Raw genomic sequence first — 115343 nt, forward strand, 5'->3', positions numbered from 1 at the left:
TTCAAAAAGATCATCTGCCATCAATTTGCCATCGAACGCGCTGATAAATGCCGGTACGAGACAGCACCAGTCAACACGAAAACCCGATAAATACGGGGGTTGTAGGCATCAGTGTGGCACGAAGGGGCCCGCTCATAACCCAGAGGTCGCAGGTTCAAATCCTGCCCCCGCTACTACGCAGGTCAGCAAGGACAAGGGCTCCAGTGCCACGGCACTGGAGCCCTTGCTCATGTGGCAGGCAGCGGACCGGTCCGACACCCGGCGGCGTACCGATGTCGGCCCGAGTTCGTGTCTGTCGCGAACGACCCTGAGTGCACGGCAGCCGGGGCGCCCTGCGCCTCGGTGTACCTGACAAGAACGGGCGACGGATCACCCAGATCGACCGCGACTGGCCCGCCCGGGTCACGCCGGGGTCGGGCCGTCGGCGGAGGTCGCGCGCGTCCCCGGGGCGGCACGTGACAGCCAGCCGCGACGGGCACGCACCGCGCCGACGCAGCGACACACGAGATAGATGGCGAACGCGATGGTCGTGACGTACGGGCTGATCGGGATGCTGCTGCCCACCGCGAGCAGGATCCCGCCGACCAGCGACGTCACGGCGAACACGACGCTGAGCAGGGTCGCCACGACGGGCGACGCGGTGACCCTGACCGCCGCGGCGCCCGGGGTCACGATGATGCTCAGCACGAGCAGGGCACCGACGATCTGCACCGACATCGCGACCGTGAGCCCCAGCAGCATCATGAACACGCCGCCGAGGACGGCCACGGGAACACCACGGGCCGCCGCAAGGTCGGGGTCGGTGCTGGCGAAGGTCAGCGGCCGCCACACGACGAGGAGACCGACGAGCACGACCGCGGACGTGACGATCAGGGCCGACAGCTGCGGGTCGTCGATGGCGACGATCTGCCCCGTCAGCAGGCCGAACTTGTTGGCGGCGCGGCCCTTGTACAGCGCGAGGAACAGCACGCCGAGCCCCAGCCCGAAGGGCATCAGCACGCCGATCACGGAGTTGCGGTCCCGGGCCCGGCCGCCCAGCGCCCCGACGGTCAGCGCGGCGAGCAGCGAACCCACGAGGGATCCGCCGACGACACTGACCCCCAGCAGCAGCGCACCCGACGCCCCGGCGAAGGACAGCTCACTGATCCCGTGGACGGCGAACGGCAGGTCGCGCATGACGACGAAGATGCTGACCAGGCCGCCGACGATGCCGAGGGTCAGGCCGGCGTACACCGAGTTGTGCACCAGCGCGAGCAGCTCGCGGTAGTCGGTGAAGTCGAAGATCCGCCCCCAGACGTCCGACCCCACGTTGGTTCCGGCAAGTATCAACGACACCGGTCACCGACTCCTCGTCCATTGCCCTGCCGCGACGGCGTCACTGCAGGACGTCCGCGTCGTGCTGATGCTCCTGCGACTGCGCGTCCTGGGGCAGGCCGGCGACCAGGATGCGGCCCCGCGTGCGGATGACCTCGACGGGCACGCCGTACAGCTCGGAGAGCGTCTCGCTGGTGAGCACCGTGTCGACCGTCCCGACGCGGAAGCGTCCACCCGCGAGATACAGGACGCGGTCGGCGTAGGGCAGCACCGGATTGATCTCGTGCGTCACGAAGACCACTGCGGTGCCACGGCGGCGGCGTTGCTCGTCGATGAGGGCGGTGATGCCCCGTTGGCTGTTCTGGTCCAGCGAGAGCAGCGGCTCGTCGCAGAGCAGCACGGCGGGGTCGCCGACCAGCGCCTGCGCCACCCGCAACCGTTGCTGCTCGCCGCCGGACAGCAGGCCGACCGGCATGTCGGCGTACTCGGTGGCGCCCACCTCGGCGAGGGCGGCGTCGACGCGGGCCGCGGTGGACCGGCGCCGCAGCCCCGTCCCCCACCGGTGACCCACCAGGCCCTGGCGCACGATGTCGCGACCCCGCAGCGGGGTCAACGGGTCGATGCGCCGTTGCTGCTGCACGTAGCCGATCGCCTCGTTGCCGCGGCGCACGGGCCGGCCGGCGAGGGTCAACGTGCCGGCGGTCAGCGGGAGCATCCCGAGCAGGACCTGCAGCAGACTGGTCTTACCGGAACCGTTCGCCCCGAGTACGGCGACGAACTCGCCGGGCACGACGTCGAGGTCCAGCCCGGACCACAGCGTGCGCGACCCGTAGGCCAGCGCGCCGTCCTGCAGGCGGAGTACCGGCTCGATGTCTCCCGTCGGCGGTGACGGGTGGGGCTCAGCGGCGAGGCTCATGTCAGGACAGCGCGGCCTTGACCGCGTCGAGGTTGGCCGTCATCCACCCGATGTAGTCCTTGCCGTTCGGCAGCGTCTCCGTGACCGGGACGACGGCCACGCCGTTCTCCTTCGCCGCGGCGAGCACCTTCTCGGTCTCCGGGCCGGACGTCTGCTCGTTGTAGGCCAGCAGGTCGACCGCCTTGGACGTGAAGAGTCGCAGGGTCTGGTCGAGCACCCGCACCGGGACACCCTCGCCTTCCTCGATGGCCTCGCTGAACTCGGCCGGCGTCTTGTTCACCAGGCCGCACGCGCTCAGCAGGTAAAGCGGAACCGGTTCGGTGATCGCCACGCCCGCGCCGGGGTGTGCCGACCGGACGGCGGCCTCACCGGCTTCGAGCGTGGTCAGCTTCTTGGTCAGGGTCGCGGCGTTGGCCTCGAACACCGCCGCCCCGGCCGGGTCTTCCTTCGACAGGTCCACCGCCAGCTTCGCCGCGAGCTTACGCACGGTCGGGAAGTCGTACCACACGTGCTCGTTGAGCTCGCCCCCTGCGGGGGCGGTCTTCCCCGACAATTTCACGACGTTGAGCGTCGTCGGCGACGCGCCGGCGGAGGAGAGCATGCGGTCGACGAAGTCGTCGTACCCGCCGCCGTTCTCGACGACCAGGTCGGCCTTCGACAACGCCAGCTGCGTGCGGGAGTCGGCCTCGTAGGAGTGCGGATCCTGGTCCGGGTCGGCGATGATCGAGGTGACCTGGACCTTGTCGCCGCCGATCTGCGCGACGATGTCGCCGTACACGTTGGTCGAGGCGACGACCCGCACCGCCGAGTCACCGCCGGTGGCGCCGGTGCCCGGCGAGCCGCCCGAGCCGCCGGCGTCGTCGCTGGACGAGCCACACCCGGCGAGCGCCGCGGCCGTGATCGCGACGAGGGACGCCATGGACCACAGGGCACGACGCGATTTCATGAGAGCTCCTTCGGCCCGGGCCGTCCCGGTGTTGAGAATGATGTTCATTGTGAGAACCAGAGTAGAACGCGATCGGGGCGCCTGACCACGCGGGTCCCCGACGGGACGCGCAGGTGCCCGCCTCGATGACCGGTTCGGTCAGCGTCAGGTGCTGCTGGACTGCGAGGATGGCTCGGGTGACCATCGCCGACGATTCCTGGCAGCACCCCGATCCGCGCCGGTCGGGGGTTGCGCTGGTGCGGGTTCCCGAGCCCGTCCTGCACGCCTTGGCCCGGGGCGAGGACCCCCGCAGCCCCGAGCACCCGGTGACGCCGTATCTCGCCGGCGTCGAGTGTGCCGGCCTGTGGCGCAGACGGAGTCGGCAGCTGCTGGAGAGCCCGGCGGATGCGCCCTGGGTGACGCGGTTCGTCGTCGTCGCGGGCGTCGACGCGCCGGTCGGGCTGGCGGGTTTTCACGGGCCGCCGGACGAGCGCGGGATGGTCGAGGTCGGCTACCGCATCGACCCCGCCCAGCGACGCCGGGGTTACGCCACACAGTCTCTGGAGACGCTGCTCGCGGTCGCCCGCACCCATCCCGACGTCCACGTCGTGCGGGCCACGATCACCCCGGTCAACAACGCCTCGCGCTCGCTGGTCGAGCGCTACGGCTTCGACGAGGTGGGCGAGCAGTGGGACGACGAGGACGGCCAGGAGCTCGTCTACGAGGTGGCCGCCGGCGGGCGGGCCGAGAGGGCAGCGACCGGTTCTGCGGTGCGGCGTGCGGGGCAGGTCGTCGCGGACGTCGCGAGCGCGATCGGGCGGGCCATGCCGGGCGCGTGACCGCCGAAGTCCGGGCGCTGCCGCGGATCGGCGGACCCGGTGGCCACTGCCGCAGTCAGCACGCCGACCGGGCGGCCTCCGTGACGGTCAGCCGGGTGCCCTTCCTGCTCAAGGTTGAACCCGCTGTCACGGCTCGGTCCACGGGCCCAGCCAGAAGGGTCTGACGCGCACCAACCGGACAGTCAGGGTTCAGTCAACATGCGCTTGAGTTCCTTGCTCATGAGTGGCCGACGTACGTCGGGGTCTCTCACCATTACCGCCAGCTGACCGATGGTGACAATCTGCGTTGTGACAGTCGAGATTTCCCTGGTCATGAAGCCGATAGCCGCGTAACGCTCGCCGTCCGACATTCGCGGGTCCCGTGGATCCAGGACTACGCCGAAGTAGGGTCCGCGCCCCGGCCAGCGGCTCGGCTCGGCGACTCGGGGCACGTCGCCGCCCAAGCGCTCGAACGACGTGTGCAACTGGCATTGAGCGTCGGTCGGCCATTCGCCCGGAAACAAGAGGCGGGCGCTGACCCCCAGGTCGACAGCGACACGGCTGCCGTTGAAGATCGTCCGCGGACTGGCCACCCAGATCAGCTCGCGGTGTCGTCGGTAGTAGCTGGCATGCCTACCGACCATTCCTTGCGACATCAAGCCATCAGCGATGGATCGCACCAGTTCAGCCGAGTTCATGCGCTCGCGCCCGCGATGTTCGTCATCGCCGCTCAGCGGCTTGCTTCAGGACACCCAAAAGCACCTCTGGACGCATGTTCAGCGGCACGACGCTGGAAACCTGCGAGTCGCCGCTGAGCATCTTCTCGCCCGGTCGACAATCACTCGATGCCAGGCCGAAGCAAGTCACCGTCGTACCACACATCCTCGTACCCCGGCGCCAGCAAGAAACGCCACCCGGGCGGCAACGCAAGGTACGGAAACACCACGGGGCACCATTCCCGAAGATGCCGGACATGGAGCGGGACAAAAAAATCAGAAGCATTTGACAGTGTCTCGCCGGCCCAGATATACCACCCTGCCACACCATCGGTGACCGGGTGCCGCATGCCATTGACGGGCCAGAGATCATCGCGAACATTGCGCGCGACCCCAATCTCCGCACCCTCACAGGGCGGAACGGGATCGACTGAAAACCGATTCGCTATTAGCCGCTGGTCCGTCGTCACCGAGTCACTCATGGTTCAAGACCAAATAGCGCATGCATGAGGATCGAATAATAACTGTACGAGGCGCCCTGCCTCGCAGAACACAACGGGCACTGCGGTCTGACCGACTCAATGGAACGCGCATTCGATCCAAATTAATGGTCCCCGTTTCATAATACTCCTGGACCAACGGATACGTGTGGTCAGCCACTTGCCCGTCGCTCACCGTGCCGAAGCTTACACACGGTTGCCCCTGAACAGACTGCCGCTGAGCCGCAGTCGTAGCGCCATTCGGTCGCGAGTACGAGGTGCGCGGGACGGAGGATGAATCGCCCAGATCGGCTGTGGCTGCGGAGTCGTCTTCCCCGGGGTCGGCTTCAACCTCCTCAGCGGCTCGATCGCCTTCGGCAGCTGTGTCCGAGGTCGTCTCGTCACCGGACTCGGCGGGGTGGAAAGTCTTGGGTTCGGACGCGGCCTTCGCCGCCGGGTCCTCGGCCGGCGCCGAATCGGGATGATCGACCGCACGCTGAACACCCTGCCGAGCACGCTGCTCGGTATTCCTCGGCGTGACCCGCTCCGGCTCAGCCCCCGACCCACAATCACCCAACGACGGATTCGTGAAGCTCTCCAGCAGCAGCAACACCTCGGGGTCCTCGACGACGAACTCCGCGCCGTCCTCGAGAAACTCACCGCCGTCCTCGAGAACGTCCTCCCACCACGGCCGACTCTCGACCCGCTCCGGATGCCGCGCCTCGTCCTCGAGTTCACGCTCGTACTGACTGCGCGACTCGCCGCCGTGCTCCTCCTCGAACTCCTCCTCGTCCCAGGCCCGCTCCTCGCGCTCCGCAGCCCGCTCGTCGCGCGCGTCCTCGCGCTCGACCTCGGCATCCTCGCGCGCCTGCTCGGCGTGCTCGCGCGCGATCTCGCGATGCAGATCACGGATCTGCCGCTCGGCGCGCTCCTCCTCCTTGCGCTCCTCGGCCTGCTCGACGGCCTCGCGTTCGTAGTCGCGGCACGCACTGTGGCCGGAGCGGTCGGTGCGATCGAGCGGATCGTCGTTGCCGTAGGCGTACCGGTTCGCGTTCACCGCCGGCGTCGGCGGGTTCTGCTGCGAGTCCGCGCTCAGGAAGCGGTTCAGCACCGGGCTGTACCACCGCGACGCCGTCATCACGTTTCCGTCGGAGTCGGTCCACCCGCCCTCGAAGCCCAGCGCCGTCCGGGCGGTGCCGGTGTGCTTGGCCGCGCCGTAGGCGGCGTAGTTGTTCGATCCGCCCACTCCGGCCTTCGACAACTGCTCCAGCACGTCGCCGTGATCGTCAGTGACGAGGTCGGTGGTGGCCGAGCCCGACGTCGAGGTGATCGGTGCGCCCGACGGCGTGCGACCGAAGGTCTGCGAACCGTCGCTCACCGGCTCGGTGCCCACGCCGTCGTAGCTGAACGTGTTGTCGGCGCCCTGGCCGGAGATCGACGAAGTCCGGCCGAGCGCGTCGTAGGAATAGGTTCGTCCGCCGGTGGCGACGAGCTCGTCGTAGGCGTCGAACGACGACGAGGTGCTGTCACCGTTCGGAGCGGTGACCGAATCGAGCGTGCCCCGCAGCGAGTAGCCGTAGCGAGTGGTACCCGCCGCGTTCGTCGACGACGTCAGCTCGTCCTGCTCGTTGTACGCCGCGGTGTAACCGTCGCCCTTGGTCAGGTTGCCGTCGCCGTCGTAGCCGAACGTCGTCGTCGTGGTACCGCTCTTCGACGTGGCAAGTCGGCCGAGCGCGTCGTAGGTGTAGGTGGTGCTGCCGGCCGTGCACCCGGTGGAGCAGGAGGTGGCCGACGAGGTGACCTGCCCGGCTGCGTTGCGGCCGTAGGTGTAGCTCGTCAGGTTCTTGCCGGCGGGATCGGCGACGGTCTCGCTGGTCGTCCGGTGCTGGCCGTCGTAGCCGTAGGCGATCGACGCGACACCCTCGTAGGTCGTCTTGGCCACTTGCCCGTTCGCGGTGTAGGACCAGTCGGTCGTGCTGCCGGCCGCGGGGCCGGCCTGCTTCGTCAGGTTCCCGGCGGCGTCGTAGGAGAAGGTCGCCGAACCCGCCGCGTCCGTCCGCGCGCGGAGGTTGTCCGCGGCGTCGTACGTCATCGACGCCTGGCCGCCCGCATCCGACGACGTGAGCACCTGACCGCGATCCTCGTAGGTCGCGGTGACCGTCGTCGAACCGCTGGTCGCCTTAGTGAGTCGACCGTCGTCGTCGTAGGTGTAGTCGCGTTGCTCGGCCGCCGCGCCCGAACCGGTCACGCCGGCGACCTCACCCGCCGCGTTGTAGTGCCTCGTGACGCTGACGCCGCCGGGGCGGGTCGTGGTCACCGGTCGACCGTCGGCGTCGTAGGCGACGGTCGTGGCCCGGTCGGCGAGCGCGGTGTCGCCGGCGACGGCAGGCAGGACGGAACTCTCCTGCCTGCCCAGCGAGTTGTAGGTGTAGCTCGTGGTGTAGCCATTCGGGTCGGTGTAGGACGTGCGATTGCCCTGCGCGTCGTAGCCGAAGCTGGTCGTGTTCGTCCCGCCGTTGCCGTCGGGCTGGGTCTGCCGGGTGAGGTTCCCGTCGCCGTCGTACGTGCTCGTGACCACGTGGCCGGATTCGTCGGTCTCCGTCGACCTGTTCCCGTCGCCGTCGTACGTGGCGCTCGTCGAGCTCAGGACGGTCCCGGTCGTGGACAGCTGTTGCGTCCCGATCTGGCGTCCGGCCTCGTCGAGCTGCACCACGCTGCTGGTGCCGTCGGGAGCGGTCACGCTCACGGCTCGATCGGCCGAGTCGTAGGCCGTGGTCGTCGTCTTCCCCGTCGGCGACGTCTCCGACACGCGGTTCTGCAACCGGTCGTAGCCGTACGCGGTCTTGTTGCCGAGCGGATCGGTCATCGACAGGTCGTTGCCGAGCCGGTCGATCACGTACGTGGTCGTGTCCGCCGAGGGTGTCGGGTATCGCTCGTCGTCGGTGGCGGTGACCCGGTGACCGAGCTCGTCGTAGGTCTGCTCGGTCCGGGCCCCGGTGGGCGATGTGCTGGTGAGCTGCTCGCCTTCCGGGTCGTAGGTGAAGGTCTGTTTGGCGCCACCCGGCAGCGTCACCGACGCGACGTTCCCGAGCTGGTCGTACCCGGCCACCTGCCGGTAGTTCATCGCGTCCGACTGCGACACCGGCCGTGACATCGCGTCGTAGGTGTAGCTGACCGTCGGCGTCACAGCGTCGCTGGCCCCGGGAGCCGTGTACGGCGAGGCCGCGACGGTCGTGACGTCACCGTCACCGTCGTGCGCGTAGGTCACGACGTTCCCGTCGGCGTCGCGCGATGCCTCGGTCTCGCCGAACGTGTCGTAACCCGTCGACCAGGTCGGGACGACGTCGGCGCCGGACTGCCCGTCCGCGATCTTCGGCTTGGCCACGGACTCCACCTGGCCGACCTGGTCGTAGCCGTAGCTGACCTTGCGGCCGGCCGGCGAGGTCTTCGACAGCAGCCGACCCGCGGTGTCGCGGGTGTAGGTGGTGGTCAGCGACGAGCTGCCGTTCTTGTTCACCGCGCTGGTCAGGTTGTTCCCTGCGTCGTAGGCCAGGGTCGTCTGATGCGGGTCGGTGATCTTGGCCGGCGACGTCGAGGTGTCGGCGTCTTCGGTGGTCGTGGCGGTGATGTTGCCGACGGGGTCGTGACTCACCGCGCGTGTTCGCACCTTGTACAGGGCGACGAAGTCGTCGGTCTCGATGGGCCGGTTCGCGGCATCGGAGAAGATCGAGCTGCTGCGCAGACAAGGGTCGACACCGGCGGGGTCGCACCCGGCGTAGTGCCGGGACGCGTTGCCCGCGGCGTCGTACTCCCAGCGTTCCTGGGACGCCGCCGGGGTGCCGCTCGCCTGCACGCGATCGGCCAGCAGACCGTCGTCGAGATAGTGGTAGGCCGTGACCCGGCCCATCGCGTCGGTCACCGACGCGAGCCGACCGGCGGGGTCGTAGGCGCGTGACTCGAGGACGAGGTCGGTCGGCGCGGACGGTGCGTTGGGGTCGCCGACGTAGTTCGCCAGCGTCGTCGTCTGCAGTTCACCGGTCGCGGAGTACCCGTAGCCGAGCTTGTCACCGTCGGGCAGGACGGTGGCCGACCGTTCGCCCATCGCGTTGAACTGCTGGGTGGTCTTGTTGCCCTCGGCATCGGTGCTCGACGCGAGGCGTCCGCCGGCGGTGTAGGTGTAGGTGCTCGTTCGCGCGTCGTCGGTGCCGGCGACGTCGGCGAGGCTCACGGAGTCGACGTTGCCGTCGTCGTCGTAGCCATAAGTCCTGCGCAGCCGGTGATGGGCCTTGGTGACGGCGTCGACGGTCTCGGGCTCGGTGACCGTGAGCGGGCGGTTCTCGGCGTCGTAGGTGTACGTCGTCCTGATACCGGCCGGGTAGCTCGAGTCGGTCACGACCCGGGCCGACGGCCCGTAGCTGTCGGCCGTGTACTCGTATCTGGTGACGGCTCCCATGGGAGACGTGATCGTCGCGACCTGTCCCCCGCTGAAGTAGGTGTACGACGTCTTGGCGCCGTTGGCGTCGGTCACCGAGGCCAGTTGATTGCCGATCTGCGTCCCGCCGTCGGCGGCCGGTGTGGACGACGTCGTGTACGTGTAGGTCGTCACGCGACCCTTCGGTGCCGCACCGGTGGCCGGCTCGGTGACCGTGCTGACCAGGCCTTGCGCGTTGTAGGTCCACGTCGTCACGTAACCGGGGTGGGTGTTGTCGGCGACGACGTTGGCATAGGTGCGGGGGTCCGAGGCGGTCAGGATCTTTCCCGCCGCGTAGTCCGTCGCACTGGTGGAGGTGTCGTACGTGGCCGTCGACTTCTGACAGCTGTTCCTGCTCCGACACGTGACCTTGGTCGTGACGTCGCCGAGCGCGTCGTGCGCCAGCGTCGTCGTGTGCCCGTCCGGGTCGGTCGTCGCCTCCCGGAAGCCGCGGTTGTCGTACGCGTACCGGGTCGTGTTGCCCAGCGCGTCGGTGTGGGCGACGAGGCGGGATCCTGCCGCGGGGTCGAGGTCGTCGGTCTCGGTGTTGCCGTCGGGATCGGTCACGCGGACGTGCGTCGTCGGCAGCAATGACGTCGAGGAGCCACGCGCGGCGAACAGCGACCGGGCGCCGGCCGCCAGGGCCGAGTCGACGCGGTGGTTGTAGATGCCGACCTCGGCGATGTCCCCGTCGAACCAGCCCTGCGGATTCGCCGCGTACGCCGAACCCGCGTCGTCCTTCGTCGAACGTGGTGGCCGGTACGAAGCTCCCGGCGAAGAAGCCGGCGGCCGCGATGCGCCGCTCGACCAGGGCAAGTCGGATGCCGAGGGCGATCACTCCCCCGGACCAGCCCACCGGCCCGTCGATCCCGGGCATGGCGAGCAGGGCGTCCAGGACGGCCTGCCATTCCGGGGCGGCCTGCTCGACCAACGGCGGGACGAGCCGCTCGACCGCGTCGCCGACCGGCTCGCCGGCCGCGAGCGCCCGGTGCAGCTCCGCGCGGGCCCGTTCGGCCTCAGCGGAACGCGGTCGGTCGCCGCTGCCGGGGAGCTCGATGGTGGCCGCGGCGAACCCGCCTGCCACCGCCCGAGCCGCCCGGGCGGCCAGCCGGGGGTACATCGCGCGCAGTCCGCCGGGATGGCCGATCAGGAGCAGCGGCGTGGACGTCGCGGTCGTCGTCGGCGTCCACAGGATGCCGGGGATCTCGTCGAGGACGAGGTCGCGCTCGCGGATGCCGCCGGGGAGCTGTCGTTGCGAGGTGAATCGCATGGTCGCGCCTTTCGGGAGAGCTATCGCCAGAAGCGCTCCCGGACGACCTATCGCCCGACCGTGACCCCCGCGGGGAGCACCCATGTCGTCATGTCGGTCACGGATACCACCTCCTCGTCGCTCACACGGTCTCGGGGACGGTAGCAACGTCCCGTTCCGCTGTCGTCCGGTTTCCGACGGCGCGAGCCCGTGGGTCGAGGCGCAGCGCGACCGCGGTGGCGGCGACCACGGCGGCCAGCACCACACCGAGCACGGTGAGCGTCAGGGCGTCGGGGGCGGTGACGGGTTGGCCCCGCAGCGCCTGCCACAGGCTCACGCCGAACAGTCCGGCCCACCCGCCGGCGCCGATCAGCACGAGCCGGACGTGCGTCGCCTCGGTCAGCCGCGCGGTCGTGGGCAGGAGCGTCAGCACGAGGGCGAGCAGGGGCAACGCCTGCAGGGTGTGCAGGCCCACGAAATGCGGAATGCGCAGGTCGCCACCGACCGTGGACCATCCGGTCAGCGGCAACGACGCTCCCCCGTCGGCGGCGCCGACGGTGTGCCCGCCGCGTATCGGCGCACCGTGCTGCGACGCGCGCGGAACGATCATGAGGAAGCCGACCGACATGCCGAGCACGGTGCCGCCGACCCCGAGCCGGATCGCCAGGGTGGTGGCCCGGTGCGCCACCGGTGCCTCGCGCAGGAGCGCGACACCGACCGCGATGGTGGCGGTGAAGATGACCGCGACGGCGACGCCCATGCCGGCGAAGACCACGCGGTCGACCGGGGTCGCGTAGTCGAAGTGGCTCTGCCGTCCGCGCAGCACCTGCATCACGATCGCGAGCATCTCCAGGCCGGAACCGACGGCGATGACCGTGCCCGCGCGGTGCGCGAACCGACGCACCCGCGGCCGCCGCAACCGGGAGGTCAGCCATGCCAGGGTCACCGCGTACGCGAGGAACGAGATCGAGAACAGCAGCGGCTTGGCCCAGATGGGCACGCCGACCAGCACCCGGTCGTCGGCCGCGTACCCCACACCCGACACCGCCCCGGTGACCACCATCGACGCCGCGAACCGCATCAGGGGACGGTGCCAGTGCATCGCCTCGCGCAGTGCCATGGTGGGCATCGTCGTCTCCTGACCGAGTTGTCGTCCCTCGACCCGGTGGTGCCCCGCCCGACCAACTCGTAAACAGTTGTAAATTGCTGCTCGTGGCGACGACACCGGCGGGCAGGCACATCCGCAACCCCCAGGGGACGGGCGGCCGGCTGCGGGCGGACATCCTGGCCGCGGCCGGCCGGATCCTGGAGTCGACGGGCAGCGACGACGCCGTGACGCTGCGCGCCATCGCGCGCGAAGCCGGCATCACCGCGCCGGCCATCTACGCGCACTTCGCCGATCGCGACGCCATCCGTCGCACGGTGATCGAGCAGACCTTCACGCAGCTCGCGACGGTGTTGACCACCGCGGCCGACACCGAGCACGAGCCCGTCGCCCGACTGCACGTGGTATGCCACGCCTACCTCGACTTCGCCGCACGCCGGCCGCACCACTACCGCCTGCTCTTCGAGCGCCACCGTGCCGCCCGGGGCGCGGACGCCGGGCCCGCGGCCCCCGACGTCGGGTCCATCGTCGGGGCGGATGCGTTCGGCGTGCTGCTGCAGGCGGCGGACTCGTGCATCCGCTCCGGCGCGTCCACGGCCGTCGACCCCGTCGCGAGCGCCACCCGGGTGTGGGTCGGCCTGCACGGCCAGGCCACCCTGCAGGCCAGCCTGCCGTGGTTCCCGTGGCCCCCGGCCGACCGCTTGGCGACCGACGTCGTGCGACGGATGGCCGACCTGCGCTGACGAGACGGCGCGCGGCGCTCCCGTTCCGATGCGTCCGGGCCGTTGTCGGTCCTCGCGGGCACACTGCGCGCCATGACATCGTGGGCGGACGTGCAGGCGAGCTCGCCCGAACTCGCCGAGATCGTGCGGCGCACCTTCGCGGTGCGCAAGCACGCCACCATGGCGACGGTCCGGCGCAACGGTGAACCTCGTATCAGCGGTACCGAGGTCGACTTCCACGACGACGGCCACGTCTACCTCGGCATGATGGCCGGCGCGCAGCGGGCCGGCGATCTGCGCCGCTACCCGCGGGTGGCCGTCCACTGCCCCACCGAGGACCCGCCCGCGGACGATCCGGCGGCCTGGCCCGGCGACGGCAAGATCACCGCACGGGCCAGGGAGGTCGAGCCGTTCCGCTTCCGCCTCGACATCGACACCGTCGTCCTCACCAGGGTCGCGGCAGGCGCCGAGGAACTCGAGATCACGGTGTGGCGCGCGGCCACGGGCGACACCACCGTGACCCGGCGTGGGTAGCCGCAAACGGGTCGGAGGTCCCTAATGTCCACGGATGGGTTGCGTACAACCTAGGCGTCGGCGACGCTGAATTCAGGACGGCGGCAGCGCCGTTCGCGGTGCCTCACCCGGTCGGCTACCCCCCGCACCGGCGACGGGCGGGAGCACCGCGCAGGTCGCGTCGCCTGCACCCGGTCATCCCCCGCGACCGGGTGCAGGCGAGGCGGCGTCGGCCAGCTCGGTGGCGAAGTCCCGCGGGTCGGACGTGGTCTCGCTGACGGTCATGCCGGGCTCCGATCGACGGTGGTGGACGGGTCGGCGGCGTACCGGCCGCCGGGTATCGCCGCGAGCAGCTCGCGGGTGTAGTCGTGCTGCGGGTGGTCGAAGAGATCGGCCGTGTCGCCCTGCTCCACGATGCGCCCGGCCTGCATGACGGCCACCCGGTCGGCGATCTGACGCACCACCGCGAGGTCGTGCGAGATGAACAGGTAGGCGACGCCGGTGTCGGCCTGCAGCTCGGCGAGCAGCTCGAGCACGCGGGCCTGGACCGACACGTCCAGGGCCGAGACCGGCTCGTCGCAGACGATGAGCTCCGGCGACAGCGCCAGGGCCCGTGCGATCGCCACACGCTGTCGTTGGCCGCCGGACAGCTCCGCCGGACGTCGCGACAGTATCGCCGCGGGCAGCGCCACCTGATCGAGCAGCTCGCGCGCCCGCGCCGTCCGCGACGCCGTGTCGCCGACGCGGAAAGCCCGCAGCGGCTCGGTGATCACGTCGGCGACGGCCCAGCGCGGATCGAGCGACGCGTAGGGGTTCTGGTAGACGAGCTGCGCCCGGCGTCGCAGCCGGCGTAGCTGCGGCCCGCGGGCGGCGGTGACGTCCTCGCCGTCCACGACGAGCTGCCCGGCCGTCGGGTCGACCAGCCGCAGTACGAGGCGTGCCGTCGTCGACTTGCCGGAGCCCGACTCGCCCACCAGCGCGAGCGTGCGCCCCCGTTCGACGGTGAAGCTGACGCCGTCGACCGCGCGCAGCGTCCGCGCCGCGGGGTCGGCATGCGGCACGCGGTACTCCTTCACCAGGTCGCGGGCGTCGACCAGCGGCACGTCGGGGGCGGCCCCGGGTGCGCCGCCGGCGACAGGGACGGCGGCGGGAGGACGCCCGGTGCGCGGCCGGACGACGGTGAGGCTGGGCGCGCTGGCCAACAGCTGGCGGGTGTACGCGTGCTGCGGGTCGCGCAGGAGCCGTTCCGTGGAGCCGGTCTCGACGACACGACCCTGCGACATGACCACGATGCGCTGCGCCCGGTCGGCGGCCACGCCGAGGTCGTGCGTGACGAGCAGGACCGCCGTCCCCGACTCCTCGGTGAGTCGTTGCAGGTGGTCGAGGATGACGCGCTGCACCGTGACGTCCAGGGCGCTCGTCGGCTCGTCGGCGATGATCAGCCGGGGCTCGGCGGCGATCGCGACCGCGATGAGCGCGCGCTGCCGCATGCCCCCCGACAGCTCGTGCGGGTACTGCCGGGCACGGGTGGCCGGATCGCTCAGCCCCGCTCGCGCGAGCACCTCCACGGCCTCGGTGGGCGCAGCCCGGCGGCCGGCGAGGTCGTGGATGCGCAGCACCTCGGCCACCTGCTCGCCGATGCGTTTCACCGGGTTGAGCGAGACCGACGGGTCCTGCGGGACGAAGCCGATCCGGCGGCCGCGGACGTGGCGCAGCTCGCGCTCGGACATCGCCGTGAGCTCGTGGCGGCCGAGCTGCACCGTGCCGGCGTCGATGCTGCCGTTGGCCGCGAGCAGCCGCACGACGGCGTGCGCGGTCGTGCTCTTGCCCGAGCCGGACTCGCCGACCACCGCGACCACCTCGCCGGCACGGACGTCGAGGTCGACGCCGGCGACCGCCGCGACCGTCGCACCCCGGGTGCGGTAGGAGACCGACAGGTCGCGCACCCGCAGCAGCACGTCGTGGTCCGCCGCGGCGGACACGTCCGACGTGGTCATCGCTGCCTCGCCCACTCGCCGTCCAACGCCCGGGCGATGCGGTTGACGGCGAGCACCGTCGCGGCGATGGTCGACCCCGGCAGCGCGGTGAGCCACCAGGCGTTGCCGAGATAGTTGCGCCCGGTGGAGATCAGCGTGCCCCACTCCGGTGCGGGAGGTCGGGCCCCGTAGCCGAGGAAGCTCAGCGACGACACCGCCAGCACGGCGGTGCCGAACTCCAGCGTCGCGAGCACCAGCACCGGCCCGAGGGCGTTGGGCAGCACGTGCCGGCCGAGCACGGCGTACCAGCGTGTGCCGCACGAGCGGGACGCCTCGACGAACACCGCCTGCCGCACCCGCAGCACCTCGGCCCGCATCACCCGCGCGAACCCGGCCACGCTCGCCACGCCGACGGCGACGGCCACCTTGACCGTGCCGTAGCCGAGCGCGGTGACCAGGGCCAGGGACAGGAACAGCGCCGGGATGGACAGCAGCACGTCGACCAGCCGCATGATCACGTCCTCCACCCAGCGACCGACGAATCCGGCGACCAGGCCGAGCGATCCGCCCACCACGAAGGCGACGAGCACGGCGATCAACGTGGCCTGCAGCGAGAGCTGGGCGCCGTGGACGACGCGCGAGAAGACGTCACGGCCGAGCTCGTCGGTGCCGAACCAGTGCGCGCCGCTCGGACCCCGGAAGTTCTGCGACGGCGTGCCCAGCAACGGGTCCTGCGAGGTGAACAGCCCCGGCCAGAACGACGCGAGCACGATCAGGACGGCGACGACGACCGCGAGCACGAGCCCGGGCCGGTGCCCCGCGAAGCGCAGCACCCGGCGCGGGTCGACACCTCGGGAGCGGCGGTCACCGGCGGGCGGCTCCGTCTGTCGCGGCACGTCGGGTTCGACGGCACCGGCGACCTCGCCCACCAGCACCTGGCTCACGCCACACCCACCCGGCGGCCGGGAACGGCGACGATGCGCGGATCGAGCAAGGGGTAGAGCAGGTCGACCACGAGGTTCACCAGCACGAAGATCAGCGCGCCGAGCACCACGACGCCCTGCACGAGCGGCAGGTCCTGCGCGGTGACCGCTGCCGCCGTCACGCGTCCCAATCCGTTGCGGGCGAACACCGTCTCGACCACGACCGAGCTGGCCAGCAGCTGGCCGGTGAGCAGGCCGACGATCGTCAACGCGGGCAGCGAGGCGTTGCGCAGTGCGTGCCGCAGGTGGATGCGAATCCGCCCCGCCCCCTTGGCGTGCGCGGTGTCGACGTAGGGCTGGTCGAGAGCGGTGAGCAGGCCCTTGGCGAGCACCTGCGCGACCAGGGCACCGGTGGGGATCGCGAGGGTGACCGCGGGCAGCACGATGCTCGCCACGCCGTCGTTGCCGAACGCCGGGAACCAGTGCTGCCGGAACGAGAACAGCTGCACCAGCATCAGCCCGATCCAGAACGTCGGCACCGACACCCCCAGCGGCGGCAGCGAGAGCAACAGCTGCCGCAGCCAGCGATGTCTCGTGTACGTCGCGAGCAGCGCGAGCCCGCCGCCGACGACGACGGCCAGCACGATGGCGGCCGCGGTGAGCTGCAGCGTCGCGGGCAGCGCGTCGACGATGGTGTCGCGCACCGAACGCCCCGTCGACACCGAGTCGCCGAAGTCGCCCCGCAGCGCCCGGCCGAGGTAGTCGAGGTACTGCAGCAGCACGGGCTTGTCGTAGCCGTACTCGTGCCGCAGCGCCGCGAGCTGGGCGGGGTCGACCGGGACCGCGTCCGAGCTCGCCCCGGCCAGCGCCGAGATGGGGTCGCCGGGCAGGTAGTAGAGCACGAAGAACGACACCGTGTAGGCCGCCCACAGCACGCCGACGGCCTGTCCCACGCGTCGCAGCACGTACCTGCGCATCTGCTACCTCCTCCGGTTCGCGCCCGGACGTCCGGCGGTCAGCCGATCCAGGTGTCGTGCAGCTGGATGCGGCTCGACGCCTCGAAGCGCAGGTCGTGGACCTTCTTGGCGACCCCGAGCTCGGTCTCGAGCTCCACCACCGGGATCGCGTAGGCGTTGCCGACCACGAGTCGCTGCGCCTGCGCCGCGAGCCCGGCCCGCCGTGCCGGCGTGGTCGCGGCGGCCTGGCCGGCCAGGACCGGGTCGAGCGGGCCGGCGGACAGCCGATAGACGTTGGCCAGCTTCGTGGAGTAGGACGAGCGCAGGATGTCGGGGTCGGCCCGCGTGATGTTGCCCCAGAGCGCGTCGAAGTTCCCGGACTGCTGGACGGTCGCGATGGACGCGATCGGCGTCTCCTCGAGCACGAGCTCGACGCCGACGGCCTTGAGCTGCTGTTGCAGCAGTTCGAGAGCGGGCTTGTTGGTGGCGGCGTTGGCGAACCAGCGCACCGACAGGCTGAGCCGCCGGCCGTCCTTGACGCGGATGCCGCCGCTGCCGACCGTCCACCCGGCCGCCGTGAGCAGCGAACGCGCCTTCGCCTGGTCGTAGCCGAGAGCCGAGCCGAGGTTCGCGTACTGCGGCGTGGTGTGCGACAGCACGCTCGTGGCCGGTCGGGTGCCCGTGGGGTACACCGCGTCGACGATCTCCTGCCGGTTCACCGCGACCTGGATCGCCTGCCGCACCCGGACGTCGCGCACCAGCGGCCGCGCGTTGTTGAAGGCGAGGTTGAAGACGATGCCCGGATTCGCGCGTGTCTGCAGCGCGATCCCGGCGCCCTTGAGCGCGGCCTCGTCGGCCTTGCCCACGCTGCCGATCGCGTCGACCTGCCCCGACTGCAGGCTGCCGGTGCGCACGCCGGCCTCGGGCACGATCGTGAAGACCAACCGGTCGAGGTAGGCCTCGCCGCGCTTGCGCCACAGCGAGGAACCCCAGTCGTAACCGCGACGCTTGGCCAGCGTGATCGACTGGTTGGGGACGTACTTCGCGAGCGTGAACGGTCCCGAGGCGACGATGCCCTTGCTGCACCGCTGCTGCGGGGTGCGCTTCACACTCGCCGACGACTCGATGCCCAGCGAGAACGTCGACGACGCCTGCAGGAACTGCGCGTTGGGCTTCGCGAACGACACCCGCACGGTCAGCGGATCGACCGCGGTCACCGACTCGATACCGCTGAGATACCCCTTGGCCAGCACCGCGAGCGGACCCAGATCGGGCACGGCGTCGAAGTTCTCCTTGACCACCTGCGCGGTGAGCTTGCTGCCGTCGCTGAACGTGACACCCGGACGGAGCTTGAAGGTGAAGGTGGTGGCGTCCTTGCTGACGGTCCAGCTCTTTGCGAGCCACGGCACGATCTTGCCGGTCGCCGGGTCCTGGTCGGTCAGCGAGTCGACGACCTGCCGCAACGAGTAGATGGTGTCGTTGCTGCCCACCTGCTGCGGGTCGACGCAGCCGGCGTCCGAGCTCACCGCGAAGCGCAGGGTGCCCCCGCTCCTCGGTGTGCTGCTGCCACCGCCGGTCGTGTCGTCACCGCCGGAGGTGCACGCGGCCAGCAGCATCGTCGCGGTGGCCACGGCGACGACGGCCCCGGGCAGGCCACGTCGGGGGCGGGGGGAGGCGGTGATGGTCACGAGGATGTCTCCACGGCAGGGTCTCCACGGCAGGTCTCGACGGCAGGGTCCGGCGCGCGGGCCGGGGCGGAGGGATCGACGGTGCGCCGACCGCGAGCGGCGCGGTCTCGCCGGCTGACGGCGGACGCGACGCAGGCGATCAGCGCGACGATCGACAGCAGCTGGTGCCGACGCGCCGCAGGTCGATGTGGCGTCGCCGGGAGAAGCGTGAGAAGGCCGCCGACGGAGCCGTCGCGAGGCGGTTGTCCACGCTCGTCCTCCACCCCGTCGAGCCGATGCCTCCGCCGAACGTACGACCGCGGCGCTTATCCGTCAATGTCGATAGACGAGATAGGCAACACGTCCGTGGCGATCGCAGTCGCACGTGCCACGAGGCCGATCGCGGTTGGACACGTCCAGCTCGTCGGCCCGCCTAGGACTCCGGCAGTCGCGTGGCGTCGAGGACGACGCGGGTGTGGTCGCGTCGGTCGACCCGCACCGGGATGCGGGCGCCGGGGTGGCCGATCTGCTGCCGGCGTGCCGGCGTGCGGAAGCCGAAGCGGGCGAGCACGCGGTAGGTGCCGCCGTCCTCGGCGTCCACGTCGAGTGCCACGTTGGCGATGGATGCACCGGACGGGGTCGTCCCGGGCAGCGGTGCGAGGAAGTCGATGGCGGCGATGACGGCTTCCGTGGGGCGGCCGTGTCGCTTGATGCGGTCGGCCTCGTCGACGAACACCGGTGCGGTGCCGTCGGGCAGCAACGCGCCGTTGTGCGACCACATGACCACGGCGTCGCGAGGCCGTGTCCCGGGAGGCACCGGGTCGGCGGTCAGGGTCGCGGGGTCGACGCCCAGTGCTGCTGCCCTGCGGTCTCGCTCGAGGCGCGCCACGTGGGCGATCATGCCCTCGTCGCTCCAGTCCACCCTGACCCGCCGAGGGCGGTCGCCTCGCCACCGCGCCGGCACGCGGGTTCCTGGCTGCGGCGGCGAGGTGGCGGCCGTGGTGGTACGCGTGACGGACACGACCGCGGCCCGGCGACCATCGAGCAGCAACCGGCCGGTCACCGTGTCGGTCCGCGTACCGGCCTCGAGGTCGTACGGCTCGACGCGCATGACCTTGAACTCGCCGTGAGTCCACGATCCACGCCGCCGCCGCACGCTCCGGTCCTACCAGATCCGACCGGTCGTGGTACCGGTCCGGCCCGAGGTCGTCGAGGGCGCAGGAGCGACACTGCCACACTGGTCGACGCCGCCGACCACCTCGACGACCGGGAAGGAGCGAGCCGTGACCTCGTTGCTCGGCTCGCGCTCGCCGATCGTCGCAGCGCCCATGGCCGGTGGCCCGAGCACGGCGGCGCTGGCCGTCGCCGTGGCACGCGCCGGGGGCTTCCCCTTCCTCGCCGCGGGATACCAGCATCCCGACGCGCTCGCGGCGCAGGTCGAAGCGGTCCGTCGGCACGGCCGGCCCTTCGGCGTGAACCTCTTCGTGCCCTCGCGCGCGGCCGCCGCCGAGCCGGCCGCGCTGCGCGCCTACGCCGCCGCGCTCGCCGCCGAGGCCGACCGCTACGACGTGACCCTCGATCCGACGCCGGTCGACGACGACGACGGCTGGTCGCAGAAGCTGGACCTGCTCGTCCGGCACCCGGTACCGGTGGTGTCGCTGACCTTCGGACTCCCCGACGCGGCCGACATCGCCGCCCTGCGCGGGGCGGGCACGCAGGTGCTGGCGAGCGTCACCACCGCGGCCGAGGCCCATCGCGCCGAGCTGGCCGGCGTCGACGGGCTGGTGGTGCAGGGGCCGGACGCCGGCGGGCACAGCGCGACGCACGAGCCCGCGCGGCCGGTCGCGGCGATCGCGACGGACGAGCTCGTCCGCCGGGTCCACGCCACGACACGCCTGCCGATCGTCGCGGCCGGCGGCGTGGACGGCCCGGCCGCGGTGCGTCGGCTGCTGTCCGCCGGCGCCGACGCGGTCGCGGTCGGCACGCTGTTCCTGCTCGCCGACGAGGCCGGCACCTCGGCCACGCACCGGGCCGCGCTCGTCGACGCCTCCCTTGCCGCGACCACGATCACGCGCGCCTTCACCGGCCGGCCGGCCCGCGCCCTGCGCAACGGCTTCGTCGACCGGCACGACGGCGAGGCTCCGCTCGGCTACCCGGCCGTGCACCACCTCACGCGCGCACTGCGGCAGGCCGCGAACGCCGCCGGCGACAGCGACGTCGCGCACCTGTGGGCCGGCACCGGCTGGCGTCACGCACGTCCCGGCCCCACGGCCGACATCGTCGCCTGGCTGTCGGCGGCCACCTGACGCGCACCCTCACCGAGATGCAAGACGTCCCAGCGGCGGCGCGCACCGCACCGACCGGACGCGGTCAGGACCGATCCGCGACTGCCGGCCGGGACACGACGTCCTCGCGATGCCGATCGGTCGGCCCGGTGATCCGCGTGAGCAGGTCGCGCAGGGACCGCAGCTCCCTTCGAGTGAGGCGACCCCTCAGCTGCTGCCCCTCGACGACGAGCGGACCGGCGAACGAACCGGTGAGCTGGTGGCCGTGCTCGGTCACGGTCACGAGCACCTGCCGGCGGTTGCTGTCGGCATCCGTGCGCCGCACGAACGGGTGGCCCGTCTCGGGTTCGCCGGTGGTGCGATCCGGAGTGCCAGTAGGCCGCGATGATCGGATGGATCCCTCGGCTCACCTCGATCTCGACGTGGCGGTCGTCGGACCAGCTCTCCTGACCACCTACGTTGCGCGCAGCGCGGCTGGCTGATCGCGCGAGGCCCGCCGAGGACAGGCCGGCGATTCCGGCCTTCGGACCGTGCGCTGCGCGGCGTGGGTCAGTTGGCGACATACGCAACGTGTCGAAACAGGTCGGGGCGGTCTCGCGCATCGAGCAGGGCGGTGGCGAGGTCGGCGTAGGTGATGCTGCGGGCTCTCGGCAGGGGCTGGTCGACCTGAATGCGGTAGCTGTTGCGCCCGGGCCTGTCGAGCAGACGCGGTGGGCGCAGCGATACCCATTGCACGGGAGCGGGCGAGTGGACCAGCACCGTTTCCATCCGCGCCATGTCTGCGTAGCTGGCGCCGAAGAACCGGTCGAGGACAGGCATGGTGAGGCGACGGTCGAGCCAGGAGTGCCCGTCCCCGCCGAGAGTCCCATGCTTGTCACGTTAGGTGACAATCACCTCTTGGTCAAAGGTGGTAGGTTGCCGGTTGTGCCGAGCAGAAGTGGCCCCGACCGAGCGGACCGGCCGGACGCGCAGACCTACGCGTCGTCACTGGCCTTTCTGAGCTCACAGATCGGCGCGCGTTCAGCGGAATTGTTCGCTGACCGGCTGTCCGGACTGGGGATGAGTCCGCGGGAGTTCGCGGTGCTGTCGAATCTCGACAACTCGCGGCAGCCGCTCAATCAGCAAGCCATCGCCGAGGCGCTCGGCATGCACCGGAACAACGTGGTCGCCCTGGTTGACGCCCTCGAAGACAAGGGTTGGTTACGGCGCCACCGCGCCAGCGACGACCGGCGCGCGTTCACCCTGCGGCCGACAGCGGCCGGTCTGCGGGTGTTGCGCCGGGCGCACGGCATCGTCGCCGACCTCGATGCTGTGCTCGCCGCGGACCTGTCCGACACTCAGGTCACTCAACTGCGCAACCTGCTTCTCGACGTCGCCGCCCACCTCGGTCTCGCCGCCGGCGTACACCCACACCTCGCTGCCCGACGCCGTCGATGAAGATCAGATGACTCGAGCAACGTGCGCTACCACGGGAGATGAAGCTCGGCGAGCGGTCGGCGGCACGTCGAACCCCGACCCGGGCGAGACGGCGCCAGCGTCACTGGTCTTCGAGACCTGGCCGGCCGTCGACCCTTCCCTCTTCGCGACCACGAGAGCGCTCGATCGAGCACTCGCCCATGTAGTTAGGTAGCCCTATGACCATCAGCAAATCGGCCACCGGAAGCTTCACCATAGACATGACCCCTGCGCCGACCGACCTGCCCGGAGCTGCGCGCTTCGACTTCACCAAGCAGTGGAGCGGCGAGCTCGAGGGAACAGGGCAGGGCTACATGTTCTCGGCCGGCAACCCTGCCGCTGGTCGAGCTGGCTACGTGGCGCAGGAGGTGTTCGAAGGCAGGATCGACGGCCGCTCGGGCACCCTCATCTTCCACCAACTCGGGCAGATGGTGAGCGGTTCGGCCTCACAGCGCTACGAGATAGCACCTGGCTCGGGCACGAGCGAGCTCGAAGGCATCACCGGCACCTTGAGCGTGGAAGTGGTCGACGGACAACACCGCGTCACGCTCTCCTACGCAATCGGCTGACGCCCGGGCATCGAGCTGCGCTGCGACCCGGGCAATCGAGCCCCGGTCGACCACCACGGCGCGCAGCGCCCACAACACCGCATGCCGGGTCAGTCTCGATCGTGACGCGGCCGCCGAGCCGGTGTCGTGGCGACAGGCGGGCCCGCAGCGATGACGCCAACAGTCTGACCAGCCGGATCCCGCATGCCGTGGCGGCCACGAATCGTCCCCCCTCGCTATCCGCCCGGTGCCCATGGGCCGACGCCGGTCACCCGGTCGATGCGGTAGCGCAACGTCCAGCCGGCCGCGCGGGGCGCCGGGAACGCCTCCCCCGGCCCGACGTACACCTTCGCGAGCCGGTCGAGGAGGTCCCATGTGTCCTCTCGCGATTCGATGACGGCGTGGCCGTGCAGCACCGCGTAGTCCTGCATGAACGCGCCGGGCACCGACGGCGCGTCGAACGACAGCACGACGCGCGGATCCCTCTCAATATTGCGCAACTTCGCGTAATAGCCGAGGTGACCGCTGACGACGTCGTCGCCGTCCATCCCTATCCAGATGACGCTCACCTGCGGGCTGCCGTCGGCGTTGACGGTGGTCAGGTGGGCCATGGGTCCCGACTCGACGAGTCGGCGCAGCTCTCCGTCGACGATGGTCATGCGGGGGCCAACCGGCGACGGGACGGCGGCATTCCGTCCCACCGACGACGTCGGCACCGCTGCGTAGGGTCGTTCCCAGCCGGCGAGCCGCGCGGGGTCGGCCCGACCGGGCAGCGACGGGGAGGACATCGTGAGCTACCGCGAGACGCCCGCGCCCGCTCCGCTGCGGCCGTGGGTGGCGTGCCTGTGGCAGCAGCGCGTGACCGCGCGACGTCACCTCGTCGTGCCCGACGGTTGCGTGGACCTGATCTGGTTCGGCGGCGACCGGTTGCTGCTGGCGGGGGCCGACACCGGCCCGGTGATCGAGCAGTTGTGCCCGGACGACGCCGTCACCGGGGTGCGGCTGCGTCCGCAGGCGGCGGGTGCGGTGCTGGGCCGCCCGGCGAACGAGGTCACCGACGCCCGCCTCGACGCGCGGGACGTCCTCGGGGCCCGCGCCGACCGGCTCGTCGAGACGCTGCGCCACGCCCCCGAGCCGCGACGTCACGCGGTGCTGCTCGCCGAGATCGCCCGCGCCGGCGCACCCGATCCCGTGGTCACCGAGGCGGTGCGGCTGCTCGCCCGGCCGGCGGCCCGGGTGCACGCCGTCGCGGCCGCGGTCGGCCTGAGCGAGCGGCAGCTCCACCGCCGGGTGACGGCGGCGGCGGGGCTGTCGCCCAAGATGCTGGCGAGGGTGGCGCGGCTGCAACGACTGACCCGTCTCGCCGTGCCCGATCTCGCCGATCGCGCGCGGGACGCCGGTTACGCCGGCCAGTCGCACATGAGCGACGAGGTGCGCCGCCTCACCGGGCTGACCGCCGTCCGATTCCTGGAAGACCGCGGCGCGACCGGCTCGCTAGCGTCGCCCGCATGACCGTCGACCTGCCCGGTGCCGACCAGTTCGTGTACCGCCACGCCCGGTTGCTCGACCGGCACCGGTGGGCGGTGCTGCGCGACGAGCCGGCGCAGCGGCTCGTGGTCGACGCGGTCGTCGCCTACCAGAACGACGACGGCGGGTTCGGCCACGCGCTGGAACCGGACGTCCGTGATCCCGCGAGCCAGCCGGCGGCGACGCTCACCGGTCTCGACGTCCTGGCCGGGCTCGACGCCGCCGCCGTACCGCGGTCCGCGGTCGTGCGGGCGCACGACTGGCTCGCGGCCGTCGCGCTGCCGGACGGCTCGGCGCCCTTCGTCCTGCCCTCGGCCGACGCGCACCCCCGCGCGCCGTGGATGACCGCCGACGACGCGCCGTCGTTCCTGACCTTCTCGCTGGTCGCGGCACTGCTGCGGCTCGGGCACGACGGCGACTGGGTCCGCACCGCGACGCGGTGGTGCTGGCAGCGGGTGGCCGCACCGGACGCGCTCGACCACTACTGGGTCAAGCACGCCCTCGCCTTCCTCGACGCCGTTCCCGACGACGGACCCGACGACGCCCGTGCCCGCGACACGGTCGAGTCGCTGCGCGACCGGATCGCGGCGGACGGCTCCGTCCCCGTCCCGGGCGGCGTCGAGGACGAACGTCTCACCGCGCTCGACCTGTCACCGCGCCCCGGTGCCCGCAGTCGCGTCCTGTTCGCCGACGACGTCGTCGCCGCCGCGCTCGACGAGCTCGCCCGCGGCCAGCGCGACGACGGCGGCTGGGACTTCGACTTCCTGCACTGGTCGCCGGCGCAGGAGCTCGAGTGGCGCGGCCGGGTCACCGTCGACGCGGTGGCCACGCTCACCGCGCACGACCGGCTGCCCGCGCCGTGACCCCGCTGGGCACGCGCGTCAGGCGCGGGAGCGCCAGAGCAGGTAGACGAAGTACGGCACGCCGATCAGCGCGGTCGTGATGCCGACCGGGATCTGCGAGGGAGCGATGACGGTGCGGCCCACCGCGTCGGCCACGCTCACCAGCAGCGCGCCGATGAGCAGGGCGACCGGGACGACCCGGGCGTTGCGACTGCCGACGAGCGCCCGCGCCATGTGGGGGGCGACGAGGCCGACGAAGCCGACGACGCCGATGGCGCTCACCGCGGCGGCGCTGAGCAGCGCGCACGCCGTGAGGACGAGCAGCCGGGTGCGCTCCAGGCCGACCCCGAGCGTGCGGGGCAGGTCGTCGTCCACGGCCAGCAGATCGAGCTCGCGGCGCCGCCACACCAGGACGGCGACGACCACGACGAGCGCGATCGCCACGGGCACGGCGGAGCCGAAGGTGCGGCCGTAGGTGGTGCCGGCCAGCCAGGTCAGCGCCAGGTTGGTCTGGTACGGCGCCTTCAACACGATGATGAAGGTGATGACGGCCGCCGCACCCGAGGAGAACGCGAAGCCGATCAGCACCAGCCGGTCCGAGGCGAGGCCACCGCGCCACGACAGCGCCAGCACGGCGGCGAAGGACAGCAGCGCCCCGATCGAGCCCACCAGCACGAGCAGCCAGATGTTGGCGTCGGGGCGCACCACCAGCAGCCACACCGCGCCGATGCCGGCCCCGCCGGTGATGCCGAGCAGCCCCGGCTCGGCCAAGGGGTTGCGACAGACCGCCTGCACGCCGGTACCGGCGACGGCGAGCGCCGCCCCGGCCAGCAGCGCGCAGAGGACCCGCGGCACGCGGGTGTCGAGGACGAAGGTGAGGCCGGGGCCGGTGGCGCCGCGCACCCAGTTGGCGACGTCGCCCAGCAGCACCGTGGTGTCGCCGACGAGCATCCCGACGAGACCGGACGCGATCACCGCGGCGGCGAGTACGCCGGTGACGAGCAGGAAGCGGACGCGCCCGGGCGGGTGGGGCGGGCCGCCGCGACCGCGCTGACGCACCGGCACGGCGTCGCGGTACGTCCGCGCCACCTGCACCAGCACGATCGCCCCGAACACCGTCGTGACGACGCCCGCCGGGATCGTGACACCGCTCTGCGCGCCGAGCGCGGCGCGCAGCGAGACGTCCGCCGCCAGCACGACGATCATGCCCACCAGCCCGGACAGCGGGATGATCGCCAGGTGCCGCGCCGACGCACCCACCGCGCGCGCGAGCACCCGCGCGAGCACCGGGGCGGCAAAGCCGACGAACGCGACGGGGCCGGCGACCGCGACCGCCGCGGCGCACAGCAGCACCGACAGCACGACGGCGACGGTGCGGGTGCGGCGCACGCCGAGCCCGAGCGACGCCGCGGTGTCGTCGCCGAGCGCGAGCAGGTCAAGCCGGGACGACAGCGCCAACGCACCGAGCCCGGCGAGCAGCACGAACGGCGCCATCTGCTGCACCGACTCGGTGTCGGCCTGCACGAAGGTGCCCTCGCTGAAGGCGTAGAGGCCGACCGTCTGCTGCTCGAACAGGATCAGCAGCAGGAACGCGAGCGAGTCCAGCGCGAGCGCGATGGCCGACCCCGCGAGCACCAGCCGCGTCGGGGAGCCGCCCCCGCCGGACGACAGCCCGAGCACGACCGCGGCCGCGGCGAGACCGCCGAGAAAGGCGACCGAGGCGGCCGGCAGCACCGGCAGCGAGAGCCCCAGCACCGCCGCGCCGACCACGGCCAGGTAGGCCCCGGAGTTGACGGCGAGGGTGTCGGGCGAGGCCAGCGAGTTCCGCGCGATCGACTGCAGCAGCGCGCCGGACAGACCGAGCGCGAGCCCGACGAACAGTGCCGCGACCAAGCGCGGCACGCGGGAGCCGACGAGCACGGCGGCGGGTTCGTCGCCGCCCCCGCCGACGACCAGCTTCAGCAGGTCACCCGCGCCCACCCCCGACGTCCCCTGCGTCAGGTGCACGGCCGACAGCACCAGGATCAAAACGAGCGCGATCCCGTACAGGCCGGTGAGCCGCAGCGGCCGGGTCACGCGACGCGGCGTGACCGGGGCCGTCTCCGGGGGTGGGGCGGTGAGCGTCAACTCAGGACTGCTCGGTGAGGATGTCCGTCACACGCTCCACGAACTGCACGCCCGACAGCGGGCCACCGAAGGGCCAGGTGCCGTCCGGCAGACGCGAGACGTGGTCGGCCTTCACGAACGGCAGGCCCTTCCACACCGCGTTCTTGGCGAGCACGTCGGTGTACACGTCCCCGCCGTCGGCCTTGTTCTGCAGGTACAGGAAGCGGGTGCCGGTGTTCTTGATCTTCGTCAGTCCCTCGACGTCGGTCTGCGCCAGCCCGTACGACGGGTCGCCGCCGGTCGTCCACTGGTTCTGCAGTCCGATCGCCTTGGCGAGGCCGCCCCACGTCGAGGTCGGGGTGTACATGCGCAGGCTGACGGCACTGGCCTCGCGGTAGCCGTCGGAGATCGCCACCGGCGTGTTCGCCAGGTCGGCGGCCGCGAGCTTCTGCTTCGCCGCCGCGATCGCGCCGTCCAGCTTGGCGGTCACCTGCGTCGCCGCGGCGTCGCGGCCCAGGACCTTGCCGATGAGTGCGATGTTCTTGCGCAGCTGGCCGACCGGGTCCTTGGGGTCGTTGTTCTTGACGACCACGACGGGAGCGACCCGCTCCAGCTGCTTGTTGGTCGCCGCGGTCGCGTCCTCGGTCTGGAAGATCACGTCGGGGTCGAGGCCGCCGATGGTGTCGGTGCTGGGCTCGCCTCGCTGCCCCACGTCCTTGACGCTCGTGGCGACGGTGGCTGCGTGAACCCACGCCTTGTAGCCCTTGACGTCGGAGATGCCGACCGGCTGCACGCCGACGCTGACGACCTGCTCGATCAGCCCCCACTCGAGGGCGACAGCGCGCGTGGGCGGCTTGTCGAACGTGATCTTCTTGCCGCGCGCGTCGGTGACCGTGATCGGACCGGACGCCGCGCTCGTGGCCGCGCCGCCCGACGTGCCGGTCGTCGCGTCGGCCCCGTCGTCCTCGGTCGTGCCGCAGGCCGCGAGCGCGGTCACGGCCGCCGCCGCGGTGGCGAGCAGCACGGTCAGCCGGCGGGCCCGCCGCCGGCGTGCGGGCATGGTGGATCGCATCGTGGTGCTACCTCTCATCGGTTCGGGCTCAGATGGCGAGCCGGAGCCGGTCGGCGTGACGGCCGACCGGGCGGGTGAAGACACGGCCGGAGCGGGGGTCGACGGTGACCTCCACGCGAATGCCGTAGGTATCGGTGAGGGCCTCGGCGGTGAGGACGTCCGCGGGACGACCGCTGGCCCGGATCCGCCCGGCGTGCAGCAGCACCACCGTGTCGGCGATCGCGGCGGCCTGGTCGAGGTCGTGCAGCACCACGCCGACCGCGACGCCGTGGTCGAGCGCGAGGTCGCGGGCCAGGTCGAGGATCTCGACCTGATAGCGCAGGTCCAGGTAGGTCGTGGGCTCGTCGAGCAGCAGCACCCCGGTGTCCTGCGCCAGGCAGGTGGCCAGCCAGACGCGCTGCAGCTCGCCGCCGGACAGGCTGTCGACGTCGCGGTCCGCCATGCGCTGCAGCCCGGTGAGCTCCAGGGCGCGGTCGATGGCGGCGCCGGCCCCCGGGTCGTCCCCTCGGAAGCGGCTGCGGTGCGGGTGGCGACCGAAGCCGACGACGTCGCGCACGCACATCCCGGCCGGGGTCGGACGGCTCTGCGCGAGCAGGCTCACGTGGCGGGCGAAGTCACGCGCGGAGAGCGCCAGGGCGGAGCTGCCGTCGGGCAGCCGGAGGTCGCCCCCGCTCGGGGCGTGCAGCCGGGCGAGCGCCCGCAGCAGCGTGGACTTGCCGCTGCCGTTCGGACCGACGAGGGCGGTGACCTCGCCGGCGGTCAGCTCGATGGTGGCGTCGCTGACGACCGACGAGCGGCCGTAGCCCAGCTCAAGGGCCTCGCCGCGCAGTCCGGGCCGCGGACGCGAGCCGCCGTCGTTCGTCACGGGGACCGACCCTAGACTATGAGGTAAGGCATACCTAAGAGAGGCTTTCCGCGTGCGCATGACGGCATGGGCGGTGTTGCGCCGCATGCTCCGGCGCCGCCGCGGCCCCCTGACTGCGTCCTACCTGCTGCACGCGGTGTGGGCGACGAGCGAGGCGCTGGTCCCCGTCGTCATCGGCGCGGTGATCGACCGCGGCATCCTCACCGGCGACGGCGGTCGGTTCGTGCTGTGGCTCGGCGTGCTGGCCGCCCTCATGCTCGTGCTCAGCCTCGGGTACCGCTTCGGCGCGCAGATCGGCGCCCGCGCCAGCGAGACCGAGGCGCACGAGCTGCGCGCCGAGATCGCGGGTCACGTCCTGCACCCGCAGGGCGTGCGGACCGACCGGCTGCCGGGCGAGACGCTGTCGCTGGCCACGTCCGACGCCGACCAGGTGGGATTGCTGCTGCGGATCGTCGCGTTCGCGCTCGCGTCCCTCACCGGCGTCGTCGTCGTCGCGGTCTACCTGCTGCGCGTGGATCTCGGGCTGGGCCTGCTCGTGCTCGTCGGGGTGCCGGTCACCCTCGGCGCGGTCCAGCTCGTCACCCCGCTGGTGTCGCGTCGCACGGACGCCCAGCAGGAGCTCGTCGCCAGTGCCACCGGGGTCGCGACCGATCTGCTCGCCGGGTTGCGGCCGCTCAAGGGCATCGGCGGCGAGGCCGCGGCGGTCGCGCGGTACCGCCACGCCAGCCGGGCCGCCCGCGACGCCAGCACGAGCACCGCCCGCGCCTACGGCTACCTGTTCGGCCTCTCGACGCTGCTCAGCGGGGTGCTGCTCGCCGTCGTCGCGCTGGTCGCCGGCCGGTTGGCCCTGCACGGCGAGATGACTCTGGGCGAGCTCATCGCGGTGGTGGGGTTGACGCAGTTCCTCGCCGAGCCGATGAGCGGGCTCGGCCACATCAGCGCGTTCGCCGCGTCGGCGCACGCGTCCGCCGGCCGGATCGCCGCGTTCCTCGCCGCCCCGCGCCTGGTCGTGGCCGGCGAGACCGACACCCCCGCCGCCGAGGCCGGCCTCGAGCTGACCGGCCTCGCCGTCGGACCGTTGCGCGAGCTGACGCTGCGGACCGCGCCGGGCCGCTTCACCGCCGTGCACGTCGACGATCCGGCCGCCGCCGACGCCCTCGTCGACGTGCTGAGCGGCACCCGGCTGCCCGAGGCCGGGTACGTCCGCGTCGGCGGCACCGACCTGCACGCCCTCAGCATCGCCGCGCGTCGTGCCGCCTACGTCGTCAGCCCGCACCACGCCCACCTGGTCGAGGGCACGCTCCGCTCGACCGTCGACCCCGACGGCCGGCTCGCCCCCGATGCACTGGCCGACGTCCTGCGCGCCTCGGCAGCCGACGACGTCGTCGCGCTGCACGACCGCGGCCTGGACGCCCCCGTCGCCGCGTCGGGCAGCACGCTGTCCGGCGGGCAGCGGCAGCGGCTCGCGCTGGCCCGCAGCCTCGGCACCGCCACCCCGCTGCTGGTGCTCCACGACCCCACCAGCGCCGTGGACGCCGTCACCGAGCGCGACATCGCCGCCGGCGTGCGGGCCCTGCGGCACGGCGCTCCCGGCAGTCACGGTGCGCTCGCCACCGTGGTGATCACCGCGAGCCCCGCCTTCCTCGACCAGGCCGACGAGGTGGTGACGGTGCGCGACGGCCGCACGACCGGCCGCGGCACGCACCGCGAGCTGCTCGCCCGCGATCCGGCCTACCGCGCGGCGGTGCTGCGGTGACCGCCGTCGTGGCCGACCGGGACGCGACCGGCGAGCCGGTCGGGACCGCCCGAGACATCCTGCGCATCGCGCCGGCCGGCGAGACCGCGCGGCTGACGTGGCGGCTGCTACGGCGCCGGCCCGGCGCGCTGGTGGTCACCGTCCTCGCGTTCGCCGGGACGGGCCTGGCGGCGCTGGTCGCGCCGTGGGTGCTCGGTCTCGTCGTCGACGCCGTGCGCGAGCACCGCGACACCGCGACCATCACCCGCTACGCCGTCGTCGTCGCGGCCGCGGCCCTGCTCGGCGGGGTGCTGACCGCGGTGTCGACGGCGGCACTGGCACGCGCCACCGCCCCGGCGTTGGCCGAGCTGCGCGAGGACGTCCTCGATCGCGCGGTGCACCTCGACACCGCGCGCCTCGAGGCCGCCGGGGCCGGCGACGTGCTGTCCCGGGTCGGGGACGACGTGCGGACGGTCACGACCTCGCTGAACGACGTCGTGCCGCAGCTGATCAGCTCGCTGGTCGTCACCGCCTTCACCGGTGTCGGGCTGGTCGCGCTCGACTGGCGGCTCGGCCTCGCCGGCCTCGCCGCCGCGCCCTGCTACGCGCTGGCGCTGCGGTGGTACCTCGGCCGCTCCGGAGCGCTCTACGCGCGGCAGCGGGTGGCGCAGGGCGAGCGCGCGGAGGCGCTCGTCGCGGGCATCCACGGCGCGCCGACCCTGCGCGCGTTCGGTCGCGAGGACGCGCAGCTCGCCCGCGTCCGGCACCACTCCCGCCACGCCGCCGATCTCGCCGTCGAGGTGTTCACGGTGATGATGCGCTTCGGTGGCCGGTGCAACGCCAGCGAGCTCGCCGGGCTCGTCCTCGTCCTCGGCGCCGGCTTCCTGCTCGTGCGCGCCGGCGCCGGCACCGTCGGCGAGGCGACGGCGGCCGCGCTGTACTTCCATCGCCTGTTCAACCCGATCTCGGGGCTGCTGTTCGCCTTCGACGAGATCCAGTCCAGCGGCGCCTCGCTCGCGCGGATGGCCGGCGTGGCGTCGCTGACCACCGCGCGGCGGTCCGCCGACGTCCCGGCACACGACGCGCCGCTGCGGCTGCTGGGGGTCGGGCACTCCTACGTCGACGGCATCGCGGTGCTGCGCGACATCGACCTCGTCGTCGCACCGGGCGAGCACGTCGCCGTGGTCGGCGCCACCGGCGCGGGCAAGACGACGCTGGGCGCGATCGCCGCCGGGCAGCTGACCCCCACCCGGGGCGAGGTGCGTCTCGGCGACGTCGCGGCGGCCGGGATCGACGAGCAGGTGATGCGCCGCCACATCTGCGTCGTCAGCCAGGAGCTGCACGTCTTCGCCGGGACGCTGGCCGAGAACCTGCGGCTGGCCCGGCCGGCCGCCACCGCCGTCGAACTGCGCGCCGCGCTGGAGCGCGTCGGTGCGCTCGGCTGGGCCGACGCGCTCACCGACGGGCTCGACACCGTCGTCGGCGAGCACGGCGCGCCGCTCACCCCGGCCCGGACGCAGCAGCTGGCCCTGGCGCGCGTGGTGCTCGCCGATCCGCCCGCCGTCGTCCTCGACGAGGCCACCGCCGAGGCCGGCTCCTCCGGCGCCCGGCAGCTGGAGATCGCGGCGCTCGCCACCATCGCCGGGCGGACCGCCATCGTCGTCGCCCACCGGCTGACGCAGGCCGCGGCGTGCGACCGCGTCCTCGTCCTCGACGCCGGACGCGTCGTCGAGGAGGGCAGCCACGACGAGCTCGTCGCCGCCGGCGGCGCCTACGCGCGGTTGTGGGGAGCCTGGTCCGGCACCGACGGCACCGACGGCACCGACCCGCCGCGCTGACGCCCCGGCAGCGCGACCGGCAGCGCGACGACGGCGGTGAGGCCGCCACCGGGGGTGTCCTCGAGCGAGAGCGTCCCGCTCATCGCATCGGTGAACCCGCGGGCGATGGCCAGGCCGAGCCCGACACCGGCGCTGTGCGGCGTGGCGTGGTCCTCCCGACGCTGGAACGGCGCGAAGACGCGGTCCCGGTCCTGCTCGGGGATGCCCGGTCCCGCGTCGGCGATCCGCAGCTCGACGGTGTCGGCGTGGGTGCTCGCGGCGATGCGCACCGGGGCGCCGGGTGGGCTGTAGCGCAGCGCGTTCTCCACCAGGTTCGCGACGACCCGTTCCAGCAGGCCGGCGTCGGCGGTGACCTCCGGCAGGCCGCCCGGAACGTCGACGACGACCCGACCCGTGTCCGGGCCGACGCCGCCGGCATCGAGGGCATGGCCCACGACGTCGTCGACGCCGACGGCCGCGAGCCCGATCGGCAGCACACCGGCCTGCACGCGGGACAGGTCGAGCAGGTTCGTGACGAGCGCCGTCAGCCGGTCCAACGAGTCCTCGGCGGTCTCGAGGAGCTCGCCACGGTCGGCCTCGCTCCACCGCACCTCGCGGCTGCGCAGGCTCGACACGGCCGCCTTGGCCGCGGCGATCGGGGTCCGCAGGTCGTGACTGACCGCGTTGAGCAGCGCGGCGCGCATCCGGTCGGCCGCGGCGAGGGGTGCGGCGGCCGCCGCAGCCGCGGCGAGCTCGCGCTGCCGGTAGGCCAGCGCCACCTGGCCGGCGAACGCCGCGAGCAGCCGTTGGTCGGCCGCGGCGAGCGTCCGACCGGCGAGCACCAGCATCAGCCCGTCCCCCACCGCCGCCTCGGCGTCGGCGTCGTCGGGACGCAGGCACGGGTCGACCCCGATGCCCGCGACGTAGGACCACGTTCCCCGGGTGCCGCTCGGCGACGCCGCCCGCCGGCCGCCGTCGCTGGCGGGCGCATCGTCCTCGCGTCGCAGCAGCGCGACGCTGCGCATCGCGAACGTCTCCTGCACGCGGGTCAGCAACGCGGGCAGCGCCTCCTCGCCGCGCAGCACGCTGCCGGCGAGCGCGGCCAGCGTCTCGGCCTCGGCGTTGGAGCGGGTCGCCTCGGAGCTGCGGCGGGCCGCGGAGTCGACGACCCGGCTGACGAGCACGGCGATGACCACGAAGGCGACGAGCGCGAACGCGTTCTCCGGCTCCGAGATCGTCAGCCGGTGGGTCGGCTCGACGAAGTAGTAGTTGAGCAACAGGCCGGCGGCGAGGGCCGTGCCCAGGGCCGGGTAGAAGCCGCCGACGAGGCTCACGATCACCACCACCAGCAGGAACAGCAGCAGCTCGGTGCCGAAGCCCAGGTCGTCGCGGACGACGGCGCAACCGGGGACGAGCAGCGCGAGCAGCGCGACCGCGGTGAGCACGCCGGCGAGCCGTCGACGGGCGGTCAGGCCGTGCGACGGCACCGGCAGCCGGCGGCCCTTGCCGACGAAGTCGTGACCGACGACGTGCACGTCGATCGCCCCGGACAGCCGGGTGATGGTCATGCCCGTCCCCGGGCCGCCGAGCCCGGCCACGACCGGGTGGCGTCGACTGGCCCCGATGACGATCTGCGTCGCGTTCTTGGCGCGCGCGAAGCCGAGCACCGCCGCGGCGACGTCCTCCCCCGCGACCGAGTGGTACGAGCCGCCCAGCGACTCGACGAGCAGCCGCTGCCGCTCCAGATCGGCGAGGCTGGCGCCGGCCAGTCCGTCGCTGCGCACGATGTGCACGGCGAGCAGGTCACCACCGGCGACCCGGGCGGCGATCCGTGCGGCCCGGCGGATCAGCGTCTCGCCCTCGGGGCCGCCGGTCAGCGCGACCACGATCCGCTCGCGCGTCTCCCACGTGGCGTCGATGCCGTGCTGGTCGCGGTAGCGCTGCAGGCCGTCCTCGACGCTGTCGGCGAGCCAGAGCAGGGCGAGCTCGCGCAGCGCCGTGAGGTTGCCGTGCCGGAAGTAGTTCGCCAACGCGGCGTCGACCTTGTCGGGCCGGTAGACGTTGCCGTGCGACATCCGGCGGCGCAGCGCCTGCGGCGTCATGTCGACGAGCTCCACCTGCTCGGCCGCGCGCACCACGGCGTCGGGCACGGTCTCGCGCTGCGGCACGCCGGTGATGGCCTCGACGACGTCGTTGAGCGACGCGAGGTGCTGCACGTTGACCGTGCTGATGACGTCGATGCCGGCCTCGAGCAGGCGCTCGATGTCCTGCCAGCGCTTCTCGTGCTCGCTGCCGGGCACGTTGGTGTGGGCCAGCTCGTCGACCAGCGCGACCTCGGGCCGGCGGGCCAGCACGGCGGTGAGGTCGAGTTCGGGCAGCCGCGTCCCGCGGTAGGTGATCGTGCGGCGCGCGACGACCTCGAGACCGGCGACCCGCGCCGCGGTGTGGGGACGGCCGTGCGTCTCCACGAACGCGACGACGACGTCGGTGCCGCGCTCGCGCCGCCGGTGCCCCTCGTCGAGCATGGCCACCGTCTTGCCGACGCCGGGCGCGGCCCCGAGGTAGACCCGTAGCGTGCCCCGCCCGGTCACGGCCCCGACTGTCGAGCGCCGGCGTACGGATAGCGCTCGTCGAGCGCGGCGTTGACCCGCAGCACGTTGACGACCGGTTCGCCCAGGAAGCCGAGATCCCGACCGGACCGGACGTCGGCGACGACGGCGGCCACCTGCGCCACCGTGATGCCGCGGGCCGCGGCGATGCGGCGTTCCTGCAGCGTCGCGTACGCCGGCGAGATGGTCGGGTCGACGCCCGACCCGCTCGCGGTGACCGCGTCGGCCGGGACGACGGGATCGGCAGGGGCGTCGCCGCGGATCGGGGTGATCGTGCCCTTCGCGTAGTCGCCGCCGGCACGGGCGCACTCCACCGGCACGCCACGGTAGGTGCGCAGGAACGGCGTCGCCGGGCAGGCCTCGTTGACGCTCACGACCCGCGTGACGCGGCCCCGGTGGTCCGCACCGGACCGGAACACCGCGAGCACGGCCCCGACCCCGCCGGGCGTGCAGTACGGCCGCCGGCCGTCGACGTGCTCGAGCATCCCCACGTCACGACTTCGGGTGCAGACCTGGGTGAGCAGGCTGGGACTGCCCTCGTCCGCCTTCACCGACGGGTCGGGCAGCGTGTCGACGACCGACTCCGGTCCGAGGTTCGACGCCCCGGTGGCGGTGGGGTCGTAGCCGCCGGCGGAGGGTCGCGGCTGCAGGTACTGCACCAGCGGATCACCGTCCTTCGTGGTGAAGGCCTGGCCGATCAGCGCCGACCCCACCGGCCTGCCGCCACGCGTGACGACGGAGCCGTCGGCGCGGTGCTGCAGGCCGGGCAGCTGGGCCGCGGCCCAGACGGCGAGCGGATAGGCGATGCCCAGGACGACCGTGAACACCAGCAGCATCCGCAGTGCCGCCGAGAGTTGCCGAAGGGTGTTGCCGACAGTGCGCATGGTTCACCGGATCCCGGGGACGAATTGGACGACGAGGTCGATGGCCTTGATGCCGAGGAACGGCGCGACGATGCCCCCGAGGCCGTAGACCCAGAGGTTGCGGCGCAGCATCGCGGCCGCACTGGAGGGCGTGTAGCGCACACCGCGGAGCGCGAGCGGGATCAGCGCGACGATCACGAGCGCGTTGAAGACGACCGCGGACAGGATCGCCGACTGCGGCGAGTGCAGCCGCATGACGTTGAGCGTGTCCAGGCCCGGGTACACGACCGCGAACATCGCCGGGATGATCGCGAAGTACTTCGCGACGTCGTTGGCGATCGAGAACGTCGTGAGCGCGCCGCGGGTGATGAGCAGCTGCTTGCCGATCTCGACGATCTCGATCAGCTTCGTCGGGTCGGAGTCGAGGTCGACCATGTTGCCGGCCTCCTTCGCCGCCGAGGTGCCGCTGTTCATGGCCACGCCGACGTCGGCCTGGGCGAGGGCGGGCGCGTCGTTGGTGCCGTCGCCGGTCATCGCGACGAGCTTGCCGCCCTCCTGCTCGCGTTTGATCAACGCCATCTTGTCCTCGGGCTTGGCCTCGGCGAGGAAGTCGTCCACGCCGGCCTCGTCGGCGATGGCCCTGGCCGTCATCGGGTTGTCGCCGGTGATCATCACGGTGCGGATGCCCATGCGCCGCAGCTCGGCGAAGCGTTCGCGCATGCCCTGCTTGACGACGTCCTTGAGGTGGATGACGCCCAGCACCCGCGCCGCTCCACCGGCCGGGCGCTCCGCCACCACGAGCGGCGTCCCGCCGCCGGCGGAGATGCCGTCGACGATGCCGCCGACGTCCTCGGCCACCGTGCCGCCGGACTCGCGGACCCACTGCAGCACCGCCCCTGCCGCTCCCTTGCGGATCTCGCGTCCGTCGACGTCGACGCCGCTCATGCGCGTCTGCGCGGTGAAGGGGACGAACGTGGCGTTCCCGAGCTCCCCGGCCCGCCGCTCGCGCAGGCCGTACGCGGTCTTGGCGAGCCCGACGACGGAACGTCCCTCGGGGGTCTCGTCGGCGAGGGAGGACAGTTGCGCGGCGTCGGCGAGCTGTTCGTTCGCGACGCCGTCCACGGGCACGAACTCGGCCGCCTGCCGGTTGCCGAGCGTGATGGTGCCGGTCTTGTCGAGCAGCAGCGTGTCGACGTCACCCGCGGCCTCGACGGCGCGGCCGCTCATGGCCAGCACGTTGCGCTGGACCAGCCTGTCCATGCCGGCGATGCCGATGGCCGACAGCAGCGCGCCGATCGTGGTGGGGATCAGGCACACGAGCAGCGAGACCAGCACGATGCCGGTGATGCCGTGCCCGTCGAGGGCGGCACTGTCGGCGATACCGGGCTGGTCGGCCTTGGCATAGATCGCGAGCGGCTGCAGGGTCACGGTCGCGAGCAGGAAGATGATCGTCAACGAGGCGAGCAGGATGTTCAGCGCGATCTCGTTCGGCGTCCGCTGCCTGCTCGCACCCTCGACGAGGCCGATCATGCGATCGATGAAGCTCTCCCCCGGCTTCTGGGTGATCTCGACGACGATGCGGTCGGACAGCACGCGGGTGCCGCCGGTGACCGAGCTGCGGTCACCCCCGCTCTCGCGGATCACCGGGGCGCTCTCGCCGGTGATGGCGGACTCGTCGACGCTGGCGATGCCGTCGATGACGTCGCCGTCACCGGGGACGAGGTCGCCCGCCTCGCAGACGACGCGGTCACCCTGGCGCAGTTGCGGTGCCGGCACCTGCTCCTCGCGCCCGTCACCGGTGAGCCGCCGCGCCACGGTGTCGGTGCGGGCCTTGCGCAGGGCGTCGGCCTGCGCCTTGCCGCGGCCCTCCGCGACGGCCTCGGCGAGGTTGGCGAACAGCGTGGTCAGCCAGAGCCACCCGACGATCAGCCAGGCGAACACCGACGGGTCGCCGATCGCGATGACGGTGGTGAACACGGCGCCGACCTCGACGAGGAACATGACCGGGTTGCGGTAGAGCGTCCGCGGGTCGAGCTTGCCGACCGCGTCCGGCAGCGAGCGCCAGAGCTGCCGCGGGTCGAGCAACCCGCCCTGGACGCGATGGGAGGACGCGGGCTGCGCAGCCCGCTCGAGCGTTGCGGTCATCGGTGCAGGCCTTCTGCGAGCGGCCCGAGGGCCAGGGAGGGGAAGTAGGTGAGGGCGACGACGACGACCGTCACGCCGAACAACATGCCGACGAACAGCGTCTTGTGCGTGGGCAGCGTGCCGTCGGAGACCGGGACCGGTCTCTGGCGCGCCAGCGACCCGGCGAGGCCGAGGACGAAGATGATCGGCAGGAAGCGGCCGAGCAGCATGGCCAGGCCGAGCGCGTAGTTGAACCACACGGTGTTGACGCCGATCCCCGCGAACGCGCTGCCGTTGTTGTTGCCGGCCGACGTGAACGCGTAGAGCACCTCGGTCAGCCCGTGCGGCCCGGTGTTGAGCATCGCCGCGCGTTGGCCGGGCAGCGCCATGGCGAGGGCGGTGCCGGTGAGCACGACGGTCGGCGTCGTCAGCAGGTACAGGGACGCGAACTTCATCTCGCGACCGCCCAGCTTCTTGCCCAGGTACTCCGGCGTCCGCCCCACCATGAGGCCGGCGACGAAGACGGTGACCACCGCGAGGACGAGCATCCCGTACAGCCCGGAACCGGTGCCGCCGGGTGCGATCTCGCCGAGCATCATGTTCAGCAGCGTCATCGCGCCACCGAGGCTGGTGTAGGAGTCGTGGAAGCTGTTGACCGCGCCCGTCGACGTCAGCGTCGTCGCGGCGCCGAAGACCGCGGACTGCCCCACCCCGAAGCGCGATTCGGTGCCCTCCGTCGCGGCGCCCACCGCCGTCGGCACGGTGCCGTGGTGCAGGCCCTGGAACACGACCGTCAACGTCACGCTGATCACCGCGATCAGCGCCATCACCGCGAGGATCGCGCGGCCCTGGCGGTGGTCGCCGATCAGGTGGCCGAAGGTGCGCGGCAGCGAGAATCCGATCACGAGGATCAGGAAGACCTGCAGCCAGTTCGTCCAGGCCGTGGGGTTCTCGAACGGGTGGGCGGAGTTCGCGTTGTAGAAGCCGCCGCCGTTCGTCCCGAGCTCCTTGATGGCCTCCTGCGAGGCGACGGGCCCACCGGTGAGCGTCTGGGTGCCACCGGTCAGCGTCGTCACGTCCGTGTAGTGGTGCAGGTTCTGGATCATGCCGGCGCCGACGAAGACGAGCGCGAAGACGACGGAGATCGGCAGCAGCACCCGCAGGTTGATCCGGGTGATGTCGACCCAGAAGTTGCCGAGCGTGTCGGCGCGGTTGCGGCCGAAGCCGCGGATCAGTGCGGCGACGACGGCGATGCCGACGGATGCCGACACGAAGTTCTGTACCGCGAGACCGGCCATCTGCACGACGTAGCCGAGCGCGCTCTCCCCCGAGTACGACTGCCAGTTCGTGTTGGTGACGAAGCTGGCCGCGGTGTCGAAAGCCTGGTCCGCCGTCATCTTCGCGACGCCGAACGGCGGCCAGAAATGCTCCTGCAGCCGGAGGAACAGGTAGAGGAACAGCACGCCGACGACGCTGAAGGCGAGCACCGCGCGCAGGTAGCGCCACGTCGACTGCTCGGCGTCGGGGTCGACGCCCGAGGCCCGGTAGGCCACCCGCTCCACCGCGAGGTGCCGTGTGCTGGTCAGCACGCGGGCCAGGTAGTCACCGAGGGGCTTGTGCGCGGCGGCGAGGGCCGCGACGAGGGTGGCGACGAAGAGCACCACCGACAGGCTCTCGGGCATCAGAACCTCTCGGGGAACAGCAGCGCCGCCACCAGGAAGGCGGCGAACAGGAGCGCGAGCACGAGCCCGATCGCGTTGACGGCGTTCACAGCTTCTCGGCCCCCCTCGCGACGAGCGCCAGCAGCAGGAAGACACCGACCGTCACCAGGACGGCCCACAGGTCGGACACGAATCGCTCCATCGACACCGAGCCCGACCGCAGCCCTCTCACCGCACGTCGGGGCCGCCCGGATCGGGCGGCTCAGCCAGTGAACGGCGCGAACCCCGGCTCCCGGGGCCGATCGGGGCCGTCCTCACGCGATCCTCGCGCCACCCTCACCGCGTCGACACGACGCGGCGGTGACCGTCAGCCGACGGCGGCCGCGAGCGCCGCGCGGGCGACGACGAGCGACGGCCCGTACCAGGTGAGCAGGCGCCCCTCGACGAGCGGGCACGCGACGCCCGGGAACGCCTCGGGACCGTCGTCGGCGGTGAACCGGTAGGGCTCGTCGGGCAGCAGGACGAGGTCGGGTCGGTGCGCCCCGATCGCGTCGAGCTCGACGCGTGGGTAGCGCTCGGCCGCCTCGCCGAAGACGTTCACCAGGCCGAGCCGGGCGACGACGTCGCCGGTGAAGGTCTGCGACCCGACGACGAGCCAGGGGTCGCGCCACACCGGGACGACGGCGCGGCGGCCGGTCACGACCGGCGGCTCGGCCCAGACCGCGTCGGCCTCGCCCAGCCACGCCGGGACGTCGGTACCCAGCGCCTCGGCGAAGAGCCGGCGCAGCGAGCGGAACGCGTCGTCGAGGGAGCGGATGTCGGTGACCCACACCGCCACGCCGGACTCCCGCAGCCGCCGCACGTCGAGCTCGCGGTTCTCCTCGCGATTCGCGATCACCAGGTCGGGGCGCAGCGCGCGGATCGCGGCGAGGTCGGGGTTCTTCGTCCCCCGCACCCGCGTCACGGCGAGGTCGGCGGGGTGCGTGCACCAGTCGGTGGCGCCGACGAGCGCATCGGCGGCGGCCGACGCCGCGATCGCCTCGGTGAGCGACGGCACCAGGGAGACGAGCCGGTGGGGCGAGCCGACCGTGACAGGCTGGCCCAGGTCGTCGGTGATCCGCACCATGGGTGGTATCGCTACTCCTCGGTAACCATGATCCTGACACCAGCGAGTTTACTAGGACGTCCTACTATTTGGAGGCATCGTGTCCGTGCCGCTGCACGTCCCGTCGCGTCCGATCCGCGTCGTCACCGCGGCCGCGCTGTTCGACGGCCACGACGCCGCGATCAACATCATGCGACGCATCCTGCAGGCCCAGGGCGCGGAGGTCATCCACCTCGGCCACAACCGGGGTGTCGACGAGGTCGCGATCGCCGCGGTGCAGGAGGACGCGGACGCCGTCGCGATCAGCTCCTACCAGGGCGGGCACGTCGAGTACTTCGAGTACCTCGTGCAGACGCTCGCCGAGCGCGGCGCCGGGCACATCCGGGTGTACGGCGGGGGCGGCGGCACGATCGTGCCCGAGGAGATCGAGCGGCTGCACCGCGCCGGCGTCGCCCGCATCTTCTCCCCCGAGGACGGCCAGCGCCTCGGCCTCGCCGCCATGGTCAACACCATCCTGCGCGAGAGCGACGTCGCGCGCCCCCGCGACCTCCCGCCCACCGACGCGATCGCCAGCGGCTCGGTCGACGCGCTCGCGCGGGCGATCTCGGCCATCGAGGCCGGCGCGCGTCCGGGCGACGAGCTGGTCGCGCAGGCCGCGCGGAGCTCGGCCGCGGTGCTCGGCATTACCGGCACCGGCGGCGCGGGCAAGTCGTCGCTGACCGACGAGCTCGTCCAGCGGCTACGGCTCGACCAGGCCGACAAGCTGCGGACCGCGGTGCTGGCCATCGACCCGAGCCGCCGACGCGGTGGCGGCGCACTGCTCGGCGACCGCATCCGCATGAACAGCCTCGGTGACGACCGCGTCTACTTCCGCTCGCTCGCCACCCGCGACAGCGGCTCCGAGGTCCCGAACGGGCTGCCGGACATGATCACCGCCTGCAAGGCGGCCGGCTTCGACCTGGTGATCGTCGAGACGCCCGGCATCGGGCAGGGCGACTCCGCCATCCACGACATCGTCGACCTCTCGCTGTACGTGATGACCGCCGAGTTCGGCGCGGCGTCGCAGCTCGAGAAGATCGAGATGCTCGACATCGCCGACGTCGTCGCCATCAACAAGTTCGAGCGGCGCGGGTCGGAGGACGCGCGGCGCGACGTCGCGCGTCAGCTGGTGCGCAACCGTGAGGCGTTCGGCAGCAGCTGGGAGGACATGCCCGTCTTCGGCACGTCGGCCGCGAGCTTCGACGACGACGGCGTCACCGCGCTGTACCTGCACCTGCGCGACGAGCTCGCCGGCCGCGGCCTGCCGGTCACCGAGGGGTTCCTGCGCCCGGTCACCGGCCGCACCTCCACCGGCGTGTGGACGGCGGTGCCCGCCGATCGCGTCCGCTACCTCGGCGAGGTGGCCGAGACCGTCCGCGCGTACCACGACCGCACCCGGCGCGACGCCGAGCTGGCCGGCCGCTGCGAGCTGCACGACCGCGCGGTGCGCGCCCTCGCCGACCTCGACCCCGACGCGGCCCCGACGGCCGCCGCGGTCGCCACCACGACGGACGTCCTCGCCACGCTGGCCGACGCCGCGCGGGCGGCGATGTCGCCGGCCTCCGTCGCACTGCTCGACGCGTGGCCCGAGGTGCGCCGCTCCTACGAGGGCGACGAGCAGGTGGTCGTCGTCCGCGATCGCGAGCTGCACACCACGCTGCGGCGACAGACGCTGTCGGGCAGCTCCGTCCCGCGCGTCGCGCTGCCCCGCTTCGACGACGCCGGGACGCTGCTGCGCTTCCTGCGCTCGGAGAACCTGCCCGGCCGCTTCCCCTTCACCGCCGGCGTCTTCTCCTTCAAACGCGACAACGAGGACCCCGCCCGCATGTTCGCCGGCGAGGGCGACGCGTTCCGCACCAATCGTCGCTTCCACCTGTTGTCCGAGGGCCAACCCGCCACGCGCCTGTCGACCGCCTTCGACTCGGTCACCCTCTACGGCCGCGACCCCGGGGAGCGTCCCGACGTGTACGGCAAGGTCGGCACCTCGGGGGTCTCGATCGCGACGCTCGACGACATGGCGGCGCTGTACGCCGGCTTCGACCTGATCGCGCCCACGACCTCGGTGTCGATGACCATCAACGGCCCCGCACCGACCATCCTGGCGTTCTTCCTCAACGCCGCGATCGACCAGCAGGTCGAGGCGTTCACCGCCGAGCACGATCGCGACCCGGACGGCGCGGAGCGCGAGCAGCTCGCGGCGCGGGTGCTGTCGACCGTCCGCGGCACGGTGCAGGCCGACATCCTCAAGGAGGACCAGGGTCAGAACACCTGCATCTTCTCCACCGAGTTCAGCCTGCGCATGATGGCCGACATCCAGCAGTGGTTCATCGAGCACGGCGTGCGCAACTTCTACTCGGTGTCGATCTCGGGCTACCACATCGCCGAGGCGGGAGCGAACCCCATCACGCAGCTGGCGTTCACGCTCGCGAACGGGTTCACCTACGTCGAGTCCTACCTGGCCCGCGGCATGGCGGTCGACGACTTCGCCCCCAACCTGTCGTTCTTCTTCTCCAACGGCATGGACGCCGAGTACACCGTCCTCGGCCGGGTGGCGCGCCGCATCTGGGCGGTCGCGATGCGCGACCGGTACGGCGCGAACGAGCGGTCGCAGAAGCTCAAGTACCACGTGCAGACGTCCGGCCGGTCGCTGCACGCGCAGGAGATGTCCTTCAACGACATCCGGACGACGCTGCAGGCGCTGTGCGCCCTCTACGACAACGCCAACAGCCTGCACACCAACGCCTACGACGAGGCGGTCACCACGCCGTCGGCCGAGTCGGTGCGTCGCGCGCTGGCGATCCAGCTCGTCATCAACCGCGAATGGGGCCTCGCGCTCAACGAGAACCCGTTGCAGGGCTCGTTCGTCGTCGACGAGCTCACCGAGCTCGTCGAGGACGCCGTGCTCGCCGAGTTCGACCGCATCACCACGCGCGGTGGTGTCCTCGGCGCGATGGAGACCGGCTACCAGCGCGGCCGCATCCAGGACGAGTCGATGCTCTACGAGCAGCGCAAGCACGACGGCTCGCTGCCGATCGTCGGGGTCAACACCTTCCTCGCGCCCGAGACCGACGAGCCGCCGCGCGCGCTCGAGCTGGCCCGCGGCACCGACGCCGAGAAGACGTCGCAGCTGCGGCGGCTCGCCGAGTTCCAGACCGCCCACCGCGACGAGGCCGAGGAGGCGCTCGTGCAGCTGCGCCGCGTGGTCGTCGACGGCGGCAATGTCTTCGCCGAGCTGATGTCGGCCGCGCGGGTGTGCTCGCTCGGCCAGCTGACCGAGGCGCTGTTCGAGGTCGGCGGCCGGTACCGGCGCAACGTGTGACCCGCACGCGTCGGTCGGCGCGGGGCGTTCGCTACGCGGTGCGCTTGCGGGCCTTGTCGGCGTACATCCGCAGGTCCGCAGCGTGCAGCAGCGCATCGAAGTCGGCTCCGTCGACCGGGTAGGAGCTCGAGCCGACACTGGCCGACACGTCACGCGAGGCGGTGCCACTGCCCAGTCGGCGGCGCAGCGCACTCGCGGCGTGGGCCGTGAGCGCGGGTGCGGCGTCGCGGTCCAGGTCGGGCAGGACGACGAGGAACTCGTCACCGCCGACGCGGGCGTACAGCGCGTCGGGACGGCCACCCTCGCGCAGGCGGTCGGCCACCTCGACGAGGACGACGTCGCCCGCCGCGTGACCGTGGCCGTCGTTGACCCGCTTGAAGTCGTCGACGTCGACGTACAGCAGGCCGATGCCGGTGCCGGCGGCGCGGCTGCGTTCCAGTGCCTCGGTCAGCAGTTCGGCGACCCGACGCCGGTTCAGCAGGCCGGTGAGGGGATCACGGAAGGCGAGCAGCTCCATCTCGGCGAGATAGGCCTCGGAGCGGGCCCGTTCCTCGGCCAGCTCCCGCTCGGCCTCCACGCGGGCGGTGACGTCGTTCTGGATCCCCACGTACTGCACGAGCCGGCCGGTCTCGTCGAAGATCGGTGCGAGCAGGATCTCGTTCCACCAGGCCTCGCCGGTGCCGTGGCGGTAGTTCACGAGCGTCTCCCGGCACTCCACGCCCTGCTCGATGGCCGCCCTGATGCGGGCGACGGCGGCGGGATCGGTCTCGACGCCCTGCAGCACCCGGCAGTTCGCCCCCAGGATCTCGTCCGCCCGCAGGCCGGAGAGCCGCTCGAACGCGGCGTTGACGTAGACCAGCGGGTGGTCGGGTCGGGTCACGTCCGCGATCGAGACGCCGTTCGTCGTCGCGGCGAGCGCACGACGCAGCACCGACACCGACGCGGCGTTCGTCGGGGCCTCCGCCACGTCCAGCACGTCGGTGCGCGCCGGGGGCGTGCCGTCCGTGCCCCGGGGTCGGGCGCCGTCCGGTGCCGGGAGCACGCGGGAGAGCAGGGCCTCGGCGGCGGCCGAGACGACCTCGCGCTCGTAGGTGAGGGCGAACTCGAAGCGCCGCTCGTGGTCCGGGCCCCGGTCACCGAGGTCGCGCGCCAGCAGGGCGGCCGAGAAGTGCGGAGCCATGACGACGATGTCCCACTCGTCGCGCAACCGGTCGTCGCCAGGCAGGTCGGCGCCACGCACCCCCGGCGCAGGTTCGGCCGGCAGCCCGGCGCCGACCGCGGCCACGAAACCGACCCGCTCGGCCAGCTCGCGGTAACGCCTCGCGGTGGCGGGGGTGAAATGGTGCGCGTACTGGAACGCCGACACGACCACGCAGGTGGAGCCGTGCGCGAGGGCCTCCCGCTCCAGGTGCTTGCTCAGCTCCACGAGCAGCGGTTTCGACGACCGTCGCAGCACGACGTCCTCGGGCAGGCAGGCGAACGGCGAGTCGATGTCGCGCGGCAGGTCGCGTTCGGCGAGCTCGAGCACGCCTCGGGGCAGCGCGTTGCTCGGCTCGGCCGCCGGCCTGCCGAACAGGAACCCCTGACCCAGTCGGGCGCCGAGCGCTCGCGCGATGTCGAGGTGCTTCTCGTCCTCGATCCCCTCGGCGAGGACGACGGCGCCGGTGCGCTGGGCGTAGGCGTTGACCGCGTTCATGATCCCGGCGATGGCCGGGCTCGGACGGTCCTGAACCAGCTGGATGTCGAGCTTCACGACGTCCGGGCGCAGCAGCGGCATGAAGGCCAGCGACATGTCGTCGGCGCCCACGTCGTCCAGGGCGATCTGCCAGCCCGCGCGACGCAGGGTGCGCACGCAGGCGAGCAGTTCGGCCGGCCGGGCGGCGATCGCCCGTTCGGTGATCTCCAGGACGACGCGCAACCCCTCGGGGGCCGCGTCCGCGATCTCGATGAGCGCGCCGAGCGGTTCGCTGTCCAGCACCTCGGGCTCGACGTTCACGAACACCGCCAGCGGCTCGGCGATGCCCACGGCCACCGCGCTGCGCAACGCCTCCCGCCGGCACAGCACGTCGAGCTCGGCCAGCGCGCCCTGCGTCCGGGCCGCGGCGAAGAGGGCGTCGGGTCGCTCCCACGGGCCGGCCGGGCCGCGGCTGAGCGCCTCGTAGGCCACCACCGTGCCCTCGTCGAGGTCGACGATCGGTTGGAACACGGTCCGGACGTCGCCCCGGGCGATCAGGTCCGTCACGCCTGCCGGGTCCGTCCCGGCACCCACCGCCACCACCTCGTCCGCAACCGTCACTGTCCTCCCCTCGGCAGCTCGGTCGCCGACCTGAGCCGTACGACGGACGTCGTTCGCGTACCGGCCCGGGCGCGCACGGGGCGCGGCCGCTCGCGCGGGTCAGTCGACGAGCGGGACGTCGAGGCGGGCTGCGAGGTCGGCGACCGAGCTGCCCCACGTCTCGACCACCCGGACGCCGTCGGGCTCGATCGCGAACAGCGCGTGGTCGGTGTACAGCCGGGTGACGCAGCCGACCCCGGTCAGCGGGTACGAGCACTGCGGCACGAGCTTCGGCGTGCCGTCCTTCGCGAACAGCGTCATGATCACGTAGATGCGTTTGGCGCCGATGGCGAGGTCCATCGCCCCGCCGACGGCGGGGATCGCGCCCTTCTCCCCCGTGCTCCAGTTGGCGAGGTCACCGGTCGCCGAGACCTGGAAGGCGCCGAGCACGCAGACGTCCAGGTGCCCGCCACGCATCATGGCGAAGCTGTCGGCGTGGTGGAAGTAGCTGGCCCCCGGCGTCTCGGTGACCGGCTGCTTGCCCGCGTTGATCAGATCGGGATCGACGACGTCGCCACGCTCGGCGTCGGCGATGCGTCCCATTCCGAGCATGCCGTTCTCGGTGTGCAGGGTGACCCCGGCGTCGACGTCGAGGTGGTCGGCGACGCTCGTCGGCTGGCCGATGCCAAGGTTGACGTAGGCGCCCGCCGGGATGTCGCGGGCGACCCGGGCCGGGATCTCGGCTCGGTCGAGCGGACCGCGGTCGAGGTTCTCGACGGGTCCGTCGTGTGTGCCCGTCACGACGCCTCCTCCGCGACGCGCACGATGCGGTCGACGTAGATGCCCGGCGTCACCACGTGTTCGGGGTCCAGCGCGCCGGCCTCGACGATGTCGTCGACCTCGACGATCGTGTTCGTCGCGGCCGCGGCCATGACCGGCCCGAAGTTTCGCGCGGTCTTGCGATAAACCAGATTGCCGGCCGTGTCGGCGCGGTGGGCCTTGACGAGCGCGACGTCGCCGCGGATGGGGTACTCGAGGACGTAGTCACGACCGTCGATGGTGCGGGTCTCCTTGCCCTCGGCCAGCGGCGTCCCCACGCCGGTGGGGCAGAAGAACGCCCCGATCCCGGCGCCGGCGGCACGCATCCGTTCGGCGAGGTTGCCCTGCGGCACGAGCTCGAGCTCGATCCGTCCGTCGCGGTAGAGCCCGTCGAAGACCCACGAGTCGGTCTGCCGCGGGAAGGAGCAGATGATCCTGCGGACGCAGCCGGCGGCGAGCAGGGCAGCGAGCCCGACGTCACCGTTGCCGGCGTTGTTGTTGACGACGGTGAGGTCGCGGACACCGGTGCGGCGCAGCGCGTCGACGAGCGCCATCGGCTGCCCGGCCGTGCCGAAGCCGCCGACGAGGACGGTCGCGCCGTCCTCGATACCCGCGACCGCCGCGTCGGCGTCGGGGACGATCCGTGCCTTGCCCACGTCCGCTCCTCCGTTCGCCGGGCACCGACCCGACCGTAGCGAACGGGTGGCCGGCGTGTCCGGTGGTCAGCGATCGCGCCCGCGTCGGTACAGCAACGGGCCGGGCCGCCCCGCTCCCCGGTGCAGGGCGTCGACGAAGCGACCGAGGACGTCGGCCGCGTCGTGCTCGGGGGCCCAGCCGAGTGCCCGCAGGCGGCCGGTGTCCAGCAGCGGCGTGCCCGACCCGAGGTCGACCCAGCCCGGGTCGGTGGGTTGCAGCCGCAGCCGCCACGTCGCGGCGGCCACCGCTCGTAGCGCGGGCACCGGGACGACCGGACCGACGCCGCCGAGGACGCGGCGGAACACCGCTCGGTCGATGACCGGATCGGCGGCCACGTTGAACGCCCCGCCGCTGCGGGTGGTCAGCACCAGGTCGAGGGCGGCCGCCACGTCGTCGGCGTGGACGAGCTGGACCGACAGCGCGTCGGAGAACGGGGCGAGGCGCAGCGAGCGCCGACCGACGAGGGCCTTGGGCACGAGCGGGCCGAGGAAGTAGCGACCGATCTCGCTGGCGGCGGCGTCCTGCAGGATCAGCGCGGGGCGCATCCGGGTGACGGTGGCGTGCTCCTCGACGCGGTTCACCGTGCGCTCCGCGGCCGCCTTGTCGACGCTGTAGGGCGAGGTGCCGATGCCGGTGGCGGGCCAGTCCTCGGTCACCGGCGTCTTCGCGCCGCGGGCGTAGGCGCCGATCGAGGACTGGTGCACGAGGTGGGGCACGCTGGCCGCGACGACGGCGTCGGCCACCAGCTCGTGCTCGCCGGTCGCGCCGAGGCGCAGCAGCAGGGCCGTCCCGACATTGCCGGACGCGCCGGTCACGACTATCCGCATGCCGACTCGGTACCCGAACCGCAGCACTCCGACCGTGCGTCCCGACGTCTCAGGAGCGGGCCGGGTCGATCACCACCGCGCCGGTCGGCGGGGCGTCGCCCATGGTGGCGAGGGCACCGTCGGCGCCGGCGAGCGCGGCCAGCCCGATCTCGCCGGTGACGACCCGGTCGGGCCGCAACCGGCCGGCCGCGATCTCGGCCAGCATCGCGGGATAGTCCTGCGCGGCCATGCCGTGGCTGCCGTAGAGCTCGAGCTCCTTCGCGATGACCGTCGCCATCGGCGTCGCGGTGTCCGCGTCCGCGCCCACCAGGAGCCCGACCTGCACGTGCCGCCCTCGCGGCCGCAGCGCCGCGAGCGCCGTGCGCAGGATCGTGGCGTCGCCGAGCGCGTCGATCGTGACGTGCGCCCCGCCCCCGGTCAGCTCGGCGAGCCGCGCGGCGGCGTCGGCCGCCGGGATCGTGTGCCGCGCGCCGACCTCGGCGGCCAGCGCGAGGGCGCGGGCGGAGACGTCGACCGCGACGACCTCCGCACCCCGCGCGGCGGCGATCTGGACGGCCGAGAGGCCGACCCCGCCGCAGCCGAACACGGCGACGTGGTCGCCCGGACCGACCCGACCGTGCGCGGTGACGGCGCGGTAGGCGGTCGCGAAGCGGCAGCCCAGTCCCGCGGCGGTGGCGAACGTCAGCTCGTCGGGCAGCGGCACCACGTTGACGTCGGCGCGGGGCACGGCCACCCGCTCGGCGAACGAGCCCCAGCCGGTGAAGCCCGGTTGGTACTGGTCCTCGCACACCTGCCCGGCGCCGGCCCGGCAGGTCGCGCAGCGGCCGCACGCGCAGACGAACGGGACGGTGACCCGGCTGCCCACGCGCACGCTGCGGACGTCGGGGCCGACCGCGGCGACGACCCCCGCGAACTCGTGGCCGGGCACGTGCGGCAGGGCGATGTCGGGGTCGTGCCCGGCCCAGCCGTGCCAGTCGCTGCGACACAGCCCGGTGGCGCGCACCTCGATGACCGCGCCGTCGGCCGGACACGCCGGCTCGGGGACGTCGCGCAGCTGCGGCGCGGCACCGAACGCCTCGACCAGGACCGCTCTCATCACATCGCCTTCCCGCGGGGACTCGCCCGTCGCTCCGCCCGCGGGAACGGGGTACCCGCCGTGACCCGGCTGCGATACTGTCGCAGGTCTTCGCAACTTTCGGAAACCACTGAAATCTCGTGAAGGGCGTCGTGGTGCGGCTCGACCTGGTCCTGCGCAACGCCGTCGTGCACACCGTCGACCCCGACCGGCCGCGCGCCCACACGGTGGGCGTCCTGCACGGCCGCGTGGTCGCGCTCGACGACGACTGCGCCGGCCTCGCCGCCCGCACCGAGGTCGACCTCGCCGGCCGGACACTGCTCCCCGGCTTCGTCGACGCCCACAACCACCTCGCGTGGACGGGGCTGGCCGCCGGGTCGGTCGACCTCGCCGGCGCCGCCACCGTCGAGGCCGTGCTCGCGCGCATCGGCGACGCCGCGGCGCGCACGAGCACCGACGGCTGGGTGGACGTCGTGGGCTACGACCAGCGCCCGCTGGGCCGCCACCTCACCCGGCACGACCTGGACCCCGTCAGCGCCGGGCGGCGCGTGGTCGCGACCCACACGTCCGGTCACGCGAACCTCGTCAACACCGCCGTGCTGGACACGCTGCCCGCCGAGGTGGCCACCACCGACGACCCCGGCGTCGTCCGCGACGGCGCCGGCCGGCCCACCGGCCTGTTCACCGAGGGTGCGACCCGCTTCGTCGCCGCCGTCCGCACGCCGCACGCCCTCGCCGAGCTCACCGACGCGATCGTGACCGCGGCGCGCGGCTGTGCCGCCCAGGGCGTCACGTTCGTGGCCGAGGCCGGCATCGGCGGCGGGCTGACGTCGCGCTCCCCGCTCGAGGCGCTCGCCTACCAGCGGGCCGTCGAGGAGGGACGCTTCCGGCTGCGCGCCCAGCTGATGGTCTCGCTCTCGCGGCTCGAGGCCACGAGCGCCCACCCGGCCGACGGCCTCACCCACGCCTTCGCGCTCGGCCTGCGGACCGGCTTCGGCTCCGACCGGCTCTCCCTCGGCGCCGCGAAGGCGTGGCTGGACGGCGGCATGATGGCGCGTACCGCGGCCCTCACCGAGCCCTACCTCGACGCCGGCACCGCCACCGCCGCTCGTGGCGAGCTGGCGACCGACCTGGCCGACATCCGCGAACGCGCCCACGCCGCCCACGCCGCGGGCTGGCAGCTCGCCCTGCACGCCATCGGCGACCGCGCCGTCGACGAGGCCGTCGACATCGTCGAGACCGCGCAACGCGAACGGCCGCGCCCGGACGCGCGGCACCGGATCGAGCACTGCGGGCTCGTCCGCCCCGACCAGCTCGCCCGCATCGCGGCCGCGGGGATCACCGCGGTCACCCAGCCGACGTTCCTGCACGCCTTCGGCGACGACTACGCGGGCATCATGGGTCCGCACCGGGCCCCGTGGCTGTACCGCGGCCGCAGCTACCTCGACGCCGGCGTCCCCGTGGCCGGCAGCTCGGACCGTCCGGTGGCCGACGGCGCGCCGCTCCGGGGCGTGCAGTTCCTGGTCGACCGTACGACGCACACCGGAAACCGGGTGGGAGAGGACGAGGCGATGACCGTGGCCCAGGCGATCCACGCGTACACGATGGGCTCGGCGCGGGCGTGCCGGGTCGAGGACCGCGTCGGCAGCATCGCCGTGGGCAAGTACGCCGACCTCGTGGTGCTCGACGCCGACCCGCACGACGTCGAACCGGCGAGCATCGCGGCGATCCCGATCGCATGCACGGCGGTCGGTGGCGAGGTCGTCCACGGCGGGTGGCCGGCGTGACCGCCGGCCCGGCCTCCCGTCACGCCGCCCCCTGGCCCGGGCTCGAGGACTACTACGCGGCGTGGGTCGCGTACCGGCGCTGGTACCAGCGCGTCCCCGGTGTCCAGCTCGCCCTGCGCCGCCACGGTGACCTCGCGCTGTCGGCCGCCTTCGGCCACGCCGACCTGGCCGCCGGCACCGCGTTGACCGAGGACCACCTCTTCCGCATCGCCTCGCACTCCAAGACCCTCGCGGCGGTGCTCGTCCTGCAGCTCGTCGCCGACGGCCGACTGCGCCTCGACGACCGGCTGGGCGAGCGCGTGCCGGAGCTGGCCGGCGCACCCGTCGCCGACCGCACCGTGGGCGAGCTGCTCGCGCACGGCGGCGGCGTGATCCGCGACAGCGAGGACGGCGACTTCTGGCAGCTGCACCGTCCCTTCCCCGACCGCGACGAGCTGCTGCGGATCGCGCGGGACGCGAGCGCAGCGACCCTCGACCGCAACGAGCACTTCAAGTACTCCAACATCGGCTACGGCCTGCTCGGCCTCGTCCTCGAGGCCGTGACCGGCGAGACCTACCCCGAGCGGCTGGGCAGCCACGTCGCGCGCCCGCTCGGCCTCGCGAACCTGGGGGGCGAGTTCGACGCCGCCAGGGCCGGCGACTACGCGGCCGGGCACAGCGGTCTGGCGGCCGGCCGGGAACGGCGGGTCATCGAGCACGTCGACACCCGCGCGCTCGCCGCCGCCACGGGCAGCTACGCCGACGCGCGGGACCTCACCGCGTTCTTCACCGCCCTGCTGCCCGGGCACCACGACCTGCTCGACGCCGACTCGCTGCGGCTGCTGCGCCGTCCGCACTGGACGGTCAAGGAGGGCGAGCGACGGTACGCGCTCGGCACCTTCCTCGACCGCATCGCCGACACCGACCTGTTCGGCCACACCGGCGGCTACCCCGGTCACATCACGTGCACCTTCGCCGACCCCGCGGCCGGCTGGGTGCTCTCGGTGCTCACCAACGCGATCGACGGCGCGGCCGGGGCCCTGGCCGGCGGCTTCGTCCGGCTGCGCCGGCTCGCGGCCACCGCCGAGCACGCGACGAGCGACGACGCCGCGGCCCGCTTCACCGGCCGCTTCGAGTGGCTGTGGGGCGTGCTCGACGTCGCCCGGCTCGACGGTCGGCTGTTCGCGCTGCATCCCGGTGACGCCGATCCGGCCGAGGGCGCCGCCGCGCTCGAGGTGGTCGACGACCGCACGCTGCGCATCGTCGGCGGTCGCGGCGGCAACTCCTACGGCGAGCTGATGCGCTACGACTTCGCCGCCGACGGCACGCCGCGCTCGGTCCGCGGTGACAGCGGGATGACGATGACGCCGCTCGACCCGGCGCTGCTCGACCGGCCTGCACAGTGAGGCGCAACCGGGACTACGCCCCCGACCCGGCACAGCTGGTCGACTGGACCGCCGACCTCGTCCGCGCCCATCCGTTCGTCACGCTCGTGAGCCACCCGGCGAGCGGCCTCGTCGCGTCCCACTATCCGGTCCTGGTCGAGTCCGCGGGCGAGCGGCTCACGCTGCTCGGTCACGTCGGCCGTCCGGACGACACCGTGCACGAGCTGGGCGCGCACGAGGTGCTCGTGATCGTGCAGGGGCCGCACGGCTACGTCTCGTCGAGCTGGTACCCCGACCGGTCCCAAGCGGCGGTGCCGACGTGGAACTACGTCACCGCGCACCTCACCGGCGTGCCCGAGCTCCTCTCGCCGGAGGAGAACCTGCGCGCCCTCGACCGTCTCGTCGACACCTTCGAGCACCGCGTTTCCGAGCCCCGCCCCATGGCCGGCACCGAGGTCGACGCCGCCTACGCGGCCCGGATCAGCGCCGGCACCGTCGGCTTCCGCCTCGCCGTCACGCACATCGAGGCCAAGGACAAGCTCGGCCAGGACAAACCCGCGGCGACCGTCGCCGCGGTGATCGCCGAGCTCGAGGGCGACGGGCCGTACGCCGCTGCGGAGCTCGCCGCACGGATGCGCGCCGCCCGCGGGTAGGGCTCACCCCACCGGCGGGGCCGGGTCGGCGAAGTGGCACGCGCTGGGGTGGTCCGAGCCGACCCGCGGTTCGAGCGCGGGCGCCTCGGTGGCGCAGACGTCCTGCGCCTTCCAGCAGCGGGTGCGGAACGCGCACCCCGACGGCGGGTCGAGCGGGCTCGGCACCTCCCCCTCGAGCACGATGCGCCGCCGCGCGCCGCGCGCGCCGGGATCCGGCTCGGCGACGGCCGACAACAGCGCCTGGGTGTACGGGTGGGTGGGCGCGTCGTGCACCTGCTCGACCGTCCCGGTCTCGACGATGCGGCCGAGGTACATGACGCCGACGCGGTCGGAGACGTGGCGCACCACCGACAGGTCGTGGGCGATGAACAGGTACGCGATGCCGAGGTCGGCCTGGATGTCCTTGAGCAGGTTGACGACCTGCGCCTGCACCGAGACGTCGAGCGCGGACACCGGCTCGTCGAGGACGAGCACGTCCGGCTGCAGGGCGAGCGCCCGCGCGATGCCGACGCGCTGGCGCTGGCCGCCGGAGAACTGGAACGGGTACCGGCCGGTGTGGGCGGGGTCGAGCCCGACGCGGGCCATGAGGTCGCGCACCCGGGCCGTCCGCCCGCCCGTCGGAGCGAGATCGGGGTGGATGTCGAGGGGCTCGCCGATGATCTCGCCGATCGTCATGCGCGGGTTGAGCGAGGTGTAGGGATCCTGCAGCACGATCTGCATGTGCCGGCGGAACGTGCGCAGGTCCGCGCGGCGCAGCCCGAACACGTCGGTCCCCGCGATGCTGACGCGGCCGGCGTCCGGCCGGTCCAGGGCGAGGACGAGCTTCGCCAGCGTCGACTTGCCGCAGCCGGACTCCCCCACGAGCCCGAACGTCTCGCCCCGCCCGATCGACAGGCTGACGCCGTCCACCGCCTTCACCGTGCCGCCGGCACGACGCCGCAGCCCGCCGCCGCGCACCGGGAAGTGACGTACGAGATCGGCGACCTCGAGCACCGGCTCGCCCCCGGTGGGCGTCACGACGCGCCGCCGCGGTGCACCGACTCCGCGAAGTGGCAGGCGCTGCGGTGCCCGGGCGCGATCGCGCGTGCCGGCGGGTCGTCGTGCGTGCAGACGTCCTGCGCCATCGGGCAGCGGGGGTGGAACGCGCAGCCCGACGGCAGGGCGGCGGGCGACGGCGGGCTGCCCGCGATCGGGGTGAGCCGGCGGCCGCGGGTCGCGACCCGGGGCACCGACCCGAGCAGACCGGCCGTGTAGGGATGACGCGGCGACGCGTAGACCTCGCGCGCCGTGCCGGTCTCGACGACCCGGCCGGCGTACATGACGGCGATCCGGTCGGCGAGCTCGGCGCTCGCGGCGAGGTCGTGGGTGATAAACAGCAGCGCCAGGCCGGTCTCGTCGCGCAGGTCGGCGAGCAGCTGCATGATCTGGGCCTGGACGGTGACGTCCAGCGCGGTCGTCGGCTCGTCGGCGATGAGCAGCTCGGGGCCGAGCGCGAGCGCCGTCGCGATCATGATGCGCTGCCGCATCCCGCCGGAGAGCTGGTGCGGGTAGCTGTCGAAACGGTGGTCGGGGGCGGGGATGCCGACGCGCGCCATCAGCTCGACCGCGCGACCACGCGCGTCGCGACGCGACAGGCCGTCGTGCACGCGCAGGACCTCCGCGATCTGTGCCCCGACGCTCGCCACCGGGTTCAGCGCGGCGAGCGCGTCCTGGAACACCATCGCGACCCGACGCCCGGGCTCGCGCCGACGCTGCGCGCGGGTCCGGCCGACGAGCTCGGTCCCGCGGAAGCGGACGGCGCCCCGCACCGTCGCCCGGTGCGGGTCCAGCAACCCCATGATCGCCTGCGCGGTCACGCTCTTGCCCGAGCCCGACTCGCCGAGGACCGCCAGCGTCTCGCCGGCGGCGAGCTCGAAGGAGACCCCCCGCACGGCACGCACGGCGCCGCCCGGCACCGCGAAGTCGACGTGCAGGTCGTGTACGACGAGCAGCGGTGCCGTCCCGGGCAGCGGGCCGGTCGGGTGCTCGGTCGTCGTGTCAGTGCTCATCGCGGCTCGGATCCAGGACGTCCTCCAGGGCATCGCCCAGCACGATGAAGCTGAAGACGGTGACGCTCAGGAACAGCGCCGGGAAGACCAGCAGGTGGGGATGCACCTGGAAGTCGCTCTGCGCGTTCGACAGCTGCAGCCCCCACGAGATCGCGGGCTGCTGCAGGCCGACCCCGAGGAAGGTGAGCGTCGCCTCGGCCGCGATCACCGCTCCCACGTTCAGCGTGCTGATCACGACCACGGGGGCGAGCGCGTTCGGGAGCAGGTGCCTGCGGATGAGGCGCCAGTCGCTCGCGCCGAGGCTGCGCGCCGCGAGGACGTAGTCGTGCTCCTTCGCGCCGAGCATCGACGCGCGCATGAGCCGGGTCAGCGTCGGCCAGGTGAACAGCGCCAGCGTGGCGGACACCGTCGGCACGCTGTGCGAGCGCAGCGACGTGAGCAGCACCAGCGCGCCGAGCAGGAACGGGAAACCGAAGAACACGTCGGCGACGCGGCTGACGACCGCGTCGATCCAGCCGAGGTAGAACGCGGCGACCGAGCCGAGCACGACCGCGACGACGAAACCGAACAGGCTGGCGAGCAGCCCGATGCCGATCGAGTCGCGGGTGCCGTACAGGACGTTGGCGTAGATGTCGCAGCCCTGCTTGTCGAATCCGAACGGGTGACCGCTGCGCGGCCCGAGCGTGCTGTCGCCCAGCGCGCACGCGCGGGGGTCACCGTGGCCGAACCACCCCGCGAAGGCCTGCGGGACGACCGCGATCGCCACCATCAGCAGCACGATCGCGACCGAGACCACGAAGCCCGGACGACGCAGCAGCCGCCGCCGGGCGCTCCGCGCGAGCTCGGCCCGCCGCTCGCCGTCGCCACCGGCGGCGGTGACCCCCTCGGCCACGGCCACGACGTCAGACAACGCGGATCCTCGGGTCGAGCAGGCCGTAGAGCAGGTCGACGGCCAGGTTCAGCAGCAGGAAGATCATGACGAGCGCGGTGGCGACCCCGACGACGACCGTCCCCTGCTGCTGCCGGATCGAGGTGAAGAGCAGCTGCCCCACGCCGGGCAGGTTGAACACGCCCTCGACCACGACCGTCCCGGCGATGAGGTAGCCGAGGTCGATGGCGACGAACGTCAGGATCGGGACGAGCGAGTTGCGCAGCGCGTGCCGCACCACGATGCGCGACCACGGCAGGCTCTTGGCGATCGCCGTCCGCACGTAGTCGGCGTGCAGGCTGCGGATCATGCTCGAGCGGGTGAGCCGCGCGATGGACGCGGCGCCGACGGCGCCCAGCGCGAAGGCGGGCAGGACGTAGCTCGCCGGCCAGCCGGTCTCGTCGCCGGCGATCGGGAAGATGCCGGCCTTGACGCCGAGCAGCAGCTGCAGGGCGAACGCGCCGACGAAGGCGGGGATCGAGATGACGCCGACGGAGAGCAGCAGGACGGTGTGGTCGGTCAGTCGACCCCGCCGCAGGGCGGACACCACGCCGGCCCCGACCCCGAGGACGATCTCGAAGAGCCAGGCCAGCGACGCGAGCTGCAGCGTCACCGGCCAGCCCTGCCGCATGAGGTCCCACACGCTCTCGCCGTAGAAGTCGGTGCCGAAGTCACCGTGCAGCACGCCCACGAGGTAGCGGCCGAACTGCTGCCAGAACGGGTCGTCCAGGTGGTACTGCGCACGAATCGCGGCCACGGTGTCCGGGGGCAGTTGCTGGCGCCCGGCCAGGTTGCGGATCGGGTCGCCCGGCAGCGCGAAGACGGCCAGGTAGATCAGCAGCGTCACGCCGACGAAGACCAGCACGAGCTGGGCGATCCGGCTCAGCACGTAGCGACCCATCGGCTACCGCCCCGGCCCGTGCCGGCCGCGCGCGTACCCGGCCGCGGCGACGATGGCGCCGAACTGGACCCCGACGAGCGAGCGGATCGGCAGCGTCTCGGCCGGCGTGACGGCAAGCGCTGCCTCGGCCCACTCCTGGTAGACCCGCGTCATCCGGCGGTACTGCTCGCGGATCGCCGGCGTGCCGTTGCCGGCGCCGATCTCGGCCTCGAGCAGCCGGAGGGTCATGCCGCCGTACCGCATGCGGAAACCGTGGACGAGATCACCGCCGGTGAAGACCTCGGCGACGGTCGCGGGCCGATCGTTCTCGGCCAGCTCGGCGCGCCGGCCCTCCTGCTCGCCGTCCAGGACGAAGTGGGGGGCGAACTGGCGCAGCGCGCGCAGGAACGGCGAGTCCAGCGTGCGCTCCCCCGCCGTCGCCTCGAGCACCGAGAGCACCGTGTACCCGAGCTCGGTGAGACCGTCGGCGCGCCCGCGCAGCACGTCGGGGTAGGACGTCGCGCTCGGCCGCTCGTCGGCGGCGTCCGGGTGCGACCAGTACGGCAGCTCGCTCACCAGCGACAGCGTGTTGTACCGGGCCGCGTAGGCGGCGCTGGACGTCCCGCTCGCGAGCCCGCGGGTGGGGTCCATGCCCAGGGAGCTGACGAACTCGTAGTGCGCCTCGACGCCGGTCTCGCCGAAGACGGCGGTCGCGTACCGGGGGACGTACGGCACCTCGGGCTCGCCGGAGTCCAGTGGCACGCCGAGGTGCGCGGGGACGGCGTGCAGCTGCGGGTACAGCTCCGCGGCCTCGGTGTTGAGGTAGTAGTAGACGCCGCCGAGCTCGCCGTTGTGCAGCGAGCACAGGAAGGTGGGACGCACGTCGTCGATGAGCCGCATCAGCGCGAGCGTCTCGGGGATGACGCGGTCGAAGTAGAGCTCCTTGTACTCCAGCGGGAACGTCCACTCGACCTGCTCGTCCGACGCCGGGCGGTAGAAGCGGCGGCCGTACTCCGCGCGGTCGAGGGTGCCGCAGAACCACCCCTCGTTCAGCCGCATCCCGTCCGGGTCGACACAGCCGATGATGTGCCAGGTGTAGCCGAGCGACGTCCGCAGCTCCGCGTCCTCGACCAGCACGCGGGCCAGGTGCAACGCGGTCGGGCCGCCGATGGGCTCGTTGGGATGGACGCCGCCGACGATGACGGCGTGGTCGTCCCCGTCGCCGATCGTGAGGCAGTGGATGGCCTCGCCGAGGCGCGAGGAGCCGATGCGCCGGCGCCGCACGAGCGCCGGCGCGCCGGCCGCGAGGTCGTCGAACGCGGCGACGAGCTCGTCCACGCTGGGGAAGCGCTCGATCTGCGGTACCTCGTCGACGAGCGCGAGGATACGGTCGAGCGGCAGCGCGGGGTCCGTGTCGGCACGGTTCACCCCTTGGTCACCGCCTCGTAGTCGGTGTCGATCTGGAACGGCCGGGCGTGGACGTTCTTCACCTTGCTCGAGTACACGAACGGGAACGCCTCGTAGAACATCGGCACGACCGGGAAGTCGCTCTCGATCGCGCGCTCGGCGGCGTGGTACGCGCTCACCGCGGCAGCGGTCGACGTCGCCGCGTCCCCCTTGTCGACGAGCGCGGTGACCGCCTTGTTGTCGTAACCGCCGACGGAGAAGTTGTACGACCCGCCCGGCGTGAAGAGCTGGCGCAGCGTGTCCGTCGCGCTCGGGTAGGCCGAACCCCACTTGCCGCGCCACGGACCACCGGTGACCGACCGCTTCTGCAGGTCGGCGAAGAAGTCGGAGAAGTTCGTCGTCGGCTTCGCGGTGGCGTCGATGCCGAGGTTGCTGCGCAGCTGGTTGGCGACCGCCTGGAAGGCCTGGTCGTACCCCGCGCCGCCCGGGAAGGTGATCGTCATCGGGCCGGACCAGCCACCGGCCTCGCGCAGCAGTTGCTTGGCGCGCGTCGCGTCGAAGCGGCAGTACTGGCAGGCGTGGGTCGAGCCGCCGACCATCGTGGTCGCGAGCAGCGAGTCGGCCGGCGTGTAGAGACCGCCGAAGATCGCCTTGTTGATGGCGGGTCGGTCGACGGCGAGGCTGATCGCCTGGCGCAGCTTGACGTTGCGGAACCGCTTGTCGAACAGCGGGAAGCCGAGGAACTCGATCGAGGCGCCGCTCGACTTCGCGACCCTGCTGCCGAAGTCCTTCGCGATCTGCGGGAACTTGTCCTGGGGGGCGAGGGCGATGTCGACGTTGCCGGCGACGGTGTCGGTGTACGCGGTGTCGGGGCTCGTGTACATCCGGAAGACGATGTTGGCGACCTTGCCCTTGTTCGCGCCCTTGTAGCCGTCGTACTTCTTCAGCTTGACCTGCTGGTTCAGCTTCGCCGGGCCGGCCATCTCGTACGGGCCGTCGCCGATGGGCTTCGTGCGGAACGCGGCGAGGTTCGCGAGCCCGGCCTTGGGCATCGGGTAGTAGCCGGTCTGCCCCTGGCTCAGCTTGAGCGGGAACTGGCTGTCGGGCTGCGTCAGGTTCACCCGCAGCGTGTATCGGCCCGTCACCGTGACGCCCGAGAGGGTCTTGGCCGTGGGCTTTCCCTTCGCCGGGTGCACCGCGTCGTAGCCGACCACGTTCGCCAGCTGGGAGCTGTTGACGTACGCATTGGGCCCGTACGCGGTGAGGTTCCAGCCGTCGGCGTAGCTCTGGGCCGTCACCGGTTCGCCGTTGTGGAACGTCCACCCGGGGCGGAACGTGATCGTCCACGTCCGGCTGCCGTTGCTGCCGGTCACGGCGCTGGCCTGGACGTACTTCAGGCTGCCGTCGGGGTTGAACGACACGATGGGGCTGAACAGGATCCCGAGCTCGGAGAAGGACAGCGCGGTGTTGCCGGGCACGAGCGTGTCCAGCTCGCTGTTGCCGTCGGCGACGACGAGCGTTCCGCCGGAGCCGCCGCCCGATCCGCCGCCGCACGCGGCGGTCGCCGCGACGCAGCCGAGCGCGACGATCCCGGCGACGACACGGCTGGTACGGGGGACGACGCGACTCGCACGGAACATCCGAACTCCTCGGGCTGCCGGAAGCGGTGGTGTCACACTCTTGCAGAGGTTTCGAGCATTCGGAAGATTCTGAATGTTACGAGCAGATCAACGCTTCGGCGTGGACGTGCGAGGCGGACCCCGGGGCCGGGATAGGTTGGGCCGACCCGCCGGAAAGGACATCCGACCGTGGCAGCGAAGTCGACCCGCCCCGCGTCGCGCCCACCGAGGCGACCGCGCCGTGTCAGCGACGAGAAGCGGCACGAGATCATCGACGACATGGGCGTGCTCTGGGAGGAGCTCGGCATGCCGCGCTCCGAGGGGCGCATCGTCGGCTGCCTGATGATGAGCAACGAGCCCGCGCTGTCGAGCGCCGACCTCATCGAGCAGCTCGGCATGAGCGCCGCGAGCGTCTCCACCGGCACCCGCCGGCTCGCCGAGGTCGGCTTCGTCAAGCGTGTGACCCAGCCCGGCCGGCGCGGTCACTTCTTCCGGGTGGAGGACGACGTGTGGGGCGCGTTCCTCGCCGGCGAGCGCGGCTACCTGGACAAGCGGGTGGCGTTCGCCGAGAGCGTGCTGGAGCTGCTCGGCCCGGACGACGAGGGCCCGCGACGCCGGGTGCAGAACATGCGCGACTACATGAGCTGGCTGCGCACCTACCACCGGCAGATGCTCGGCGACTACGAGAAGTTCAAGCGCGAGCGCGCCGACCCGGGTCGGTGAGCGCCGCGTCGGCCCGGGGGTAGACCCGGCGCGCGTTGCGGTCGAACAGCTGCGCCCGGCGTGCGACGTCGGCCGTCGCGGCCTCGACGTAGCGGCGCGTGTCGTCGTAGTGGTGTCCCGTGCGCGGATCGACGCCGCGTACCGCCCCGATCGCCTCGGAACCGAAGAGCACGTTCCCGGTGGGGACGACGTCCAGCAGCAGGTCCATGCCGGGCTGGTGGTAGACGCAGGTGTCGACGAAGACGTTGCCGAGCACCGCCTCCTCGAGCGGGGGGCGACCCAGCATCTCGGCGAGCCCCCGGTAGCGGCCCCAGTGGTAGGGCACGGCTCCCCCGCCGTGCGGGATCACGAGGCGCAGTTCCGGCAGGTCGGTGAACAGCGAGCTGTCGAGCAGCTGCATGAACGCGGTGGTGTCGGCGTTGAGGTAGTGCGCGCCGGTGGCGTGGAACGCCGGATTCGCTGACGCCGACACGTGCACCATCGCGGGCACGTCGAGCTCGATCAGCGCCTCGTAGAGCGGGTACCAGGAGCGGTCGGTCAGCGGCGGCGCCGTCCAGTACCCGCCGCTCGGGTCGGGGTTCAGGTTGCATCCGACGAAGCCGAGCCCGGTGACGCAGCGCCGCAGCTCGGCGACCGCGCCGCCGATCGGGGCGGTCGGGGACTGCGGCAGCTGGGCGACGGGCAGGAACCGGCCGGGGTGCAGGTCCGCGACCCGGTGCACGAGGTCGTTGCACCGCTCGGCCCACGACCGACTGCTCGCCTCGTCGCCGAGGTGGTGCCCCATCGCCGAGGCGCGCGGGGAGAAGAGCGTGACGTCCACTCCGCGGGCGTCCATCGCCGCCAGCTGGCCGCCCGCGATCGACGTGCGGATCTCGTCGTCCGCGATCGTCGGGTAGGGCGGCGGCGCGAGGCCGTCCTCCCACGCCGCGAGCTGTCGCTCGCGCCAGGCGGCGTGCGTGGCGGGCGCCGTCGTGTAATGGCCGTGACAGTCGACGATCACGGGGCCACTGCCCCCGGCACGAGCACCTCGCCGCGCATCAGGAGCCGTGCCGTGCTGACGATGCCGGCGCGACGCACCTCGACGTCGGCGGAGTCCGCGAGCTCCACCACGACCTCGACGCGTCCGCTCGGGTGCTCGACGGCGACCCCCTGGTGATCGCCGTCGGGGCGGCGCGCGATGCCGTCCGCGACCGAGCCCGGCAGCAGGCACGCCGTCGCCACCGACACGGCGCCGAAGACGCCGACGGCGTCGTGCACGCGGTGCGGGATGAAGGTGCGGGTGCTGACCAGCCCGCCCGCGCGGGGCGGCGCGAGCAGGCTCACCTTCGGCACCGATCCGGCCCGGACGTCGCCGAGACCCATCGCCGCGCCCGCGGCGAGCCGCAGCGACTCGACCGCGTCCACCAGCCGCCGGTCGCCCTCCAGCTCGGCCGGCGACTCGTACCCGCCGACCCCCAGCTCGGCGGCGGCGACGCAGACCACCGGCATGCCGTTGTCCACGCAGGTGACCCGCACGCCGTCGAGAACGTCGAGCCGGTTGCCCGTGGGCAGCAGCGCGCCGCAGCTCGAGCCCGCGAGCCCTGCGAAGTCGACGGCCACGGCGGCGTGCGTGCCGGGCACCCCGTCGATGCGGGTGTCACCGTCGTAGCGGGCCGCCCCGCCCTCGGTCGGCACGTGGGCCACGGCGAGGCTCGCCGTGTTCGCCAGCCAGATCCGCACCGGGGTGGTGGCCCCGGCCGCGACGGGGACGAGCCCCTCGTCCACGGCGAACGGCCCCACGGCGACGAGCATGTTGCCGCAGTTCTGGCTGCCCGACACCTCCCGCCGGTCCGGGCGCACCTGCAGGAACAGGTACTCGACATCGGCGTCCGGTCGGTCCGACGGCCGCACCACGGCGACCTTGGAGGTGAGCGGGTGCGCCCCGCCGACGCCGTCGATCTGCCGCGGGTCGGGCGAGCCCATCGCAGCGAGCAGCAGCGCGTCACGCTCGGTCGGGTCGTCGGGCAGCTCGGCCGCGTGCAGGACGAGCCCCTTGGACGTGCCGCCGCGCATCAGCGAGGCCCGGACCGCGCGCTGCCGCGTCACCGGTCGTCCCGGTCCGCGTCGTCGTCGTAGGGGCGGTAAGTCAGACCTCGCGCCGCGAGCTCGTCACGCATGCCGTCGAGATCGAGGCCGAGCTCGCCGGCCGCGAGTCGCTCGCGCTTCACCGCCTCGCGGGCCTCCCGTTCGCGCGCGGCCGCGAGCACGCGTCCCGCGTCGCGGCGCGGGACGGCCACCACCCCGTCGTCGTCGGCCACGACCACGTCGCCGGGCTCGATACGGACGCCGGCGCACACGATCGGCGTCTGGACGTTGCCGAGGGTCCGCTTGACGGTCCCCTGCGCGCTGACCGCGGCCGACCACACCGGGAAGCGCAGGTCGGTGAGCTCCGCGGTGTCGCGGACGCCGGCGTCGATCACCAGGCCGCGCACGCCGTGGGCGCGCAGGCTCGTCGCCAGCAGCTCGCCGAAGTAGCCGTCCTCGCACGGGCTGGTCGGCGTGACGACGAGCAGGTCGCCGGGGCGGGCCTGTTCGACGGCGACGTGCAGCATCCAGTTGTCCCCGGGCGCGACCTCGCAGGTCAGGGCGGTCCCGGCGACACGGGCCGGCCGGTACACCGGGCGCAGCCGGCTGGCGAGCAGGCCGCGCCGGCCCCGCGCCTCGGCGATCGTGGCGACGCCGCACGCCGCGAGCCCGGCCACGAGCTCGGCGTCGGCCCGGGGCGTGCCGGTGACCACCGTCGCCATCGTTCACCTCCATGATTGTTGACGATTTTGTGCACAATCAGCGGCCGGACGCAAGGGCGAACGAGCTGCCGGGTTCGCGCGCCGCGCTATCGTCGACGGACCCGCGCACCGCCCCCCGCCCGTCGAAAGGCCCGCCGTGACCTCGCCCTCCACCGCCGGGAGCGGCAGTGCGGACGGCGTCGCCGAGGCCATCCGCACGGGGATCGCCGCCGGCGAGTACGTGCCGGGCCAGCGGCTCGTCGAGGCCGACCTCACCGACCGTTTCGGCGCCACCCGCGGCGCGGTCCGCTCGGCGCTGATCACCCTCGGCCACGAGGGTCTCGTCGAGCGCGTCGCCCACCGCGGCGCGCGTGTCCGGACGGTGTCGACGGCGGAGGCCGTCGCGATCACCGAGGTGCGAATGGCCCTGGAGGGCCTGTGTGCCTACAAGGCCGCCGAGCGCATCACCGACGTCGAGATCACCGAGCTGCGAGACCTCGGCCGACGCATGCAGACCGCCGTCGCCGGTGGCGACGCCGTCGCCTACGCCGAGCTCAACCAGCGGTTGCACGCGCGCGTCCGCGAGATCAGCGCGCAACCGGTGGCCGCCGACGTCCTGCTGCGGCTGCGCGCGCAGAACGTGCACCACCAGTTCCGGCTGGCCCGGCGGCCGGGCCGGCCGCAGTCGTCCCTGCCGGAGCACCTCGCCATCGTCGACGAGGTCTGCTCGCGCAATCCCGAAGCGGCCGAACGCGCCGCCCGGCGCCACCTGCGCAGCGTCATCGACGCGCTCGCCGAGACCCCGGAGCCCGAGACCGCCCCGTAAAGCGGTGCCCGTCGTTGACGAGATCGTTGACAATCCTGCGTGACCGCGCTTACGGTCCGGCCGTCCGATTCGACCGTTTCCGAGGCTCGGCGCGCGCCGGTCGCGCCCACGGGGAGAGCGATGCCGCTCCGTCACGAGATCGCCCATCTGAGTCACGTCGAGCTCTTCACCCCGGTCCCGGAGGAGACCCTGGCCTTCTGCCGCGGCTTCCTCGGCCTGACCGAGACCGGCCGCAGCGGGGACTCGGTCTTCCTGCGGGCCTGGGACGACTACGAGCGGACGACGCTCAAGCTCACCGCCCGCGACACGGCGGGAGTCGGCCGGACGAATCTGCGTGCGGCCAGCGACGCGGCCCTGCACCGCCGGGTCGCCGAGATCGAGGCGACGGGCCGAGGCGTGGGCTGGCGCGACGGCGATCCCGGTTACGGCCCGGTCTACGTCTTCCACGACCCGGACGGCCACGAGCTCGGCGTCTACCACGAGACCGAGTGGTACCGGCCGCCGCCAGAGCTCGCGCCCGCGTTGAGGAACCAGGCGCAGGCGCTGCCGGGGCACGGCATCCCGGTCCGCCGGCTCGACCACGTCAACTACCTCGGCGTCGACGTCGAGCGCAACCGCGACTACCTGCGCGACGTGCTCGGGGCGCTCGTCACCGAGCAGATCGTGCTCGACGACGGCTCGGTCGCCGGCAGCTGGACGACCTTCACCAACAAGGGCTACGACGCCGTCTACACCCGCGACCGCACCGGAACGGCCGGGCGGCTGCACCATCTCGCCTTCGCCGCCGACGGCCGTCCCGACATCCTGCGCGCCGCCGACCTCGCTCTCGACCAGGGCATCTTCATCGAGACCGGCCCGCACAAGCACGCGATCCAGCAGACGTTCTTCCTCTACGTCTACGAGCCCGGTGGCAACCGCATCGAGCTGTGCCACGCCGGCGCCCGGCTCGTCCTCGCCCCCGACTGGTCACCGGTCGACTGGACCGAGGCCGAACGCAGGAAGGGACAGGCCTGGGGGTTGCAGACGATCGAGTCGTTCCACACGCACGGCACCCCGCCCGTCGAGCCCACGGCCGTGTCGGCGACGACGCCCGGCCCGACGGTGCAGCGATGACCGCCGGCACGGCCGAGACGCGCTCACCCGCCCGGCTCGTCGCGCGCATCGACCGGCTGCCGCGGCACGCCGTGCGCTGGGCGGCGACCGGCATCCTCGGCCTCGCCCTGTTCGTCGTCTTCTACTGCAACTTCGACATCAACGTCTCGTTCATCCAGACCTGCACGCAGATCAAGGCCGGCTGCACCCCCGAGAACGCCGGGACGGCGGAGCGCTGGCCGGTCTGCCTGTACCTCGCCGGCTACCTCGTGGGCGGTCTCGTGATCGCGCCCGTCTCCGACCGGCTCGGGCGGCGGCTGCTCGTCGCCGGCGGCCTGGTCTTCGCCGTCGTCGGATCGGCCCTCACCGCGCTCGCGCAGGACTTCCCGACGTTCGTCACCGGGCGCGGCGTCACCGGGATCGCGATGGGGGCGCTGCTGGCGGTCGCCAACACCTACATCGGCGAGCTCGCGCCCGCCACCGCCCGTGCGCGCTACACCGCGGTCACCTTCGTGCTCTGCACCGTCGGCGCCATGGTCGGCATCGGTCTCGGGCTGCTCCTCACCACCGAGTCGGCGAGCTTCCCGCACGGGCTGCCCGTCGCCCTCGCCGACGAGGGCTTCGACAGCGGCTGGCGGTGGATGTACTGGATCGCGGCCGCGATCGGCGCGCTGGCGCTGCTCGCGTCGCTCCGGCTGCCCGAGTCGCCGCGCTGGCTCATCGAGCACGGCCACCTCGACCGCGCCGACGCGACGGTGGCGCGGCTCGAGCAGCGCGCCGCCCGCCGCGGACCGCTACCCGAACCCGACGTCGCCGCCGCGACGCCGCCCGTGGCCGAGGAGTCGACCGGGCGCGCGTACCGCGAGCTGTTCACGCACGCCCGCTACCGCCGGCGGACGCTGCTGCTCGTCGCCATGTGGTTCTTCGGCTACGCGACGGTGTTCGCGTACTCGACCAGCTCGACGTCCATCCTCACCGCGCTGCACTTCGAGCCTCCGGTGGCGGGGATGATCTCCGCCGTGGGCGGGCTCGGCTTCTTCGTCCAGGGATTGTTCTCGGCGCGCTGGTCCGAACGGCTCGAACGCCGCTACTGGTTGCCGGTGGGCGCGGTGCTCACGCTGGCCGGGGGCGTCGTCATCGCCGAGTTGGGGACGCACATCGCCTGGGCGTTCGTCGGCTCGTTCGTCGTGTTCTTCGGCTTCAACGTGTGGGTGCCGCCCACGTTCGCCCTCTCGGCCGAGAGCTTCCCCACCCGGGTGCGGTCGGCGGGCTTCGGGCTGGTGGACGGCCTCGGCGTCAGCGGCGGCGCCGTCGGCGTGCTGGTCATCGCGCCGCTGGTGCCCCAGCTGTCGCCGCTGGCCGCGCTCGTCCTCGTCTCGGCGTTCCTGATCGTCGCGGCGGTGATCGGACAGTTCGCGCCGCGCGGCCGGGACCGGTCCCTCGAGGTCCTGTCGCCCTGACGCGTGTCAGTGCCGGCGGTGCCGGCCGTCGGGCCGGGGCGCTCCACCCGCGACGAGGCGGCGACGGCTGCCGGCGACGGTGAGCACCGTGCCGAGCACGACGGCCAGGAGGCCGCCGAACAGCTCGGGCGCGACCTGGGTCGGGCCACTCGCGGCGAGCGGGGCGTCGCGGTGGCCGGCCGGGCCGGCGGCCGTGCTCGACGCGGCGGCCGCGCGGACCGCGCGCAGCGTGGCCGTGGCCGCGCCGCACTCGTCGTCGACACCGGGCCCTGCGCTCACGCTGGGAGCGGCGCCGTCCCCGTCGCCGCCGTCCCCGTCGTCGATGTCGCACGTCGGGTCCTCCACGTCGGCGGTGGCGAAGAAGTAGAGCTCGTCGGTGCCGGCGGAGCGTGCCTTCAGCTCGATGGTCACGGACTCGGTCTCCCCCGCCGCGATGGTGCCGATGGGCCAGATCCCGCCGGTGAAGTACGGGTTGTCGGCGGCGCGGAGTGTCCGGATGTGCGGCCGCGACGCCACGCCGACGACCGGGACGGGCGCCGATGCGCTCGCACCCCCGCTCTCGCCACCGTCGCCGCCGTCATCGATCGGGATGGGTGCGTTGGTGACGCGGAAGTGGGCTTCCTCGCCTTCGCGGCCGCCGTCCAGGGCGATGCCGAAGGTGTTCGGCGCGGCGTCGGGCCCCTCGTTGGTGACGGTCGCCTTGACGCGCACGGTGTCGCCGACGGTGACGGTCGCCTTCGTCGGCGAGAGCGACAGCGACAGGTGCGCCGTGCCGGTGAACTCGACGGTGCCGGTGACCGAGCTCGGCGCGAAGGCGGCGGGGGCGGTGGGGGCGGTGGGCTGCAGCGTCACGGTGAAGCTCGCGCGCGTGCCGACCTGTGCGTCGGGCTGCGCGGTGAGCACGATGCCGACGAGGAACGCGGACCCGGCGGCCACCGGCCCGGTGTGGCAGGTGACGCGCGCGGTCGTGGTGTCGTCGCACACCAGCGCGGTCCCGTCGCCGTCGAGCTCGTCGTAGGACTCGAAGCGCAGCACCGGGCCGTTCAGGCCGAGCGCGTCGGCGTCGGCGAGGCGGAGCCCGGCGGGCAGGTCGATGACGACCTCGGCGTCGGCCGCCGGGACCGACCCGTGGTTCACCACCGCGGCGAGGAAGCCGATGCTGTCGCCGGCGGCGAGCGTCGCCGCCTCGTCCTCGTCGAGGTCGGCGGGCAGGCAGACGACCGGGTAGTCCGTGCCGGGGTCGTCGTCGCAGGTGATCGCGTCGTCGTCGGCGGCCTTGGTGGTGCCGGCCCCCGTTGTCGCCGATCCCGATGTCGATCCCGATGTCGTTGCCGCCGCCGACGTCGTGGTCGCGGCCGACGTTGCTGCCGACGTCGTCGCCGACGTCGCGGCCGATGTCGTCGCCGCGGACGTCGTGGGGACGTCCGGCGCCGCCTCGGCCGTGGCCGCCCCTCCCAGGCCGATCGCCCCGCCGAGCAGAACCGCCACGAACCACCGCACCGTCACCGAACGCACCATCACGCCGGCCCTCCCCCGCTGTCGCCCCGCATGAAGTCGCCGAACTGTAGCCGATCACCGACGCCGCCCAGCAACGACACAGCATCGGCACGGCGCGGGGTCACCCGGCGGGGCCGATGGGGCACCGACGGTCCGTTCGTCGTGGCGGCGGGGTAGGCGACTGCTGTCGGCATCCGACGCCGGCCCCACCGAGGAGGACGCATGCCCGCTCCGTCGCAGCCCGACCCCCGTGCCGTCGCGAACCGGCTGCGCGACGCGTGGCCGGTGCGCGCCGTCGCGGCACTGACCACGGCGTACGGCGTGGCCATCACGGTCGCGCCGAAGCTGCTCGCCAAGCCCTGCGGGCTCACCCGCGTCGACGGGTCGGTGCCGACCGACGTCGCCCAGCTCACGCGTTCCATCGGCACCCGCGACGCGGCGCTCGCGCTCGCGCTGGCCGTCTCACCGACGGGCTCGCCGATGCAGCTGCTCACCGCGGCCCGCGTCGTCTCGGACGCGGCCGACGCGGCGTACTTCGCGCGGGTGGTGCCGGCGTCGCAGCGGACGAAGGTCGCCGGTGTCGCTGCCGGCTGGGCCGCGCTGGAACTCGCCGTCGCGGCGTACGCCGCCCGCGCCCGGTCCCGCTGACGCATTCGCCGTCGGCCGGGCGGGTCGGCGCGGGGGCCCGGACAGGTGCCTGGCGGTCGTGTCGGACGGCGCGTGTGCGGCGCGCACACGGGCCGTATACGGCGCGTGTACGGCCCGTGCGACAACCGGTGCGGTCGACCCCGCGCCCCCGACCCGGCACGTCCCGCCCGCACGTGTTCGAGGTCGAAAGCCCTTGCTGCGTAGGCGATTAGTGCAGGCTTGCCTTGCTGGACGGCGGCTCCGCGAGCGGTAATGCTGAGATTCCCCGAACGCGAAGGACGATCACCATGACCGCCGTACACGACCTCCCCCAGGTGCACGACTGCGCCGCCGACGACTGCGCCTACAACGCCGACGCCGCGTGCCACGCGGGTGCCATCACCATCGGTGGCGACCACGCGCACTGCGGCACCTTCATCAACATCGAGGTCCGGGCGGCGAGCGACCGGCAGGGGCTCGTCGGCGCGTGCCACCGCACCGACTGCACGCACAACGCGCAGCTCGAGTGCACGGCGCCGACGGTGAGCGTCGGCGCCGGCACCGACGCCGCCGACTGCCTCACCTTCGAGGCGCGCTGACCGGCGCGCTCCGGGGCGCCGACGCCGAGGCGCGCGCCGACAGGACGAGGGGCTGCGCTGCGGCGCGCCCGCATGAGGGCTCCGATGGTTCGCCATCGGAGCCCTTCGTCGTGTCGTGACCCCCGTCATTCGGTCCGACCGCGGTTTGACGCGTGGCATTGCCTACAGAGATTATCGGCAAACTTGCTTTGTCGCCCGTGGCAGCCACCGAGGAGAACCCCGCCGATGCGTCACCGCTCGTCCCACGTCCCGTCCGCCGCACGACCGCGCCGCGCCCGGGCCACCGGCATCACCGCCGCCGTCCTCGCGACCACCGCCGCCCTCACGCTGTCGGCCTGCAACTCGTCCGGGTCGGGCGGGGGTGGCGGTGGCCAGATCGGCATCGGCTACTTCCAGAGCGCGACCATCGGCACCGAGGTCCTGGTCAAGGGCAACAGCGACCTCGCCGACAAGGTCGGCGCGTCGATCAAGCTGACGCCCATCGACTCCGGCGTCACCGGCCTGGCGACGCTGCGCAGCGGCCGCGCCTTCCAGTTCGCCTCCGGGGTGGGCAATCCGCCCGTCACCGGCGCGATCGCCAACGACACCAAGTTGAAGGTGATCTACGCGGAGTACTACGACGCCGCGCAGCTCATCGTCGGCTCGGACATCAAGACCAACGGCGATCTCGCCGGCAAGACCGTCGGCGACCTGCAGGGGTCGTCCGAGGACTACGAGATCCGCGGCTGGCTCAAGACGCAGGGCCTCGAGGGCAAGGTCAAGGTCGCCGGGTTCCCGAGCGAGCAGGCCGTCGAGGCCGCGTACAAGTCGGGTCGTATCGACGCCGCCTACGTCGAGGTCGCCCAGGCGCAGGACCTGCTCAAGGACAGCGTGAACCGCCAGGTCGTCACCGCCCAGCAGATCGCCAAGCTCGGCTACGCCTCGCTCAACGTGCTCGTCGTGCTCGACTCCTACGCGACCAGGAACAAGAAGACCGTCCAGAACCTGGTCTGCCAGTTCATGAACGCGCAGGCCAAGGTCCCCGGGGCGCAGGGCGAGAAGTACATCACCAACGGCTCCAAGCTCGTGGGCGCGACGCCGAAGGTCGCTATCGCCGCGACGAAGGACCTGCCGTTCGTCTCCAAGCAGGATCAGCTCACCTGGTTCGGCACCTCGGCCGACGCCTCCACGAGCAAGCTCGCCGACTCCTACGTCAAGACCGGCCAGTTCCTCAAGGAGCAGGGCCGGATCACCACCGTCCCGACAGCCGCGCAGATCGGCTCGCACATCGACCCGACCTACGTCCAGCAGGCGGTCAAGGACGGCTGCGGCGCATGACCTCGGCACCGGAGGCGTCGACAAGGTCGTCGAGCAGGGGACCGGCCGCGCTGGAGGTCAGGGGCGTCCGCAAGCAGTTCGCCGGGCGATCCCGCCGCTCCGCGGGGCGGCTGGCACTCGACGGGTTCGACCTGACCGTGCGCGAGGGCGAGTTCCTGTGCCTGCTCGGCCCCTCCGGCTGCGGCAAGTCGACGCTGCTCAACCTGATCGCCGGCTTCGCCGAGGTCGACGGCGGCGAGATCGTCGTCGGCGGTGGCCGCGTCACGGGCCCGGGCGCCGACCGCGGCGTGCTGTTCCAGACGCCGATGCTCTTCCCCTGGCTCACTGCGCTCGACAACGTGCTCTACGGCCCGCGGGCCCGGCACGAGAGCGGCAAGGCCGAGCGCGACCGGGCCGTGGAGATGCTCGAGACGGTGGGGCTCGGCAGCGCCGTGCACTCCTACCCGCACGAGCTCTCCGGTGGCATGCGCCACCGGGCCGCCTTCGCGCGGGTGCTCATCAACCGGCCGAAGCTGCTGCTCATGGACGAGCCGTTCGGGGCGCTCGACGCCATCACCCGGGTGGCCATGCAGACGTTCCTGCTCGACCTCTGGCAGCGCGAGCGCATCACGATCGTGTTCGTCACCCACGACGTCGAGGAGGCCGCGCTGCTCGGCGACCGGGTGTGCGTCATGACGGGCAGTCCTGGCCGGGCGCGGTTGCAGCTCGACATCGACCTGCCGCGACCACGAACGATCGAGACGACCGAGACGCTGGAGTTCGTGCGGATCAAACGCGAGATCCGCGAGGCGTTGGAGACCACACCGGACGAGGCGGGGCAGCGATGAGCGAGATGACCAAGAGTCCGGTCTTCGTCGCCGGCAAGGACGCGCTGCAGCTCGAGGAACAGCGGCGCGGCCGCAGCATCTCGTGGGCCCGGATCGGGTTCGGCGCGCTCGGGATCGCGTTGTTCCTGGCGGTGTGGGAGGTCACGGCGCTCGTCAAGGACGACCCGTCGATCCTGCCGACGGTGACCGCGACGGCGAGCACGTTCTGGCACTACCTGTTCCACGACTACCCGTCGGTCAACGGCCACACGCTCGTCGGGCACACGATCGCGAGCTCGGAACGGATCCTGTCCGGCTGGGCCATCGGCACCGTGGCGGGCATCGCCCTGGGCGGCGCCATGGCCTCGGCGCGCGCCGTCCGGTTCATGGTCGACCCGCTCATCGAGCTCACCCGGCCGTTGCCGCCGCTCGCCTTCCTGCCGCTGCTCATCGTGTGGTTCGGCATCGACAACACGCCGAAGATCGTCCTCATCGTCATCGGCGTCGTCCCCATCATCACCATCGCGACCATCACCTCGCTCGACGCCGTGCCGGCGGAGCTCGTGCAGGCCAGCCGCAGCCTCGGGGCGTCCCCGCTCTACGCACTGCTGACCGTGCACCTGCGCGCCGCCCTGCCGACGATCATCACCGGCATGCGGTTGGCGATGGGCGGGGCGTGGACGAGCGTCGTCGCGGCCGAGCTGATCGCCAGCGACAGCGGCCTGGGGTACCTGATCAACCAGGCCGGTCAGAACCTGCAGATGTCGCTGCTGGTCAGCGGCATCGTCGCCATCGCCATCGTCGGCATCGTGCTCGACAGCCTGTTGCGGCTGCTGCACCGTCGCACCGACCCCACGAGCCGGTAGTCGCATGGCACTGCACCTGCACTGGTACCTGCCCACCAACGGCGACGGTCGTGGCATCGTCGGCTCCGGTCGCGCCGGTGACGGCGGGGTCGGCGAGACGTACGCCGTCGAGCGGGCGCCGAGCGTCGAGTACCTCGGCCAGATCGCCCGCTCGGCCGAGCAGCTCGGCTTCGAGGCGGTCCTGACCCCGACGGGCAGCTGGTGCGAGGACGCGTGGCTCACCACCGCCGCGCTCTCGCAGGTCACGAGCCGGCTGAAGTTCCTGGTGGCGTTCCGGCCCGGCTTCATCAGCCCCACCCTCGCCGCCCAGCAGGCGCAGACGTTCCAGCGGCTGACCGGCGGCCGACTGCTGCTCAACGTCGTCACCGGCGGCGATCCGAGCGAGCAGCGTCGCTTCGGCGACTTCCTCGCCCACGACGAGCGGTACGCCCGCACCGCGGAGTTCCTGCAGGTCCTGCGTGGCGCGAGTGGCGGCGAGCCGTTCGACTTCACCGGCGAGCACTACCGCGTCGAGGGCGCGACCGCCGCGCAGAGCCGGTGGGGGTTGCCGCCGCTGTTCTTCGGCGGTGCGAGCCCGGCCGCCGAGGACGTCGCCGCGCAGCACGTCGACGTCTACCTCGCCTGGGGCGAGACCCCGCCGCAGATCAAGGAGCGGCTCGACCGCATGCGCGACAAGGCCGCGGTCGCCGGACGCGAGCTGACGTTCGGCATCCGCCTGCACGTGCTCGGCCGCGACACCGCGCAGGAGGCGTGGGACGAGGCGCAGCGCATGGTCGACCAGCTCGACCCTGCCCGCGTCGCGGAGGTGCAGGCGCAGCTCGCCGCCATGGACTCGGTCGGTCAGCGGCGCATGCAGACACTGCACGGCGGCAGCCGCGACGAACTGGAGATCTACCCCAACCTGTGGGCGGGGTACGGGCTGGTGCGCGGTGGCGCGGGCACCGCGCTCGTCGGCAGCCACGAGGACGTCGCGGAACGGCTCGAGGAGTACCACGCGTTGGGCATCGACCACGCGATCCTCTCCGGCCAGCCGCATCTCGAGGAGGCTTACTGGTTCGGCGAGGGCGCGGGCCGGTTGCTTCGTCAGCGCGGTGTCGTCGCCGATCCCGTCGGCGCTCCTGCGGTGTCGTCGTACGGCTGAGTGGGACGCCTCACTGCCCGAGTCCGACAATTCCCCACCACTCACGCCAGATCCTGCGTCCGGCCGCATCGCCGTCGCCCGTTTTGCCTACTCTCTCGGTAGGCAATGCGCGGGGCTGCCGCCGCACGTCGTTACGATTGAGCGTCAGCCGATCTGCGCCGCGCCCGTGAGGCCGGCACGCACCAGGAGCACGCATGCGCCCACGATTGCCCCTCACCGTCCTCACCGCCGTCGCCGCGATCGGCCTGCTCGCCGGGTGCTCGGCCGAGAGCGACGGCGGCTCCGGCGGCCCGAGCGCCTCGGGCAGTGGCGGTGCGTCGGGTTCGGCCTCGGGCAGCGCCTGCCGGCCCGCGCAGCTGCGCACCTACGCGCAGGGCAAGCTGACGGTCGCGACCGATTCGCCCGCCTACGCACCCTGGTTCAGCGACAACAAGCCGACCAACGGCAAGGGCTACGAGTCGTCGGTCGTCTACGCGGTCGCCAAGCGGCTCGGTTTCGCCGCGGCCGACGTGAGCTGGACGAAGGCAACCTTCGACAGCGTCATCGCACCGACCCCCAAGCGGTGGGATTTCGACGCCAACCAGTTCTCGATCACCGCGCAGCGCGCCAAGGCGGTCGACTTCTCCTCGCCGTACTACGACGTGACGCAGTCCGTGGTGACGCTGAAGAGCAGCAAGTTCGCCAAGGCCACCACGATCGCCGCGCTGAAGGGCGCCAAGCTCGGCGCCGAGCGCAACACGACGAGCTACGACGCCATCACCGACCAGATCAAGCCGACCCGCAGCCCGGCGCCCTACCCGTCCAACGACCTCGCCGTGCAGGCGCTGAAGAACGGCACGATCGACGGACTCGTGGTCGACCTGCCCACCGGCTTCTACGTCACGTCGGCCCAGCTGGACGACGCGAAGATCGTCGGGCAGCTGCCCGCCGTCGGGAAGACCGAGCAGTTCGGCCTGGTGCTCGCCAAGGGCAGCGCGTTGACCCGCTGCGTCTCCTCCGCCGTCGACGCGTTGCGCACGGACGGCACCCTCACCCGGTTGCAGCAGAAGTGGCTCGCCGGCGCCGGCGCGCCGAAGCTCTCCTGACGGTGTCGACCACGGTGTCGACCACGCCCTGGCAGCCGTCGGCCCGGCAGCTCGAACGGGAGCGCTATCGCCGCAATCGCACCGTGCGCTCGGCGCTGATCGCGCTCGTGAGCACGGCCGTCGTGCTCGCGGTCGTCGCCTTGGCCGTCGGGTCGAGCTCGGGCTGGCCGCGCATGCGCGACAGCTTCTTCGACCTCGGGGCCGGGTTCGGGGACCTGCCCGCGCTGCTGCGGGCGCTGTGGGTCAACGTGCAGATCATGGTGATCGCCGAGGTGTGCGTACTCGTGCTCGGCGCGCTGCTCGCGATCGTCCGCACGCTGCAGGGGCCGGTGTTCTTCCCACTGCGGTTCCTGGCGACGGCATACGTCGACGTCTTCCGCGGCCTGCCGCTGCTCATCGTGCTGTACTGCGTCGGCTTCGGCCTGCCGGCGCTGCGCATCCGGCAGTTCCCCGACAGCCCGTTCGTGCTCTGCATCATCGCGCTCGTGCTCACCTACTCTGCCTACGTCGCCGAGGTGTTCCGCGCGGGCATCGAGTCGGTGCACCCGTCGCAGCGGGCGGCGGCGCGCTCCCTGGGGCTGACCACCGCGCAGACCATGCGTCACGTCGTCTTCCCGCAGGCGGTGCGCCGGGTCCTGCCGCCGTTGCTCAACGACTTCGTCAGCCTGCAGAAGGACACCTCGCTGGTGTCGGTGCTCGCGGTCTCGGAGATGGTGCTGGTGGCCCAGGGCCAGGTGTCGCAGGACTACAAGTTCGTCCACTACCTGATGGCCGGGCTCGTCTTCGTCCTGCTGGCCGTGCCGCTGACCCGATTGACCGACTGGATCGCCCGGCGCCAGGGCTGGGTCGGCAGCGCCGCGACGGCGATCCGGTGACCTCGCTCGCGAAGGGCGCGACGCCACCACCCGTGCTCGACGTCCGCAACCTGCGCAAGGTCTTCGGGTCGACGGTCGTGCTCGACGACCTGTCCCTCGAGGTACCCGAGCACTCCTGCACCGTCCTCATCGGCGCATCGGGCTCGGGCAAGTCGACACTGCTGCGCTGCGTCGACCTGCTCGAGGTGGTCGACGACGGCGTGATCACCCTCGACGGTCGCGACATCACCGATCCGCGGGTCGACACCAACGAGGTGCGCACGTCGATCGGGATCGTGTTCCAGGCGTTCAACCTGTTCCCTCACCTGCGCGTGATCGACAACGTGACGCTCGCCCTGCGCCGCGTCCACGGCGTACGGCGCGACGAGGCCGAGCACCGTGCCCTCGAGATGCTCGACCGCGTCGGTTTGCGCGATCGTGCGCAATCACGTCCGGACGAGCTGTCCGGCGGTCAGCAGCAGCGGGTGGCCATCGCGCGCGCCCTCGTCGTGCGGCCGCGGTTGATGCTCTTCGACGAGGTCACGAGCGCTCTCGACCCCGAGCTGGTCGGCGAGGTGCTCACCCTCGTGACCGAGCTCAAGCACGACGGCATGACGATGCTGCTCGCCACCCACGAGATGGGCTTCGCGCGGCAGGCCGCGGACCAGGTGTGCTTCCTCGACGGCGGCCGCGTCCTGGAGCAGGGGCCGCCCGAGCAGGTGCTCGCCGACCCCCGAGAGCCGCGCACCCGGCAGTTCCTGCGCCGCATCATCGAGGCCGGCCGGCTCTGACCGGTTCCCGGGCCGCGTACCGATGTCGGTGGCCCGCGTCAGGATGACGCGCATGACCGAGACGCGTCCGCATTCGTACCCGACGTTCCGGCAGGTGGTCCTCGACACGACCGACGCCCGCGCGTCGGCGGAGTTCTACCGCCTGCTCTTCGGCTTCACCTACGAACCCGGCCACGAGACGCCCGATCCGGCGGGTGACGACTGGCTGGTGCTGCGCAACGGCGGCACCCGGCTGCTCGCCTTCCAGCAGGTCCCTTCGCTGACGGCGGCGACGTGGCCCGACGGCGCCGTTCCGCAGCAGCTGCACCTCGACTTCGGCGTGCGCTCGGTCGACGAGCTGCGCGTGCACCACGACCGCGTCCTCGCGCACGGCGGCCGGCTGCTGCAGGACCGCATCGACGACCCCGACGAGCCGCTGCGCGTCTACGCCGACCCGGCCGGCCACCCGTTCTGCCTGTTCGTGCTCGGGTGACGCCGCGCCGCCACCGGTCGTGAAGCGGCTGTTTGGGGGCTGTGCGCGCCCGGGTAGGTGAAGATCGCCGCGAGGGACGCGGCGGATCTTGGGGAGGGCACACATGGCTCGGTCGGTCTCGACGTGGATCACGGTCGCGACGCTCACGGCGACGCTCGGTCTCACCGCGGCGTGCGGCAGTGACAGCGACAGCGGTGGCGGCGGCGGCTCGGTCTCCCAGTCGCAGCTGGAGCAGAAGCTCAAGTCCGACAGCGATCTGAAGACCCAGCTCAGCGGCAAGATCCCGAGTCAGGCGATGGATCTGACCTACACCTGCGTCGCGAAGGCCATGAAGAAAGACCTCTCCGACAGCGACCTGAAGAACTACGTCGACGACAAGAAGAGCATCAACTCGATCGGGACCAAGGGTCAGAGCACGAAGCTGGCCACCGATCTGAAGAACTGCCTGCTCAACGGCGTGCGCAAGGGCAGCGCGTCGCCGTCGAAGTAGCCGCGCACCATCCCACCGGCCGGCGCCGCTGCGGCGTCGGCCGGTGCGTCGTGACCCGCTGAGCCCGACCGGGTCCTGCACCGAGCAGACTGCAGCCATGCGCACCGTCGGGGTCGAAGAGGAGTTCCTGCTCGCACGCCGGAGCGGCGCCGGGCTCGCACCCGTGGCCGAGCAGGCGGTGCCCGACAGCGCCCCGGGCTCGGTGTACGAACACGAGTTCAAGCGTGAGCAGGCCGAGCTCGCATCCGACCCGGTCACCGGGCTCGCCGATCTCGAACGACAGCTGCGCGACCGTCGGCGCACCCTCGCCGACCGGGCCGCGACCGCCGGTGCCCGCCTCGTCGCGTCGGGCACGAGCCCCAGCGCCGACGACGCGACCACGGTGGCGGACGAACGCTACGAGCGGATGCAGGACACCTACGCGCAGGTCGCCGCGGTCCAGCTGGTGTGCGGGATGCACATCCATGTCGCCGTCGACTCGCCCGACGAGGGCATCCGGGTCATCGACCGGATCGGGCCGTGGCTTGCGGTGCTGCTCGCGCTGAGCGCCAACTCGCCGTTCTGGGCGGGCCTCGACACCGGGTACGCCAGCTACCGGACGGTGCTGTGGGGGCAGTGGCCCACGGCCGGACCCACCGCGCCCTTCGGCGACCACGCCCGCTACGAGCAGCTGGTGGCCGACCTCGTCACCGCCGGGGCCGCCGTCGACACCGGGATGATCTACTTCAACGCCCGGTTGTCGGCGACGTACCCGACCGTCGAGATCCGCGTCGCCGACGTGTGCCCCCGTGTCGAGGACGCGGTGGTGATCGCCGGGCTGGCCCGCGCGCTGGTCGACACGGCGGCGACGTCGCAGCTCCCGCAGTCCCGACCGGAGCTGCACCGCGCGGCGTCCTGGCGCGCCGCCCGCTACGGCCTCGACGCCGAGCTGTTCTCCCCCGGTCGCACCGCCCCGGCCCCGGCGTGGGACGTGGTCGCCGAGCTGCTGCACCTCACGCACGACGCCCTCGTCGCCACCGGCGACCTGGACGTCGTGCGCGAGGGGGTGGCCGCGATCCGCCGCCGCGGGAACGGCGCGGTGCGCCAGCGCGCGGCCCACGCCCGGACCGGATCACTCGCCGCGGTCTACGACGACCTCGCCGAGCTGACGGCCGCGGGCGGGCGTCAGCTCGACGGCGGGGCGTAGAACTGCAGGTCGTTGCCCTCGGAGTCCTTGAACGGGGCGATGCGGCCCCACGGGTGGTCGCTGATCTCGCCGGTGAACTCGACGCCGGCGCCCCGCAGCCGCGACACCTCCTCGTCGATTCCGCCGTCGGGCTGGAAGCTGATGACCGCACCGCCGCCGGACGACGCCGTGGCCGTCTCGCGGCCGTTGAGCCCGAGCGTCAGCCCGTTGGCGTCGATCTCGGCCCAGTCGTCGCCCTGTCGGTCCTGCAGGGACAGTCCCAGGGTCTCGGAGTAGAACTGCACCGCTCGGTCCATGTCCTCGATCGGGACCCACACCGTTGCCACACCGGAAGCCATGTCACACCCTCTGTTCGCCGTCGTTGTCGGACAGAGAACGATTACCCCGGGTGCGCGTCGCGGCAACGCCCGCACCGGCGGCCGCGTCGAGGTCGCCCACGTCGGCGGCGAGCCCGGCCGCCATGCCGCCGAGCAGATACCCCAACCCGGTGTCGAAGACCTCGTCCGGGGTGAGCGCGGACGGGTTTGCCACGAGCCGGGTGAGCAGCGGGAAGCTGTCCTCGGTGAGCTGCGCGGCGAGGTAGCTCGCGACGTCGGCGGCGCCGGCGCCGCCGCGTGCGGTCGCGGAGACCGCCTCGGGACGCACCGACCCGCACACGTAGACCAGCACCGTCTCCAGGCAGCGCGCCGCGGTGTGGACGTCGACCCCGGCGCTGTTCATGGCCGCGATCGTCCGCTCGCTGAAGCGCAGCCCGTTCGGGCCGCTCGGCGCACGCAGGCCGAGCAGCCCCGAGAGCCAGGGGCGGCGTCGGACGGTCTCGCGGACGGCGTGGGCGAGCTGCCACAGCTGCACCGGCCAGTCCGCGTTCTCGTTCCAGCGCTCGACCTCGCCGAGCGCGACGTCGACCATCAGGTCGAGCAGCTCGGCACGGTCGGTGAGGTAGTGCTGCAGCCGCACGCCGGGGATGCCGAGGCGCCCGGCGACGCGCTTGACCGACACGGCCGGCAGGCTCTCCACCTCGGCGACGGCGAACGCCGCCGCGGCGATCTCCTCGCGGGTGAGCACACTCGACCGGTCGCGTGAGCGCGGCGGCTGCCGGTCCCACAACGATCCGGGCGGGGTGGGCTCGGGAAACGGGTGAGTGCTCATCGTCCTCGTCCTCCGGGGGCGTGCCGCGTCGACGTTCGGGTGGGTGGGGTGCGCCGCGTCGCTGCGGCGCACCCCACCCGGTCGTGCGTGGTGACGACCCGGGCCCCTACGACTCGGTGCGCCGCAGTCGGCCGGCCATCAGCAGGATCAGCCCGATGACCAGCAGCAGCGCGCCGCCGATGGCCCAGTTCACCGCGCTGACGCCGGTGTAGGCCATCGCGCCGACGGTCGTCGCCGATGCCCCGACCACCATGGCGCCCGCACCCCGAGGGGCCGACGTCAGCGCGGCCGCGTGGCGACCCGCCGGGGCGCTCGCCGCGGCAGCCTCCGTGCCGCTGCCCGACCCGGTGTCGGCGCCGGCGTCGGAACCGGTCCCACCGCCCGTGCCGGTCCCGCCACCGGTGCCGGTGCCACCATCCGTGCCGGTGCCACCACCCGTGCCGGTGCCACCACCCGTGCCGGTGCCACCGCCGGTGGACCCCGAGCCGCTGGAGCCGGACCCGGACGACGACCCGCTGTTGCCGGAGTCGCCGCCGTTGCCGGTCGTCGCGGTGGAGCCGGAGTTCGACGTGGACGTCGCCGACCCGGAGTCGCCGCCGGTGCTGCTGTTGCCCGTGGTCGCCGAACCGGTGTCGCCGCTGCCGGTGTCACCGCTCGCCCCGGACGTCGCCGAGCCCGACGTGCCGCCGCCGGCCTCGCCGGTGACGGCCCCGGTGTCGCCCGAGTCGCCGGACTCGTCGGAGCCGCCGGTGCCGCCCGAGCCGGAGCTCGGCCCGGACCCGCCCGAACCGTCGACCGTGCCGCTGTCGCCGGAGGTCCCGGTCACCGAACCGCCCTCGGCGTCGCCGCTGGTCGCGTCGACCTGCGGCTGCGACGAGGCGTCGCCGCTGTCGCCGGACTGCGAGTCGCCGTCGGTCGAGGTGTCGGTGTCCCCGGACGAGGCGTCGGCCGACGAGTCCGCCGAGGACGTGGCGTCGCCGGAGTTCCCGCCGTCGCCGGTGTCACCGGACGTGCCGGTCCCCTCGGCGCTGCCGCCGGAGCCGGAGCCGCCGGACGAGCCGCTGCCCGAGCCGCCGGTGTCGCCGGACGAGGTCGCGCCGGTGGCGTCCGCCGTGCCGGAGTCGCCGCTGTTCCCGCCATTGCCGCTGGTCGCGACGGAGGTCGCGGTACTGGTGCCGGTGGCCGAGCCGCTGTTCCCGCCGGTGCTGGTGTTGGTCGTGCTCGCGTCGCCGGTGTCACCCGACCACGTGTCGCCGGCCGCCCCGGCCGTCGCGTCGCCGGACGTGCCGCCGCCGGCCGTGCCGGTGACGTCGCCGGTGTCGCCCGAGGACGACTCCGACGAGCTGGCGCCGGTGCCGCCGCTGCCCGACGAACCGCTGGACCCGCTGCCCGAACCGGTGACCGTGCCGCTGTCGCCGGACGTCCCGGTCACCGAACCGCCGGTGGCGCCGCCGCTGGTCGCGTCGACCTGCGGCTGCGACGAGGCGGTGCCGCTGTCCCCGGAACGCGAGTCGCCCGACGTCGTCGTCGAGGTCGAACCGCTCGTGCCGTCGGCGGTGGACGACGCGGTGGAGTCCGCGTCGCCGGAGTCGCCGCCGGTGCCGGTCGTCCCGGAGTGCGCCGTGCCGGTGGCGTCGCCACCGTCACCCGACCCGCCGGTCCCGGTGCCACCGCCGGTGTCGCCGGACCCGGTCGAGGTGTCGGCCGTCGCGTCGCCCGAGTCGCCGGACCCGCCGCCGCTGCCGGTGATCGCGCCGGACGTCGCCTCGGAGGTGCCGGTGGCGGCACCGGAGTCGCCGCCGGTGGCCGTGTTCCCGGTCCTCGCCGCGCCGGTGTCACCGGACCACGTGTCGCCGGTGGAGCGCGCCGTGGCGTCGCCCGACGTCCCGCCGCCGGCCGTGCCGTCGACCGACCCGGTGTCGCCCGAGGTCGTCGAGCTCGTCGAGGACCCGGTGCCGCCGTTGCCGGCGTCGCCGCTGCCGCTCTCACCCGAGACGGCGCCGCTCGACCCGGACGTGCCGGTCACGGTTCCGCCCTCGGCGTCACCGCTGGTCGCGGTGACGGTCGGGCTGGACGTCGCGTCGCCGCTGCTGCCCGACTGCGAGTCGCCGGTGGTGCTGGTGGTCGTGTCGCCACTCGTGCCCGACGCGCTCGAGTCGGCGTCGGACGACGCGTCGCCCGAGACGCCACCGTCGCCGGTGTCACCCGAGTCGGCCGTGCCGGTCGCGGTACCGCCGGCCCCGGACCCACCGGTGCCGTTGCCGCCGCTGCTGCTGCCGCCGGTGTCGCCCGAGGACGTCGTGGCCGAGCCGTCGGCGGAGCCGCTGTCGCCCGACGAGCCACCGGCGCCGCTCAGGGCACCGGACGTCGCCGTCGAGGTGCCGGTGGCCGCCCCGCTGTCGCCACCGGTGGCCGTGTTCGCGGTGCTCGCTGCGCCGGTGTTCCCGGAGGACGTGTCGCCGGCTGCAGTCGCCGTGGCGGCACCGGAGTGGCCGCCGCCGGCCGTGCCGGTCACGGCGCCGGAGTCGCCCGAGGTCATGTCGACCGACGAGCTGCCGCTGCCGCCGCCGCCCGAGGTCGACCCGCTGCCGCCGCTGCCGCTGACCGCGCCGGTGTCACCCGACGTCCCGGCGACGCTGCCGCCGGCGGCGTGGCCGCTGGTGGCGGTCGCGTTCTGCGTGGAGTCGGCGGCGCCACTGCTGCCCGACCAGGCGTCACCGCTGCTGTGGGTCGCGGTGTCGCCACTGGCCGCCGTGCCCTCGGACGTCGCCGACGAGTCGGCCGCGCCGCTGTCGCCGCCGGTGCCGGTGTCGCCGGACGTCGCGTCCGACGTGGCCTCGCGGCCGTTGCCGGAGCCGCCGGTGCCCTCGGCCGTGCCGCCGCCGCCGGTCGAGCCGGACCCGCTGCTGCTGTCGGCCGTTGCGGTGCCCGAGTCGCCGGACGAGCCGCCGGCGCCCGTGGTGGCACCGGACGTCCCGGTGGAGCGTCCCGATGCCGCACCGCTGTCGCCGCCGGTGCTCCGGTTGGACGTCGTCGCCGCGCCGGTGGAACCCGAGGTGGTGTTCCCCGCCGTGGTCGCCGACGCCGGACCGGAGGTGCCGCCGTCGGCGGAGCCGGTCACGTCACCGGAGTCACCGGAGCGCAACGTCGTGCTCGAGGCACCGCTGCCGCCACCGCCCTCGGTCGAGCCGGAACCGCCGTTGGTCCCGGTCACCGTGCCGGTGTCGCCGGAGCGACCGGTGACGGTCCCGCCGTCCGCGTCGCCACTACGTGCCGAGGCGCCCTGGGTCGAGGTCGCGGCCCCGCTGTCGCCGGACCACGAGTCGCCCGACGTGGTGGTGTCGGTCGAGCCGCTCGTCCCGGACGCCCACGAGTCCGCGTCCGACGACGCGTCGCCCGAGCTGCCGCCGGACCCGGTGTCACCCGAGTGGCCGGCGCCGGTGGCGGTGCCGCCCGCGCCCGAACCGCCGGTGCCGTTGGCCGTGCTGGCGCTGCCGGAGCCCGCGGTGTCGCCCGACGAGGTGCCGGCTGAGCCGGTGGCCGAGCCGCTGTCGCCGGAGCTGCCGCCCCGACCGGTGGTGGCCCCGGAGGTGCCGGTCGAGCGGCCGCTGGCCGCCCCGCTGTCGCCGCCGGTGCTGGTGTTCGTGGTGCTCGCGTTCCCGGTCGAGCCGGAGGTGGTGTCACCCGACGTCGTCGCGGTGGCGGCACCGCTCGTGCCCCCGCCGGCGTGGCCGGTGACGTCACCGGAGTCACCCGACGTCAACACCATGGAGCTGCCGCCCGAGCCGCCCCCGCCGGTCGTGCTGCCGGTGCGCCCCATCGTGCCGGTGACGTCGCCGGTGTCGCCGGAGCGGCCGTCGACGGAGCCGCCGCCGGCGTGCCCGCTGGTGGCCGTCGCGGTCTGCTCGGAGTTCGCGTCGCCGCTGCTGCCCGAGCGCGAGCTGCCGCTGGTGGTGGTGGCGGTGTCGCCGCTGGTGGCGTCACCCCGCGAGGACGAGGCCGACGTCGCCGCTGCGGAGTCGCCCCCGGTGCCGGTGGTGCCGCTCTCGCCGCTGCCGGTCGCGGTGCCGCCGTCGCCCGAGCCGCCGGTCCCGGTGGCCGTCCCGCTGCCGCCGGTGTCGCCCGAGGACGTGGTGGCCGTGCCCGTACCCGCGCCGCTGCCGCCGGAGTCGCCGCCGGCACCGGTGGTGGCCGTCGACGTGCCGGTGGACGTGCCGGTCGCGGCGCCGCTGTCGCCGCCGGTGCTCGTGTTGTGGGTGGACGCGTTCCCGGTCGACCCCGAGGTGGTGTCGCCCGACGTCGTCGCCGTGGCCGGGCCGCTGGTCCCGCCGTCGGCCGAGCCGTCGACGTCGCCGGAGTTCCCGGACGTGAGCACCATCGAGGTGCCGCCGGAGCCGCCGCCGCCGGTGGCGTCGCCGCTGCCGTCGATCGAGCCGGTCACGTCCCCGGTGTCGCCGGAGCGCCCGGTGACGGTGCCGCCGTCGGCGTCGCCGCTGTCGGCCGTCGCGTCCTGGTGCGAGCTCGCGCTGCCGCTGCTGCCGGACTGCGAGTCGCCCGACGTCGTGGTGGTGGTCGAACCGCTGTGCGCGCTGCCGTCCGACGTCGCGGCCGAGTTCGCCGCGCCGGAGTCGCCGCCGGACCCGGTGTCGCCCGAGCTGCCGTCGGCGGTGGCGTCGCCGCCGCTGCCCGAGCCGCCGGAGCTGCCCCCGGACGTGTCGTCGCCGTCGCCGCTGCCGCCCGACCCGGAGGTCGACGTGCCGCGACCCGAGCCGCTGTCGCCGGAGCTGCCGCCGCTGCCGGTGGTGGCGCCGGACACGGCCTGCGAGCCGGAGTTCGCCGTCCCGCTGTCCCCACCGTTGCTGGTGTTGGCCGTCGTCGCGCTGCCGCTCGAGCCGGAGTGCGTCGGACCGGTGGAGACCGCCGAGGCCGACCCGGTGTGGCCGCCGGACGCGGTGCCGGTGACGTTCCCGGAGTTCCCCGAGCTCGCGACCATGGAGACCCCGCCGGAGCCGCCGCCGTCCGAGGCGTCGTCACTGCCCGCGCTCGCGACGTCGACGTCCTCCGTGCGGCCGTGGGCCTGCCCGGTGGTGCCCGAGCCGCCGGTCACGTGACCGCCGCCGGCGTCACCGCTGCTGGCCGAGGCGTGCTGCCCGGAGGTCGCCGACCCGCTGTCGCCCGAGCGCGACGAGCCCTCGGTCGAGGTCGTGGTGTCGCCGCTGCGCGACGTCGAGGACGAGTCGCCGCGCGACTCGGCGGTGCCGGAGCCGCCGCCGTCGCCGGTCGCGCCGGACGATCCGCTGCCGCGGCTCGACCCGCCCGCGCCCGAGCCGCCGGAGCCGGCGGCACCGGAGTGCGTGTCGCCCTTGCCCTGACCCGATCCCGAGTCGCCGGAGTTCCCACCGGAGCCGGAGGAGGCGTGCGAGGAGCCCGACGAGTTCGAGTTCGACGAGCCGGAGTTGCCGCCGTTCGAGCTGTTGCGGGTGCTGGCCGAGCCGGTCGACCCGCTCGACGTCCCCCCGGACGTCGAGGAGGACGCGGACCCGCTGGTGCCGCCGCCGGACTTGCCGTTCACCGAGCCGGAGCTCCCCGACTCGTGCCGGACGACAGCTCCACCCGTGCCGCCCCCCGTGCCGCCGCCGTTGCCACCGTGGGAGCTGCCGTTGCCGGAGCTGCCGGAGCTGCCGCTGGTGGAGCCGCCACCGGCGTCGCCGCTGTGCGACGTGCTGGTCGGCGAGCTGTCGGCATCGCCGGAGCCGCCGGACTGCGACGAGCCGCCGCTGTGCGTCGACGTGCTGCCCGAGGACGAGCTGCTGGACGAGTGCGACGAGGACGAGGAGCTGCCGGAGTTGCCTCCGGAGCCGGTCTTGCCGGATCCGCCGTGGCCGCTGGCGTCGCCGCCGGTGCCGGATCCTCCGTTGGCTGCGTGGAGCTGGGCAGCCAGAACCAGTTCGATGAGCATGGAGCCTCTTCTTCTTCGAATCGGACGTTCGCGCCGTGGGGCTGACGGCTGGGCGTTACGTGATTTGCGCGTTTCCGCGCTATACGGGTTCCGGACGGTGCCGGGTCGAACGGTCAGGTGGTCATCGGCGCGACCTCCCCCGCCGCAACCAGCCGATCACGGCGAGCAACACCATCGACGCGAAGACGACGGCACCGGTGGTGACGCCGATCAGCGCGGCCGGCGAGGTGCTCTGCTGCGACAGCTCCGTCGCGAGTTCCGCTGGTGGTCGAGCGGGCGGGTCGGTGCGAACGCCGCGCGCCGTGCCCGGCGACCGGGACGGGACGGGCGCAGCGGCCCGCGTCGGGTGCCCGGGAGTCGGGCGCGACGGCGCCGCCCGCGGCGGGGCGGCCGCCGGGTCGTCAGCGGTGCCGGTCGCGCTGTGGCCGGCGGCGGCCGGAACCGTCGAGTCGTGCCGGGTGTGCCCGGTGACGACGTGACGGCGGCCCTCGCCGGAGCCACCGACGCGGGTGCCGGTCCCCGGCTGGTCACCCCGGCCGCCTGGGTCGCTACCCGGCCGATGGGGCGCGAGCGGGCCGGTCGTGGTGCTGACGACGTAGCCGCTCACGCCGGAGGCGGTGTCGACCTCGACCCACGTGCGGGGGTCGATCGCCGCGGCGAGGGCGTCGCCGGTGTCGCCGGACCGGCCGTCGACACGGCCGCCGCGGTAGGAGGCCGCGACGCCGTGCGTTCCCGGCGCCGGTCCGCTGGCCGTCGCCGTGACGTCGCCGGTGTCGCCGGAGCGGGCGGAGGCGGTGGCGTCGCGGCCGGCCCCGGCCAGCGAGTAGCTCGCGCCGGTGTCGCCGGAGACCGCGCGGGTCGTGCCGTCGTGCGCACCGGCGCAGTACCGGCAGGCCGCGGCGGCGTCGCCGGTGTCGCCGGTGCGGACGGCCGCGCTCGCCGCGCGCCGGCCGACGGCCACGCCCGTCGCGTCCCCGCTCGACCCGCTCGTGGCGAGGACGGCGCCGCGCGCGGTGCCGCCGGACGTCCGATCCGCGGCGGTCCCGACGTCGCCGGAGGTCGCGTCGGCGCGGGCCGCGCCGTCGCCGGCGATCGAGACGCCGATCGCGGTGCCGGTGACACCGACCGCGGCCGCGACGAGACCGGACGACGCGGCGGCCACGGCGCACCGGCCGGTGCCGACGCCGTCGCGCGAGTCGGCCGACGCGGCGCCGGCCAGCGTGACCGCGACGGCCACCGCGTGCCCGGTCGCCGCCGCACAGCGCGCGGGCGCGGTCACCGCCGCGTGCGGGGTGCCGTGCAGCGTCACCGCCACGGCGACCGCGCACGCGTCCGCGCAGCCCGGGCCGGTGAGCGACACGTCGACCGAGACCGGGGCCGGCGCGGTGTCGCCGTCGCCGTCCCGACGCGCCCCGGTCGCGAGGGCCGCCGTCGCCGGGTCGTCCGCGACGAGGTCGGTGAGCAGGGCGCGGACCGCGTCGCCGACCTGGGCGGACGTCGGTGATCGCGTCGCCGGCGCGCGGGACGCGGCCACGGTCGCGGTCGTGGCGCCGGCGAGCGCCGCGCCGGTGCGGGCGGTGGCGACCGCCGGGCCGTGACCGCTCAGCCCCACCGCGGTGGCGTCGCCGGTCCGGCCGGGTGTCGTGGCGCGTGCGAGACCGGCGGCCGCGGGGGCGGCCGTCGCGGTGGCGTCGCCCTGCAGCGACATCGCGATCGCGACGGTGCACTCGCACGCCGTGCCGCCCCACCCGAGGGCGGTCGCGACCAGGCGGTGCACGCCGCGCTCGACGGTGCGCGAGACGGTCTGCGCCCGCGCCGCGGACGGGGTGAGGGTCGACGGCGGGGGCGGGCCGGCAGCGTCCGACGGCGAGGCGGTGGCCGACGTGGTGGCCGACGTGGTGGCCGACGTGGTGGCCGACGTGGTGGCCGACGTCGGCGTCGAGCTGGACGGCGCACCCGACCCCGTACTCGGCGTCGCACTCGGTGTCTCACCCGGTGCCGGGCTCGACGCCGCACTCGGCGACGCGCTCGGGGCCACCGAGGCACGCGTGCCGCCGACCGACACCTGCACCGGGGTCGAGGACGGCGAGACCGCGCCGGACGTCGGCGCGCCCGACGTGCTCGACCGGGCAGCCGACGCCGTCCCCGGAGTCGTCGCGGAGCGCGGCGAGGCCGGACTCGACCCGGCAACCGGCACATGCCACGTGACGGCCACGACGCAGGTCGCGACCGCGACCGCGAAGGCCGGCACCGCATGCCGCCTCGGTGGCGTCACCGCCATCGATCCCCCGTACCCCCGTACGACCGGCTCCGGCGGTCACGCTGGGGTACAGCGGTCGCACGGATCGTCGCCAGGGCAACTCCAGCGACGATAGGCAGCGACGTCGCGTGTCCACAACGCCGAGCGGCGCCATCGTCGCCGGCCTTTGCCCGGACACCGCCGCGGCCACGACCGCGGACACCACGGCAGACATCACGCCGGACACCAACGCCAGGGCGCCCCGGTCGCCGCTCGTCTTCTCGGCGGCCATCCCGCCGGGTCAGCCCACCGGGAGCCCGACCGCCGGCGCGGGCGCCGCCGCCACCCGACCGTCCCGGCGCGGGGTCATCGCCGGCGCGGCGAGGGCCGCGAGCAGGGCGACGGCCGCGAGCGTCCACCAGGTACGGCGGAACGCGTCGTGGGCGGCGGCGTAACCGAGCGGCGTGCCGAGCACGGCGACGACGAGGCTGACGCCCAGTGCCATCCCGATCTGCCGGCTCATGGTGACGATGGCGCTTCCCGTCGCGGTGCGGTGCTGCGGCAGATCGGCGGTCGCCGACGACAAGATGGCGGGCAGGGCGAGCCCGACGCCCACCCCGCCGACCAGCCAGCCCGGCAGCACGGCGCCCGCGTAGTCCGGCCGCGGTCCCACCGAGATCGACGTGAGGACGGCGCCGACTCCGAGCAGCAGGCAGCCGAGCGAGACGAGCCGCCCCACCGGGACGCGGGCGGCGAGCCGGTGCGCCACCGCCGCGAACACCGGGACCAACAGCGGGCCGGGCGCGACGGCGAACCCGGTCCGGATCGCCGAGTAGTGCCAGACCTGCTGCATCCAGAGGATGTTGGTGAGCAGGGCGGCGGCGAACGGCACGGCGAACAGCAGGGCGGTGACGTTGGCCCAGGCGAAGGCCGGCACCCGCACGAGTGCCGGCTCGACGACCGGGACCGGGTGGCGGCGCGACCGCAGCAGGAACGCCAGCAGCCCGGTGCCGGCCACCACCCACGCGGCGATCGTCCGGCCGCCCGCCCAACCCCAGTCGGGCCCCTCGACCAGCCCGAGCGTGAGTACGCCGATCGTGACGGCGAGTAGCGCTGCACCCAGGACGTCGGGCAGGCGCGTCGCGCCGTCGTCACGCGAGCGGGGGACGAGCACCGCGGCCGCGCCGATGGCGGCCACCCCGACGGGGACGTTGACCAGGAAGACCCACCGCCACGACGCCTCGACGAGCATGCCGCCGACCGCCGGGCCGAGGGCCGCCGCCAGGGCGCCGGTCGCGGCCCAGATGCGCACCGAGCGAGCCCGGTGCGCAGCGGGCGCGCTGGCCACGACCAGGCCGAGACTCGCCGGCGTCAGCAGCGCCGCGCCCACCGCCTGCAGCACGCGGAAACCGGTCAGCCACCAGACGCCCGGCGCGGCGGCGCAGGCGGCGCTGGCCGCGGTGAACAGCGCCAGGCCGGCGAGGAACCCCGCCTTGCGCCCGTACCGGTCGGCGATCCGACCCGCGGGCACGAGCAGGGCCGCGAACACGATGGCGTAGGCGTTCAGCACCCAGGAGAGCTGGGACAGCGTGGTGCCGGGGAAGTCGGTGCCGATGTCGTCGAACGCGACGTTGACGATGAAGACGTCCAGGCTCGCCATGAACGCGGCCAGGGAGAGCACGAAGAGCACGACGCCGAACCGCTGACTTTGTCTTGGCATAGTCAGCGACGCTAGCCAGCTGACTAGGGTCTACGCAAGCTAGGGTGAGGGCATGGCTGCTGACCCGGCACGCGACGGCCCGGTGCACGACAGCGCCGTCCTGGCAGGCGGGCTCGCCGATCGCACCGCCTGGCGCACCGACGCCTGCCCGGTCGGTGCGGCGCTCGGCGTCGTGGGGACGCGCTCGGCCATGCTCATCATGCGCGAGGCCTACTACGGCACCGCCCGTTTCGACGACTTCGCCGAACGCGTCGGCATCTCCGAGGCCGTCGCCGCCGCCCGGCTGCGCGAGCTCACCGACGCGGGCCTGCTGCGCCGCGTCCCCTACCGCGAGCCCGGCAGCCGGACGCGGCACGAGTACCGGCTCACCGAGATGGGCCGTGACCTCGCGCCGGTCGTCCTCGGCCTGTTCGAGTGGGGCTCGCGCTACCTGTCCCCCGGCGGGCGGCCGCCGCTGGACCTCACCCACGCCGACTGCGGCGCGGCGGTGCACGTCGGCGTCGAGTGCGACGCCGGCCACGACGTCGCGCTGGGCGAGCTCGTCTTCTCCCCCGCGCGCCGGCGCCGCCGCGACCCCTGATCGACCGGGGCCCGGCGGCGGCCGGTCATCTGCTCGGTGAGGACGTCGGTGCGGCCTTCGACGTCGACGACGACGCCGAGGCGCTGCGCGCGATCGCGGCGAGCAACTGGTCGGTGGCCTTGTTGTACTTCGCCTGCGCCGCACCGATACGGGCCTGGTCCTTCGACGCGTACGCCTCGTCCAGCGCCGACTTCGCCGCCCGCGCCTGCTGTGCGAGCCCCGCGATGTCACGGGTCGACGGCGTCGTCGCCGACCCGCTCGACGGCGATCCGGACGGCGACGTCGACGGGCTGGTGGACGGGGACGACCCCGGGGTCGGGGTGCCCGACGGCGTGGTGCCGTCGTCGGTGCCGGTCGTGGTGCCGGCGCGCACGTTCTGCCTGATGTCGGTCAACGCGTCCTCGACCGTCGCGCCGAAACCGACCTTGCCGTCGAAGGAGATCTGCACTCGCTGCAGCAGCGGATAGTTGCCGTTCTCCCGCTGCACGTACATGGGTTGCGCGTAGAGGAAGCTGCCGTTGAGCGGCAACGTGAGCAGGTTGCCCAGGATGACCGTCGACCCGCCGTTGCGCTGGTTGGTGCGGTACTCGGTGATGGCCGGGTCGTTCTGGAAGTCGTTCGCGACCTGCTCGGGCCCCTCGACGGTCGCGTCGAAGCCGTTGAGGATCGTCATCTGACCGTAGGCGGACGGGTCGCTGTCGACGGTGACGTAGGCCGCGAGACTCGGTTTGTTGTTGACCTTCATGGGCGTGGTGAGCTGGAACTGTGCGCCCGTCACGCCCGTGGTCTGGGAATTGGCGAGCACGTAGTACGGCGGCTGGTCACCGGACGTCGCGGCCGGGTCGGTGGGGATCGTCCACTTGTCGGACTGGTTGTAGAACGTCGTCGAGCTGTCCACGTGATACTGCTCGAGCAGCCCACGCTGCACCTCGAACAGGTCCTCGGGATAGCGCACGTGGTCACGCACGCTCTGCGGCATCGTCGAGTTCTTCTTGACCAGGCCGGGGAAGACCTTCATCCACGTCTTGAGCACCGGGTCCTTGGTGTCCCACTGGTAGAGCTTCACGGTGCCGTCGTACGCGTCGACGGTGGCCTTGACCGAGTTGCGGATGTAGTTGACCTGTTGGTCGGCCTGGCCGGGATTGCGGTTCGTGCGGGTCAGCGAGCTGTCGGTGAGGTCGGAGAGCGTCCGCCGCTCCGAGTACGGGTAGTTCGCCGTCGTCGTGTACGCGTCGACCATCCACACGATGTGCCCCGTGGACGAGTCGACGAACGGGAACGGATCGCCGTCCACGTTGAGGAACGGGGCCGTCTTCTTGACGCGCTCGCGGGGGTCGCGGTTGATGAGCACGTGCGCGCCGTCGGCACCGACCGCGTCGTTGAGCAGGAAGTTCGTCTCCTTGTCGTCGAGCGCGAAGGCGAGCTTGGTGAGCGGGCTCGACAGCGAGATGCCGCCCGTGCCCTGGTACGTGACCTTCTTGCCTTCGCCGTCGAACTCGCGGGGGGTCCCCTTCGCCCCGACGATGGCGTAGTCCGACATCAGCTCGCCGAAGTACACCTGGGGGGTCCGCAACTTCGCCGCGGTGTTGAGCGACCCCGTCTGCGGGATGCCGCCGTCGGCGTAGCTGCTCGCGTTGACGATCCCGCTGCTCGCCTTGGCCGCGACGAAGCCGTAGCCATGGGTGTAGTTGGTGTGCTGGTTGATCCAGTTCGTCTGGTTGCCCGACAGGTTGGACGCCTTGAGCTCGCGCACGCCGACGATGTAGTCGTCCTTGGTGTCGGCCGCCGACCCGGTGCCCTGGGAGGCGTAGCGGTCGACGTCGAGCTTGGCCGGGAAGCCGTAGACACCGCTGGCCTGCTGCGCCTGCTGCTGGGTGAAGGTCGGCGACACCACGTTGGGGTCGAGCACCCGCAGGTTGGACAACGTCGGGTCGCTGGACACCAGCTTGCTGCGATCGGGATTGGCGGCGAGGTCGTACTTCTTGTAGCTCACCGTGCCGTTGGGATCGTTCCTCGTCCCGCCGGACTTGGTGACGATGCCGTACCCCTGCCGGGTGGCCTCGATGTTGCGCGCGATGTACGGCGCTTCCTTGGTGCTGGCGTTGGGCTGGACGGACACGCTCTGGACGATCGCCGGGTAGACGCCGCCCATCAGGATGCTCAGGACGAGCAGCACCACGAAGCCGATGCCGGGCAGCAGCGAGCTGCGCAGCCAGATGCTCGCCAGCACGCCGACGGCGAGGATCAGCGTGATCCAGAACAGGATGGTCTTGGCCGGCAGCGCCGAGTTGACGTCGGTGTAGGAGGCGCCGGTGAAGCGGCTGCGCTCGGAGAAGACCAGCCCGTAGCGGTCCAACCAGTAGGCGACGGCCTTCATCAGCATGAAGGCGAACACCAGGATCGTGATGTGCCGGCGGGCGGCGATGGTGATCTTCGGGCCCGGCGTCTGCAACCGGATCGCGCCGGTCAGGTAGTGGATGCCGATCGCGAGGATGAGCGAGAAGATCACGGCGGTGAAGCCGAAGCCCAGCAGCAACCGGTACACCGGGTAGTCCCAGGCGAAGAACGAGACGTCCAGGTGGAATTGCGGGTCGGTCGTGCCGAAGTCCTGCCCGTTCAGCCACAGCTGCCAGGCGGCCCAGTCGCCCTGCGCCGACGCGCCGGCGGCGAGGAACGCGATGACCGCGGCGACGGCGAGGATCAGCTTGCGGCGCGGCTCGACCAGCTGCACGTAGTTCTGCAGGTTCTGCTGCTCCGGCGACAGCGGTCGGAACGGCGGCTTCACCAGGTAGGCGACCGCGAGGTTGCCGCCGATGATCAGCGCCATCAGCGCCCCGAAGACGAGGAAGAGCACCAGCCGGGTCCACAGCACGGTGCTGAAGACGCCGCGCGCGTGGACCTCACCGAACCAGAGGTAGTCGATGTAGGTGCCCGACAGCTTGACCACCAGCACGAGCAGCACGATCAGGGCCGCGACGACCGACAGGGCGATCTTCGCCCGGCGCGACAGCATCACGTTCGGGATGGGTGGCCGCATCGCCACGGGCAGGCTCCTGACGTGCTCGTGAGGTGGGGGCAGGACTCGCGGGATCAACGTACCGGCCGCCCCTGTGGTTCCTGACTCGCGGGCGGTGGGTGAGGATGACAGCGGCGGCCGTCACGGCGACGCCGCCGCCAGCGACCGCCGCAGGGGCGGCTGCCACGACGGACCGGACGACGAAGGGGACGACGTGCTCGATGTGCTCGAAGCCGCGCTGGCCGAGATCGAGGCCCATGTCCACGCGGCGGGCTGGGACCGCGGCCCGACGCTGTTCGCGCTGGTCAGCGTCGGCCGCTTCACCGCCGACGATCCGGTGACCGCCCGCCGCCTCGGCATCGACACGCTGCCGCCCGACGCGCTGACCCCGGTCGAGCAGGACGACCTGCCCGACCAGCCGCTCGACGAGCTGCTGGCCGGCATCGCCTGGCCCGACTCGGTCGCCGGCTGTGCGGTGACCCAGGAGATCGTGATCCTGCCGCCCTCGGCCGAGTCGACGCTGACCGACGCCGACGCCGCCTCGCGTGCCGCCGACCACCCCGAGCGGCGGGAGGCGCGGCTGGCCGCCGGTGTGCTGCGCGACGGGTCCAACGCGGCCCTGCTGCGCATGCGTGGCACCGGCCCGGCCGGGGATGGCCATGGCAGTGCCGGGCCCGACGACGGTGCCGAACCTGCCGGCGGTGCCGGTGACGACCTGCTCACCGGACCGGACCTCGCGCCGAACCTGGTGGCCGCGCTGCAGGCCACGCTGCGCTAGCGCGCGGCCGCCGCGCGGGGACGGCCGGCGCCGCTCAGCAGCTCGGGACGGCCTGCCCCTGCTCGATCTTCTCGAGGTCCGAGACGGCGTCGTGCAGCGTCGACACCTTCACCACCCGCAGCCCGTCCGGCACGTTGCCACGCACGTCGTCGCAGTTGTCCTCGGGCGCGAGGAACACCGTCGCCCCCTTCGCGCGGGCGGCGATCATCTTCAGCTGGATGCCGCCGATCGGGCCGACCGTGCCGTCGGGGTCGATGGTGCCGGTCCCGGCGATGAACCGGCCCTTGGTGAGGTCCCGTGGGCCGACCTTGTCGATGATGCCGAGCGCGAACATCAGCCCGGCCGACGGGCCACCGATCTGGTTGGCGAGGCCGAGGTCGACGGTGAACGGTGCGAGGCAGCCGTCGGAGATCGAGACGCCGAGGCGTCCCCCCTGCTGCCCCTTCGGTGCCGCGGAGAGCGTGACGGGTACCTCCTTGGTCGCCCCGTTGCGGCGGACGGTCACGGTGACGGTGTCGCCGGCCTTGGTCTTGGCGAGCAGCGCGCGCAGCTTGCCCGCGCTGCTCGCATCCCCGCCGTCGAGGCTCACGAGGGCGTCGCCGGTACGCAGCTTGCCCGCCGACGCGCCGTCGGCGAGGACGCTGACGACCCCGAACGCCTTGGCGTAACCCAGCTCGCACGAGGCGGCGGTGACGGCGCTGTCCTGGGAGGTCACGAAGTCCTGCGTGTTCTGCTTGTCCGTCTGCTGCTGGGACTGCCCGGGCGGGTACACGGAGGCCCGCGGGACGACCACCTCGTCGCCCTTGAGCCAGCCCACGAACGCCTGGTAGGGCGTGACCGAATCGGTGTTCACCCCGACCGTCGTGAGGTTGAGGTTGCCGGTGGTCCTGCGCACCGTCGTCCCGCTGATCTTGATGATGGAGCGGCCGCCGTCGTCGGCACCGAGCGTGTTGTAGGTCGGCCCCGGCGAGAGGACCACGTAGGGCACCGGCAGGCTGAAGATCAGCGCGAAGAGCACGACGAAGAGCACTCCCGCGACGATCAGGCTGCGCACCCGGCGGCTCAGCCGGGCGAACCCGGTGCCACCGGGCACGCTCTCGGCGGGCGGGAAGGGCACTCGGGGCACCTGCGCAGCCTAACCATCGCGCCGGGCCGAGGGGTCAGTCGCCGGTGCCCTCGCCTGCCCCGCGCCCGCCCGCTGCCCCCGTGCCCCGGTCCTGGGAGCGGGGCGGCTGGGCCAGGGCGGCGAGGTAGTCCTGGTGGTCGCGGACGGCCTGCGCGGTCGTGCGCTCGGGACGCGGTCGCGAGCGCAGCCACGACCAGCACGCGGCGAGCACGGTCGCCACCACCGGTCCGGAGAGCCACCACACCCACGCCACGGACGCGGACGCTACCGGCGGCTACGCGTTCGCTGTGCGCGCAACGCGGGTGCTCGGGACAGGGAACGATCCACACCGCTCGGGCGTCGCTACTACCGTGAACGACATGACGAACTTCCCCTTCGGCTTCGGCAAGCCCTCCGGTGACGGCGGCGAGGGGAACGACCCGAACGACCTCTCGGCGCAGATGCCGCTGTTCGCCGAGCTGCAGAAGCTGCTGTCGTGGTCCGGCGGCCCGGTCAACTGGGACCTCGCCAAGCAGCTCGCGGTGTCGAACCTCGGGGGCAGCGCGCCGGTGGACCCGGCCGACCGTTCGGCCGTCGCCGACGCCGTCCGGCTCGCCGACCACTGGCTCGACGACGTCACCGACCTCCCGTCGGGCGTGCAGAGCGTGGAGTCGTGGACCCGGCTCGAGTGGCTCGACAAGACGCTGCCGGTGTGGTCGTCGCTGTGCGATCCGGTGGCCTCGCGGGTGGTCGCGGCGATGTCGCAGGCCATCCCGCAGGAACAGCTGCAGGCACTGGGCGCCAACAACCCGTTCGCCGGCATCATGCAGCAGGTCGGCGGCCTGATGTTCGGCGCCCAGGTCGGGCAGGGGCTCGGCGGGCTGGCCCGCGAGGTCCTCTCGGCCACCGACATCGGCGTCCCGCTCGGCCCGGCCGGGGTCGCCGCGCTCGTGCCGGAGAACGTCGCCGCGTTCGCCGCGGGTCTGGAGCGACCGGCCGACGAGGTGCGCCTCTACCTCGCGCTGCGCGAGGCCGCCCACCAGCGGCTGTTCGCCCACGTGCCGTGGCTGCGCAAGCACGTGCTCGACACCGTCGCCGAGTACTCGACCGGGATCACGATCGACATGTCCGCGATCGAGGAGGCGATGCGCGGCGTCGACCCGATGAATCCCGAGAGCATGCAGGACGCGCTGACCGGCGGGCTGTTCGAGCCGCGCCAGACCCCCGAGCAGGAGGTCGCGCTGCGCCGGCTCGAGACGCTGCTCGCCCTCATCGAAGGATGGGTCGACACCGTCGTCACCGCCGCGGCGGGCCAGCGGATGCCCGGCGCCGACGCACTGCGCGAGGCCACCCGCCGCCGCCGTGCCGCGGGGGGCCCGGCCGAGCAGACCTTCGCCACCCTCGTGGGTCTCGAGCTGCGACCGCGGCGGCTGCGCGACGCCGCCGCGCTGTGGTGGGCGGTCACCGAGAAGCAGGGCGTCAGCGGTCGCGACGTCATCTGGACCCACCCGGACCTGCTGCCGACCGCCGACGACCTGGACGACCCGCTGGGCTACGGCGACCGGGCGGTGAACCTGGCCGACTTCACCGCGCCGGACGACCTCAGCGGGTTGGACGTCAGCGGGTTGGACGTCGGCGACCGGAAGGACCCCGGCACCGACGGTCCGGACGAGGCGGACGGACCCGACCCGCGACCCTGACCGCCGCCGTCAGCCCGCCGCGGGTGGCCAGGCGAGGTCGTCCCCCTCGGCGAGCTCGTCGACCGGATCGTCGCCCAGATCACCCAGATCGCCCTCGGCGAGGTCGTCGGCGAGGTCGTCGGCGATGGGGAGCTGGGCCGCGGCGCTGACGCCGTCGAGGAACCCGCGCGCCCGTTCGGTGCGCGGGTAGGCACCGACGAGCTGCCAGAACCGCGGGCCATGACCGGCCTCGATCAGGTGGGCGAGCTCGTGCACGAGCACGTAGTCCTGCACCCACTCCGGGAAGTCCTGCAGCCGGCGCGAGAGCCGGATCGTGCCGTCGGCCGGCGTGCAGGACGCCCACCGCGTGCGCATCGCGGGGACCCAGCGAACGCTGACCGGCTGCGCCCGGCCGTCGAGCCAGCGCGCGGACAGCCGCGCGGCCCGTCGGCCGAGATCGTCGTCGCCGCGCGGTGGCCGCCGCGAGCCCTCGACCCGGGCCACCATGCGGGCGACCCACTCGCGCTCCTCGCCGGCGCTGAAGCGCGCCGGGATCAGCACCACCACCCGATCGGCGTCGCGGTAGGCCGACACCGTGCGTCGCCGGCGTGGACTGCGACGCACCTCGACCGTCGTCGTCCCCACCAGGGTCGACGTCGTGGTGACGGCGCCCGGCGGCGCCGTACGCGTGGTCCTCGCCATGGGCACACGCTAACCGGGTGGTCCGACGACACGGCCGGTACGCGGCCGTCGTCCACAGCGAACGTCCCGTCGTCCACAGCAGTGGGGCCGGCTGCCCACAACGTTGTCCACAGATGTGGACATTCACTTCAGGGTTACCGTGCCGTCATCGACGTGATCGAAAGCCGGGCAATCCACACGAACCGATCGCCGAGCGTGCCCACTCCACGACGAGCGCACACACCGATAGCACGGCCGGCCGGGGGTCCGCGCGGCGGGTCGGCGACGCGCGTCGCCGGGCCTGTGGATAACCCGGCGCTCCGTCGCGGCCCGTGCCATCGTTGCGCGGTGAGCAGCACGCACCGCGACGGCAGGCCCGAGGCCACCGACGTCGAGTACGTGCTCTCTCCCGCCACCCGGCTGCTGTGGCGCTCGCCGGACTCGCTGCACCTCGAGCTCGGCGGCCGCAGCGTGGTCGTCGACGGCCTGCCGGCGCCACTGGTCCGCAGCCTCGCGCGGCATCCCGCCGACCAGGCCCCCGCGGGTCCCGTCCCGGGCGGGGCCGGCGTGTCCGCCGCGCTCGCCGAGCTCGCCGGCTCCGGCTTCCTGTGGCGGCGCCGGCCCGACCCCACCGCTACGGCGATCGATGACCCCGCCAGCGATGCCCCCGCCACCAATGACCCCGCCAGCGACCCGTTCCCGGCCGGCCCACCGCTCGATCATCGCCGCACCCCGCCCCGACCCCGGCTCGCCGGCGAGCTGCTCTCGCTCGCCACCCGGGCCGGCGAGCGCGCGGCCGAGCTGCTCGACGCCCGTCGCTGCGCCACGGTGAGCGTGCAGGGCACCGGTCGCGCCGGCCCGGCGCTCGCCGCCCTGCTCGCGGCGGCGGGCGTCGGTCACGTCCACTGCTCGGCCACCGGTTCGGTGCGGCTGCACCACGCACTGCCCGGCGGCGTCGGCCCCGGCGACGAGGGCCGCAGCCTGGCCGCGGCCGCGCACGACGCGATCCTGCGAGCCGCTCCGGACGCCGACACCGAGCCGCTCCCGGTGGGCGAGCACGCCGATCTCACCGTCCTCGCCGTCGACGAACCCGTGGCCGACACCCGCCGTGCCGCCCTGCACGCCGCCGGCGCCGCCCACTTGCTCGTCGCGAGCGGCGTCGCGCACGCCGCGGTGGGCCCGCTCGTCGTCCCCGGCCTCACCAGCTGCCTGCGCTGCGCCGACCTGCACCGCCGCGACCGCGATCCGCTCTGGCCGGCGCTCGCCGCCCAGCTCACGCTCGCCCCGCGCCGCGGCCCCACCTCCGACGCGGCCGCCACCACGCTGGCGGTCGCCGCGGCGGCCGGTCAGGTGCTGACCTTCCTCGACGGCGGCGAGCCGGCGTGCCTCGACGGCTCGCTCGTCGTGCAGCTGCCCGACTGGCGGCTGCGCCGCCGCAGCCGCCCGGTGCACGCCGACTGCGACTGCTGGCACTGACGCACGGACGATGCGCTGTCGTGGCCGTTGGGCACAATGGGCGCGTGGCCGACCGCAGCGAGGGACGATCCCGTCGACGCGAGGGCGACGACACAGCGTCGCAGCGGGGGCACATCCCGCAGCGTCGCGGCGCTCGCACCGCGAAGCTCGCGTCCCTCCCCCTGGGCGTGGCCGGCCGGGCGACGCTGGGGCTCGGGCGGCGCATCAGCGGTCGCTCGGCCGACGAGGTGAACGCCGAGCTGCAGGCCCGCACCGCCGAACAGCTGTTCACCGTCCTCGGCGAGCTCAAGGGCGGCGCCATGAAGCTCGGCCAGGCGCTGTCGGTGTTCGAGGCCGCGCTGCCGGACGAGAACGCCGCCCCCTATCGCGAGGCGCTCACCAAGCTGCAGGAGGCCGCGCCGCCGATGCCGACGGCGCAGGTGCGCTCGGTGCTCGACGAGCAGTTCGGCACGCGGTGGCGCGAGCGGTTCCGCGACTTCGACGACACCCCGGCCGCCGCCGCGAGCATCGGGCAGGTGCACAAGGCGGTGTGGTCCGACGGCCGGGTCGTGGCCGTCAAGCTGCAGTACCCGGGCGCCGGCCCGGCGCTGCTCGCCGACCTCACCCAGCTCACCCGGTTCGCGTGGCTGTTCGGCCGCGTCTCCCCCGGCCTCGACGTCAAGCCGCTGCTCAGCGAGATCCGCGAGCGCGTGCTGGAGGAGCTCGACTACACGCTCGAGGCCGACGCCCAGCGCGCCTTCGCGAGCGCGTTCGCCGACGACCCCGACATCGCCGTCCCCCGGGTGGTCGCGAGCGCGCCCAAGGCCGTCGTCACCGAATGGATGGACGGCACGCAACTGTCGTCGATCATCGCCGACGGCACGCAGCAGCAGCGCGACCGCGCGGGCTCGATGATGGCGCTGCTGCACTACAGCGCGCCGGCGCGGGCCGGGCTGCTGCACGCCGACCCGCACCCGGGCAACTTCCGGCTGCTGCCCGACGGCCGGCTCGGCGTGATCGACTTCGGCGCCGTCGCCCGCCTGCCCGACGGGTACCCCGCGCCACTGGGCCGGCTCACCCGGCTGGCCGTCGACAACGACCCCGACGCCGTGCTGGCCCTGATGCGCGACCTGGGTTTCGTCCGCCCCGGCATCCAGGTGTCCGGGCAGGAGGTCATGGACTATCTCGGCCCCGCCGTCGACCCGTTACGCGAGCCCAGCTTCACCTTCAGCCGCGCGTGGTTGCAGCAGCAGGCGTCCCGCGTCGCCGACCCGCGACGGGCCGAGGCGCAGGTCGGCCGGCAGCTGAACCTGCCGCCGTCCTATCTGCTGATCCACCGGGTGACGCTCGGCTCCATCGGCGTGCTGTGCCAGCTGGGCGCCACGGCGCCCTTCCGCCGCCTCGCCGAGCGCTGGCAGCCCGGGTTCGCACACGAGAGCGGGGACGTCGATGCCTGAGCCGGCCGCAGGTGCGCACGACGGCGCGGCCGAGACCGTCTTCACCTACGGCGCCCCGCAGCTCAAGTACGGCGACGGCGCCTCGGACGAGATCGGCTACGACCTGTCGCAGCTGGGCTGCACGCGGGCGCTGGTCGTCACCGATTCCCGGGTGGCCGCCACCGGGTTGCCCCAGCGCATCGCCGAGCAGATGACACGCTTCGACGTCGAGGCGGCCGTGTACGACGGCGTGCGCGTCGAACCGACCGACGAGAGCATGCAGGCGGCGGTCGACTGGGCCCGCGAGCACGGCCCGTGGGACGCTTTCGTCGCCGTGGGCGGCGGCTCGAGCATCGACACCGCGAAGGCCGTAGACCTGCTGCTCACCAATCCGGGCACGGTCATCGACTACGTCAACGCGCCGGTGGGCGGCGGCCGCGCCCCCGCGCACCGGCTGCATCCGCTGGTGGCCGTCCCGACCACGACCGGGACCGGTTCGGAGAGCACCACCGTGTGCGTGCTGGACGTGCTGTCGCAGCGCGTCAAGAGCGGGATCAGCCATCCCCGGTTGCGGCCGACCCTCGCCGTCGTCGACCCGTTGCTCACCGTCACCCAGCCGGCCGGCGTGACCGCCGCGTCGGGCATGGACATCCTCTGCCACGCCCTCGAGAGCTACACCGCCCGGCCGTACACCGCCAGCCCGCGCAAGCAGCCTGAGCAGCGGGTGCCCTACTGCGGCGCCAACCCGGTGTCGGACATGTGGTCGACGCAGGCGCTGTCGCTGCTGGCCACCAGCTTCCGCAAGGCGGTCCGCGACGGCGACGACCTCGACGCGCGGCGGGCGATGGCGCAGGCCGCGACCTTCGCCGGGCTGGGATTCGGCAACGCCGGCGTCCACATCCCGCACGCCAACGCCTACCCGATCGCCGGTCAGGTCGGCGACTTCCACCCCGCCGGCTACCCCGACGACGAGGCCATGGTGCCGCACGGGATGGCGGTGTCACTCACCGCGCCCGAGGCCTTCCGCTTCACCTTCCCCGCGTCCCCGGAGCGGCACCTGCACGCGGCGCGACTGCTGGAGCCCGACGCGGCCGAGCCGGCCGACGACGCGTCGGCGCTGCCGGACGTGCTGACCCGGCTCATGCGCGACATCGGCATTCCCGACGGCATCGGATCGGTCGGCTTCGGCGCGGACGACGTCGACGAGCTCGTGGCCGGTGCGCTCAAGCAGCAGCGGCTGCTCGCCACCGCACCCCGCGAGGCGACGGCCGACGACCTCGCCGGCATCTTCCACCGCTCGATGGCGCTGTGGTGAGCCGACCACTCCCGGTGAACGGCGCCGGCCCGCGACACTGCTCGCTGTGCGGCCGGGCGGCCGACGCCGAGGCGGAGGGCGACCCGCCGCTCGGTTGGAGCGCGGACCGCGCCGAGGGCGCCGAGGGCGCCGTGCGCTGGATCTGCCCGCAGTGCACCCGCCGCTACGTCAGGGCCATCGAGGCCAAGCTCGACCAGGCCTGGTGGTGACCGCACACGACACGGCCGCCGGATCGCGAGGCGATCCGACGGCCGTGGGTGGCTTCGGGCAGGGAGCCGCCGCCAGGCGGCGACGGCCGTCTCGTCAGCGGACGGCTGCGACCTGACGAAGCCGGGCGGTGTGCCGTGACTCGGCACGCCGCGCGAAGTCCGAGACGCGGCGCCAGCGACGCCCCGCCCGGAGCTCGCGCGCGAGGGCGGCCTCGCGCGACTGGGTCGACAACTCGCGTAGTCGATCGCGCGCGAGTGCTTCGTGCAGTGTGTTCATCGTCGTGCTCCTGATGGTCGTGCTCCTGATGGGGGTGGTTCGCTCGTGGTCGGTCATGCCGCGACCACGTCGTCCTTGCGCTCGTCCTTGCGCTCGTCCTTGCGCGGACGGCCGCGGGGCCGCTTGCGCGCGATGATCGAGCCGCGCTCGAAGATCTCGCCGCCCCAGACCCCCCACGGCTCCCGACGCTCGACGGCGCCGGCGAGGCAGGCGTGCAGTGCCGGGCAGGCCTGGCACAGGGCCTTGGCCTGCTCGAGCTCGGTGGGAGTGTCGGCGAACCACAGCTCGCCGTCGTTCACCCGGCAGGGCAGGTCGTCGGGGCAGTCCTTGGCGAGCGGGTCCAGCGGCTCGATCCCGATCGGATCGAGGGTCTGGCTGATGTCGGTGTCGCAGCTGGTCAACACGTTCGGGTCACCTCCTCTTCGGCTTGGGTGCGGTCTGGTGCGTGATCGGTCGGTGTCGGTCTGCGTCATGTGCTGGTCGTCGTCTCGGTCTCGTGTACTCGGCGGGTCTGACGGTTCTCGGCCGGAAAAGCAGCGAGGCCGCGGTTCCCTGGATGGGAGCCGCGGCCTCGAGGAGCCGGTGCGCTGATCGTGATCAGCGTGGGATTCCTCGAGGTGGGCGGCCCTGCTTACGGCCGACGACTGCGGCGCCGGCGGCGGCGTAGCCACCGGTGGCGTCGTCATCTGCCGAGAGGGCACCGGTCGCCGGGAAGGCAGCCGTCGCCATCAGGTGGCCGTTGACGGACGTCGGACGCGGGAGCTCGGCGGCGCGCACCGACCACGTGCCGGTGCCGGCGAGGTCGTGGGCCGCGCTCGTGGCGACGAGGGCGCGCGTGCGCTCGGGCGTCGTGGCGATCGTGGTGATCACGGCTCCCCCTCTCGTCGCGGCACGCGCTGTCGCACGCGTGCATCTCGTGTGTGCCAGGAGGCTATCGGCGGCTCGAATGAGCGCGCAAGCGAATTAATCCGCGGCGCACAGAGTAGTCGTGCGCACGTCCCCCGGGACCGTCCTGCGCCGGCGCGCGCCCCGGTCGGCTGTCCGTCGGGCGACGCCGCGGGTCAGCGGGCCGACAGCCCGTCGGCCTCCAGCGCGGCGGCGAGCGCGAGCAGGTCCCCGTCGGCCCCGGGCCGACCGGAGAGCATCATGCCGACGGGCATGCCGTCCTCGGGGGACCGGCCGGCGGGCAGCGAGAGCGACGGCAGGCCGGTGAGGTTGGCGATGACCGTCCAGCAGTCGGTGTACGGCGCCGTCATGGGATCGGCGAGCACCTCCGCGTGGATGTCGCGGCGGTTGCCGGTCTCGTCGAACAGTCTCGGCGCGGTCGTCGGCATGGTGGGCGAGAGCAGCACGTCGCACGCGGCGAGCGCGTCGCGCGTCTGACCGACCAGGTTGTCGCGCACCCGCTCGGCCGCCGCCAGCTCGGCACCGCCGTGTTCGCACAGCTCACGACCGAGCTCGAAGCGGCGCACGACCTCCTCGCCGGCCTGTCCGGTCCGCACGTAGGGCTCGAGCGACGGGACGCACGCCGCCGAGGTGATCGTCATGTACGCGCCCAGCGCGGCGAGGCCGTCGGGCATCGACACCGGCACGACCTCGACGCCCAGCTCGGCGAGCACGCTGCGGGTGACGTCCAACCGGGCGAGCACTCCCGCGTGGTTGCGGGATCCGCACAGCTCGTCGACCACCCCGACCCGGAGCCGGCGCAGGCCGCTCGGGTGCAGCGCGGCCGCGGCGAGGTCGGGACGACCGGACATGACGGCGAGCAGCAGCGCGGTGTCGGCGACCGTGCGCGCCAGTGGCCCCACCCGGTCGAGGTCCGTGGCGAAGGGGACGGTGCCCTCGACCGGCACCAGCCCGGGCGTGGGCGCCATGCCGACGACGCCGCACTGCGAGGCGGGCTCGCGGATCGACCCTCCGGTGTCGGTCCCGATCGAGCACGCCGCCAGCCCGGCGGCCACGGCCGCGGCGCTTCCCCCACTGCTGCCGCCCGGGCTGCACCGCAGGTCCCACGGGTTGCGCGTCGGGCCGAAGGCCGAGGTGTGGGTCGACGCTCCCATCGCGAGCTCGTCCATGTTGGCCCGGCCCAGCAGCACGGCGCCGGCGTCGAGCAGGCGGGTGACGACCGGCGCGTCGCGCAGCGCGACGACCCCCGCGTGGGCGCGGGAGCCGCTCGCCGTCGTCTGCGCGCGGACGTCGACGTTGTCCTTGACGACGAACGGGACGCCGCCGAGCGGACCGAGTGATCGCCCGGACAGCCGCTCGGCGTCGAGGTGCGCGGCCCGAGTCAGCGCTCCTTCGCTGTCGAGCTGGACCAGGGCGTGGATCGTGGCGCCGACCTCGGCGACCCGGCGCAGGTGGGCGCCGACGACGTCCTCCGCCGACAGCTCGCCGGCGCCGACCAGCTGCGCGAGCTGCGTCGCGGGCAGCGTCGTCGGGCCGGGCGACGGCGTGAGCGCGCGCGCCGCGGTCCCCCAGTCGTCGGGCTGCACCGGTTGCATCGGCACAGCGTGACATGCCCGTGTTGCCAAGACGTGACGGCCTCCCCGCCGTCCGATCGCGGCCGTGACGGGACGGTCAGGCGGTCGCGAAGCGCCCCAGCACCTGCTCGGCCCGGATGCCGCCGAGATGGTCGGCGAAGATGCGCTGGTAGCCGAGCTCCTCACGGCTGCGGGCCTCGGGCAGGCCGGGGATGCGGATCGCGCGCCAGTCCTGGTCGGGGACGAGCGCCTCGGCCTGCCGGCCCATGACGTCGGCCGTGCCGGACCCGTCCCCGAACTGCTCCTTGCGCCGCCACAGGATCTCCTGCGGCACCCACCCCTCGAAGGCCTCGCGCAGGATCGCCTTCTCCTGGCCGTCCTCGCCGAGCAGCTTCCACTCCAGCGGGACGCGCTGCGCGACCGCGAGCAGCTCACGCGAGAGGAACGGCACGCGCGCCTCGAGCCCGTGCGCCATCGTGACGCGGTCGCAACGCTGCAGGTTGAGGTGGTGCAGGGTCTCGATGCCGCTGACGAGCGCGTCGCGCAGCGCCGGCATGTCGAGCTCGCGCAGGTGATGGTAGCCGGCGAACAGCTCGTCGGCGCCCTCGCCGGTGAGCACGACCTTGACGTGCTGCGCCGCCAGCTCGGCCAGCAGGTAGTTGGGCACGGCACTGCGCACCAGCGACGGCTCGTAGCTCTCGATCGAGCAGACGACGTCGGGCAGCACGGCCACGACCTCGTCGTCGGTGTACACGCGCTCGTGGTGCACGAGGCCGAGGTGGTCGGCGACGACGCGCGCGGCGGCGAGGTCGCTGCTGTCGGCCGTGCCCGCCGCGAACGAGTGGACCGGCATGCCCGGCTCGGACTCGCGCGCCAGGATCGCCGCGACGATGCTCGAGTCGAGTCCCCCGGACAGGAAGACGCCGACCGGGACGTCGGCCATCATCCGGTCCCGTACGCCCTTCACCAGCGTCTCGCGGATCGCGGTGCGCGCCTCGTCCCTGGTGGCGTAGGGCGCGCCGACCGGCTCGTCCACGCCGAGCGGATCGGTGCGCAGGTCGACGAACGGGACGAGCCCCGCGTCGGGCGTCCAGTGATGGCCGGGCGGGAACTCCTCGACGACCGGGCGCACGTCGTCGGGGAAGGCGCCGAGCTCGGACGCGGCGAGCAGCCGGTCGTCGTGCCGCGCCCAGTACAGCGGCTTGACGCCGAGCGGGTCGCGGGCGAGCACGAGACCGCCGTCCGCGTCGGCCACGGCGAAGGCGTACATGCCTCGCATGTCGTGGATGTCGTCGGTGCCGCCGGCGTCGATGACGTGCAGGATCACCTCGCTGTCGGACTGCGTGGCGAAGGGGCCGGGCAGCCGCGCGCGCAGCTCGTCGTGGTTGTAGATCTCGCCGTTGGCGACGACCCAGCGCTCGGACCGCCCGCCGCGCAGCGGCTGCTGCCCGCCGTCGAGGTCGACGATGGCGAGCCTGGTGTGACCGAGCCAGGTCGGCCCGACGAGCCGGGACCCCTGGCCGTCCGGGCCACGGTGCGCGATCGGCCCGAGCATCGACTCGCCCAGGGCGGTCGTCGCGCGCAGGCGTTCGGGCGTGGGGGCGAGGTCATGGACGACGGCGATACCGCACACGCGGCTCAGCTCCTCGATTAGGCAACTGCCACCCGACCATACGGCGAATTCGCACGAGTGGGCCGCCGCGACCGCAACTCGCCGCGTGTTCCGGCCGTCACGCCGCCCCCGGCTGGCGCGGGTCAGGTGACGGGGACGGGGGCGACGTCGGCGGGGTCGGCACCGCCGAGCAGGGCGAGGACGGGGTCGGCGTAGCGGGTGAGCTTCGTCGGCCCGACGCCGGAGATCTGCGCGAGGCCGGCCCGCGACGTGGGGTGTGCGTCGGCGATGGCGACGAGGGTCGCGTCGCTGAACACCACGTAGGGCGGAACGCTCTGCGACTCGGCCTGCGCCTTGCGCCAGGTGCGCAGCCGACCGAAGAGCTCGGCGTCCTCGGCGGCGGCGGCCTTGGGGCGCTTGCGGCTCGCGACCGGCGGCGGGGTGGCCGGCCGCAGCCCGTCGAGGAAGCGGCTGGCGCGCCGCCCCCTGCGCTGCCCGGGGCTACGGGCCAGCGCCCACGACAGGGCCAGCTGCTCGCGGGCCCGGGTGATGCCGACATAGAGCAGCCGCCGCTCCTCGGCGATCTGCGCCGGCGTCGTGGCGTGCTGGATCGGCAGTGTGGTGTCAGTGAGGCCCACGAGGAAGACGGCGTCCCACTCCAGGCCCTTGGCCGAGTGCAGCGACGCAAGCGTGACGCCCTGCACCGTGGGGGCGTGCTGCGCGCCGGCGCGGGCGTCGAGCTCGGCGGTGAACTCGTCGAGGTGGGCCTGCGGCGTCACCGCGAGCACGTCGTCGGCGAGCGTGACGAGCGCGGCGAGGGACTCCCAGCGCTCGCGGGCCGCCCCGCCGGGCGGCGCGTTGTCGGGGTACCAGCCGAGGCTCGACAGCACGCCGCGGATGGCGTCGGGCAGCGCCTCGTCGCCCACCTCGCCGCTGCGCGCCGCGCCCCGCAGCAGCAGCCGGGCCTCGCGGATCTCGGGACGGTCGAAGAACCGCTCGCCGCCGCGCAGCACGTAGGGCACCCCGGCGCGGGTGAGCTCGGCCTCGTAGACCTCGGACTGCGCGTTGATGCGGAACAGCACCGCGATCTCGGCCGCGGGCACGCCCGCCTCGATCAGCCGCGAGCACCGGGCGGCGACGTCGGCGGCCTCGGCGGGCTCGTCGTCGAACTCGGCGAACGTGGGGACGGGGCCGTCCGGCCGCTGCCCCACGAGCTCGACGCCGGACTGGCCGCCGCCGACGAGCGAGTTGGCGAGCTGCACGACCTGCGGGGTGGAGCGGTAGTCACGGTGCAGCCGCACCACGACCGCGTCGGGAAAGCGCCGCCGGAAACCGAGCAGGTGCTCGGGGGACGCCCCGGCGAAGGAGTAGATGGTCTGGTTGGCGTCGCCCACCACGCACAGGTCGGTGCGGTCGCCGAGCCACGCGTCGAGCAGCCGCTGCTGCAGCGGCGAGACGTCCTGGTACTCGTCGACGACGAAGTGGCGGTAGCGGCTGCGGACCTCCTCGGCCACCACGGCGTTGTCCTCGAGGCCTGCCGCCATGATCAACAGCAGGTCGGCGAAGTCGATCTGCCCCATGCGTCGTTTCGTGGCCTCGTACTCGGCGTAGAGCTTGGCCACGGTGTCGGGCGTCATCGGCGTCTCGCGGCCGGCCTCGCGGACCCGCGCCGGATAGCTCTCGGGCGTGGCCAGCACCGACTTGGCCCAGTCGATCTCGGCGGCGAGGTCGCGCAGCTCCGTGCGGTCGACCTTCAGCCGCAGCCGCGCGGCCGCGTTGCCGACGACGCGGCGCTGGTTGTCGAGCACCTCGGGCAGCCCGCCGCCGAGCAGCTGCGGTGCGAAGTACTGCAGCTGGCGCAGCGCCGCGGCGTGGAACGTGCGCGCCTGCACGCCGTGCGCGCCGAGCGTGCGCAACCGCGTGCGCAGCTCACCGGCGGCGCGGGCGGTGAAGGTGACGGCCAGCAGCTGGCCCGCGGGCACGGCACCGCTGCGCACGGCGTAGGCGATGCGGTGGGTGATCGCCCGGGTCTTGCCGGTGCCGGCGCCGGCCAGGATGCAGACCGGCCCGCGCACCGCGACCGCGGCCTCGCGCTGCTCGGGATCGAGCCCGGCGAGGACCTGATCGGCCGCCGCCCCGGCCGTCTCGCGCTCGCTGGTCTGCACGGTCACCGATACTGCCAGCGCCGTCCGACAGGTTCCCGGCGCGGGTCGGCAGCTCGCGCAGCCCGCGCAGCGGGGAGGCGGCCAGCAGGCCGTTGCTCGCGAGGTAGGCGGCGAAGACGACGAGCAGCGCCGTCCGGGGCCCGGTCGCGGCCCCCAGCACGCCGCCGACGACGGCCCCGATCGGGATCGTGCCGTAGTTCACGACCTGCTGCGAGGCGGTGACCCGGCCGAGCAGCCCCGCCGGGCAGTACCGCTGGACGAAGCCGGCGCGGACGATGTTGCCCGCGACGACGGCCGCGACCAGGCCGAGCTCGCCCAGCACGAACAGCACGACCGGCCACCCGGACGCGGCGAGGGGGACGAGCAGCGCCGCCGGCGGCGCGGCCAGCATGCTGGCGACCAGCGCACGCCCCGTCCCGAGCCGGCGGGTGAGCGAGGGCACCGCGGCCGCGCCGAGCACGCCGCCGACGCCGCCGAGGGCCAGCAGCAGTCCCGCCGTCCCCGCGCTCGCGCCGACGTCATGCACGAGGAACGCGATGATCAGCACGTTCGACGCGCTCAGCGTGAGGTTGGCGAGCGCACCGAAGCCCGCGAGCGAGCGCAGCAGCTGGTCGCCCCACACGAAGCGCAGGCCGTCGCCGATCTCGCGGCGCAGCGCCGGCCGCGGCCCGGACGGGACGGACGGCTCGGACCGCCGGGGCGCCTCGGCCACCCGCATCCGCAGCAGGCAGCCGAGCGACACCGCGAAGCTGACGGCGTCGGCGAGCAGCGCGTTGGCCGCGCCGAACGCCTGCGCGAGCAGGCCGCCGAGGCCCGGGCCGGCGACGCGGGCCGCGGACTCGGCCCCCTGCAGCCGCGCGTTCGCGCCCACCAGCTCCTCCGGCCCGGCCACGGCCGGGATCAGCGCCCGGTAGGCGGCGGTGAAGAAGACGTTGGCGGTGCCGGCGACGGCGGCGACCAGGACGAGCTGGGCCAGGCTCAGCACCCCCAGGGCCGCCGCGACCGGCACGCTCGCGAACGCGACCAGCGACACGACGTCGCAGCCGATCATCACCCGCCGCCGCGACAGCCGGTCGACCCAGGCCCCGGCCGGCAGGCCGATCACGAGCCACGGCAGCCAGGTGACGGCCTCGAGGACGCCGACCGCGACGACGCCGGCGTCGAGCACGGCGAGCGCGACGAGCGGCAGCGCGAGACCGGTGACGCTCGCCCCCAGCGCCGAGGTGGTCTCGCCGAACCAGAGCAGTCGGAAGTCGCGCCCCCGGACCCCGGCGGCGGCGCTCGCGGCGCTCACGGCTGCGCCGGGACGCCGTGGCAGAACACGAACACCGTGTCGCGGCGGGCGCCGTCGTCGGGGAGCTCGCGCTCACGCCACCGCTGGGCGAGGTCGCGGAACTCGCGGGAGAACTGCTCCAGCTCGGCCGGGGTGAGGCGCAGCCACGTGTTGGTGGAGAACGGCCCCTCGCCCCACGTCTCCCGGGCGTCCTGGTCGGCCTCGTTCCACGCCCGGACGTAGCCGGCCTGCCGCTCCAGGTTCAGCGACGAGGCGGCCCGCTCCAGGGCGTCGCTCGCCGGGTCGTCGGCGAAGTCCGTCGTCGACCACTGCACGGTGCGGGTGACGAGCCGCCACCACCGCTCGCGTCGGTCGCGGGCGAGCTCGGGCGCCTCGGCCACGAGGTCGCTCGCGGCCAGCGTGCGCAGGTGGTGGCTGATGTTGCCGACGGCCTGCCCGGTCCGCTCGGCGAGCATGCTCGCCGTGGCCGGTCCGTCCAGCAACAGGATGTCCATCAACCGCCGCCGCAGCGGGTGCGTGACCGCGGCGAGCGCCTTCGCGTCGGTGATCTGACGGGTCGTCCATTCCTGCGTCATGCGCCGACCGTAAACGTACAACGAGCATTGTGCAATGTTTCTTGTACAAGTCGTCTTGCATACTGGGGACGGAACACCCCGCGCGGTGTCGGTGTTGCCGGGTACGAATCAGCAGGACCAGCGAACCGAGGAGAACGACCCGCCGATGATGACGATGTACACCACCACCTGGTGCGGCTTCTGCGCGCGCCTCAAGGCCGGCCTCGCCCGCGAGGGCATCGGGTACGACGAGGTCGACATCGAGCGCGTCGACGGCGCGGCCGAGGTGGTCGAGAGCGCCAACGGCGGCAACCGCACCGTCCCCACCGTCGTGTTCGACGACGGCACCGCCCTCACCAACCCCTCCGTCGCCCAGGTGAAGGCCAAGCTCGCGGCGTGAGCCACCCGGCCACCGAGACCCCGCGGTGGCGGGCCCTCGCCCCCGATCGGCTCGTCGCCGAGCTGGCGCGGGCGCTCGCCACCGTCGACGGCACCGTGCGGGTCGCGTTCGACGGGCCGCCGGCGGCCCGACCCGAGACCCTCGCCGACGCCCTCGTCACCCCGCTGCAGGCGCTCGGCAGGCCGACCGTCCACCTGAGGTCGAACCTCTTCTGGCGCGATGCGTCGTTGCGGCTCGAGTACGGCCGGGAGGACGTCGAGTCCTACCTCGGCTGGCTGGACCACGGCGCGCTGCAGCGCGAGGTCCTCGCGCCGATCGTCGAGCGCGGCGAGTACCTGCCCTCGCTGCGCGACCCCGAGACCGATCGCTCCACCCACGCGGCGCCCGTCGCCGCGGCGCCGGGGACCGTCCTCCTGGTCAGCGGCGAGCTGCTGCTCGGGCTCGGGCTGCGCTTCGACCGCGTCGTCCATCTGACGATGTCGTCGGCCGCCCGCTCGCGGCACACCCCGCCGGAGTCGGCTTGGACGCTGCCCGCCTTCGACGAGTACGACGCCACGGTGCACCCGTGCGAGCTCGCCGACGTCGTCGTCAAGCTCGACGACCCGTCCCACCCCGCGGTGCGCGGCCTTGCCTGACCGAGCCGGGCCCGGCCGGCAACACGGCTGGCTGCGCCGCATGGGCGCCCAGCTCATGCGGCACCGGCGCCACGTCGTGCTGGCGTTCGGCGCGGCCCTGCTGGGTAGCGCCGGGCAGGTCGTGGTCCCCCTCATCGCCCGCGAGATCGTCGACGACGTCGTCATCGCGCGCACCGCGTCGCTGTGGCCCTGGCTGGTGACGCTGTTCGTCGTCGCCGCCGCGACGTTCGCGCTCGCCTACGTGCGGCGCTACCGCGGCGGCCTGGTGGCACTGGCCGTCCAGCTGGACCTGCGCAACGCCGTGCACGACCACCTGCAGCGCCTGGACCAGGCGACGCTGCGCCGGCTGCCGACCGGCCAGCTCGTCTCGCGCGCCAACTCCGACTCCGGGCTGGTGCAGGGACTGTTGATGTTCCTGCCGCTCGTCACCGGCAACGTCGTGCTGATGGTGCTGGCCGTGGTCGTGATGTTCGTGCTGTCGCCGCTACTGGCCCTGCTCGCGCTCGTCGTCATCCCCGCGCTGTTCGCGGTGTCCTACCGCATGCGGCAGCGCATCTTCCCCGCGACCTGGGACGCCCAGCAGCACGAGGGCGACGTCGCCCAGATCGTGGACGAGGGCGTCACCGGCGTCCGCGTCGTCAAGGCGTTCGGCCAGGAGCGGCGCGAGCTGGCCCGGCTCACCGGCGCGGCGCAGACGCTGTACGGCTCGCGGCTGCGCGCGGTCCGGCTCACCGCGCGCTACCAGCCGTTGCTCGAGGCGATCCCCACCCTCGCGCAGGTCGCGATCCTCGTGCTGGGCGGCCTGCTCGCACTGCACGGCACGATCAGCATCGGCACCTTCCTCGCGTTCTCCACCTACGTCGGCCAGTTCGTCGCCCCCGCCCGGCAGCTCGCGGGCGTGCTGACCGTCGGGCAGCAGGCCCGCGCCGGTGTCGAACGGATCTTCCAGCTGCTCGACCTGCCGCCGGCGATCGCCGACGCCCCCGGCGCCGTCGAGCTGGCCGACGTGCACGGCGAGATCCTCTTCGACGACGTCCGCTTCGGCTACGACCCCGACTCCCCCGTCCTCGACGGCTTCACGCTGCACGTCGCCGCCGGTGAGCGGGTCGCGCTCGTCGGCGCGAGCGGCAGCGGCAAGTCCACCGTCACCGCGCTCGTCTCCCGCTTCGAGGACCCGCAGACGGGGACGGTCCGCCTCGACGGGCACGACCTGCGCGACGTCACGCTGCACTCCCTGCGACGCCAGGTCGGCGTCGCGTTCGAGGAGAGCTTTCTCTTCTCCGACACCATCCGGGCGAACATCGGTTACGGCCGGCCCGACGCCGGCGACGCCGAGATCGAGGCCGCCGCTCGCGTGGCGCAGGCGCACGAGTTCGTCCTGGCGCTGCCGGCGGGATACGACACCGTGGTCGGCGAGCGCGGGTTGACGCTCTCCGGCGGGCAGCGGCAGCGGATCGCGCTCGCCCGGGCGATCCTGACCGATCCGCGGGTGCTGATCCTCGACGACGCCACCAGCGCGGTCGACGCCCGTACCGAGGGAGCCGTCCACGACGGCCTGCGCGACGTCCTCGCCGGCCGCACCACGCTGCTGGTCGCGCACCGCGTCTCCACGCTGCATCTCGCCGACCGCGTCGTCGTGCTCGACGGTGGGCGGGTCGCCGACTGCGGGACGCACGACGAGCTCAGCGCCCGCAGCGCCCACTACCGGCGGCTGCTCTCCGGCCTCGAGGACGAGCCGATCCGCCAGGCCGGCGACAACATCGAGGCGCTCGTCTCGGTCACCAAGGACGGGGCCGGCACCGGCGTCACCGACGACGCATGGCGCGGTGGTGCCCGCGAACGCGCCACCCACGTCACCGCGAACGCGAACACCGCGAACAAGGCGATCGGCAACCTGCCGGCGACGCCGGAGCTGCTCGCCCGTGTCGCCGCGCTGCCGCCGGTACGCGACTCGGCCGACGTCGACCTCGCCCGGGAGGCCGCGCCGCAGCGGGAGTTCTCGCTCTGGCGGCTGCTGCGCCAGTTCCGGCGCGCGTTCACCATCGGGCTGGTGCTCGTCGTCCTGGACGCGGTGTTCGGCCTCGCCGGGCCGGCCTTCGTGAAGAGCGGCGTCGACCAGGGTGTCGTCGGGCGCTCCGAGTCGGTGCTCTTCGTCGCGGCGATCGCGTTCCTCGTGACCACCGCGATCGACCTCGCGGTGCGCATCGGCTCCACCTTCGTCACCGGTCGGACCGCCGAGCGCATCATGCTGTCGCTGCGCGTGCGCATCTGGGCGCAGCTGCAACGGCTGTCCCTCGACTACTACGAGCGCGAGCTCGCCGGCCGGATCATGACGCGGATGACGACCGACGTCGACCAGTTCGAACAGCTCGTCACCAACGGCCTGCTCTCCGCACTCGTCGCGTTCGTGACCTTCGTGGGCGTCGGCGTCACCCTGCTCGTGGTCGACGTGGAGCTGGGGCTGGTCACGCTGTCGGTGCTCGTGCCGCTCGCCGTCGCGACCGTCGTGTTCCGGCGCCGCTCCGCGCGGCTGTACGACCTGTCGCGTGAGCGGATCGCCACCGTCAACGCCGACTTCCAGGAGAGCCTGTCCGGGGTGCGGGAGTCGCAGGCCTTCGCGCACGAGACGGCGACGAGCGCGCGCTTCCACGAGCTCGGCGCGTCCTACCTGCGTTCCCGGGTCGCCGCGCAGCGGCTCGTCGCACTGTATTTCCCGTTCGTGCAGTTCCTGGCCGCGGTGGCCGACGCGCTCGTGCTCGGGGCGGGCGCGGTGCTCATCGACTCCGGCTCGCTGACCGTCGGCGCGCTGATCGCGTTCCTGCTCTACATCGACATGTTCTTCAGCCCGATCCAGCAGCTGTCCCAGGTCTTCGACGCGTGGCAGCAGACGCGGGTGTCGGTCCACCGG

At 73.2% G+C, this 115343-nt stretch carries 96 protein-coding genes and 3 pseudogenes (1 of these 99 cut by a window edge); 41 read left to right on the top strand and 58 right to left on the bottom strand.

Going from position 1 to position 115343, the window contains the following annotated elements; genetic code table 11:
- Positions 1-402 precede the first annotated feature (402 nt).
- The 3 genes from BUE29_RS04340 to BUE29_RS04350 all read right to left on the bottom strand — a co-directional run bounded on the left by BUE29_RS04340 (position 403) and on the right by BUE29_RS04350 (position 3176).
- Positions 403-1308, bottom strand: a complete 906-nt coding sequence (locus tag BUE29_RS04340; protein WP_200800026.1) for a metal ABC transporter permease — start codon at positions 1306-1308, stop codon at positions 403-405.
- A gap of 67 nt (positions 1309-1375) precedes the next feature.
- Complete coding sequence (locus BUE29_RS04345; RefSeq protein ID WP_073386314.1) at positions 1376-2230, bottom strand: metal ABC transporter ATP-binding protein; 855 nt, start codon at positions 2228-2230, stop codon at positions 1376-1378.
- Between the two features lies 1 nt (position 2231).
- Positions 2232-3176 carry a metal ABC transporter solute-binding protein, Zn/Mn family gene (locus tag BUE29_RS04350; protein WP_073386317.1) on the bottom strand — a complete coding sequence of 315 codons (945 nt, stop codon included), beginning with the start codon at positions 3174-3176 and terminating at the stop codon, positions 2232-2234.
- Positions 3177-3352: 176 nt separating this feature from the next.
- Here BUE29_RS04350 and BUE29_RS04355 point away from each other — a divergent pair, with 176 nt between their 5' ends.
- On the top strand, positions 3353-3994 hold the full coding sequence (locus BUE29_RS04355) for a GNAT family N-acetyltransferase (RefSeq protein WP_073386320.1): 642 nt from the start codon (positions 3353-3355) through the stop codon (positions 3992-3994).
- A 182-nt stretch (positions 3995-4176) separates the two neighbouring features.
- Here the strand turns inward: BUE29_RS04355 and BUE29_RS04360 are convergent, their stop codons facing one another.
- The 5 genes and pseudogenes from BUE29_RS04360 to BUE29_RS04380 form a co-directional block, all read right to left on the bottom strand.
- A complete protein-coding gene (locus BUE29_RS04360; RefSeq protein WP_073386323.1) occupies positions 4177-4671 on the bottom strand; it encodes a hypothetical protein in 495 nt (164 codons plus the stop codon).
- Between the two features lie 140 nt (positions 4672-4811).
- Positions 4812-5171, bottom strand: coding sequence for an immunity protein Imm33 domain-containing protein (locus BUE29_RS23700; protein ID WP_073386325.1), 360 nt, complete (start codon positions 5169-5171; stop codon positions 4812-4814).
- Positions 5164-10206 (bottom strand): RHS repeat-associated core domain-containing protein, encoded by a 5043-nt coding sequence (locus BUE29_RS04370; protein WP_159440823.1) that lies wholly within the window; start codon positions 10204-10206, stop codon positions 5164-5166. Before BUE29_RS04370 ends, BUE29_RS23700 begins: the two co-directional genes overlap by 8 nt.
- Before the next feature lie 163 nt (positions 10207-10369).
- A pseudogene (locus BUE29_RS23610) lies at positions 10370-10909 on the bottom strand (alpha/beta hydrolase); the annotation flags it as partial.
- Positions 10910-11030: 121 nt separating this feature from the next.
- Entirely contained in the window at positions 11031-12017 is a 987-nt protein-coding gene (locus BUE29_RS04380) for a hypothetical protein (RefSeq protein WP_084180673.1), read from the bottom strand.
- Between the two features lie 83 nt (positions 12018-12100).
- On the opposite strand from BUE29_RS04380, the gene BUE29_RS04385 reads away from it, so the two are divergent.
- A complete protein-coding gene (locus tag BUE29_RS04385; protein WP_073386334.1) occupies positions 12101-12736 on the top strand; it encodes a TetR/AcrR family transcriptional regulator in 636 nt (211 codons plus the stop codon).
- Between the two features lie 72 nt (positions 12737-12808).
- The gene (locus tag BUE29_RS04390) at positions 12809-13249 is read left to right on the top strand and encodes a pyridoxamine 5'-phosphate oxidase family protein (RefSeq protein WP_073386337.1); all 441 of its coding nucleotides are present in this window, start codon (positions 12809-12811) and stop codon (positions 13247-13249) included.
- Positions 13250-13509: 260 nt separating this feature from the next.
- Here the strand turns inward: BUE29_RS04390 and BUE29_RS04395 are convergent, their stop codons facing one another.
- From BUE29_RS04395 to BUE29_RS04415, 5 genes are all read right to left on the bottom strand, one after another.
- Positions 13510-15225 (bottom strand): dipeptide ABC transporter ATP-binding protein, encoded by a 1716-nt coding sequence (locus tag BUE29_RS04395; protein ID WP_073387042.1) that lies wholly within the window; start codon positions 15223-15225, stop codon positions 13510-13512.
- Positions 15222-16100: an ABC transporter permease gene (locus BUE29_RS04400; RefSeq protein ID WP_073387045.1), complete on the bottom strand. Its 879-nt coding sequence runs from the start codon at positions 16098-16100 to the stop codon at positions 15222-15224. Before BUE29_RS04400 ends, BUE29_RS04395 begins: the two co-directional genes overlap by 4 nt.
- Before the next feature lie 44 nt (positions 16101-16144).
- A complete protein-coding gene (locus BUE29_RS04405; RefSeq protein WP_073386340.1) occupies positions 16145-17104 on the bottom strand; it encodes an ABC transporter permease in 960 nt (319 codons plus the stop codon).
- A gap of 38 nt (positions 17105-17142) precedes the next feature.
- Positions 17143-18765 carry an ABC transporter substrate-binding protein gene (locus BUE29_RS04410; RefSeq protein WP_073387048.1) on the bottom strand — a complete coding sequence of 541 codons (1623 nt, stop codon included), beginning with the start codon at positions 18763-18765 and terminating at the stop codon, positions 17143-17145.
- Positions 18766-19183: 418 nt separating this feature from the next.
- Positions 19184-19861 (bottom strand): hypothetical protein, encoded by a 678-nt coding sequence (locus BUE29_RS04415; RefSeq protein WP_143167966.1) that lies wholly within the window; start codon positions 19859-19861, stop codon positions 19184-19186.
- A 172-nt stretch (positions 19862-20033) separates the two neighbouring features.
- On the opposite strand from BUE29_RS04415, the gene BUE29_RS04420 reads away from it, so the two are divergent.
- Positions 20034-21056 (top strand): NAD(P)H-dependent flavin oxidoreductase, encoded by a 1023-nt coding sequence (locus tag BUE29_RS04420; protein ID WP_073386344.1) that lies wholly within the window; start codon positions 20034-20036, stop codon positions 21054-21056.
- A 64-nt stretch (positions 21057-21120) separates the two neighbouring features.
- Here BUE29_RS04420 and BUE29_RS04425 read toward each other — a convergent pair whose 3' ends face one another.
- Entirely contained in the window at positions 21121-21360 is a 240-nt protein-coding gene (locus BUE29_RS04425; RefSeq protein WP_073386347.1) for a hypothetical protein, read from the bottom strand.
- 224 nt (positions 21361-21584) lie between these two features.
- Complete coding sequence (locus BUE29_RS04430; RefSeq protein WP_073386350.1) at positions 21585-21854, bottom strand: NAD(P)H-binding protein; 270 nt, start codon at positions 21852-21854, stop codon at positions 21585-21587.
- A 105-nt stretch (positions 21855-21959) separates the two neighbouring features.
- On the opposite strand from BUE29_RS04430, the gene BUE29_RS04435 reads away from it, so the two are divergent.
- Both BUE29_RS04435 and BUE29_RS04440 read left to right on the top strand, forming a co-directional pair.
- On the top strand, positions 21960-22472 hold the full coding sequence (locus tag BUE29_RS04435) for a MarR family winged helix-turn-helix transcriptional regulator (RefSeq protein WP_234971368.1): 513 nt from the start codon (positions 21960-21962) through the stop codon (positions 22470-22472).
- 197 nt (positions 22473-22669) lie between these two features.
- Complete coding sequence (locus tag BUE29_RS04440) at positions 22670-23059, top strand: DUF3224 domain-containing protein (RefSeq protein WP_084180676.1); 390 nt, start codon at positions 22670-22672, stop codon at positions 23057-23059.
- A gap of 12 nt (positions 23060-23071) precedes the next feature.
- Here BUE29_RS04440 and BUE29_RS23615 read toward each other — a convergent pair.
- Both BUE29_RS23615 and BUE29_RS04445 read right to left on the bottom strand, forming a co-directional pair.
- Positions 23072-23215 (bottom strand): annotated as a pseudogene (locus tag BUE29_RS23615) (ISL3 family transposase); the annotation flags it as partial.
- A gap of 59 nt (positions 23216-23274) precedes the next feature.
- On the bottom strand, positions 23275-23697 hold the full coding sequence (locus BUE29_RS04445) for a PPOX class F420-dependent oxidoreductase (protein WP_073386353.1): 423 nt from the start codon (positions 23695-23697) through the stop codon (positions 23275-23277).
- Between the two features lie 130 nt (positions 23698-23827).
- On the opposite strand from BUE29_RS04445, the gene BUE29_RS04450 reads away from it, so the two are divergent.
- Positions 23828-24550, top strand: a complete 723-nt coding sequence (locus tag BUE29_RS04450) for a helix-turn-helix domain-containing protein (protein WP_200800027.1) — start codon at positions 23828-23830, stop codon at positions 24548-24550.
- A complete protein-coding gene (locus tag BUE29_RS04455; protein WP_073386358.1) occupies positions 24547-25428 on the top strand; it encodes a prenyltransferase/squalene oxidase repeat-containing protein in 882 nt (293 codons plus the stop codon). Before BUE29_RS04450 ends, BUE29_RS04455 begins: the two co-directional genes overlap by 4 nt.
- A gap of 18 nt (positions 25429-25446) precedes the next feature.
- Here the strand turns inward: BUE29_RS04455 and BUE29_RS04460 are convergent, their stop codons facing one another.
- The 3 genes from BUE29_RS04460 to BUE29_RS04470 are packed head-to-tail and all read right to left on the bottom strand — an operon-like array spanning position 25447 to position 29450.
- On the bottom strand, positions 25447-27534 hold the full coding sequence (locus BUE29_RS04460; protein ID WP_073386360.1) for an iron ABC transporter permease: 2088 nt from the start codon (positions 27532-27534) through the stop codon (positions 25447-25449).
- Between the two features lies 1 nt (position 27535).
- Complete coding sequence (locus tag BUE29_RS04465) at positions 27536-28573, bottom strand: ABC transporter substrate-binding protein (protein ID WP_073386362.1); 1038 nt, start codon at positions 28571-28573, stop codon at positions 27536-27538.
- 40 nt (positions 28574-28613) lie between these two features.
- The gene (locus BUE29_RS04470; RefSeq protein ID WP_327077555.1) at positions 28614-29450 is read right to left on the bottom strand and encodes an ABC transporter ATP-binding protein; all 837 of its coding nucleotides are present in this window, start codon (positions 29448-29450) and stop codon (positions 28614-28616) included.
- Between the two features lie 58 nt (positions 29451-29508).
- On the opposite strand from BUE29_RS04470, the gene BUE29_RS04475 reads away from it, so the two are divergent.
- Positions 29509-31206 (top strand): ABC transporter transmembrane domain-containing protein, encoded by a 1698-nt coding sequence (locus tag BUE29_RS04475; protein WP_073386365.1) that lies wholly within the window; start codon positions 29509-29511, stop codon positions 31204-31206.
- On the top strand, positions 31203-33023 hold the full coding sequence (locus tag BUE29_RS04480) for an ABC transporter ATP-binding protein (protein ID WP_200800028.1): 1821 nt from the start codon (positions 31203-31205) through the stop codon (positions 33021-33023). Before BUE29_RS04475 ends, BUE29_RS04480 begins: the two co-directional genes overlap by 4 nt.
- Here BUE29_RS04480 and BUE29_RS04485 read toward each other — a convergent pair.
- From BUE29_RS04485 to BUE29_RS04510, 7 genes are all read right to left on the bottom strand, one after another.
- On the bottom strand, positions 32957-35527 hold the full coding sequence (locus BUE29_RS04485; protein ID WP_407657316.1) for a sensor histidine kinase: 2571 nt from the start codon (positions 35525-35527) through the stop codon (positions 32957-32959). The two genes, BUE29_RS04480 and BUE29_RS04485, sit on opposite strands and share 67 nt — an antisense overlap.
- A gap of 62 nt (positions 35528-35589) precedes the next feature.
- On the bottom strand, positions 35590-36495 hold the full coding sequence (locus BUE29_RS04490; protein WP_073386370.1) for a potassium-transporting ATPase subunit C: 906 nt from the start codon (positions 36493-36495) through the stop codon (positions 35590-35592).
- Positions 36496-36498: 3 nt separating this feature from the next.
- On the bottom strand, positions 36499-38619 hold the full coding sequence (gene kdpB, locus BUE29_RS04495) for a potassium-transporting ATPase subunit KdpB (RefSeq protein ID WP_073386373.1): 2121 nt from the start codon (positions 38617-38619) through the stop codon (positions 36499-36501).
- Complete coding sequence (gene kdpA, locus BUE29_RS04500) at positions 38616-40280, bottom strand: potassium-transporting ATPase subunit KdpA (RefSeq protein WP_200800029.1); 1665 nt, start codon at positions 40278-40280, stop codon at positions 38616-38618. The genes kdpB and kdpA overlap by 4 nt, the downstream gene beginning before the upstream one ends.
- Positions 40280-40369, bottom strand: coding sequence for a potassium-transporting ATPase subunit F (locus tag BUE29_RS23025; protein ID WP_084180677.1), 90 nt, complete (start codon positions 40367-40369; stop codon positions 40280-40282). Before BUE29_RS23025 ends, kdpA begins: the two co-directional genes overlap by 1 nt.
- On the bottom strand, positions 40366-40491 hold the full coding sequence (locus BUE29_RS23360; protein WP_268766566.1) for a hypothetical protein: 126 nt from the start codon (positions 40489-40491) through the stop codon (positions 40366-40368). The genes BUE29_RS23025 and BUE29_RS23360 overlap by 4 nt, the downstream gene beginning before the upstream one ends.
- Positions 40492-40626: 135 nt before the next feature.
- Positions 40627-41385 (bottom strand): helical backbone metal receptor, encoded by a 759-nt coding sequence (locus tag BUE29_RS04510; RefSeq protein ID WP_073386378.1) that lies wholly within the window; start codon positions 41383-41385, stop codon positions 40627-40629.
- 79 nt (positions 41386-41464) lie between these two features.
- Between BUE29_RS04510 and icmF the strand changes: the two genes are divergently transcribed.
- Positions 41465-44722, top strand: a complete 3258-nt coding sequence (icmF, locus tag BUE29_RS04515; protein ID WP_143167968.1) for a fused isobutyryl-CoA mutase/GTPase IcmF — start codon at positions 41465-41467, stop codon at positions 44720-44722.
- A 31-nt stretch (positions 44723-44753) separates the two neighbouring features.
- On the opposite strand, the gene BUE29_RS04520 is transcribed toward icmF, so the two are convergent.
- The 5 genes from BUE29_RS04520 to BUE29_RS04540 form a co-directional block, all read right to left on the bottom strand.
- Positions 44754-46964 (bottom strand): EAL domain-containing protein, encoded by a 2211-nt coding sequence (locus tag BUE29_RS04520; protein WP_200800030.1) that lies wholly within the window; start codon positions 46962-46964, stop codon positions 44754-44756.
- 153 nt (positions 46965-47117) lie between these two features.
- Positions 47118-47798 (bottom strand): 3-oxoacid CoA-transferase subunit B, encoded by a 681-nt coding sequence (locus BUE29_RS04525; protein WP_073386384.1) that lies wholly within the window; start codon positions 47796-47798, stop codon positions 47118-47120.
- Positions 47795-48472 carry a 3-oxoacid CoA-transferase subunit A gene (locus BUE29_RS04530; RefSeq protein ID WP_073386386.1) on the bottom strand — a complete coding sequence of 226 codons (678 nt, stop codon included), beginning with the start codon at positions 48470-48472 and terminating at the stop codon, positions 47795-47797. Before BUE29_RS04530 ends, BUE29_RS04525 begins: the two co-directional genes overlap by 4 nt.
- Before the next feature lie 66 nt (positions 48473-48538).
- Positions 48539-49339: an NAD-dependent epimerase/dehydratase family protein gene (locus BUE29_RS04535; protein ID WP_073387068.1), complete on the bottom strand. Its 801-nt coding sequence runs from the start codon at positions 49337-49339 to the stop codon at positions 48539-48541.
- 49 nt (positions 49340-49388) lie between these two features.
- Positions 49389-50435, bottom strand: a complete 1047-nt coding sequence (locus BUE29_RS04540) for a zinc-binding dehydrogenase (protein ID WP_073386388.1) — start codon at positions 50433-50435, stop codon at positions 49389-49391.
- A gap of 119 nt (positions 50436-50554) precedes the next feature.
- On the opposite strand from BUE29_RS04540, the gene BUE29_RS04545 reads away from it, so the two are divergent.
- Genes BUE29_RS04545 through BUE29_RS04555 form a run of 3 tightly spaced genes read left to right on the top strand, consistent with a single transcriptional unit; the run spans position 50555 to position 54218 of the window.
- Positions 50555-52201 carry an amidohydrolase gene (locus tag BUE29_RS04545; RefSeq protein WP_200800031.1) on the top strand — a complete coding sequence of 549 codons (1647 nt, stop codon included), beginning with the start codon at positions 50555-50557 and terminating at the stop codon, positions 52199-52201.
- Positions 52198-53586: a serine hydrolase domain-containing protein gene (locus BUE29_RS04550; protein ID WP_073387073.1), complete on the top strand. Its 1389-nt coding sequence runs from the start codon at positions 52198-52200 to the stop codon at positions 53584-53586. The genes BUE29_RS04545 and BUE29_RS04550 overlap by 4 nt, the downstream gene beginning before the upstream one ends.
- Positions 53583-54218, top strand: a complete 636-nt coding sequence (locus BUE29_RS04555; protein ID WP_073386390.1) for an FMN-binding negative transcriptional regulator — start codon at positions 53583-53585, stop codon at positions 54216-54218. The genes BUE29_RS04550 and BUE29_RS04555 overlap by 4 nt, the downstream gene beginning before the upstream one ends.
- Positions 54219-54221: 3 nt before the next feature.
- Here the strand turns inward: BUE29_RS04555 and BUE29_RS04560 are convergent, their stop codons facing one another.
- From BUE29_RS04560 to BUE29_RS04585, 6 genes are read right to left on the bottom strand one after another with little or no spacing between them, the layout of a single operon-like run.
- A complete protein-coding gene (locus BUE29_RS04560; RefSeq protein ID WP_073386393.1) occupies positions 54222-55235 on the bottom strand; it encodes an ABC transporter ATP-binding protein in 1014 nt (337 codons plus the stop codon).
- Entirely contained in the window at positions 55232-56266 is a 1035-nt protein-coding gene (locus tag BUE29_RS04565; protein ID WP_073386395.1) for an ABC transporter ATP-binding protein, read from the bottom strand. Before BUE29_RS04565 ends, BUE29_RS04560 begins: the two co-directional genes overlap by 4 nt.
- Positions 56256-57176, bottom strand: a complete 921-nt coding sequence (locus BUE29_RS04570) for an ABC transporter permease (protein ID WP_073386398.1) — start codon at positions 57174-57176, stop codon at positions 56256-56258. The genes BUE29_RS04565 and BUE29_RS04570 overlap by 11 nt, the downstream gene beginning before the upstream one ends.
- Positions 57169-58083, bottom strand: coding sequence for an ABC transporter permease (locus BUE29_RS04575; protein WP_200800032.1), 915 nt, complete (start codon positions 58081-58083; stop codon positions 57169-57171). The genes BUE29_RS04570 and BUE29_RS04575 overlap by 8 nt, the downstream gene beginning before the upstream one ends.
- Positions 58084-58098: 15 nt before the next feature.
- Positions 58099-59502, bottom strand: a complete 1404-nt coding sequence (locus BUE29_RS04580) for a M14 family zinc carboxypeptidase (protein WP_200800033.1) — start codon at positions 59500-59502, stop codon at positions 58099-58101.
- Positions 59499-61121 (bottom strand): peptide ABC transporter substrate-binding protein, encoded by a 1623-nt coding sequence (locus tag BUE29_RS04585; protein WP_073386404.1) that lies wholly within the window; start codon positions 61119-61121, stop codon positions 59499-59501. The genes BUE29_RS04580 and BUE29_RS04585 overlap by 4 nt, the downstream gene beginning before the upstream one ends.
- Before the next feature lie 168 nt (positions 61122-61289).
- Between BUE29_RS04585 and BUE29_RS04590 the strand changes: the two genes are divergently transcribed.
- Positions 61290-61823, top strand: a complete 534-nt coding sequence (locus tag BUE29_RS04590) for a GbsR/MarR family transcriptional regulator (protein WP_073386407.1) — start codon at positions 61290-61292, stop codon at positions 61821-61823.
- On the opposite strand, the gene BUE29_RS04595 is transcribed toward BUE29_RS04590, so the two are convergent.
- The 3 genes from BUE29_RS04595 to BUE29_RS04605 are packed head-to-tail and all read right to left on the bottom strand — an operon-like array spanning position 61792 to position 64609.
- Complete coding sequence (locus BUE29_RS04595) at positions 61792-62823, bottom strand: amidohydrolase family protein (RefSeq protein ID WP_073386410.1); 1032 nt, start codon at positions 62821-62823, stop codon at positions 61792-61794. The genes BUE29_RS04590 and BUE29_RS04595 overlap by 32 nt on opposite strands.
- Positions 62820-63908 carry a 4-oxalomesaconate tautomerase gene (locus BUE29_RS04600; RefSeq protein WP_234971347.1) on the bottom strand — a complete coding sequence of 363 codons (1089 nt, stop codon included), beginning with the start codon at positions 63906-63908 and terminating at the stop codon, positions 62820-62822. Before BUE29_RS04600 ends, BUE29_RS04595 begins: the two co-directional genes overlap by 4 nt.
- Positions 63905-64609 carry a 4-carboxy-4-hydroxy-2-oxoadipate aldolase/oxaloacetate decarboxylase gene (locus tag BUE29_RS04605; RefSeq protein WP_073386413.1) on the bottom strand — a complete coding sequence of 235 codons (705 nt, stop codon included), beginning with the start codon at positions 64607-64609 and terminating at the stop codon, positions 63905-63907. Before BUE29_RS04605 ends, BUE29_RS04600 begins: the two co-directional genes overlap by 4 nt.
- A 136-nt stretch (positions 64610-64745) precedes the next feature.
- Here BUE29_RS04605 and BUE29_RS04610 point away from each other — a divergent pair, with 136 nt between their 5' ends.
- From BUE29_RS04610 to BUE29_RS04620, 3 genes are all read left to right on the top strand, one after another.
- Positions 64746-65414: a GntR family transcriptional regulator gene (locus BUE29_RS04610; protein WP_073386416.1), complete on the top strand. Its 669-nt coding sequence runs from the start codon at positions 64746-64748 to the stop codon at positions 65412-65414.
- A gap of 120 nt (positions 65415-65534) precedes the next feature.
- The gene (locus tag BUE29_RS04615; protein ID WP_073386419.1) at positions 65535-66527 is read left to right on the top strand and encodes a VOC family protein; all 993 of its coding nucleotides are present in this window, start codon (positions 65535-65537) and stop codon (positions 66525-66527) included.
- The gene (locus tag BUE29_RS04620) at positions 66524-67966 is read left to right on the top strand and encodes an MFS transporter (RefSeq protein WP_073386421.1); all 1443 of its coding nucleotides are present in this window, start codon (positions 66524-66526) and stop codon (positions 67964-67966) included. The genes BUE29_RS04615 and BUE29_RS04620 overlap by 4 nt, the downstream gene beginning before the upstream one ends.
- 6 nt (positions 67967-67972) lie before the next feature.
- Here BUE29_RS04620 and BUE29_RS22330 read toward each other — a convergent pair whose 3' ends face one another.
- The gene (locus BUE29_RS22330) at positions 67973-69472 is read right to left on the bottom strand and encodes a hypothetical protein (protein ID WP_159440824.1); all 1500 of its coding nucleotides are present in this window, start codon (positions 69470-69472) and stop codon (positions 67973-67975) included.
- A 213-nt stretch (positions 69473-69685) separates the two neighbouring features.
- Between BUE29_RS22330 and BUE29_RS04630 the strand changes: the two genes are divergently transcribed.
- The 12 genes from BUE29_RS04630 (at position 69686) to BUE29_RS04685 (ending at position 79697) form a co-directional block, all read left to right on the top strand.
- Positions 69686-70111 (top strand): hypothetical protein, encoded by a 426-nt coding sequence (locus tag BUE29_RS04630; protein WP_200800034.1) that lies wholly within the window; start codon positions 69686-69688, stop codon positions 70109-70111.
- Between the two features lie 287 nt (positions 70112-70398).
- On the top strand, positions 70399-70689 hold the full coding sequence (locus BUE29_RS04635; RefSeq protein WP_073386425.1) for a DUF1540 domain-containing protein: 291 nt from the start codon (positions 70399-70401) through the stop codon (positions 70687-70689).
- 225 nt (positions 70690-70914) lie between these two features.
- Entirely contained in the window at positions 70915-72006 is a 1092-nt protein-coding gene (locus BUE29_RS04640) for an ABC transporter substrate-binding protein (RefSeq protein ID WP_084180679.1), read from the top strand.
- On the top strand, positions 72003-72833 hold the full coding sequence (locus tag BUE29_RS04645) for an ABC transporter ATP-binding protein (protein WP_073386427.1): 831 nt from the start codon (positions 72003-72005) through the stop codon (positions 72831-72833). The genes BUE29_RS04640 and BUE29_RS04645 overlap by 4 nt, the downstream gene beginning before the upstream one ends.
- 5 nt (positions 72834-72838) lie before the next feature.
- Entirely contained in the window at positions 72839-73678 is an 840-nt protein-coding gene (locus BUE29_RS04650; protein ID WP_073387088.1) for an ABC transporter permease, read from the top strand.
- A gap of 4 nt (positions 73679-73682) precedes the next feature.
- The gene (locus tag BUE29_RS04655) at positions 73683-74819 is read left to right on the top strand and encodes an LLM class flavin-dependent oxidoreductase (protein WP_073386429.1); all 1137 of its coding nucleotides are present in this window, start codon (positions 73683-73685) and stop codon (positions 74817-74819) included.
- A 194-nt stretch (positions 74820-75013) separates the two neighbouring features.
- Positions 75014-75904: an ABC transporter substrate-binding protein gene (locus tag BUE29_RS04660; protein WP_073386431.1), complete on the top strand. Its 891-nt coding sequence runs from the start codon at positions 75014-75016 to the stop codon at positions 75902-75904.
- A 2-nt stretch (positions 75905-75906) separates the two neighbouring features.
- Positions 75907-76779, top strand: a complete 873-nt coding sequence (locus tag BUE29_RS04665; protein WP_234971348.1) for an amino acid ABC transporter permease — start codon at positions 75907-75909, stop codon at positions 76777-76779.
- Complete coding sequence (locus BUE29_RS04670) at positions 76776-77549, top strand: amino acid ABC transporter ATP-binding protein (RefSeq protein WP_073386432.1); 774 nt, start codon at positions 76776-76778, stop codon at positions 77547-77549. The genes BUE29_RS04665 and BUE29_RS04670 overlap by 4 nt, the downstream gene beginning before the upstream one ends.
- A 52-nt stretch (positions 77550-77601) precedes the next feature.
- Positions 77602-78021, top strand: a complete 420-nt coding sequence (locus BUE29_RS04675; RefSeq protein ID WP_073386434.1) for a VOC family protein — start codon at positions 77602-77604, stop codon at positions 78019-78021.
- A gap of 103 nt (positions 78022-78124) precedes the next feature.
- Positions 78125-78511 (top strand): hypothetical protein, encoded by a 387-nt coding sequence (locus BUE29_RS04680; RefSeq protein WP_073386436.1) that lies wholly within the window; start codon positions 78125-78127, stop codon positions 78509-78511.
- Positions 78512-78608: 97 nt separating this feature from the next.
- Positions 78609-79697, top strand: coding sequence for a carboxylate-amine ligase (locus BUE29_RS04685; RefSeq protein WP_073386438.1), 1089 nt, complete (start codon positions 78609-78611; stop codon positions 79695-79697).
- Here the strand turns inward: BUE29_RS04685 and BUE29_RS04690 are convergent.
- The 4 genes from BUE29_RS04690 to BUE29_RS04705 form a co-directional block, all read right to left on the bottom strand.
- On the bottom strand, positions 79676-80035 hold the full coding sequence (locus BUE29_RS04690) for a VOC family protein (protein ID WP_073386440.1): 360 nt from the start codon (positions 80033-80035) through the stop codon (positions 79676-79678). The genes BUE29_RS04685 and BUE29_RS04690 overlap by 22 nt on opposite strands.
- A 1-nt stretch (position 80036) precedes the next feature.
- The gene (locus tag BUE29_RS04695) at positions 80037-80846 is read right to left on the bottom strand and encodes a TetR/AcrR family transcriptional regulator C-terminal domain-containing protein (RefSeq protein ID WP_084180680.1); all 810 of its coding nucleotides are present in this window, start codon (positions 80844-80846) and stop codon (positions 80037-80039) included.
- A gap of 106 nt (positions 80847-80952) precedes the next feature.
- A complete protein-coding gene (locus BUE29_RS23365) occupies positions 80953-86805 on the bottom strand; it encodes a beta strand repeat-containing protein (RefSeq protein ID WP_143167970.1) in 5853 nt (1950 codons plus the stop codon).
- Positions 86806-86926: 121 nt separating this feature from the next.
- A complete protein-coding gene (locus BUE29_RS04705; RefSeq protein ID WP_143167971.1) occupies positions 86927-88582 on the bottom strand; it encodes a hypothetical protein in 1656 nt (551 codons plus the stop codon).
- 13 nt (positions 88583-88595) lie between these two features.
- On the opposite strand from BUE29_RS04705, the gene BUE29_RS04710 reads away from it, so the two are divergent.
- Positions 88596-89180, top strand: coding sequence for a hypothetical protein (locus BUE29_RS04710; RefSeq protein ID WP_143167972.1), 585 nt, complete (start codon positions 88596-88598; stop codon positions 89178-89180).
- 165 nt (positions 89181-89345) lie between these two features.
- On the opposite strand, the gene BUE29_RS04715 is transcribed toward BUE29_RS04710, so the two are convergent.
- Positions 89346-90764 carry an MFS transporter gene (locus BUE29_RS04715; RefSeq protein WP_073386448.1) on the bottom strand — a complete coding sequence of 473 codons (1419 nt, stop codon included), beginning with the start codon at positions 90762-90764 and terminating at the stop codon, positions 89346-89348.
- A 52-nt stretch (positions 90765-90816) separates the two neighbouring features.
- Here BUE29_RS04715 and BUE29_RS04720 point away from each other — a divergent pair, with 52 nt between their 5' ends.
- A complete protein-coding gene (locus tag BUE29_RS04720; protein WP_073386449.1) occupies positions 90817-91344 on the top strand; it encodes a winged helix-turn-helix transcriptional regulator in 528 nt (175 codons plus the stop codon).
- 25 nt (positions 91345-91369) lie between these two features.
- Here BUE29_RS04720 and BUE29_RS04725 read toward each other — a convergent pair whose 3' ends face one another.
- Positions 91370-94381 carry a UPF0182 family membrane protein gene (locus tag BUE29_RS04725; RefSeq protein WP_234971369.1) on the bottom strand — a complete coding sequence of 1004 codons (3012 nt, stop codon included), beginning with the start codon at positions 94379-94381 and terminating at the stop codon, positions 91370-91372.
- A gap of 193 nt (positions 94382-94574) precedes the next feature.
- Here BUE29_RS04725 and BUE29_RS04730 point away from each other — a divergent pair, with 193 nt between their 5' ends.
- Positions 94575-95138 (top strand): PPA1309 family protein, encoded by a 564-nt coding sequence (locus BUE29_RS04730; protein ID WP_073387107.1) that lies wholly within the window; start codon positions 94575-94577, stop codon positions 95136-95138.
- A 34-nt stretch (positions 95139-95172) separates the two neighbouring features.
- On the opposite strand, the gene BUE29_RS04735 is transcribed toward BUE29_RS04730, so the two are convergent.
- A complete protein-coding gene (locus tag BUE29_RS04735; protein ID WP_084180681.1) occupies positions 95173-96264 on the bottom strand; it encodes a YlbL family protein in 1092 nt (363 codons plus the stop codon).
- A gap of 34 nt (positions 96265-96298) precedes the next feature.
- A complete protein-coding gene (locus tag BUE29_RS04740; protein ID WP_073386451.1) occupies positions 96299-96517 on the bottom strand; it encodes a hypothetical protein in 219 nt (72 codons plus the stop codon).
- A gap of 106 nt (positions 96518-96623) precedes the next feature.
- Here BUE29_RS04740 and BUE29_RS04745 point away from each other — a divergent pair, with 106 nt between their 5' ends.
- Positions 96624-97943, top strand: coding sequence for a zinc-dependent metalloprotease (locus tag BUE29_RS04745; RefSeq protein WP_073387113.1), 1320 nt, complete (start codon positions 96624-96626; stop codon positions 97941-97943).
- 9 nt (positions 97944-97952) lie between these two features.
- On the opposite strand, the gene BUE29_RS04750 is transcribed toward BUE29_RS04745, so the two are convergent.
- Positions 97953-98624, bottom strand: coding sequence for a M48 metallopeptidase family protein (locus BUE29_RS04750; RefSeq protein WP_084180682.1), 672 nt, complete (start codon positions 98622-98624; stop codon positions 97953-97955).
- A 327-nt stretch (positions 98625-98951) separates the two neighbouring features.
- Between BUE29_RS04750 and BUE29_RS04755 the strand changes: the two genes are divergently transcribed.
- From BUE29_RS04755 to BUE29_RS04770, 4 genes are read left to right on the top strand one after another with little or no spacing between them, the layout of a single operon-like run.
- Positions 98952-100079 (top strand): hypothetical protein, encoded by a 1128-nt coding sequence (locus tag BUE29_RS04755; protein WP_073386454.1) that lies wholly within the window; start codon positions 98952-98954, stop codon positions 100077-100079.
- A 44-nt stretch (positions 100080-100123) separates the two neighbouring features.
- Positions 100124-101515: an ABC1 kinase family protein gene (locus BUE29_RS04760; protein ID WP_234971351.1), complete on the top strand. Its 1392-nt coding sequence runs from the start codon at positions 100124-100126 to the stop codon at positions 101513-101515.
- Positions 101508-102809, top strand: coding sequence for a hydroxyacid-oxoacid transhydrogenase (locus BUE29_RS04765; protein WP_073386455.1), 1302 nt, complete (start codon positions 101508-101510; stop codon positions 102807-102809). The genes BUE29_RS04760 and BUE29_RS04765 overlap by 8 nt, the downstream gene beginning before the upstream one ends.
- Positions 102806-103018 carry a hypothetical protein gene (locus tag BUE29_RS04770; RefSeq protein WP_143167973.1) on the top strand — a complete coding sequence of 71 codons (213 nt, stop codon included), beginning with the start codon at positions 102806-102808 and terminating at the stop codon, positions 103016-103018. Before BUE29_RS04765 ends, BUE29_RS04770 begins: the two co-directional genes overlap by 4 nt.
- A gap of 330 nt (positions 103019-103348) precedes the next feature.
- Here the strand turns inward: BUE29_RS04770 and BUE29_RS04780 are convergent, their stop codons facing one another.
- From BUE29_RS04780 to BUE29_RS04810, 7 genes and pseudogenes are all read right to left on the bottom strand, one after another.
- Positions 103349-103699 carry a WhiB family transcriptional regulator gene (locus BUE29_RS04780; protein ID WP_407657312.1) on the bottom strand — a complete coding sequence of 117 codons (351 nt, stop codon included), beginning with the start codon at positions 103697-103699 and terminating at the stop codon, positions 103349-103351.
- Between the two features lie 193 nt (positions 103700-103892).
- Positions 103893-104165 carry a hypothetical protein gene (locus tag BUE29_RS04785; RefSeq protein WP_073386458.1) on the bottom strand — a complete coding sequence of 91 codons (273 nt, stop codon included), beginning with the start codon at positions 104163-104165 and terminating at the stop codon, positions 103893-103895.
- Between the two features lie 191 nt (positions 104166-104356).
- On the bottom strand, positions 104357-105796 hold the full coding sequence (locus BUE29_RS04790) for an amidase (RefSeq protein ID WP_143167974.1): 1440 nt from the start codon (positions 105794-105796) through the stop codon (positions 104357-104359).
- A 76-nt stretch (positions 105797-105872) separates the two neighbouring features.
- On the bottom strand, positions 105873-107408 hold the full coding sequence (gene asnB / locus BUE29_RS04795; RefSeq protein WP_200800035.1) for an asparagine synthase (glutamine-hydrolyzing): 1536 nt from the start codon (positions 107406-107408) through the stop codon (positions 105873-105875).
- 122 nt (positions 107409-107530) lie between these two features.
- A complete protein-coding gene (locus BUE29_RS04800) occupies positions 107531-109558 on the bottom strand; it encodes an ATP-dependent helicase (RefSeq protein WP_073386460.1) in 2028 nt (675 codons plus the stop codon).
- A 112-nt stretch (positions 109559-109670) separates the two neighbouring features.
- A pseudogene (locus BUE29_RS23040) lies at positions 109671-110846 on the bottom strand (MFS transporter); the annotation flags it as partial.
- Complete coding sequence (locus tag BUE29_RS04810; RefSeq protein WP_073386468.1) at positions 110843-111421, bottom strand: ArsR/SmtB family transcription factor; 579 nt, start codon at positions 111419-111421, stop codon at positions 110843-110845. The pseudogene BUE29_RS23040 and the gene BUE29_RS04810, both read right to left, overlap by 4 nt.
- Before the next feature lie 145 nt (positions 111422-111566).
- Here BUE29_RS04810 and BUE29_RS04815 point away from each other — a divergent pair, with 145 nt between their 5' ends.
- The 3 genes in view from BUE29_RS04815 to BUE29_RS04825 are tightly spaced (at most 40 nt apart) and all read left to right on the top strand, a layout consistent with a single transcriptional unit that may run on beyond the window.
- Positions 111567-111800: a mycoredoxin gene (locus tag BUE29_RS04815; protein ID WP_073387124.1), complete on the top strand. Its 234-nt coding sequence runs from the start codon at positions 111567-111569 to the stop codon at positions 111798-111800.
- A complete protein-coding gene (locus BUE29_RS04820; RefSeq protein WP_073386471.1) occupies positions 111797-112435 on the top strand; it encodes a nucleoside/nucleotide kinase family protein in 639 nt (212 codons plus the stop codon). The genes BUE29_RS04815 and BUE29_RS04820 overlap by 4 nt, the downstream gene beginning before the upstream one ends.
- A 40-nt stretch (positions 112436-112475) precedes the next feature.
- Positions 112476-115343: the 5' portion of an ABC transporter ATP-binding protein gene (locus tag BUE29_RS04825; protein ID WP_143168006.1), read on the top strand. Its footprint extends 876 nt past the window's final position; the window shows 2868 of its 3744 coding nt (coding positions 1-2868); the start codon lies at positions 112476-112478; the stop codon falls past the right edge of the window.

The organism is Jatrophihabitans endophyticus, from assembly GCF_900129455.1.
In the GTDB taxonomy this organism is placed as follows: domain Bacteria; phylum Actinomycetota; class Actinomycetes; order Mycobacteriales; family Jatrophihabitantaceae; genus Jatrophihabitans; species Jatrophihabitans endophyticus.

Excerpts from the sequence above, each read along its gene's own strand:
- BUE29_RS04725 (WP_234971369.1), bottom strand. The coding sequence starts at position 94,381 with ATGCGGCCACCCATCCCGAACGTGATGCTGTCGCGCCGGGCGAAGATC.
- BUE29_RS04655 (WP_073386429.1), top strand. The coding sequence starts at position 73,683 with ATGGCACTGCACCTGCACTGGTACCTGCCCACCAACGGCGACGGTCGT.
- BUE29_RS04790 (WP_143167974.1), bottom strand. The coding sequence starts at position 105,796 with ATGCAACCGGTGCAGCCCGACGACTGGGGGACCGCGGCGCGCGCGCTC.
- BUE29_RS04620 (WP_073386421.1), top strand. The coding sequence starts at position 66,524 with ATGACCGCCGGCACGGCCGAGACGCGCTCACCCGCCCGGCTCGTCGCG.
- BUE29_RS04475 (WP_073386365.1), top strand. The coding sequence starts at position 29,509 with ATGACGGCATGGGCGGTGTTGCGCCGCATGCTCCGGCGCCGCCGCGGC.
- BUE29_RS04405 (WP_073386340.1), bottom strand. The coding sequence starts at position 17,104 with ATGCGCAGGTACGTGCTGCGACGCGTGGGACAGGCCGTCGGCGTGCTG.
- BUE29_RS04675 (WP_073386434.1), top strand. The coding sequence starts at position 77,602 with ATGACCGAGACGCGTCCGCATTCGTACCCGACGTTCCGGCAGGTGGTC.
- kdpA (WP_200800029.1), bottom strand. The coding sequence starts at position 40,280 with ATGCCCGAGAGCCTGTCGGTGGTGCTCTTCGTCGCCACCCTCGTCGCG.
- BUE29_RS04630 (WP_200800034.1), top strand. The coding sequence starts at position 69,686 with ATGCCCGCTCCGTCGCAGCCCGACCCCCGTGCCGTCGCGAACCGGCTG.
- BUE29_RS04645 (WP_073386427.1), top strand. The coding sequence starts at position 72,003 with ATGACCTCGGCACCGGAGGCGTCGACAAGGTCGTCGAGCAGGGGACCG.
- BUE29_RS04510 (WP_073386378.1), bottom strand. The coding sequence starts at position 41,385 with ATGGTGCGGATCACCGACGACCTGGGCCAGCCTGTCACGGTCGGCTCG.
- BUE29_RS04535 (WP_073387068.1), bottom strand. The coding sequence starts at position 49,339 with ATGCGGATAGTCGTGACCGGCGCGTCCGGCAATGTCGGGACGGCCCTG.
- BUE29_RS04395 (WP_073387042.1), bottom strand. The coding sequence starts at position 15,225 with ATGACCACGTCGGACGTGTCCGCCGCGGCGGACCACGACGTGCTGCTG.
- BUE29_RS04640 (WP_084180679.1), top strand. The coding sequence starts at position 70,915 with ATGCGTCACCGCTCGTCCCACGTCCCGTCCGCCGCACGACCGCGCCGC.
- BUE29_RS04615 (WP_073386419.1), top strand. The coding sequence starts at position 65,535 with ATGCCGCTCCGTCACGAGATCGCCCATCTGAGTCACGTCGAGCTCTTC.
- BUE29_RS04690 (WP_073386440.1), bottom strand. The coding sequence starts at position 80,035 with ATGGCTTCCGGTGTGGCAACGGTGTGGGTCCCGATCGAGGACATGGAC.
- BUE29_RS04585 (WP_073386404.1), bottom strand. The coding sequence starts at position 61,121 with ATGTTCCGTGCGAGTCGCGTCGTCCCCCGTACCAGCCGTGTCGTCGCC.
- BUE29_RS04465 (WP_073386362.1), bottom strand. The coding sequence starts at position 28,573 with ATGCCCGCACGCCGGCGGCGGGCCCGCCGGCTGACCGTGCTGCTCGCC.
- BUE29_RS04715 (WP_073386448.1), bottom strand. The coding sequence starts at position 90,764 with ATGCCAAGACAAAGTCAGCGGTTCGGCGTCGTGCTCTTCGTGCTCTCC.
- BUE29_RS04650 (WP_073387088.1), top strand. The coding sequence starts at position 72,839 with ATGACCAAGAGTCCGGTCTTCGTCGCCGGCAAGGACGCGCTGCAGCTC.
- BUE29_RS04605 (WP_073386413.1), bottom strand. The coding sequence starts at position 64,609 with ATGGCGACGGTGGTCACCGGCACGCCCCGGGCCGACGCCGAGCTCGTG.
- kdpB (WP_073386373.1), bottom strand. The coding sequence starts at position 38,619 with ATGACCGCAACGCTCGAGCGGGCTGCGCAGCCCGCGTCCTCCCATCGC.
- BUE29_RS04415 (WP_143167966.1), bottom strand. The coding sequence starts at position 19,861 with ATGCGCGTCGAGCCGTACGACCTCGAGGCCGGTACGCGGACCGACACG.
- BUE29_RS04430 (WP_073386350.1), bottom strand. The coding sequence starts at position 21,854 with ATGCCTGTCCTCGACCGGTTCTTCGGCGCCAGCTACGCAGACATGGCG.
- BUE29_RS04815 (WP_073387124.1), top strand. The coding sequence starts at position 111,567 with ATGATGACGATGTACACCACCACCTGGTGCGGCTTCTGCGCGCGCCTC.
- BUE29_RS04745 (WP_073387113.1), top strand. The coding sequence starts at position 96,624 with ATGACGAACTTCCCCTTCGGCTTCGGCAAGCCCTCCGGTGACGGCGGC.
- BUE29_RS04490 (WP_073386370.1), bottom strand. The coding sequence starts at position 36,495 with ATGCGCACTGTCGGCAACACCCTTCGGCAACTCTCGGCGGCACTGCGG.
- BUE29_RS04810 (WP_073386468.1), bottom strand. The coding sequence starts at position 111,421 with ATGACGCAGGAATGGACGACCCGTCAGATCACCGACGCGAAGGCGCTC.
- BUE29_RS04695 (WP_084180680.1), bottom strand. The coding sequence starts at position 80,846 with ATGAGCACTCACCCGTTTCCCGAGCCCACCCCGCCCGGATCGTTGTGG.
- BUE29_RS04750 (WP_084180682.1), bottom strand. The coding sequence starts at position 98,624 with ATGGCGAGGACCACGCGTACGGCGCCGCCGGGCGCCGTCACCACGACG.
- BUE29_RS23700 (WP_073386325.1), bottom strand. The coding sequence starts at position 5,171 with ATGAGTGACTCGGTGACGACGGACCAGCGGCTAATAGCGAATCGGTTT.
- BUE29_RS04680 (WP_073386436.1), top strand. The coding sequence starts at position 78,125 with ATGGCTCGGTCGGTCTCGACGTGGATCACGGTCGCGACGCTCACGGCG.
- BUE29_RS04765 (WP_073386455.1), top strand. The coding sequence starts at position 101,508 with ATGCCTGAGCCGGCCGCAGGTGCGCACGACGGCGCGGCCGAGACCGTC.
- BUE29_RS04635 (WP_073386425.1), top strand. The coding sequence starts at position 70,399 with ATGACCGCCGTACACGACCTCCCCCAGGTGCACGACTGCGCCGCCGAC.
- BUE29_RS04685 (WP_073386438.1), top strand. The coding sequence starts at position 78,609 with ATGCGCACCGTCGGGGTCGAAGAGGAGTTCCTGCTCGCACGCCGGAGC.
- BUE29_RS04565 (WP_073386395.1), bottom strand. The coding sequence starts at position 56,266 with ATGAGCACTGACACGACGACCGAGCACCCGACCGGCCCGCTGCCCGGG.
- BUE29_RS04455 (WP_073386358.1), top strand. The coding sequence starts at position 24,547 with ATGACCGTCGACCTGCCCGGTGCCGACCAGTTCGTGTACCGCCACGCC.
- BUE29_RS04350 (WP_073386317.1), bottom strand. The coding sequence starts at position 3,176 with ATGAAATCGCGTCGTGCCCTGTGGTCCATGGCGTCCCTCGTCGCGATC.
- BUE29_RS23365 (WP_143167970.1), bottom strand. The coding sequence starts at position 86,805 with ATGCTCATCGAACTGGTTCTGGCTGCCCAGCTCCACGCAGCCAACGGA.
- BUE29_RS04440 (WP_084180676.1), top strand. The coding sequence starts at position 22,670 with ATGACCATCAGCAAATCGGCCACCGGAAGCTTCACCATAGACATGACC.
- BUE29_RS04390 (WP_073386337.1), top strand. The coding sequence starts at position 12,809 with ATGACATCGTGGGCGGACGTGCAGGCGAGCTCGCCCGAACTCGCCGAG.
- BUE29_RS04345 (WP_073386314.1), bottom strand. The coding sequence starts at position 2,230 with ATGAGCCTCGCCGCTGAGCCCCACCCGTCACCGCCGACGGGAGACATC.
- BUE29_RS04720 (WP_073386449.1), top strand. The coding sequence starts at position 90,817 with ATGGCTGCTGACCCGGCACGCGACGGCCCGGTGCACGACAGCGCCGTC.
- BUE29_RS04485 (WP_407657316.1), bottom strand. The coding sequence starts at position 35,527 with ATGCTCGACGAGGGGCACCGGCGGCGCGAGCGCGGCACCGACGTCGTC.
- BUE29_RS04445 (WP_073386353.1), bottom strand. The coding sequence starts at position 23,697 with ATGACCATCGTCGACGGAGAGCTGCGCCGACTCGTCGAGTCGGGACCC.
- BUE29_RS04380 (WP_084180673.1), bottom strand. The coding sequence starts at position 12,017 with ATGCCCACCATGGCACTGCGCGAGGCGATGCACTGGCACCGTCCCCTG.
- BUE29_RS04360 (WP_073386323.1), bottom strand. The coding sequence starts at position 4,671 with ATGAACTCGGCTGAACTGGTGCGATCCATCGCTGATGGCTTGATGTCG.
- BUE29_RS04540 (WP_073386388.1), bottom strand. The coding sequence starts at position 50,435 with ATGAGAGCGGTCCTGGTCGAGGCGTTCGGTGCCGCGCCGCAGCTGCGC.
- BUE29_RS04660 (WP_073386431.1), top strand. The coding sequence starts at position 75,014 with ATGCGCCCACGATTGCCCCTCACCGTCCTCACCGCCGTCGCCGCGATC.